The sequence below is a fragment of the Acinetobacter bereziniae LMG 1003 = CIP 70.12 genome, from assembly GCF_000368925.1.
GTDB classification, from domain to species: Bacteria; Pseudomonadota; Gammaproteobacteria; order Pseudomonadales; family Moraxellaceae; genus Acinetobacter; species Acinetobacter bereziniae.
Genome location: NZ_KB849755.1, coordinates 1,512,318 through 1,603,908 on the forward strand (window position 1 = coordinate 1,512,318; position 91,591 = coordinate 1,603,908).

Sequence of the window (91,591 nt, forward strand, 5' to 3'; positions counted from 1 at the left end):
TGCAGTAGATGTGACCGATACTGAGTCTGTACAAAGCGCAGTACAAAGTGCAATAACACATTTTGGGCGCTTAGATTATACGATTGCCAATGCAGGTTTGTTACGTCAAAGCTCAATCATCGACATGACAGATCAAGCATGGAATGAAATGTTAAATGTTGATTTAACTGGTGTAATGCGTACCTTCCGTGCAGCAAGTCTATATATGCAAAGTTCAGGTGCAATGGTTGCCATTTCCTCTATCGCAGGGGGTGTTTATGGTTGGCAAGCACATAGCCATTATGCTGCTGCCAAAGCAGGTATCCCCGGCTTATGTAGATCTTTGGCTGTTGAATTGGCACCTAGAGGAATTCGTTGTAATGCGGTTATTCCCGGTTTGATTGAAACCCCACAATCCTTAGATGCGCAAAATTCTCTTGGTCCTGAAGGTTTAAAACTTGCTGGACAGAAAATTCCCTTAGGACGTGTCGGTCGTGCCGATGAAGTTGCCAAACTGGTTCGCTTCTTAACCAGTGATGATGCCAGCTATATCACAGGACAAAGCATTATTGTTGATGGTGGGCTAACCATTCGTTGGCCTGATTAATCAACAATCCCCCTACTCATATGTTGAACAAGCTTGATTTTGAAATTTATTGATGAGGTCAAGCTGTTCTTTTTATTGGAAGAATACATGAAACCATTAAATGAATGTCGTGTTGTGGTGACGGGAGCCGCCAGTGGTATTGGTGCTGCGATTGCACAAGCATTTGCTAAGCAAAATAGCCGTTTGGTGTTATGCGATTTAAATGCTGAAGGTCTAGAACAAATTGCCCTGCTCTGCCGCCAATTTGCTACGCAAGTGACCACCATTATCGCAGATCTGGGCACTGAACAAGGTGCGCATCAAACTGTGGATTGCTGTGTTGAAACCTATGGTGGAATAGATGTTTTAGTCAATAACGCAGGCATTTTAACCCAAGCCCCGTGTACAGAACTCAGCAAGAAAATGTGGGACGACATGCTTCGTATTGACTTAACCAGTGTGTTTTTAACCAGTCAACGGGCCTTACCTCATATGATCAAGCAAAAATGGGGGCGTATTATTAATATTTCCTCCCAACTTGGGATTAAAGGCGGGATTGAACTGGCACATTATTGCGCAGCCAAAGCCGGTGTAATCGGTTTTACCAAATCTTTAGCTCAAGAAGTCGCTAAAGATAATGTATTGGTCAATGCAATAGCACCGGGTCCAATCGCCACACCACTGGTCGATGGTATTAGCCAAAGCTGGAAAGATGAAAAAGCCAAACAATTACCTTTGGGGCGTTTTGGAACAGCTGAAGAAATTGCGCCAACCGTAATTTTATTGGCGTCGGATCCTGGCGGTAATTTGTACGTGGGTCAGACACTCGGACCAAACAGTGGCGATGTAATGCCTTAATCAATGGAGTAATGGTGCAATGTGTGGATTATGTGGATTGATAGGTGAACAACAGGATTGGACAGACAGCCTAAGATCTGATCTGCCTAGACGGCGAGAGCGTTTACGTAAAATTAAAATGCTTAATCACATTACTGCACCCTATCGCTTATCAATTGCTGACTTTCAGGGCGTGAATTATCTGATCCAGACACCTACTGGCAAACAAAGTATAGCCAATGGGCTTGATCTATTATGGAACGAAATCCAGCAATTAACGGGGCAAAAAATAGATGTTCTTGATCCTCGACTGTTATCACATTTAGAGGCTTTATAAATATGACGATACCTGTGCATATTGTGACTGGTTTTTTAGGCAGTGGAAAAACCACGTTGATAAAAAAACTACTGACACATACACAAAATGACAGCACGATCGTTTTAATTAATGAATTGGGTGAAGTCGGCATTGATCATCTGTTGGTACAAACAGTGGCTGAGAATACCTATTTGCTCGCCAATGGTTGTATGTGTTGTAGTGTTTTAACCGATTTAAAAGACAGCTTGTTAAAACTATTACAGCAACGTAAACAGGGAGAGATTCCAGATTTTAAGCGTGTCATTATTGAAACCACAGGTTTAGCTAATCCAGCAGCGATTTTAAATACAATTCATCATGATACACATATTAAAAATCAGTTTTATGTACATGGATTAAGTACGGTTGTTGATGCCGAGTTAGGTCATTTACAGGCTACGCTTCATCCAGAATGGTTAACCCAAGTCGTTGCTGCACATCAGATTATTTTGAGTAAGACTGATCGGGTTGATCTTCCAACACAACAACTTTTATCTGAGAAAATACAACAGCTTCACCCTGAAGTGAATATTCAATTCATCAATCAAATTGATTGCGTGGATGACATTTTTTCTCAAGATTTAGCGCAGCAACAGCATCTTTCACGACCGCAATTTTTTCTAAAAACTCAACAAGACCAGCATGCAATGACTCAAAGTTGCGTGCTGGAATGGACAACAAAACTGGATTGGATGGTATTCGGACTATGGATAAATCTATTACTCAAACAATATGGTGAAAATATTCTACGGATAAAAGGGATTTTAAACTTAACTGAATTTGACCAACCTGTTTTGATTCACGGCGTACAACACTGTTTATACCCGCCAGAGCATTTAGCCCAATGGCCTTGGGAAGATCACTATTCACGTATTGTCATGATCGTGAGGCATGTTGATCTTGAACAGATAAAAAAGTCATTTCAAATTTTTATGGAAAAGCTGAACTAAGTTAATTACGAAAACCTTCAAACTTCTGTGTTTTTAAAACATGGAACAGGATTTCTATGCCTAGATTTAACTAAAAATATTTTCTCAGACTTCAATTTTTAAATTTTTTATGAGGATTTATCACAACTTGCAAAGATAAGTACAGCAATGATCAAGGAGTCATCATGAGCTAGAACAATTCAAAAAGTAGGGATACTGAGCTTTTAAAGCTTCTGTTTTTTTGCCGAAAAAACATGAATTACTAAAAAATATGGAGTAAAAAATGAAAAAAATCGTATGGATGATTGCATTCGCAGGATTATCATCAACATCATCAATTTATGCAAAAAATGCTTTTACAAGTGACAGCCAATGGATGTTTGGCGATGGACAGGGTCAACGTACAGCTTTAATTGAAAAAGGCTATGATTTTGGCATAAGTTATACGGGTCAAGGTGCAACTGTACTTGATACCCAAATGAGCAGTGAGAAAGACTCGGCTTATGCAGATCAATGGAGCTTTTTGGGAAATTTTGACTTAAATAAAATTTTGGATTGGAACGATACTGAAGCGTTGATCAATATTACTTATCGCTCAGGTCAGCAAGTTGAAAATAAGTCACAGGTGTTGTCTCCACATATCAGTCAAGTTCAAGAAGTGTATGGTCGAGGACAAACATGGCGTTTAACGGACTTATGGATTAAAAAGAAATTCTTCGACCAGAAGTTAGATGTAAAAATCGGACGATTTGGTGAAGGAGAAGACTTTGCCAGTTTTGATTGTGAATTTCAAAATCTTGCTCTATGTGCAGGTCAAATTGGACATTGGTCAGGAGATCAATGGTATAACGGTCCTGTAAGCCAATGGGCAACTCGTATTAAATGGAATATCTCTCCAAATTTATCAGCGCAAATTGGTGTCTATGAATACAATCCTGAAAATCTAAAAAGAAGCAAAGGCTTTAACCTGAGTACAGATGGTTCCAAGGGCGCACTGCTTCCAATAGAGCTGATTTGGAAACCTGAAAATTTAATTCAAAACTTGGCTGGTGAATATCGTTTAGGTTATTACTACAGCACAGCTGATGTAACAAACGTGCAAATCCAAAACGATCGTAAAGAACATAAGAACGGGACTTGGATTTCAGCCAAGCAACAGTTAACAAGCCATGCTGGCGATGTAAATCGAGGTTTAACATTGATGGGGCAAGTTGCTGTTTATGACAATAAAACCAGTATTTTTAATGATGCAGAAACACTTGCTGTGACTTATAAAGGTCTATTTGATCAGCGTAAACAAGATGAAATTGGGCTAGGTATATCACGAATTGCTGTCGACAGTCGGCAAAATCCCCATTTGAATAACGAGATCAATGCTGAATTGTATTATAGTCTGCTCGCAACACCGTGGCTTAAAGTGCGCCCCAACCTGCAATATATTGACCGTATTGGCGCAAATAAAAATCAGGGTGATGCCTGGGTAGCTGGGTTAAAGTTTAATCTAAACTTTTAACATGGCTTCAACAGCACTCCACCAAGTTAAAACGTAGTGACTTCTATACACTACGTTTTAACTTAAAGCTAAGTTATAGTCAGCAAAAGCCTGTGATTTACAAAAAAGTAAAATCAGCATATACAATACTTAAGCTTGATCATGATGATCAGTTCTAAGGGTTTTAAATCATATTTTTGGTTTAAAGACAACTTTTGTAATGGTCGTTTGTCCCTAAAAAAGCAGGATAATGCATACTTTGAAAACATCATCTAAACCGACTTTAAGGGTCTTAGGTACTTCAGTCACCCTAATTGAAGCAATAAGAAAACAAGCTGAAATAGATCTTGGTTTTGATATTGAATATCAAATTCACGACCCTCAAACCGCACAACGTATTGCAGTATTAAATCCAGATCAATATGACCTTTATGATCAATGGTTCCATAATATTGATTTTGTTTGGCCAGTCAGGTCCATTCAGCCCATAGAAATTAAGAAAATTCACCGCTGGGATGAAGTCAATGATTTAGCAAAGAAAGGAACTTTACTTGCTGATCAACCGTTGGCAAAAGGTGGCGTTCCAAGTCAACGATTATATGTACAAAAAGATGGTACGTTGAGTAGTCAGGAATCTGAATATATCAGCATGCTTCCCCTTACCCACAATGTAGACAGTTTTATTTATTTTCCAAAATTTTTACCTAAAAACTTACATGATCAACCCGAAAGTTGGGCATGGCTATTAGAGCAAAATTGGAATGGTTGTGTCACGGTACAAAACGATGCTGCGATTGGTGCACTCGATTTAGCAATGGCAGTACAGGGTTCGGGTCAATTGCAGTTTAAAGATATAGGTAATTTATCTTTATCTGAAATTGATCAATTGACTTCAATCTTACTTGAGCTTAAACAGCAACAACATTTCAAAGATTTTTGGGCTGATGATGCACATGCTTATAATTTAATTGTCGATCAAAATATTCATATCGGCAGTTTATGGTACCCTGCACTGATCAAATTACTAAAAGCAAAACGAGATTTTAAAATTGCAAAACCTGTAGAAGGATACCGTGCTTGGTTTGGCGGATTGGCATTATCTCGAAATCTGCAGGGGCAAATGAAAGATCATGCTTATGCGTATCTCAACTGGTGGCTTGATGGTTGGGCAGGTGCCATGATGGCAAGACAAGGCATGTATATTTCCAATCCACTGCGAGCACGAGAATATTTAAGCTCGGCTGAATGGGATTTTTGGTATATGGGTAAACCTGCTGCAGAAGCGTTAATGGGAATTGATCAACAACCTTTAATCAAAAAAGGCATGCTACGCCAAGGCGGTTCCTATATAGAAAGAATGGGGCATATCGGAGTCTGGAATTCTGTCATGGATGAACACAACTACTTAGTCAGAAAATGGAAAAACTTGATGCAACACTAGGCTAGGATTGCTATTCCATTTAAATGATTAGGAAATTCTTTCTAGATACGGAGGAATATTCGGTTCAGGAATAATTGAAAAGACTTTTAAATATTCAACCGAACGCTTTTTTGCATTAATCAAATGCTTTTCTAAATATTCCAAGCCTTGATCTATCGAGCCACACAACAAGGCTTCTAGAATTGCGTTATGTTCTTCTAACATCAACTCATAATTGCTCAGATGAATCGCATCATGGATCACTCGGCTAATCAAAATAGAGCTCTGCGCATTGTATAAAATATTTGCCATTTTCTGATTATGCCACTTGATATTGCACAAGGTTTGATGCAGATCAGCTTCAATCTGTTGGATCAATGAGGCATTCACATCCTGTTTATGGGTTTGTGCATAGCGAATACGATTTAACATCTGCTGAATATCGTCATAAGAAATATGATGAATATTGGCTTTTAGCGCCAATGGTTCAAGAATTAAGCGCAGTTCATAGTTTTCGATTACGCTTTGTGCAGTTAATGGACCAGCAAGCCAATCTCCGTATGCCTCTTTTTCGACTAAGCCTTGTAAATGTAGACTTTTTAATGCCTCACGTACAACATTGCGTCCCACATTAAAATGCTCTGCAATGCGCTGTTCATCAAGTCGATAGTGTCCATGTAAAATAATATAAGATATGCATTGATACAGCTCATCATAGACTTTATCGCTTAATAAACGGGTATCAATAATGTCCTCATCAGATGCTAGCCCCAATAATTCTCGTGTGATCTCCAGTCTAATCGGTTCAATATCATTTGATTGTTCTGGGTTGACCAAATAGCCTCGACCTTCAAAACGTGAAATTAATTGTTGATCAAATAAAAGTTGTAATGCCTTACGAACAGGAACACGGCTGGTATTAAAAATATTCGAGAGCGGTCCTTCTAACAGAACAACACCAGTAGAAAGCGTATGACTGCGAATCACATTTTGCAAAGTCTCAAAAATACTTTGATAGCGTGAATTTGCCTGAGAAAATGTTTGAGCCGTCATAACAAGATATACAATTTGAAGTGGACTGGAATCTAGTAAATCATAATTTACACCAATAATGATCAAGCTAGACAATGTGATCAAAACAATTTTAGAAAACAATGACTCAGATTCGATTGGCTTTCATGTTATATCTTAAAAAGGTCAATATAGCCAAATATAAAAATTCATATGGCGTAACAAAAGAAAAAGTTACCTATTTCAATCACAACCCGACAACGCTATGATTCAAGGTAACTTTTCTATTTTCAATAAAAACAAAATTTAAAGTAGTGCAGCATTAGAAATTCATATTAAATTTCACTCCACCTACCCACGCATCACCATAGGCTTTATTGGCACCAATATTTTTGACATATTGAATATTTGGACGCACTGTTAACCAAGGAGCTGCTTTTAAGCCATAATAAATTTCTGCATCCAACTCATCATCAAACTTTTCATTGTTGACTTTGCCTTTAAACTTTATTGCATCTGTATTTACACCAATCCTCGCTAAACCAATTCCAATTTCATCGCTTGGGCGAGCATCAAATAATCCCTTGTAGACCACTGCAATATTTTGCGCATCACTATAGGCACTGGTTTTATCATCATAAAATGTCGCTTGTCCCATCAAGGTCAAACCACGAGATTCATCGCCATGGTGACGAGTCAATTGCTGCTTTGCTGAAAGCCAAGCCGCCCATTTATGATTATCAGCATCAAACTTTTGGGAAATTCCTGGAACTGAATAATCCACCTGTACATTCTGTGTATCCACAGTACTGGTAAAGTAACCAAGTCGGTACTCTCCCGGCAAACTTAAATTTGCACTGGTTTTTTTCGGTTGCCAGACAATTTCCAAAGGAATCACAGCGCCATCTGAACCATCAGTACTTAAATTAAAACCATCACTTGCCGTAGTCGCATTGGCGTTAACGGTATTGCGTTCATATATTCCCATTTGAACGGCTAATTCTGGATGAATATTGTATTTAACTCGCCCTGCCCATTGGCTCACAGGACCGTTGTACCATTGATCTCCAGCCCAGTTGGCAACCTGACCACCACATAAAGCAAGGTTTTGAAATTCACAATCAAATCCAGCAAAGTCTTCACCAATACCAAAGCGTCCCAACTTGATATCCAAACGCTGATCAACAAATTTCTTTTTAATCCAGAGGTCTGTTAAACGCCAAGTTTGACCTCGACCATATACTTCTTGCGTCTGGTTAAATTGTGGCGCCATGACATCGGCTTCAGTATTGAGTGCTTTGCCACCACGATGGGTGATGACAATTTTTGCTTCTGTATCACGCCACCCCAATATCTTATTTAAATCAAAGTTTGCACCAAAAGCCCATTGATCTGCATAAGCATTGCCCTTGCCATCACGATCAGCATTCATAACACCTGCAAACTCACCTGTATAACCCACATTAAAGTCATAGCCTTGATCTTTTAACTGGGTTCTTTTACCGTTCCAATCTCCAAGCATCCATGGGCTATCTACACGAAAAGCATCTGCTGCGATTGCAGCATTCATCGTTAACCCACTTGATAATGCAATGATTGTGAGTTGTACTTTTCTACGACTTCCATTTTGAATTTTCATGATATTGTCCTTAATGATCTTATCTTCGCCCTTATGATTAAATGGCGGTTTTCTCTTATTTATCGCGTTCAATGCGATAAAATTCGGTTATTAATTGACTTGTGCCAGTGTGATTTTTTGGTAGCTTTTCGCATAAAAAATTACGATTACGAAGCAAATCAATGGCAATACATAGGCAATATGTGTTCCATAGTGATCAGCTAATTTCCCCATGAAAAAAGGCATAATGGCACCGCCCACAATCGCCATGATCATAAATGAGCTGCCGATTTTTGTTTTAGAACCGAGATTCTTAACACCCATCGCAAAAATGGTCGGGAACATAATCGACATAAAGAAGAAGATACCAATCGCTGCGATTACTGAAATATATTCAGCGCCAGATAAAATCACGACACACAGCACACTGTTAATTACGGCATAAATTAACAACAAATGATTCGCGGAGATTTTCGACATGATGCCAGTGCTGACAAATCGCCCGATCAAAAAAGCCAGCATGGCAATAGATAAGAAATATGCGCCTTGTTGGCTTGAGCTCTGTGGCCAAGTTTCGACTACCAAGTTAATAAAAAATGCACCCACGCCAACCTGTGCGGCGACATAGAAAAACAGCGTAATAACACCAAATTTAAATTCTGAATGTGACCACATCGATGCACTATTATTTTGAAGATTGGCTGCATCCAATTTCGCTTCGTTTTCACGTAGATCAGGAAGTTTTGCTTTAGCAAAAAATACAATCAAAACAATAACAATTGCAGCAATACCGACATAGGTATAGGTCACAGCATCAAAACTTGCAGCACTGTCACCTTCAACCGAATTAAAGAAGAACAAACCTCCAATCAACGGACCAAAAAATTGTCCCAAGCCATTAAAAGACTGAGATAAATTAAGCCGCTGTTCAGCAGTCGATGGATCTCCCAATGCAGAGGAGTAAGGGTTTGCAGCCGTTTCCAAACATCCTAACCCTAGAGCCAGTACAAATAATGCAAATAAGAAAAAGCTAAATGTCATCATATTAGCCGCAGGAACAAAGAGCAGAGCCCCGATTGCATAAAGGGAAAGACCGAGAATAATCCCTGCTTTATAACCTCTTTTTTCAATAAATAAACCCGCAGGTAGAGCAATCACAAAATAGGCACCAAAATATGCAGCCTGAATCAGCCCCGATTGAGCTTTAGAAATATGCAAAGCTTCCTGAAAATGTTTATTTAAAACATCGACCAAACCATACGACAATCCCCACATAAAGAAGAGTGTCGTGACCAATATCAACCCCATCCTAAATTGGGGTTCTGTAATTTTTGCCTTCATGGCTGAATTCCTTATATCATTCGGATTATTGTTTTAGATCAAATATTTTTTCCATTTCGATCCATTTTTCACCAGGTTTTGCACTTGGCAGTACTTGTTGGTACTGCGACATCAAAGTTTCCCACTCAAGATTTTTCGGTTCTGAAACCGCAACGCTTTGTGCTAGGTCAGCGTCATAATCGTCAGTGGTGTCCATAATCATAAAAAGGCGATTTTCGACTTGCCAAATCTGCATATCCAGCACACCACGATTGCGAATATTGGTGGTGATTTCTGGCCATACTTTTTGATGATACTGTTGATATTGCTGGATCTTTTCAGCATCGTTCACAAGGTCTAAAGCCAAACAATAGCGTTTCATCTTTCGCTCCAGTTTTCGGCATATCTGTCTTAATCTTGATCTAAGGCACGATCTAAATGGGTATAACCGCCATCAACATATAAAAGTTGTCCAGTGGTATGCGAGGAACGATTAGACAGTAAAAATACCGTGGTATCTGCAATTTCATGGGTCGTCGTCATACGATGACCAAACGGAATATTTTGGGTAATTTGTGCTAATTTCTGGGTCGGGTTATCAAAGCTATCCACCCAACGTTGATACAGTGGTGTCATGACTTCAGCAGGTAAAACCGCATTGACCCTCACCCCATCATCTTTAAATTGCGCAGCCCACTCTCGTGTCAAAGCCAATCGACCGCCATTTGCTGCTGCATAACCACTGGTATGTCCCTGCCCTGTGACTGCAACTTTAGAGCCTATATTGACGATGCTGCCTTTGCTTTGTTTGAGATGCGGTATGCAAAAGTGCGCCATTGTAAAATAATGAATCAGGTTTTTATCTAAAGACTGTCTAAACGCATCAATACTGTCTTCAAGTCCAACATTGTCATTTATTCCAGCATTGTTGACTAAGCCATCTAGACGTCCATATAAATCAATAACCTTCTGAACGTTTTCTTGGCAGGCTTTTTCATCGGTCAAGTCCAGTTGATGAAAGGAGTAGTTCGTCTGTGTTTTCTGTAAAGATGCTTCGAATTCTGAACTCAGAGCTGAACGACCAAAAATGGCAACCGTTGCACCCTCTTGTGCCAGTAATAATGAAATTGCCCCACCAATTCCGGCACCACCACCTGTAACGATAAAGACTTTATTTTTGAGGTGTAAATCCATCTTTCTGATCTCCTATATTTAAAATCTTTTAAATTTCATAGCTTATATAAGCGTTTAGGTGTATCTGTTTCGACCTGTTTACGTTCTGAGTCACTCCAGTTGCGTGTCCATTCATCCCAAAATGCCAACAATGTGTCATAGCGATGGGTCGCAAAAGACACAGGCCAATCTGATCCCCAAAGCAAGCGTTCAGGACCAAAGAGTTCTAAGGCAATATCAAGGTGGGCTTGAAAATCTTGTGCTTTGCAGTATGCGCCCGCCTCTGTCACCAAACCTGAAATTTTGCAGTTCACATGTGCTAATGCGGCTAACTCTTTCATGTTCTTTTTCCACACAGAAAAACCATCACTGGAATACATCTGTGGCTTGGCTAAATGATCAATCACCAACGCATATTGATCATGTCGTTGGGAAAATTTTACGGCTGCATCTAAATCTTTTTGATGAATCAAAACACCATAAAGCAACTCAGCTTGCTGAATTTTTTCTACGCCCAGATTAAATTGGTGGTTGTTCAACATATAGGCTGTAGGATCAGGCTCATCTTGAAGCATGTGACGAAAGCCTTTTATCCGCTTATTTTGTTTGAATTTTTCCAACTGCATTTCAGCGTCTTTTTTAAAATCAAACCATGCCACAATGCCTTTGATAATCGAATGTTGCTCTGCCAGTCCATTCAAATATTCATTTTCCTCCCAAGATGGTCTTGCCTGAACAGCGATCAAACCTTCTATTCTGGTAGGCAATTGCATGAACAAATCTTCAGGAGACATGTCTTTTGCAATGGCGCTTAAGTCATCCGTCATCCAAGGGAATTCAACTGGATTGTATTTCCAAAAATGAATATGGCTATCAATCACTTATATACTCCTTGTGGCTTTATGCACTTTCATTCTTTTCTCAATGGATGAACTGTAAAATCATCCTTAAAAAACTCATCCACGATAAAACCACAAATCAGCGCGTTTTACTTTGTGAATCATGCCCTGTGATACTAGAGTCTAACTCTCGTGTATCAGGCTGGCTGATCTCACCGTATTTGCATGCTACATTCCTTTAGCATGAATCACTTTTGTCACTGAAAAATTCAGCCTATCAGCCCTTAAATCTATATTTCTCAATAGATGCTGGTTTCATTTCAATTGAGAAGCCTGCAAGAGTTGGAGGCATATAAGCTGCATTTTGAATCACACAAGGATCGATAAAGTGCTCATGCAAATGGTCCACGTATTCTGTGACACGACCTTCTTTGGAGGTTGAGAACCATAAATAATCAATCATAGAAAGATGCTGAACATATTCACACAGCCCTACGCCACCTGCATGTGGACAAACTTTGAGTTTGTATTTTGCTGCCATGAGCAATACTGCTAGCACTTCATTGATTCCACCCATTCGACAAGCATCAATCTGAACAATATCAATCGCTTCACGCATAATAAATTGTTTAAACATGATGCGATTCTGGCACATCTCACCTGTCGCCACTTGAATCGGCTGAATCGCAAATCGGATTGCACGATGAGCTTCGACATCATCGGGTGAAGTCGGTTCCTCAATAAACCATGGATTGGAAAATGCCAGTTGCTTCACCCACTCAATGGCTTGCTCACGTTCCCAAATCTGATTGGCATCAATCATTAAGTGACGATCAGGACCAATGATCTCACGTGCAATTTTGACCCGACGTTTATCTTCCTCAACATCGCGACCCACTTTTAATTTGATATAGTTAAAGCCTTCATCCACAGCCTCTTGGCAAAGTCGCGCAAGTTTTTCATCGCTATACCCCAACCATCCTGCTGAAGTCGTATAACAAGGATAACCTTCTAAAAGTAAAGTTTTCTCACGTTGCGCTTTACCAATTTCATTCGACTTTAATAAGTTCAAAGCTTCATCAGGCGTAATACAGTCAGTTAAATAACGAAAATCAATACAGTTTACTAATTGTTCAGGAGTCATATCTGCAACCAGTTTCCAAACCGGTTTAGCTTCACTTTTTGCCCATAAATCCCAAATCGCATTTACCACTGCGCCAGTCGCTAGATGCATCGCACCCTTGTCTGGTCCAATCCAACGGAGTTGACTATCTGAAGTTAAATGTCGCCACATCAAGGCAGGATTTTTCTTAATCTCATCAATATCTAGACCAACCACCAGATGGCGCATCGCTTCAATTGCTGCACAGCAGATTTCATTACCACGACCAATGGTAAATGTGAGACCATGTCCCGTCAGCGCTGGACGATCCGTTTTTAAGATGACATAGGCAGCTGAATAATCTGGATCTGGATTCATCGCATCTGAACCATCCAATTGCTGTGAAGTGGGGAAACGAATATCCAATACTTCTAAATCCGTTATCTTTAACATTCCTATTCCTTTTTAAATGCTGAGCTTTTTTAAAGACAAGTCTTCCTAAGGCATCGAATTTAAATGCCTTGTTTGTGTAACTTAAAAATTAAATCTATTCAGATAAATCTGGCTTATTCAGCATTCACAACTTTCTGTTGTTGTTCGCCTAATCCCTCAATACCCAATCGCATCACTTGCCCTGCTTTTAAATACACAGGTGGCTTTTGCCCAAGCCCTACACCAGGTGGCGTACCCGTAGAGATCACATCACCGGCCTGTAAACTCATAAACTGGCTTAAATAACTCACAATAGTGGGTATATCAAAAATCATGGTATTGGTATTACCATCTTGATAACGATGACCATCCACCTCTAACCAAATTTTTAACTGATGTGGATTTTCGATCTCATCCTTGGTCACGAGCCATGGACCTGTTGGACCAAAAGTGTCGCAACCTTTGCCTTTGTCCCAAGTCCCTGTGCCTTCAAGCTGAAATGCTCGCTCTGAAACGTCATTAATCACACAATAACCTGCAACATAGTCCATTGCCTGTTCTTTACTGATGTAACGACCATCTTTAGCAATAACGACACCCAACTCAACTTCCCAATCGGTCTTGGACGAATGCTTTGGAATTTCCACATCATCATTTGGTCCAACCACTGCACTGGTCCATTTATTGAAAACCACTGGTTCAGCAGGAACTTCTGCACCTGTTTCCGCGGCATGATCAGAATAATTCAAACCAATACAGATAAATTTACCAATATTACCCACACATGCACCAAGGCGCACATCCTCGGCAACCAAAGGCAGGCTCGATAGATCCAGATTTCGAATCTTATCTAACTCGGTGGCGAGCACCTGACCATTGATGTCTTGAACCACTGAAGACAAATCCCGAATTTGTCCCTGTGGGTCTAAGATTCCTGGCTTTTCTTGTCCTTTTACACCATATCTTAATAATTTCATTGTTCTATCCTAGATCTGTTTGAAAATTAATTTGACCAACCACCATCGATCATATTGATGGTTCCGGTTGTGAATGAGGATTCATCACTTGCCAGATAAAGCGCTAATGCAGCTATTTCTTCGGCCTTACCAACTCTTCCCATCGGTTGGCGAGCAACAAACTGAGCATAGACTTCATCAATGGTTTTATTTTGCTCTTTGGCTTGGGTTTCAATACGATCATGTAGTGATGGAGAGTCTACAGTTCCCGGACAGATCGCATTGCAACGAATTCCTTGACCGATAAAATCTGCTGCGATCGATTTGGTCATACCAATAACTGCAGCTTTAGTGACACTATAGGAAAAGCGATTCGGTACACCTTTAATACTTGATGCCGCAGATGACATATTGATGATTGAAGCAGTGGCACTTTTTAACATTGTGGGTAAAAAAGCCTGAATCATGTGGTACATCGAATCGACATTCATCGTAAAAGCACGCTGCCATTGTGTTTCATCACATTCTAAGATTGAACCTGCAGGAACCCAACCAGCACAATTGAACAACACATCAACTTGCTGATATTTTTTTGAAAATTCAATAATTTGCTGACGATTAGTAATATCTAAATATTCCACTTGAATATTGTCAGAATGGCTTTTGAGTTCTTCAAGCAGTTCTAAATTAATGTCCGTAGCAATGACCTTTGCGCCTTCTTTTGCAAAGCTTAATGCAGTGGCTCTACCAATTCCCTGAGCAGCTGCTGTAATCACACACGTTTTATTTATCAATCTCATTCCTTCGTCCCTGCTTTTTACTTTATACTATGGTAAATGCTAAATTGACTAGACCAATTAATTGGTCTAGTCAATTTAATTGATCAAAAGTGTTTTGGCAAGACCAATTTTTGTAAAAGTTGAAATTTATGACTCAAACTCGTCTCTATCAAAATATCTTTAATAAGATTCAAGATGATATAAAGAATGGAATTTATCAGTTAGGTTCAAAGTTACCGCCTGAACGAGATCTTGCGCAGCAGTTAGGTGTAAGTCGTACCTCAGTACGTGAAGCAATCATTGCGCTTGAAGTGAATGGAATTGTTGAAGTAAAACTGGGGAGTGGTGTCTATGTCATTAAAGATCAACAAGATCAGGTTTTGGAACAAACGGGTTTTAATACCAATATACATCCTTTGCTGATTCCTCATTTAAAAGAAGATTCCGCAGTTACGCCATTTGAAGTCTTAGAAGCCCGTTTGCAGATTGAGCCCTATCTTGCAGAACTGGCAGCAAAGCATCGTACGGATGAACAATTAGAAGAGATTAAAGAAGCATTTTTTATGAATGTTCGAGATAATCTGGAACATTCTAGTGAGCATATTGGTGATCGTTTATTTCATATTCGTATTGCTGAAGCGAGTCAAAATAGCGCTTTTTCTTTTTTTCTGAAATATTTGCTCGGGAAACAATATACCGAGCTGTTCAGTCGTATGCGTAGTTTATATACCCCTGAAGATATGCCATTAAGATCTCAGCATGAACATCAAGAAATCATGGCAGCAATTCAGAGCCAAGATGGAGCAGCGGCATATAAAGCCATGCAAAAACATTTGCAGAATGTCATCAATATCTTTTCAAGGAAGGTTTAGGTTAAATATACTGATACTTGCGTAAGGCTATGTTACATAAAGCCTTTAAAGATAAAGTTTTTCCTAAGTTAATTAAATTTAAAATCACTAAAGACCTCATTAATTTAATTCTCCAAACGATTTAATACGCTGCTGTTCTTAGCAAAACCTAAAAACAGCTTTTTAAATGGGTGAAGGTATTTTTAAAAAATAATTTTCGAGCTTAAGCCCAGCACTAAAGCATTATCAACATAATTCGTTGCTCCAGGATTGATTACATATTGAATATTAGGTCTAAGCATCAACCACTTCATTGGGAAATATGAATAGTTCAACTCAATATTATATTCAGCATCTTTATTAATGCCTTGGCGTGTTTGACTGTAACGATCACTAACATCAACTCTATTTACAGCAAAACCAACAATATCATTAGGATAATTATTTAAAAGTCCAACATATTTCAAACCAATTTGTTGCATATTTTCAACTTTGTTAGTGGTTTGATCATGAAAACTGAAGTTCATAAAAGTATACAGCCCTTGCTGAATTGAGTTTTTTGAGGTTAATTGTTGTTCTACAACACCCCACATCCCATATGTGTGAGATTCAGGCTCTCCTGTTACGATGTCTTTTTGGTTTTTGAGATCGTCAGCTGTATTATAAAATGCACCTATACGATAAATTCCAGCTAAGTTATTAATCATCTGTTTAGGCTGCCAGACAAGCTCAATAGGCATATTGACACCATCGACATCTTTTGTATCCAAATTCCACCCTTCACTTTCTTCCAAGTTTTTTGGGTTATATTCGAATACACCAAATTGTATAAAGACCTCAGGGTTAAAACTATATTTAGACATTACAGCCCATTGGCTTACAGGTGCATTAATCCATTTACTGCCTTGCCATTTCCCCATTTGTGCACCGCAAAAGGAATTATTTTGAAAGTCGCAAGACATCACATTGAAATAGGTTCCCATGGCAAAACGCCCAACTCGAATACTAGTAGCTGCGTTACTGAATTTTTTTTCGATCGAGAGTTCTGCAAGCCTTGTACCCGAATTACCTCGACCATAATTTGCCTGTACATTGGCCAATTGTGGTGCTTGCGGATCAGAAATCTGTTCTACTGATACGCTCTGCCCTTGTCTTGCCATAATTAATGCTCGAACACTTATCCCCTCCAAATTTATCAATTTTTCTAAATCCAAAGTTGAGCCGAGTGAAAATTGACTAACATAAGTCGGGGCTTGTCTTGGTTTATATCCACCATCAGCTAAATAAGCAATGTCGAGATTTAAGCCACTATCAAATTTAATCCCTTCATTCTCTAGCTGGGTTCTTGAACCATTCCAATCCCCAGTCAAATTTGTTCGATTCACATCGAATAAGTTCTCAGCAAAACAAGCTGTATTTGTTCCAATAAATACACCAAGGAGACATAAAAAATTACTTTTGTTCATTGCACAATCCCTGCAAATTTTGAATATAAGTTTCCCTAAACAGCTAATTAAATAAGCTATTTTGAACAGTTAAATGGCTTAAAAGTGGTAGGATAAAATTAGGGCATGGCTAGACTCCTGTCGTACACCATGCTCAATTCACTAACAGTTGGACTCTCTTAGGTTAAGTGATTTTTGATTTTTGCTTTAACTGCTTCTGTAGAAATACCATAACGATCATGTAGTGTGGGTAATGCGCCTGCCTCTAAAAATGCATCAGGTAAACCAATCATATCAAAACGTGGATGTTGCCCATTTCTTAATAGTAAGGTTCCAACTGCTTCACCTAACCCCCCAACTACAGAATGATTTTCAGCAGTAAGTACAGACCGTCCTCCTTTTGCAACTTCTGCTAAAATCGTTTCTTCATCAAGAGGCTTGATGGTTGGAACATGTAGAACTGAAACCTCAATTCCCTCTTTTTCAAGCTCTTCAGCGGCCTCAAGCGCACGCATAGTCAGTAATCCAGTAGAGATAATCAAGAGATCTTTCCCTGGCTTAATGACTTGGGCCTTACATAATTTAAATTGGTAGTTATATTTATCCAATACCAATGGAACTTGACCACGTAACAAGCGCATATAAACAGGACCTTGATGAGCAGCAATCTGTGGAATAGCCTGCTCAATTTCCAAGGCATCACATGGATCAATGATCATTAGATTTGGCATTCCACGGAAAATGGCAATATCTTCTGTTGCTTGGTGACTTGGTCCATATCCTGTAGTTAAACCAGGAAGGGCTGCTACAATTTTCACATTCAGATTATCTTCGGCAATCGCCATACAAATAAAATCGTAAGCTCGACGTGAAGCAAATACAGCATAAGTCGTGGCAAAAGGAACAAAGCCTTCTCGAGCTAATCCAGCAGCAGCACTCATCAGGAGTTGTTCTGCCATTCCCATTTGAAAGAACTTGTGTGGATTTTGATTCGTGAAAATATGTAGATCTGTATATTTAGATAGGTCTGCTGATAATCCAACAATATCATCACGCTCTTTCGCTAGCGCATTTAAAGCATGTCCAAATGGTGCAGGCTTGGTTGGTTGCCCTTCTACAGCAATCGAAGCAATCATGGCAGACGTTTTTAATTTTTTCTTAGGAGAGTTCGCTAATTGGCTCATGGATCTAAACTCCTTATTTGCCGTAATGAGTTAATATATTTAAAGCTTCATCCCATTCGCGTTCATCTACCCGAATAAAATGTGTTTTTTCTCGGCTTTCCAAAAAGGAAACACCTTTACCCATTTTGGTATCGCAAATGATGACTCTCGGATTTATACCTTTATAATTTCTTGCATTATCAAAAGCTTCGAGTAAAGCTTTCATGTCATTACCATCTACGCGCTGTGTATACCAACCAAAAGACTGCCAACGATCTACAATCGGTTCAAAAGCTAGAATTTCACTTGAATGCCCATCGGCTTGCTGATTATTCACATCAATAATTGCAATTAGATTATCTAATTTCCAATGTGAAGCCGACATGACAGCTTCCCATGTAGAGCCCTCATTGAGCTCACCGTCTGAGAGGAAGTTATAAACAAAAGATTCTGATTTCTTTTGCTTTAATCCGAGGCAAGCGCCTACCGCAATGCCTAAACCATGACCCAATGAACCACCTGTGATTTCCATACCAGGGGTATACGTTGCCATGCCTGACATAGGTAAACGACTGTCATCAGAACCATACGTTTCTAGTTCTTCTAATGGAATAACTTTTGCTTCGATCAAAGCAGCATATAAAGCAATGGCATAATGACCTATTGAAAGATAAAAGCGGTCTCGTCCTTCCCACTCAGGATTCTCAGGCTGATATTTCATTGCATGAAAATAAGAAACTGCAAGTAGATCAGCTGCACCTAAGGCCTGTCCAACATAACCTTGGCCCTGTACTTGTCCCATACGTAATGCATGTTGACGAATGTTATATGCTCGTTGCTGTAGTTCAGCAATACGAGCTTTTTTATTAATATTTGACATAATTAACTTCTCTTATTAACGATTAACCAGTTTTGCTGGAACGCGCAGTACTAGGCTAGCTCCGACAACTAAGACTGCTGTAATTAAGAACATACCTATGGCATTCGAACCTGTATTAGTGGTAATCCATCCGATGAGAAACGGAGAACAAAATCCAGCGAGATTGGCAAAACTATTGATTCCAGCAATACCAGCAGCAGCTGAAACACCACCTAAAAAGTTTGTTGGCAACATCCAAAATAAAGAAGATGCGGTGAGTACTCCTGATGCCGCAATACATAAACAAATCAACGATAAAATTAGATTTGAAGCAAACAATGTTGCAAATGTCAGTGCAATGGCACCAGTACACATTGGAATAATTAAATGCCAGCGACGCTCTCTAAAGTGATCTCCGCTACGACCTGCTAACAGCATTACAACTATGGCACACATATAAGGTAGACTGGTCAACAAGCCAATATGCCAGTTGTCACTAATACCCGAGTTACGAATTAATGTCGGCAACCAGAAAGTAATTGCATATTGTCCCATTACGACACAAAAGTAGATTCCAGCTAGTAACCACAAGCGTTTATCACTAATGAAGTCTTTAATACTGCTATGCCCTTCTTTCTGTTGATTATCTTGAGCAATTTCTTGTTGGACTAAATTCTTTTCAGCACTCGTTAACCAATGTGCATCTTGAACAGAATCTTTTAGAACTGCGAGGACTAACAAACCAACAACCACTGTAGGTATAGCTTCAAGCACAAACATCCATTGCCAGCCATGCCATCCTTGCACATTGTTCATTTGATCCATGATTAAGCCAGACAAAGGGCCGCCAATCATTCCAGAAATGGGAATTGCAATAAACCACAGCACAGTCATACGGGCCCGACGATAAGATGGGAACCAATATGTAAGATAAAGTAATAAACCTGGTGCTAATCCAGCTTCAGCAACACCAAGTAAGAAGCGTAAGGTATAGAATTGCCACTCTGTTTCAACAAATGCAAAACAGCCTGACAAAATACCCCATGTAATCATGATTCGGGCAATCCAACGTCGAGCACCAACTTTATGCAGCACAATATTGCTAGGTACTTCACATAAGAAATATCCTATAAAGAAAATACCTGCGCCAAGTCCATAAACAGCTTCACTAAACTGTAAATCACTCATCATTTGAAGTTTGGCAAAACCAACATTTACACGATCTAAGTAAGCACAAAAATAACAAAGCATTAAAAATGGCATCAGCCGAAATGCAATTTTTCGATATGCAGATTTACGAATAGCATCTGTATCAGATGAAAATACGGTATCCATCATGCGAGTCCCTTTACATTTGACCACAATATCCTCTCGTGACCATGTCTCTATTTTAAATTTTCTAATACTAATACTGAGTTTTAGTGAATCAGCATTCCGCCATTTACGTCTAGAGTTACACCTGTTAAATAGGCTGATAGATCACTAGCTAAAAATAACGCTGCATTAGCAACATCTTGTGCTTTACCTAAGCGACCCAGTGGAATGCCTGTAAGAATGTCATGAAGACGATCATCATTCATTAAACCACCCGTAATGTCTGTTTGAATAAGACCTGGTGTAAGTGAGTTGACACGAATATTATCTGCACCAAACTCGCGAGCCATCGCTTTAGCTAAACCTAAAACCCCTGCTTTGGCAGCGCTGTAGTGTGGACCACCAAAAATACCACCACCTCGTTGTGCCGAAACGGATGATAAGCACACGATACTTCCTCCACCGTTTTCTTTCATTGCGGGAATTACAGCCTGAGACATAATAAGCGTTCCACGCAGACTGACATCCAAAATACGGTCATAATCATTACGTTTGATATCTAATGTTTTTACAGGTTGGGTAATGCCTGCATTATTGACCAAAATATCAATTTTTCCGTAGTATTGAAGGGCTTGTTCCACAGCAGCGTGTGCTTGTTCTTCATTTGCAACATTTGCTGCTAGACCTAAATGACCTTCGCCCAATGCTTTAGCTGCATGCTGGCTTTGCGCAAGATCTAGATCAACAATAATGACTTTGGCTCCTTGCTGTGCAAAGATTTCTGCTGTTGCACGACCAATACCACGTTCAGATGCTGCACCTGTGATTAACGCTACTTTTCCTTGTAGTAACATGTATATTCCTCTTTTCTTCAACATATTCATTCATCGCTAGATTCTCTTTTTTCACAGTGAGCAGCAATAAGGTTAAACTCAACTAGGCATGAATTTTATTCATGCCTATGATATTTTTAGTTGAGATATGAAAGAAAAATGGAATTTTAAATGAATAATACTGAAAAAAATTACAATCAAATGCCTGCAATAAAAACTTTACAAGCATTTGAGCAAACTGCTCGCTTAGGGAATGTGGCAAAGGCAGCAGAGATCCTGAACCTTACGCCCTCTGCTATCAGTCATCAAATCGCAAAACTAGAAGAAATGATTGGTCAAAGCTTATTTATAAGAGGTGCACGAGGAGTGACTTTAACGCCTTCTGGTGAGCGTTATTATCAAGATGTAACCGCTATCTTGCATAATCTGATGTTAGCGACTGAACAAGCATCGGATAACAGTCCAAAAGATAGTTTATACATCCATTCTTCACCAAGCTTTGGACTTCTGTGGTTACTGCCAAGATTGGAATCATTTAAAGAACTATATCCTCTCATTCAGGTGAATTTATCTTGCTCTTATGAAAACCTTCATTTCACACGAGATAAAATTGATATTGATATTCGTCATGGTATTCCGAATTGGACAGGAGTCGAAATTAGAACAGTTCGAAGTGAAAAATTAGAAGTTCTTGCCTCCCCCAAATTACTTGAGCGCAGCCCAGTTTCTAAGCCTAAAGAGTTACTAAAAAAAGAATTAATTTTATCGAAGTCCACTCTCGTTACATGGCCCCAATGGTTTGCACATCAAGGGTTAAGCATTCCTGAATTTCCTTATACTTTTAGTTTTGATCGCTCATACATGTCACTTGAAGCTGCAACTCATGGGCTTGGATTCGTCCTAGAAAGCAATTTACTTACCCAAAATTATCTAGATTCAGGAAAACTTGTCAAAGTCTTTCCTGATGACTTCTCCGTACCAATATCTGCCCACCATTTAGTTTATCCACGTACCCATGAGAACATTCTCAAAGTGAACCATTTTTTAAACTGGATTGGTGACGAAATCATTAAAGATAAGTAATAAGCAGAGAATCTACTCTAGATAGATAATAATCAAATAACCATCTATCACTAGAGAACTTCGATTCGTACCCTTTAATAAATCCCCATAGAACCTACTTTGTCACGCCTAAAAATCACTATCAGAATCAAAATTTTAATTAGGTTTACAAATGCTATCTTTTGAATATGACTATAGATTTTAAAATAAAGCACGTATAATCCGCACTCTGCTTTTTTCATCTTTTCAGGTTTACTTTATGTCTGAGCTCCAATCTCTAACTCCCCGTATTTCGGTCGCTCCGATGATGGATTGGACAAGTAAAATTTTATTTTCAATTTAAATCAAAAACTTATTGAAAATTTTCAATTTTTTAGGCGTAAAATAGGCGCAAATAACGTCCACATTTTGTCCAATTTCACTATACTATTATTTTAATTTTAACCGCTTATTTATTAATCAATACAGTAGCATTTAGCTCATTTTATCTCAACTCTTCACCAAAACTTGATCATCTCAATCTATATTTTTGCTTCGGACTTTTCGGCTTATCTGGAATAGTACGCTCAATCAAGCCATCCTCTATAGCAGGATTCAAGTAATTCTTTTGGAATGTTGCTCGATGGGTTAATCCGACCAATTGCATTAGCTCAGCCAAAGTATAGTCTTCTTGCTTCATTGCCGAAATTAAACGCTGAACTTGATCACTCATTTCTAGGTGAACATATACGTTAGCTTGAGCGGTAGCATGATCGCTATCTTGAGCGGTAGCAGTTGAACTCAGAATTGCATCTAAAATCATCTGCAAGATGAATTCTATAAAAGGGGCTGAATCAGTCCGATCAGTACTTGCTTGCAAAGCCTCATAGTAGGCTTTTTGATTTTGATAGATCAAGCTCTCAACAGGAATATTAGCAAAGATTGGATTCCATCTGCTTAGTATCAAAGTTTGCCATAGCCTTCCCATTCGACCATTACCGTCCGCAAATGGATGAATAAATTCAAATTCATAGTGGAATACCGAACTTTGAATCAATGGGTGTATCTCAGCATCATTCAACCAATCAAGTAAATCAGCCATCAGTCGATTAATTTGATTTGCAGGCGAAGCCATATGCACCACTCGATCACCTGACATCACACCAACACCACCATGACGATACTGACCGACTTCATCAATCAAGCCTGTCATTAAAATTTGATGCGCTTGTAATAGGTCTTTTTCTTGACTTGGTTGCCACTGCTGAAAGGCCTCATAGGCTTTGATAGCGTTACGCACTTCCTGAACTTCTTTCGGAGGTGCAATTACGGTCTTACCATTAAGAATCGCCGTAATCTGCTCACTACTGAGCGTATTGCCTTCTATTGCCAATGAACCTTGGATGGTACGGATACGATTGGCTTTTCGTAGTTTCAGACTATCTTGAATTTCCTCTAAAACAGTCAAACGCCCTATATTTTCACTGATCTGCGCAATCAGATGAATGATTTTTGAGGTGATGGTATAAGGCGGTTGGTATTGCATAGATTCCTAAATAAAATATAAAGTTTTGTTTAATTAAATGCTAAAAGTATAAGTTTTCAAAGTCATAAATAAGGTATGATTTTATATTTACTCACCCTGATAAATGATCTTAAGCAGACTAGAGCAAGAGTTTCATCTTGCCCATCCTCAACTTAATTAACTTTTTAATTCATAGCAAAGTCTAAAGCCAGTTTTTCTAAACTTATATTTACCAGTAGAATTCAATGCTGGAGTTGGTCTGGCAATATAATTATAAAATTCCGCTAGTGATTTACAACAGACACAAGTTTTATCATTTAACCACTCACCAAAGTTTTTCGAATCAATAAATCGAAGCCCATGTTTCTCCAAAAAATTTACATCTTCGAATTTCAATTGAATTTTTTGAAAAGATTCTGCATCCATATAAGGTGGATGACCAATTATTTTATATCCGTTTTCATCATAAAAACTCAAGCAATTGTATTCAAACTGTTCATTGCGTTGGTTACTAAAATAAGTTTTTCCTTTTGTTCTTACTTCTAAAGGAGGTGAATAATAGCTTAGACTATCGTCTATAGGCTCATCAAAAGGTGAAACTTCCTTAAACTCATCGAAAGTTAATAGACGTGTCTCAACTTTATTCTTACGATTAAACCAGCTAATAAATACCATCACATCATACCAAGTCAGTGATACAGGCAACGTCGTATCTTCATCAGCATTTACTGCTTCTAGATTATCAAGCAAGCATCCTTTTTTCACTTTCTCAACAACAGTTGCTCTAGCTTCTAAATACAATGAGTTTGAAATTGAAAAATCTTGAAAATCTTCAATTGTGATTAAATTGGAAATCATCAAGCATTTACCATTTTCCAACCGAATCTTCTGAAAAGAAGGTAACTCGATAGAAGAACTCAAATCTACAAGAGTTTTAGCATATTTACTATACAAAGATCGTTTTAACAACTCTTCTGTTCCAGGATAATCGCATGTGTTACCACCCGAAAAATAATATTCAGTTTCTGCTTGATGTAGTCGTTGCTGTCTATTTCCCTTGAATTCGAAGTAGAACCAGCGCTTAAAGTGATATTCATCATCAAATTTTGGTACATCAGCTCGTTTCAAGTAAGGCGCATAAATTTGATGTTCAAATATCTCATCACATTGATTTTTAAAAATAAAATCATATTGTCCATTTTCCCCTTTTAAAAAAATAAGGTTATCATTAAAAGGGATTACTTCAACCCAGCCTTGGTTAAGTTCTTCAATGCGCTGAAGAAACAAGTTCATCTTTTTATTGCAATGTATTATACACTCTGCCAAGTTTTCCTTATTAGTATTATAGATTTGAAAAACTGATTCTTGTTCCCTAGGTTGAACTAATTGATCTCCAAGTAGGTTAAATCCCGCTTGAATATAAAACAAATCTCCACCAATCACGATATCAATCAATGCTCTCGTATTTGGTTGTTTACGTTTCAGAAGTACCTGTAATATAGGGTTTTTCAGAGCAACATCTACATTTGATGAATCATTATCATCATAGGCACGTTGATGTAATCCATAATTAGAATGATCAATTTCAAAATTATAGATACCTATACCATCATCAAAGTATTGATCGTAACGGAAGTTATATCCTGTAAAAATTTTGTCTGGGATAGAACTATTGCCATAGAACATTCTATCGGATACATCTTGACGTTGATGTTTTAAACGGCTTGCACCATCACATGGAAACTGGGGTTTAATAAGATCTGCATATTGGCATAAGTTATGGTCTTCCATAAAAGGTTTTAAAATTTGCTCATAGGCATTCAAAAATCCTGAAAAACCACCGTTAAAACCCAATGAATGAACAAGAGCATTTAAGAGTGTGCAATGAGCTATTTTTTCACGATCTCGAGATACGCTTTCAACAGATTGTTTAATTAATTCAGGCTCTAACCCAAATACTGGCAGAATATGGAATCTCTTAAGGGGTAAATAACCTACGACAGGTGGTTTAGTGAGAAAATGTCTTTCAGAAAATGTGTTATACATGATCATATCCGTTATATTTCGATAGCAAATAAAAAGCCCTCAACTAAATCTTTTGATTTAGAGGCATACTTACGAAATAACGGATTTTTCTTATTGAAAATAAGCTGAGTATTTTTGTTTAAGATAGTATGAATTCTTAACCGCAGGTTAAAACTCAACCTAGGCTTTTTTGCTTAAGAGAAATCATATGAAAAATATTTTTTTTTGTCAACAACACTACAATGACAATTTGAGGAGGCTATGGCACTTGAACTCACCTAAATCTCAAGCGGAATCTATTAGTTAAAAAATTTAAAGTCAGCGATTGAGTAAATTGGTATTAATGCCATTTTACAGTGCCACATTGGCAATCAAAATATGAGGGTGGCTACATTTTTTTACAAGCTCGCATTTGAAGTCATCGCTGTAGATCCGACATTGCTTTTTTATAGATTCAGGATCAGCAATAGTTAATTCCTAGTTCATCAATATGTTCCCGCCAATAAATAAGTGGGTCACCAAAGACATATTCGTTATAATAAAAAATGGATAGAAAGTATCACCATCCATAATTTTTTAAAATAGCAATTACTGCTAGCTGGCACTTTTCCGCTTAGCTGAAAGCTCTTCTCTCCATTTTTTAAGACTCTCAATATCTGAACGTAGCTCATTTTCTTCAGGAATACGTATTGGGATTTCTGTCGACTGACTATGTTCAAAGCATGAATACTTAGTCATCAATTGTTCTATAAATAGACAATCATCTTTTTCAATCAATGCTAAAGAATGTATTTTATTATCTGTTGTGATGGATCGACGATGTCTTCTTACAATTGCATTCAATAAGTCATCTTCAACACTTTTCTCTAATAATTTTCTAAAATCACTACAAATAGCTTGAGCTAATTGTCGGTAAACTTCTACTCCAGATTGTTGTCCTAAACTAGAAGCATCTTTTAATCTAGTTAGAAGAATATTATTAGCTGTTTTTGTATTAGAATTCCAAGTTTGCTGATGTGCTGGATGTCCCACACTCCCATTAAAACCCTCAATACATATTGCTGAGAAATGAACCTTATGCCATTGTTCACCATTTTTCTTAGAAACATCTTCCATTGTGCCAAAAAGTGATAGTCTATGTGTAAATATAATAACTTGTCGTTGTTTGGCTAAATCTGCTAAACGGGAAGCCACATGCCACTCATAATCATGATCTAATGAGGAAATTGGGTCATCAAATATAAATGGAGCCAAATAGGGCTTATTGACCACATCTGCTAAGAAAGCTGCTAAAGAAATTATTCTACGCTCCCCTTCACTTAAAACTAGTTCTGGTAATAAGTTTTCATTAGTTGTACCCTTTAATTGAATTTTATGAAAAACTTCCCCTCTTGCTGTTCTCGATTTTATTAACTCAACCTTTAAATGATGTGCTCCCAATAATCGTAATTCGTCATTGAAACGCCGAATATATGCTTCAGTAATAGCTCTTTCAGAAATTGATGCGGCTTTTATGGAAATATTTCTAGGATTTGTTAATGACTTCCACAACTCGTACTGCTTATGATTTCTTAATCTAAGTACTTCTTGCTTAATTGATTCAACTTGCTGGCTGGTCCACAGCTTAGCTTCTAATTCTAACTTTTGCTTATTAGCCAGAACTCTATCGAACTCTGTAGCATCCTGATCAAATTGATTTGCTTCTCGATTTAAACGATCTGTATATTCATTAAGAACAACTATTACTTTTTGTGCTTCGGAAATATCGCTAAGTACCCCCTGCTCTTCGTGAGCATTAAGAACTAAAATATTATTCTTAATTTTTAACCAGATACCTCCCAAACATTTTAACCAATCGTCAGTACCGATTCCCGCAGCCTCACATTGAGTTCTTATTTGCTGATCCGTTAAAACTAAAGGAAGTTGAGTAAGGATAGTTCTATAGTTTTTTTCTGCATTTTCAGCATCTTGCTCAAGAGTGCTACATACAAATTTTTCAAAATTTTGCAGTCGTTCTTTTGCCTCAAAATTAAGTTCTTGATGGCAAAGTAAACATTTTGCATCATCCGTAACTGGAAATTTTTGTTCTGGATATACTACTTGAGAATATTTTCTAGCAGCGCTCCACATTGCTCGCCAAGTATCGCCACCTACCCCAGCTAATTCACCAACTAAATTCTTTGCTGCATCTAAGGCAACTTGGCGCTTTTGTAATACATCTTGTTTAAGAAGTCTAATTAAATCTATATTTGAAGAGCTTAGCGAGTGTTGTGCCTCTTCAAGTGTTTTAATAATTTCCTTCACTTGTAAGGCTGTATTTCTTCTTTGCTTCGCAAGTTCAGTTGGATTATCTGTACTCAATCTTAAATTCAAATTATTGAGTTGCTGTTGATCATTTTCAGACCATAAAGTAAAGCTCTCTAGGAATTTATCATTCGTTTTTTCATTTAATGTATTCAACTTAGTAGCTATTTCTGTTGAATAGAATTGACTAGGAAGCTTTGGTAATTTACTTAAAAGAGTATCCTGCTCGGTTTGTAGTATATCCTTTACTCTTGAGCAAACTTTTGCCAATTCTGCAAACAAGGTAACTGCTGGAGGCATGTATGTAGCAATACTCTCTTTGGTTAAATAATAATTTGCTTCTTCACTATCAAAAATATCAATTGAAACGAGGTCATCTAAACATGACTCATGAGCACCCCACTTAATTTCTTGCTCACTTCCATCTATATCAATTACAAAAATACAATGACTAAGATCGGGTGGTGGCAAAAAAACATTTGGTTTTAAATTCTGTGCTCGTGGAACTCCTGATACTTTTTTTAATATACGGGTATAGCTCGACTTACCCGAACCATTATGTCCATAAATTACACTTAAATTCCCTTCTCCAAATATTAAGGGGCTTTTAGGAGCTAAGTTTTCTATACCAACAACTTCATTGATAGCTTTTAGACGCAATTCATTTTTGACTTGGTTTACAGTCAACTCATCGTAAGTTCGATGAGTTGTTACCGCTTTGCCTTCGGGAGTCTTTATCAGTATGCATAAATCCTTATAGTCGTTATCATCAAGCTGGGCTTTCTGAAGTATTCGTACCGCCGCTTCTTGTAACCAATCGGCTTGTGTTAATAACCATTTTTTAATCTCAAGTTCAATTGTCATAATTCCCCTACCTAATAGTTATGCTTTAAACTGTTTAAATAAATTCTTTTAAAATATAGAAATATCAAAGTAAATCTTAAATTCAAAATACTTAAATATATTCTTTTATCAAATGTAAAACCAATTAACTTCCAGATTGGGATTTTCTGATATTAAAATAAAGTTAGCGTACCAACACAGCAGAATTAATACACTTACTTTATTTCGTCCATGCATTCGATAGCATTTCAGCCTGCTTCATCACCAACTCAATCGCTTCAGCCGCTTTATCTGGTGGATACTTCCAACGCTGTAAAGTACGACGCACCAAGATTTTAAGCTGAGCACGTACACTGTCCCGCACCTGCCAATCTACTGTGGTCGATTTACGCAACTTCTCTGTAATTTCTCGAGCGATCTGCTTAAGCGTATCGTCACCTAACTCACGGACTGCACTTTCGTTATTGGCTAAGGCATCGTAAAAGGCGATTTCATCGGGGTTCAAACCGAGCGCAGCTTCACGCTCCATTTCTGCCTGAAACTCTTTTGCCATCTGAATCAGTTCTTCAATGACTTGCGAGGTTTCAATGGCACGGTTGTTATACTTACGCAAGGTTTCTTGTAAACGATCCGAGAAGCGTTTTTCTTGAACTAGATTATTGCGTGTTTTGGCTTTAATACCGTCGTTGAGTAATTTTTCCAGTAATTCAACCGCCAAGTTACGATATGGCATCTGCCTTACATCTTCTAAAAACTCATCCGACAGTAAGCCAATATTCGGTTTATCTAAACCACAAAGTGCAAATACATCTGCTACGCCATCAGCAACAACAGCATTATCTAAAATTTGTTTAAGCGTACTGTCCTTTTCTGCTTGCGATAATTTACGATCCACAGAGGTATGCTTACTAATCACTGCTTTAATGGCTGAATAAAATGCAATTTCCTTATGCAATGTCTTGGCTTCATCCAAGGTACCGCACAATGAAAAGGCTTTATTGACTGTAAGTACTAAATCTAAAAAGCGTTTTTTGCCATCTTTTAGACTCAACACATAGTTGGCTGCTGGAATAATCAGTCGATGTGCTTGTTTTTCATAACTGCTTAAATCCAACCCAGCTTGGTCATTGGTCTTGGCAAACATCCCACGGATGGCATCCATTTTCTCAGCAAGCACGGCATAGGCTTCTTCCGCACGTAAAGTCGGCTCACCTTTCCCTTTGGCATCGGTATAGGTTTTTAATGCCTGCTTTAACTCATTGGCAATCCCAATATAGTCAACAACCAACCCACCTTGCTTGTCTTTAAAGACACGGTTCACACGAGCAATCGCCTGCATGAGATTATGCCCCTTCATTGGTTTGTCGATATACATGGTATGGGTACACGGTGCATCAAAACCTGTCAGCCACATATCCCGCACAATCACCAACTGCAAAGGGTCATTCACATCTTTAAAACGTTTCTCAAAGCGTTTTTTAGTTTGCTTATTGTAGATATGCGGTTGCAATAACGGCTTATCCGATGCTGAACCTGTCATCACAATTTTGATTTTGCCTTTTTCAGGATCAGAATCATGCCAATCTGGGCGCAAAGCGATAATTTCATTATATAAATGCACGCAGATTTCACGGCTCATGGTCACAATCATACCTTTGCCTGCTGTGGCTTCAGTACGGGCTTCAAAGTGCGTCACCAAATCCGCAGCAATCTGTTTCAGGCGTGGTGTTGCACCTACTAACTTCTCTAATCGACTCCATTCACCTTTGGTCTTTTCACGACTACCGACATCTTCCTCATCTTCTACCACTTCATCGACTTGATCAGAGAGTTCCTCGATTTCAGCCTTATTAATATCCAATTTTGCCAAGCGAGATTCATAATAGATCGGTACGGTTGCGCCATCCTCTACCGCATCTTGGATATCGTAAATTGAAACATAATCACCAAAGACAGCTCGGGTATCTTTATCTTCACTGGAAATTGGCGTACCTGTAAAACCAATAAATGCCGCATTCTTTAAAGCATCACGCATGTGCTTGGCATAGCCAAATTTATAAGTACCATCATTAGAAAGTTTGGCTTTGAGTCCATATTGGCTACGGTGGGCTTCATCGGACATGACTACAATATTGTGTCGACCATTCAGTAATGGATGCTCAGCTTCTCTATCGAGCAAAGCAAACTTTTGTACTGTGGTAAAAATAATTCCGCCTGATTCACGTTCAGCAAGGAGTTGTCTCAGTTCATCACGGTTATTGGCTTGTACTGGGGTTTGCTTTAATAATTCTTGTGCCTGACTAAAGGTTTCAAATAGTTGTCCATCTAGGTCATTACGATCAGTCACAATCAATAAGGTAGGATTCTGCATGGCTGGTTGTTGAAGCAGCTTCCCTGCATAGCAGCACATCGAAATACTTTTACCCGAACCTTGGGTATGCCAAACCACGCCTGCTTTTTTATTTCCTGTAGGATTCGATGCGGCAATAGTCGCCTGAACCGCTTCACGCACGGCATGAAATTGGTGATAGCCTGCAATTTTTTTAATAATGCGTTCGCCATCGGTTTCAAAGAGTACAAAGAAACGGATGTAATCGAGGAATAATTCACGATCAAAGAAGCCTCGAACAAGCGTTTCCAGTTCCCATTCTAGCTGAGGCTTATCATCTTCATTTTTAATGGTACGCCACGGTAAGAAACGTTCTTGGCTTGCTGTTAATGAACCGACTCGAGCTGTAATGCCGTCACTTACCACTAAAGCTTCATTAAAAACAAACAGATCGGAAACTTCTTCTTTGTAGGTTTGTAGTTGGTTAAACGCATCCCAACTATCGGCATTTTCATCGGTGGGGCTTTTTAGCTCTAGTACAGCGAAAGGTATGCCATTAATAAAGCAGATAATGTCAGGTCGTCTTGGTTGCTTTGTGCCTTGGATGGTAAATTGATTGATGGCAACAAAGCGGTTTTGCTGCACATGATTAAAATCGACCAAAAATGCATGGTCATTTATCCAGTCATCTTCTTTTTTATAACTGACAGGCACACCGTCCAATAACATTTGATGAAAAGCACGGTTATTGGTGATTAAGTCCAGACTTTCGGGTTTGCTCAGTTTCTGTAAAACCTGCTCAAAACAGCTCACTGGCAAATGTGGATTTAAGCGTTCAAAGGCAGTTTGCAAGTCCGCTTCAATCAGAACTTGCTTATAGTCTTTGCGTAAAGGATTGCTGCTGTCAGGTGCAATATCGACACCATGAACGACTTCCCAGCCATTTTCAGCGAACCAGTCTAAGCATAGATTTTCGAGTTGTGTTTCGTTCATGGTTTATTATCCTAATGCCCTGATTTTATCCATCCAAGATTTAAAATGGGCACACTCTTGTTCCATTCGCTCTAGCCCAACATGTTGAGCAATCCTTGGTCCATGAGTCGTTTTTTTATACTTAGGATATAGATTATCTTCTAGTCTTTTTGATGGCTTAGTTTCATAACCATTATTAATATGTTCTGGTGAATCCACTTCATCTCTCATTCTTTGCAACGTTGCGTGAGATCTTTGCCAAGTAGGTTCAATTGAACAAAGTTGTTCAACATCTGAAAATAATAAACCTTCAAATTCATAAGGTTGTATATGTGTAATAATTCTTTCAGGATGACAGCCCACAAATGCAATAAGCTCTCTATGTAGAACCTGTTCTAAATGTTCTACACGTGAATAAACATCTTGTATTGACTGGGCATGATTAAAATCTGGAAAACTCGTATGTAATCCATATAAGTCTAAAAATGTTGTCAGTTTTATATTTTGATTTCGTCTAATTTCATTTCTAACGTTTAGTTTTAAGCGATCAAAAGTAACCGCCCCACCTTTAGCTGTAGAAGAAGTCTTCATCAATACTGGCTTTAAAAAAATTTGTTGTGAATGGAATACTGGGGCAACTACTCGTTTAATAAATGCTTCTTCCGTTTGTCCCTCAGCAATTACAATTACCTCTTGCATATCAGGGTCTCCCACCTAAAACATTACGTTTCCATAGCTCGCCCAAGCTATAATCATCCAACCACTCCGATAACTCCTCTTGCCCAAAACGCTTAAACGTTGATTTTCCTTGTTCTTGATCCACAACAATAATATTTTCTGCTTCCATTTCATTAATAAGTTCAACAGATTGAGTTGATATAATTAATTGTTTATCTTCTGCCACTTGTTTAAAAATGTCAGCAAGTACGCTGATCGCATACGGATGTAAACCTAATTCTGGCTCATCGATGATAATGGTATCTGGCAACAACTCTTTAGGTTGCAACAATAACGTCGTTAAACAAATAAAGCGCAAACTACCATCAGATAATAAATGTGCTCTTAAAGGTGTATCTGGACGATCAACCTGAAACCATTCTAGTTCAATAAATATATCGTCATCTTCACGCTGCACAAAGTCCTTAAAGAATGGCAGTACAATTTGTATTGTTTCTACAATTCTTCGATATTCATCAGGATATTTTATTGAAAGCATTCTTAAATAAGCTGCTAAATTTTCTGCATCAGGTTTTAATAACAAATTATCATTGACTGCATGACGGCGTTTTACTTTTGCAGTATCACTGGTATCGTGAAAATGATAAACCCTCCACCCCTTAATTGCAGAACGGACATAAGGAGCATACTTATCTTCAGATTCTTTTAATTCAGATTCATCTTTTCCATAGCCAATAAGATGACTACTTGCTGAATAGTAAACCCCCTCAAACCACAAATATTCACTTTCAAAAATTAACCTATTGTCCACTGTTGGAACTAAATCAAATTTATAGCCATTCATATAAAAATAAAATTCCGCATGAATTTTATCGGTTATATCTCTACCAAAATGCAGTAGACTATCTGGTCCACCTTGTTTTTGTACAAAACCTTGCAGACGTTGCTCATACATTTCATTTAACAGTTTAAAAATACTGATAAAATTACTTTTACCTGCGCCATTTGCACCAATCAATACATTGAGATTATCTAATTCAAACTTCTCTAATCTTTCGATTGATTTATAGCCATGAATAGTGATTTGACGTAGTGACATGGTTATGCTCCTTCCTGCTGTAACAGTAACACATCCACCTCACCCGACAACAATTTTGGTAATAAAGCATCTCTAATATTTTTTAAAATACCATTCTGCAAACCATTGTTTTTCATATGAGTCAAATATTTTCCTGCATATTTATCAAATATTATCATTAAATCTGCTGGATAAATTAACCATGATTGATTAGCTAAGGTATCAGCGTTCGCCCGCTGTCTTCCACTTGTACCTGTCATAGATTGAATCGCCAAATTACGGAAATTTTCTTGACGTGCAATAAAATAACCTAATGCTGTTGGCAGATGCTCTTTGGGACGTAAAACTATAAACTCCGTTGATCCCCAACCAACCTCATTATCAAGCAAAAAATCTACATATGCTGTTTTTCCATTTTCCAAACATGGTGTAATACGAGCTAATAAAGTATCACCATTAATAAATTTTGTTCCGCTTGTCATATTGCGTAATATTACTTCATCAACTAAATGCCCCCGTGTTGGTACATTTTTCATATCCAAATATGGAGCTAGTGAATCTTTTTTTAGTGTTCTTGTAGGATTAAAATCAATAATTTCCTTAAGTTTACCAATTCCCCACCCCCTTGGCACCTCTCCCAACTCACTTTCGACCAACTCATCAGGAAACAGTGCAGCCGTTGCTTGTAACTCAGCAAAATCATCTTTAGCCATTTGCTCAAGCTCAGCTTCACTTTTACCGCCAATCGCACACATCGCAGCACGTTCAGGGTCTTGTCCTGTTTGTTTTGCAGCAATTTTGGCACGCACAGGTTCAAAGTCGATAAACCAACTTTTAAAAATGGCTTGAGCAATAGATTCTAAAGTTTGATTGGTTTGATTGTTAATGTGAATTTTATCATCTAAGTCTGAAAGGAACTTTGCTATTTTTTTCTGTTTACTTACAGATTTCGGTATATTCACATTGATATGTGAGAAAGTTTCTCTGGTAATTGTATCGAATACAGCACCATGAGTTTTTTGTTTTAATTCATTAACCTTTATTTTTAGTAAGTAATATAAATAATCATTAATAATTAGATTATTTTTTCCCCTTAGCCCATAACAAGATTGGTTGAATGTCATAGGCTTTGATAATTGTGCCAAACAACCAACAGTACCTCTTGCAGATATTATTATATCTCCTGTATCTAATAACTTAGTGCTGCTTCTAGCCAATCCCTGTAGAGTAATTTTTTCAGTTGTTGATGTTACATATCTTTCATCATTATTAAAATCGACAACTGATAGCCATGGAATATCACCATTCCAGAAATCAGGGTTATCTCGTTTAGGCGTACCACCACCAATAATTTCTATAATTTCGTTTAGCTGATAAGTTACAAAATCAACGCTCAAACCACACCCCCAAATTCTTTTTTGATCGTCCAATAGCCACGTGTTCCATCCATACGCTCAAGCCAGCCTGCATCTTTTAAATGTTTCAGATGCTTTTGTAAGGCAGACTGATTAATACCAAGTTTCTCTGCCAAAGAACGATAAGAAACTTTTGGATTACGCTGAATTAAAACTAAAATTTCTTGTTGGCGTTTGGTGAGTTGGCTTGCTTCGATTGCACCACCTAAATCCTCTATTGCACCACTTGAATGATCAATTGCACCACTTATTTCACCACTCCCATATTCAATTACAGGACGGTATAGCTTCACATCAAAAAAATCATTGGTTTCTAAAAATTCAGGCGTTGCCAGTTTTTCAGCTTCACACAGCAGAGAGGGTTGCTCAAAGCTCATAACCTAAGCCTTTTAAGTTCTTCTTAATTTCACTTTCCAGTACAGCACTTTCAGCAAATTGCTGTTTCAGTTGTCCTGTTAAGCGTGCCATCTTCTCGGCAAAAGGTTCACCATCATCTTCCTGCTCAACTGCACCCACATAACGCCCTGGGGTCAGTACATAGTCATGCTTTTGAATATCTTTCAATTCAGCCGAGAAGCAAAAGCCTTTTTCATCTTGATAGACGTCACCTTCAAAATTTCCACCTTGCTGCCAAGCATGTAAGGCATTGGTAATTTTAGCTATATCAGAATCGGTAAAGTCACGCAGTACACGATCTTTCATATAACCTAAATTACGAGCATCGATGAACAGGGTCTTACCTTCACGATTGGCTTTCTTTTTATCCAAAGATAAGCCGTTCTTTTTATCTTTGGTCAAGAGCCAAATACAGGCAGGGATCTGCGTATTGGTAAACAGTTGTCCAGGCAATGCGACAATACACTCCACCAGATCAGCTTCGATCAAGTTTTTACGAATCTCGCCTTCATTATTGGTATTGGAGCTCATCGAGCCATTGGCAAGCAACAAGGCCATACTACCTGTAGGTGATAGGTGATGGAGCATGTGTTGCATCCAAGCAAAGTTAGCATTGCCTTGAGGAGGTGTACCATATTTCCAACGTACATCACTTTCCAGTGAAGCGTGCCACCAATCCTTAATATTGAACGGTGGATTTGCCATGACAAAATCAGCACGTAAGTCTGGATGCTGATCATCTAAAAATGTATCAGCATTTTTTTTACCAAAGTTAAAATCAATGCCTCGAATTGCCATGTTCATGGCAGCCAGTTTCCAAGTGGTTGGATTACTTTCTTGTCCGTAAATCGAAATATGCTTTTTCTGTTCAGATGCTTTGTAATGCTTTTCCTGTGCATGTTGTTCAATGAACTTCTCACTGGAAACAAAGAAACCACCTGAACCCATCGCAGGGTCGTAAACACGACCTTTATAAGGTTGCAACATTTCTACAATCAAGGTCACAATACTTTTAGGTGTGTAATATTGCCCACCTTGTTTTCCTTCAGCTAAAGCAAACTGCCCTAAAAAGTATTCGTAGACATGCCCGAGAATGTCTTTGCTGTGCAGACTGAGTTTTTCACCATTATATTCAGGCTTGGTAAAACTAGTGTCAGAAAAAGTATTGATCAAATCCAATAGCTTGTCATTATCAAGCTGGTATTGCCCAATACGATTCAGAATACCTTTTAATTTAGGATTGGCTTTCTCAATTTCATCAAAAGCATTATCGACTAACCACGAGATAGAACGTAGTTTGACATCTTGCCAAATAATCGAACCAATCGCTAAAGCGGCTGTATTTTGTAATGTTGACCAACGTGCAGCTTTAGGCACCCAAAACACATTTTTTTCTTTATAGTAATCAATTATTTCCAACTCATCAGCGATTGCTTGTTGGTATTCCTCTTCTGTGTCGTATTGATCACGAGGCATGTAATAGATGTTGTGATCATCCGCTTGTGCAAATAACTCTTTAAGTTCTGCCTGACGTTCATCAAAGGCATCTGATACATATTTTAAGAAAATTAACCCAAGGACAATATGTTTGTAGTTGGCAGCATCTAAGCTACTACGTAATTTATCAGCGGCTTTCCAAAGCTTATCATCTAAGTTATTTAGAAAATTTTGTTCCAATGAGTTCATTCTTTATCCTCAATCAATGGTCAACCGCTAAGGTTTTATACTTAATGTTCAATAGTTTATTACGTTAGCACATCTAAGACGAATGAAAAGTCATGTACTACACAAAAAAATAAAGATATATACTATTTTATATTTTAACTACCTATCTAGACATAAAGCTAGACAACTCTGTATAGATACGACTATATATGTCGCAGATAAATATAATAACTGGCGGTAATGCTCCCGAAAATTATAACATTTCAATTCCTGAAAAATATTTAAAAAAATATAATCTGAATAACTACTACCGTTCACTATTTATTCATCACTGGACAATATAAAAGTACAATATGAGTGAAGTCATCTTGTACTTTTAGTGATTTATTAAATCTAATTTACCGCTCTCACACTCCCCTGCAATCCCTGCTGTATATCCTGCACAAATCCGTCACCTTGATTCGGCTTAAGCTTGGTTTTGGCTCTAGTTCTAGTCTCAGACTGTACCTGTACACCTTGTACATTTTCAGGTAATATTTGTTCAATATCTGAATTTTCCTCCGTATAAAACTCCTCCACCAAATCCAACCCTTCTTCCGAATTCACCTCAAACTTTGCATTAGCAAAACATTGCCGTGCCATTTGATCAAGCGCCTCCTGATTAAAGCCACTCTGCTTACTTTGCTGATCAATCTCTTGCGCCATCTGAATCGCTTGTTGAAGATTAACGTCATCACGTAGGGTCAAATCCACGTAATACACAGGGGTACGATAACTTTGAGTTGTCGATTTTCCTCTCAAAGTCAATTGCAGTGGTAGACACGAAAGTAAGCCATTCGAAGCAGCATGGTAATAACTCAGTCGTGCTGCTAAAGTCCGAATGCTGTTAAAACCAGTGGTTCTGAAAATGAATGTACCGAGTTCATCCGATTCATCTAAATTGACATGTAGTCTGCCGAAAGGTTTACAGTTACTTCCTTGTGCTAAAGGGCATAAATCAGGAGCTGGGCATGGAAGTTGTTCTACACCTTGGTTGGTGAGACGCTGACAGGTCTGACCATTGCCCACACAAACAGGACGACCTGTCTGACGATCAAATAAGCTATATTCAGCACGTAGATTCAGTTCAGGATCATTAAAGATCATCCGTACTGGAATAGAGCGTAGTTTTTGATTTGGTGCTTTGCTTCGGAACTGTTCATCGTGCGGATGCTTTACCCATCCATCCTTATTTTGGATTTGACTGGTAATCGTAAATTGATCGTCCTTTTCAGGCAGACGTTTACCGTTCTTTTCGACCATTTTACCTATACTGATTCTGCCAAGTATTGGCGGTGTAATCGCTAAACCTTTAATCATGTTGTTTGTCCTATAAATAAAATTTTACTGCTTACCCATTGTTATGTAAGTAAACAGAAATATGAAAAGCTATGACTGCGCAAAGACTGCCATTTGGGTTCACCACACCTTCGGGTGTTGGTGAATCGGGGCGGTTTTTTGCGCTTTTTGAAAGATTGGAAATTTCATGGATATAGCATCTGGATGAAATCAGTCATCATCGCTATAGATTTGAAAACGTCGTGTCCCAACTTTGTTTTGTGGAAATTGCTCAAGCATTTCGGGATGAAGTTTGAGTACAGCCTTACTGTCTAAGCCAATCGAGTCTTTGGATCTCTTCCATGTGACTGAACCTGTGGTAAAGGTGGCTCGTTCTGCATCCTTCATCAACATTTGAATTTGATGTTTGGTTTCATCAAAGTTGTTTTGGTGGATTTCAATGTGATGCTTCTCTTTCAACAATTGGCTAAATAATCGATTGGCGTGCTCGTTTTGACTGAGGTCTTCCACGGTTAAGGGCACATGTTGGGGGTAGAGCTGTTGAATGGCTTTGGCTGCCGATTCACTGGCATCGACATCAGGCGGTGTATCTTTTTCGACACATTCCCAAAAGTAACGTTCAGCATTGATGATGTGCTTAATCACGGTTTCACTACGGATGACTTTATAGATACGAGTTTCATGCCCACAGATCAGCACACAAATATGTGCTGCCTGTTTGCCTGTCACTGCGAGTTGATGTTGTACTTGGCAGAGTACATATAAAGGCACACCATCTCGCCACAACTTTGCACCATGTTCTCCTGCGGTTTTACATTCTAAAATCTGGACTTCATCACTGCCCACTACAGAGTAATCCAAATTTGCCAACATAAAATGCTTATCGGCTTCGGGATGTTGTAAGACCGCATTGATGCGACGAACTTTATTGTTGGTGTGCATGCTGTAGTATTCAGCAACTAGAGGTTCAAGTTGTTTACCCCAATATAGAGGTGCATGTCCTGAACTTTCATCTTCAATGGATTGTTTGACTCGTCCCGTTTTGATCATCCATAGTTCAAGCATCGACATATAGGGATTGAGTCCACACGCTGCGGCACAATCACTACTACCAATCCCTTGACGACGTACTTCTAACCATTCGGCTTGAGTCATATTTTTGGTATTGACTAAGCGTTTTGCAGTAAACAATTTTGGTGCAATAAAGGGTGTGGTTGCCTGTTGAATCGATGGATTTAATATTGCTGTATTCATGTTTAACTCCTGATTTTTTAACGGTATAATTGGTGGTATAAAACGATGTGGATTACAAAAAATGAGCATAAAAAAACCACCGCCGAAGCGATGGTTTTCATAATTTTTAAAATTTAATATTCCTTTAAAAAATGCCTAGATAGGTCTAACTTTCCATGACTGAAATTTAGTTTTTTACATGATCAAATCATGCTTAACGCTTGTTCCAATCCTCGTTGTTTCATGGTTGCGCCTGCACCGAACCAAGCTGAATCAAGTCGATGATCGGTACTCATGGCACGACGTTCATGGTCGATAAATTCAGTGATCGAGCACAGTAATCCATAGGCTGTTCCTTTGGCTGAACTTAGCTCCGCACCTCGTCCTTGACCATTAAACATTGCCATAGCTCGACTCATCGCTTTGGCATTCGGCTCAGCTTTGTCCTTCGCATTGGCTTGGGCTTGAGATGCAACATCACGGTAGAACTGAATGATGTTGTCCTCCTGATCTAATACGTTGTTCATGGTGCTGTTATTGAATACTGCATCAAAATAAGCAGAGGCTTCCATCTGACTCACCTTACGTTGTGTCAGTTGCTTCATTTCATACATGTGTTCCTCCCATGCACGTACTGAAATACCGAGTTGCTGTTTGACCTTATCTGCATCAAATTTAGTACTGTGTGGAACTTTGACCACACCTGCACTGCTGTTCTGTCCTTTTAAGGCAATCGCTAAAGTGTTGTTACACACCACTCGGATCGAGGTAAATTGTGCGGTGGTAGCAAGGGTTCCGTCACATGCTGTTGCCAAGAGCATATAGCCATTACTAACATCTTTGCCCTTTAACATGGATGTTTGCCCTGTACGTGCCAATGCCCAGAATTTCTTACCGCCTTTGAGTACGCCTGCGGTTTCAAGCTCAAAGCCTGATTGTTCAGTCAAGTCACGATAGAATTCTAAAATCTCTCGTGGTTGAACTTCTTGAAAGCGTTGGCTGACGACTGATAACGGTGCATGAGTGTCAGAGCGATATAAAACACGTTGTTCTTCATAAGGCATGATGATGCTTTGCCCTCGTTCATTCTGTGCCATATAACTGACATTGGAAGATTCAATCCGCCAGTCCATGCCTGCCTGCTGTGCCCAGACTTCAATCGGTTGGTTTTGTGTCAGTTGGTTCCCTAGCCCATGCCAAGGGGTCTCACCGACATAAGCCATTTGTTCAAGTTGATGTGCCATAGTTGTATTCCTTTTATTAAACTGAAATTTGAATCTGTGTGGATATGAATATTCTTTAGTGCAAAAGATGCGTTGGAAATTTTTGGTAGCAGTTGTGGCAAAAGCACAAATTCTGCTGTGATGGTGTGCTTTGTTCAGTGAATGCATTCAACACACTACCCAATACTGTTCCTGCAATTCCACCGACAATCGGTGGCAGATTGAAAGACTTTGCAACCGTGGTTCCCAATGCACCCAATGTGGTCGGTGTGACCAAATTGGTTAAGGTTTTATTTGATTGTTGTGTACTTGCTTCAACCAATATCACATTCGTTGAATGACAAAAGGGACAGCTCAAGCTCATGGCTCGACTCCTTAAATTTTGGGCACAAAAAAGCCTGCTCAATGGCAGGCTCTGTTTTCATATTTTCATGTGATCTCAAAAGAGTTTCATGATTCTCATTAGGATGTTATGTATGTGAAATTATTTGGAATGAATTAAAATTTACTTTTTCAATTAGTAAATGATCTCTCCAATTTTTTCAAATACAACTATTGATATTATTCCAACACTCAAGCAGGTTTAAGCTGATGAGAAAGATTAGGCTGTGCTGAATCGGGTTTAGCAAGTTCTCTATAAATTTCTAATTGGCGATTAATTTCATTAATTTTTGGCTGTAAATCAATTGATATAAAATTACTGGATTCATCAATAGCTACCCAACCAGCTTGAACTTTTTCCATTTCATTACCTTTTTGCAACTTATGTAAAATCCATTGATTCAGATGATAAGCACGCATATATGCTTCATGCTGATAAATCAACAAAGTACTAAAGGTTACGATACGATCTGCATTATTCAACATATAAGTTTCAAAACTTTGCAGTTGTTTGAATAGTACATTTGTTCGATGAACCAATAAATTTTCATTAAACCATGCTGCGAATTCAATGAGTAATTTCACTACGATATCTCTCTGATTACATAAGGCTTCTCGATTCATACTATTAGCACCTGTAGAACCTGCAACACTGCCCATATATGCACCAATACCACCAGCAACAATGACTCCGACACCACCTGTAGCAAGACCAGCTAATGCGCCGAATAGCATTGACCCTGCCATTGCTCCTCCAGCAATTGCAGCAGTTTCTTTGCCAACATTTTTTAAGTATTGCTCACCATCAACTTTACCAGAATTAAAATCACCATAATTTCGATATGCCGCTAAACCAATCGTCAATAGTGGGATTGGTAGCATATCTCCCAAATCCGCAAAATCTGAAACTTGCTCTAATCCAACACCCGTAGTTTCCCGTACAGCGTCATAGCTTAAAGCAGTATCCACTAACACCATCGGATGATTACCTAACTGCTCTGCAAGTTCACTGTTCACAATCACTGGAATATCTGGATACTTATCAAAATGACTTAATACATAATCAGCATCCATTGAGCACTTAACTTGCATAGGTGTACCATCAACAATCAAATCATATCCTGCTTGATTTGCGCTGTCGGGAAATTCAACTGTATGTCCTTGTTGTTGTAGATTCAGTGCAACTTGTTGTTCAGCAACATATCCAGTTAAACGAGTCACTGCTCCTGCACTATCTAGTGTGTTCGCTGAAATGTCTTGTAAAGTATTTAAGTTTTCAGGATTACCTTTTGATGCAAAGCTCAATGCATCTAATAAAGATGGATCAATATGTGCATAGTCCCAAATTAATCCCAAAGAATATGCCGAAGCTGTTAAGCCCACACCCACCTTTAGCCCTTGATCTGATAATATTTTTTCGAGCTCTTTTTGTGCTTTTTGATTTTGATTAAGACACTCAACAATTTTCTGATTTTTCAAAAGTTTTGGTGCACTCGCAATAATTCCCTCACTATATGGAATCTGCGAATCACGCCCTCCAAAAAATGTACCAACTCCCTTACTAAAACTATTTAGCCCACGTCCCATGTCAGCTAAGAAATTAGTATCTTCAGGACGAGTTGCAGTAACGTCTTCTGGTAAAAGGGCTGTTATAGCACGATTGAGTAGATTCCCTTGTAATGCTCTATCTTTCACATCGTCTATAGAGCAAAGTAAATATACAGCATATTGCAAATCACCAAACTCTCCTTTTTCCTGATTATAGATAACATTCTTCCGCATTATTAAGCATTCAAGATAATCAAAATATAATGTTTCTTGATAAGGACAATGCTCAAAATAGTACTCAAACTTTTCTATAGCGCTGGTATAGATTTCACTACGTTTGTACACTATTGCCTGTGCTTTAATGACAGCATTGCTAGGCTCACGCTCAAATAAAATTTTTAAGATCTCTCGACTAATCTGTAAATGTTCACTTTTTTCAATCTTCGATAAATACCGACTGACTAATTCAGAAATATTCATCGACGCTTGATGCTTGAGTTTGAATAAAATACATTGCTCTAACCAAGCATAATTTTTTGCATGCCCCTGATAGTGAGGGATAAATACTGTTTCAATCAATTCAACCAATTCTAAAGAAACGCCAATTTCCTCAGATGAATTGGTAGAAAATTCCCATTTTTGTGGAATAGTCACACTAAATAAGCGAGAGAAAAACCCCGAATTAAGATCAGCTTTTTCTTGAGTAACTAACATCAACATATCTTCTGGAGTAAGTGTATGTTTTTGAGTTTTAATTCTATCTAGTCGTACTTTAAGTAATTTAAAATTCATATATCCCCCTAATTTTTTGAATTTTCAGATAATTTACTATTTTAGACATCAGAATTATATTACTTAAAATTGAAAAAGTACTAGTGTATTAAAAATAATAAAATTATTGATTTATTTATATATTTTCATTAGCTGAATTGACTAAATCCACCCTTAATTTTATCATTCAACTGCTGACCTACATTGTCAGTCGGTTTTAGCAGACCGTTTCATACAGCGCATCAGGGTTTATTCTTCTGAGTATCTCTTATGCGTAAAACCTTCTCGTCCCCCTTTGCGGTAGAACGGGAGGGGGACGCGTCCGCGCGTGCTGGTTCTGTATGTCCAGTCTGCTAACCCCTTTTCGTTCTGCCACCATTATTTAGCAGTAAGTTGGTAGAGCTTCTTAATACATACAGGAGTAGTCGCCATGACTAAACTTTTTCTATCTTTATTGTTTTTCCTAAAACGATTTTCTATTCCTCTATTGCATTAACAGCATTCATAAATTTTTTGCTTATTTGACTAATCTAAACGCTGTCTAGCCTTGGAAAGCTTTGTCACATCTACACTTTAGTTCATTCAGCAAAATTTATTACACATCAAATAACACAATAAAAAATTAGGGGAAATGATGAAAACTCAAACTTCACTTGTACTCATCTCAATTGCATTAATGGCTTCAGGTTGTGCCAGTAAAACAGAACGTCAGTTTATTAGTGGTTGTAAAACAGGTGGCATTGATGGCAGTACCTGTTCATGTATTTACGACAAACTTGAAAATAATTATGGAGAAGATGGGCTTAAAGAAAACCTCTACACCTTGCAGCAAACTGAATCCTTCCAGAGAGATATGGTCAATATTTCCTATCAGTGCATGAAGGAGTAGCTATGAGAACACTTGCTGGCATCATCTGCGTGATTGCAGTGATTTGCTTTTTAGGGTTGCCATTTATTGGCTTCATGATCGTGATGGGACTATTTATCGCATTGGCAAAATATGCAATTGGGGGAAAGTAAATGAATTCAAATATTAAAGCATGGATAATCAGTGGCTACGTGTTGATTGGTTTTTTCTTCGCCATCTATCAGCACTTTTGGGGGCAATATAACTACAAGTCTTTTGCCTACAATATCGGACAAGGTTTGGTTTGGCCTGCGGTGATGTTTCCAACGGTAGGAAAAATCATTGGTGGAATTTTGATTCTATGTTTGGTCGGCTTTCTGACTATGCGTTCTAAGTGAGTGCCAAACTATGAAAAAAATACTTTCCACTGTGATGTTATCTAGTTTACTGATAGCATGTAATCAGAATAATCAGCCAACTCAGAAAAGTACAACGGCTCAAGCATCTAGTTCGTCCAATGTTACTGCTCAGAATGAACAATCCAAATATGCTCCCTATAGCAAGGAAGAGGTTGAAGCCAAGGTACAAGCCTTAACTCAGATTGTAGAAAATGATACCGAGTATTTGCCTGCTGCGGTCAAACAAGCTCAGTCATTTCTTGAGAGTTGGGATAAATATCCTGAAGCACTGAAATCTATGATGGAGTCTGATCTTGATCCAAATAACGCTGAATACAGCAATCATATTCCCATGGAAATGGAACAACCTTCATTATCCGTTCGTGCTCAAATTACTAGTCGTGAGTCTCAATCTGCTTTTAATGTACAAGGGGCAATTGAATATATTCTCGAAATTCAATCGACCAGCGATCAGCCTTTTGTTCTACAAGGCATGAAAATTAATCGTGGTCGTTGTGGTTATTACACAGCTGACTTTCATAGCAAGATGCCTGTACAAATGAGCTACAGTTCAACGGTATCGTACTTGTTGAAATGCCGTGGTGATCAAGTCCTTGAAGCTGAATTAATGACCGACCAAGGCAATGTGAGTTTGTCTTTTTGAGGTTAGTAAATATGGAATAGAGAACACGGTATTCGTAGTGTTCTCTATTAAAAATTCAATACTTATAAACCTCTTCGGTTTTTCGAATCGATCACACCTTTACCGAAACTACGCATGTTTGACTTATCTTTTCCTCTCGGATGCTGCTGCTCTTTTTCACAATTCACTAGATAAGGGGCAGCATAATTAAGAAAGTTAAAAACTTCATGCTCAACATCACGATGAATCATACCAATGCCTAATGTTCCCATCGCTTTATATGTATCCATATAGTCAGGATGGTTACAGTTAAAAATATAACCACAGCCATGTGTAATCTGCTCCCAACACTCACCTACCCACTGCCCCATTTCAAAACCACTTCGATGTACATTCCCATCGTACATAAGCAGAAGATGGCAGTGATAGCCTTTGCTAACACCATGCTCTAATGCCCATGCATAACCCTGCAAAGCATTAAAGCAAGTATCCTGATCTGCGATTCGACGAAGCAAAGTGTCTAATGCTTTGTTAAATGCCTGAATGTTGTATAAGGCTTGATATTCCTGAAGAATGGATAAATCCACACGTACAACTAATAGTCTTGCATAGTGATTGATCAATGAGGATGTATAGTCGAATAGGCTTTGCTGATTCTTTAATTCACGTTGTTGAAAATCGATCAGTTGCTGTTTTACACAGCCTGATAATGACTGGATGTAAGTCAATATATGCCATACCGTCATCTCATCAAAACAGTCTATACAATCGTAGTCTGCCTGTGGCATTAGACTGAGTGTGTGATCAACGATGTTCACCACCTCAATGAATATCTGCACTGTATTGCAATAGAAAAAATTAGCGTTATAGATTGGCTTAAATGAATGAACTAATTTTTGTAGGTCTATCATAAAGTTTTGATGATATAGATCATAACTACCTAAGCAAACTTCTTGAATGAAATGGTCTACTGCTGCCAATACTTCTGCTTCATGATAAAGCAGATCATATGGATTATTCTGGGACATTTAGGTTCTCACTGAAACATAAGGTTCATATGTAAGTGAGGAATATATTTTTTTACTGATCTTGATTCTAAAGCAGGATGTTGTGGTCATCCTGCTCTACTGAATATGCTCATAGACTTTGGAACATACTATAGGGTTAGTTCTGCATGTTTTTAGTGACATGATATGGATACGTTATCTATAGCCCATTTGAGTATGGGCTATACTGAACTAAGCAACTCATTGTACTTACTCAACTAGATAAGATATTGTTTATATTATTAATATATTACTTATAGATAATTATATAAGATACCTGTTAAGTACCTTAAGCTATTGCCTCGGTAAGATCATTGAACCATATGATGCTAACCATCGATATATCCAAAGATATATCGAAATTTGCTTAGGCTAAAGTTACGCCAATATAGTTAAATATTAACTAAGCAATCTACCCCCCTACATTCCACAGGAAGCAAACCAAAATCTTGTAATTGCTGTAAACTTGGTGAGTCAAAAGAACTGAAATTTGAATCATGATTTTTGTGTTTTCGACACTCAGAGAAATCATCATCTGCTTCATCCAATAAGCAAAACTCATTTGCTCGTAGGGTTGGATCAATCATAAAAATGCAGCTATATGTTTGTTGATGATATGAACGAGGCATAATACTGAAAGGCTTCAACTGCTTAATATTACTTTGCTTAGCAAGGAACGGATAAAGCTTATTGTTTGCAATCAATGTCAGTAAAAAACTAATTAAGAAGGTAACACTTTGAATTTCTTGTTCGAAGAATCTACTCAAATCGCGATCATTTATCTGAAGCAAAGAACTTAGCTTAAGGTTTTTTTCAAGCCTCTTGAGATCATTTACTTCTACAACATCAAAATTTAGTAATAATTGCTTCAATCTAGCTGAGGAGGAATATAACTCTAAACTCCACTGTTCCAAATAACACTGAAATAATGCGCAAGCCATCGAAGCGTTAACAAAATTATTCGACTTGGTGTTCAACTCATTATAGCTAATTAGTTCTTTCAACCACGACTGAGCTAAAGGGTATTTTTTTAATTCAAAGTAACCACTCAATAAATTAAGCACAAGCTCCTTTTCTAAATCATCCTGAGCCATTTTGGATGAATTTTCAAAAATGAATACCGTTCGCTGGCATAAGCGATCACTCAATATTCTTGGTTCATGTTGTATCAAACTGATATATGTTGAATGTGGATCTTGTCTAAAATTTAAACAATAGTCCAATTCTCTATTAAAGGTTTTAAACAACTGAAATAAACGACCTACCCGTTGTACTTCAAAAAGCTGAGTGGGTTTACTTTTCTCAATATAAAATCGACCATATCGAGCTTTATCCCCCCAAAGCTCATGCGATAAGTTGAGTGCGTAAAATGGATTCATTCGACTGATAATCTTGCTTGATTGAGTACCATCGACTCGTGTACGTATTAGTCCCTGTTGCTTTAATTTTTTGATACACCGAAAGATCGCATCTTTAGACAGTCCTGTTTTATGCTTTAATTTATGAATTCCGCATTTATTGGTAATTCCAAATTGATTACTATGTCTAACCAATACCATTAATACCAATGCCGTTTTGAAATCTATTTTTCCAAATAATATCGGTTTAGTATGTTGTAAGTGATGTACATAAAAGTCATTTAATTTGGTATCGACAAGGTGAAAAAAAAGAGCCTTCAGCGGAAGTTCATGATTCATCATCTTAGAGAACCATCGCTCTTTCTCAAAATCACCTATCGTTTTTACACTCCCCCAAAGACCAAACATTTCAATATCTATTCTTACAAATTCTTTGCAAGATTTTTCATCAATTCCTCTAACAATTATTTGATGCTCTTGTAACTCATTCAGCGTTGTCTGCAATTTCTTATCATGAAATACAAACTCCTTTGCACTCATTGCAGATGTTAAACAAAATTCTTGCCCTCCATACATTTGAATTATTTGGAGTAACAACCATCGTGCTGTTGGGCTCAAAGTAATAGGAGAAAATTCATGAGCAAGTAAAAAAAGTAAAAATCTATCTTCCATGAATCTATCGAACACTACCCACTTGTAATTTCACAAATATGGATGATAAACCTCAAATACGCAACCATTAAAATTTAGTAAATATTAATTTAACATTATAGTTAACATCAACTTACTAATAAGTTAATATTATTCCTTCTATTAATTTCATATGAATGCTCATCATGACAAGACCATACGAACATTTTGAAAATTGGATAAAGAAAGACAGTAAAGCTAAGGAAGATTTCATCCAAAAAAATAAAGATGCATGGAGCAAATTAGCCCCAAAACAATTTACAGTGTCTATATCCCAACCCCAAATCTTATTCGGTTATGATCAAGAACAAGCCATACTTTCAACAAAAGAATTTGTCGCCGCATCTAAAGATTTCTATGAAACCATTCGTAAAAAATTTAGGGAGCACAAGCACCAAACCTCTAAACAGCACAAAAGCCGTATTCAGGCAAGAATAAGTAAAAGCTCAACATCCAAGCTTGAACAAATCAAAAAAAAGCTTTAACATAGCAGTGCTTCAGGGACACTTGAACATGTCATTAATAGTTTTGATGAAGACAAATTAAAGCAACAAATTCAAATTAATAAATTACAGGAACAAATTCAAAAACTGCGAGATTTTGAAGCGTATCTAAATAGTAAGCACAAATTAGAGCTTGAGACAGCACATGCACTCAATGAGAAAATTCAGGATTACTTATTCAGCCAATGGGTTTCAACCCAGCAAAAATTAGAAGTCCTAGAAAACCAATTTCCGAATGAAGATGACCTTGACCAAATTTATGCTTCTCAAAGTGACGAAGAAAAGGAGAACTTTCGTAGGATAATAAAATCAAATTTACAATCTGATTTTAATAACAACCTTCTCCGCATAAAAGCGACACTGGAACTCAAATCAGAAACCACAAATCCCCTTCATACAACTCTTTCGCCTATTTCCGAAAACGATTACCCACTTATTTATCCACGACCTTCAGGATTTACTAAACAAGGGGAAATTATTCATGATGGCATAGAGGAAAAAACTGATAACAAACAGAAAGCTGTGCCAAAGTACCTTACAAACCCAATAAAACCATTCACCAACAAATAAGCTTAAATTGAATTCAATATTTCCTTCAATATTTCAGGTTGTCCCCTCAACCAATGGATGATCGTTTCATCTAAATAAGCAGTGTTGTTATATGGCATTTTATAATTCGAATCCTTCAGCTTAAGTGAAGGATTTTTAGAATGAAGAATACTTTCTAGTTTTTTAATTTCAACTTGGATTTTATTGATTTTTTTAGCTTTTACAGTAGATGATGCTTTTTTACGTTTTATTAAATTATCTGACCGTGATTCAAACATAGGGACATCATCTTGTTCAAGTTTTTGAAGCTCATCTTGCATGCGAGTAATTTTAGACTTGATCCAAATGACATCATCTTTTTCAAATTCTTTGATCAATATAGGAATAATTGATGTAACCGCCTGAGTTGGATTATCCCATTTACGACCACGTTGAACTACCTGCTCACGTAAGACTCTGCATATTATTTCTCGTCTTGGGTACAAGCTTTTTGTATGTTTTTCTATTGCTGCTTTTGTTGTTTTAGCTTGCCTTTCAAGAGCCGTATTGTAAATTAAATATATCCTCCCTCCCAATACATCAACATACGTCATTAAAATATTTGAGTAACGTTTTTTTTGGAGCTTCTTTTTCAACTGCTCCATATCTTCTCTTAAGCTATTGATCTGTACTAGAAGTTCAAAAACTTGGTCTGGCTTGAAAGGAATCAATTTAATATCATCACTCCCCTCTATCAGACTTAATGCTTGCTCACTGAGTCGAAAATCATTTTCTTTCATACGGAGCATGATTTTGTCTGTCATTGCTGCATATAATGGATTTCCCAATTCTGCCTCTAAATCACACTGATAGTAGTAACAGAAATTCTCAAGAATGTTCTGTTCGAGCAACGCTAGATCTGAAATTATTTTCGAATCCATAATTATTTAATCCCTTATATTACAAAATATTATAACAGGATAATGCTAATATTTTTTTATACATGAGTACTGCTCTACTTTCTGATACTCAGTAAATTTACAGTGAGCACATCAGCCCAAATGACAGGAATCAATTCATGAATAGTGCTCTTCAACTTTCCACATCCGACTACTTATTTATGCGCTATCGTAGCACGACAGTAAAACTAGATGATGTAGTCAAAGATTACTACCCTCATCTCAGTAAAGTAAAAATGTTAGAAAAAGCAAGAAATCAGGATTTTCCATTTTCTTGCTTCCGACTAGATAAGAGCCAAAAAGCTCCATACTTTGTGCATGTCAAAGATCTAGCTCATGTCCTAGATCAACAGTATAAATATGCCGCTCAAGATCATGTTACTCTTCACCAATGAGGGGTAACACTTCCTCCAACTCCATTGTTTTCTTTCTTTTTCTTACAGAAACATACCTTTCCAAACTACTCCAAGAATCATGCAAACTAATTTCTTCTATTTTCGGAATGGTTAATCCCTGTTCCGCAAGACGAGTACAGCCCTCATGCCTCAAATCATGAAATCGCAGATCCTCAATACCCAATAACTTACATGCGTTCCTAAATTCACTACCAATCGTTTTAGGACTAAGTGGAATAAATAAATCTTTATCATATCCTCGACTCAACATACGCTTTCTCGTACTCTTCACTTGTAAAAGTTCAATCATTTTTCGGCAAGGCTCTAAGACTTTAAATTCTTTATGATTTCCCTTGGAACCATTCGGATTTTTTAAATCCCGTACTTTCCACACTTCATTATCCACATCGTAGTCAGCCAATAACATTTCAGTAATTTCTGACTCACGACGACATGAAAATATTGCAAACCACATAATTAAATGCATGGGATAACTGTAAACAGGTTTTTGCCATTTTCGATAAAAGTATTCTGTCAGTTTTTTTAACTCTACTGTTGTAGGCAAACGATCACGCTTACTACTCGAAGATATTTGTCGAGTCTTGCGTAATTGTGTCGTTGCTTTATCAAATCCTGCCAAATCAACATTTACACCCCACATGGCTGAGGCATGAGACAACACACCACGAATGTGTAATAACTCATGTTGTAACGTACTTGGCGCTATCGGCTTTAAATCCAATTTAGTATAACCAGCCTTACGCAAAGCGACATGTTCTGAAATATCGGCTGGCTTAATTTTTGTGATAATATATTGAGCTATTGGAAATTTCTGAATTAGGCGAAGACAATAGGTTTTAGTACGACCATATTCATTGCCAACTTCATCAAGATATTTATCTATGGCATTGGCTAAAGTGATATTCGTCACATCCGATCTGCCTAACAAAATATCTGGATTTTCTTCGATTTCCTCTTCACGCATTGCAAGCCATTTTTGAGCTAGTCGCATAGAACTAAACGTCTTACTTTCCTTGAAATTTGCAAACCCTTTACGGCTTATTCTAATTTCAGCTCGAAAGCGTATGGTTCCATCGGCTAATTTACGCTGTGAAATTGTTCCCATGATTTACGCCTTATTGTTGATTTAAGGTTATAATGGCGTAATTTGGCGTAAATATCAAAAATAATAGTGCGAAATAAGGCGTAAAAAATCGAAATAAACCAAAATCAGCAACACTGTAAAGGTATGTTTTTTAATATGATTACTGAAAAAACCATTGATAACACTAAAGAACCTCGCATCAGTGTTGCTCCGATGATGGATTGGACAACTCGTGACTATCGTTTTTTTGCACGTTTGTTTAATCCAAACATCATTCTGTATACAGAAATGGTCACCACAGGTGCCATTATCTATGGTGGGGCAAATCGTCATTTGGACTATAACCATGAAGAACATCCAATTGTTCTACAACTCGGTGGCTCAAACCCAAAAGAACTTGCCACCTGTAGCAAAATGGCGCAAGACTGGGGCTATGATGAAATCAATTTAAATGTGGGCTGTCCAAGCGACCGCGTGCAAAATAACAAAATTGGCGCCTGCCTGATGGCTGAACCAGATTTAGTCGCTGAGTGTATCGCTGAAATGCGTAATGCAGTTGATATACCCGTCACGGTAAAACATCGAATCGGGATTGATGACATGCAATCTTATGAAGAAATGCTAAATTTTGTCGATACTGTAGCAAAAACTGGATGCAATAACTTTATTGTGCATGCACGTATTGCATTACTTCAAGGCTTATCACCAAAAGAAAATCGGGACATTCCCCCACTCCGTTATGAAGATGTATATCGCTTAAAACAAGATCGTCCCGAGTTGCTGATCGAAATCAATGGTGGGGTTAAAACCTTTGCTGAAACTCAAGAACATTTAAAACATGTCGATGGGGTCATGATTGGTCGTGAGGCTTATCATAATCCATACCTATTAGCAGAGTTGGGACAGCTTTGGGATTTAGATTTGCCTGATCGCTTTGAAATTATGGATCAAATGTTGCCTTATATTGCCAAACGGATGCAAGAAGGTGCACCGTTGTCAATTATTACCCGTCACATTCTCGGGTTATTTCAAAACCTGCCAGGTGCTCGTAAATGGCGTCAAGCTTTAAGTGGTGGCAATGCCAAAACATTTGCTGATGTTGAACATGCTATTGTCAATATTAAAGAAGCAATGAAACGGACTGAAGACTATATTCGAGAGCAATCCGTATAATTCAACTGATCGCAATCATCAAAAATTAAGTCTATATTAAACGATGTGCTGTCAAGTACATCGTTTATCAATGCTCACTGTTGAAAGCATTTGACTAATTCTTTGGCGCATTTCACCACTGCATCATCAGCATGACTGTTCCATGCCATAAAAACATCAGAGGAAGCCTGTTCAATATCCAAAGCAATCAACCTGACTTGCTCAGGCACTATATTTTTGAATTCAGCAGGAACGATACAAATCCCTATATTTGCAGCAACCAATTGCAATTGCGAAACTTTTCGAGATTGAACTCGGGCTTTTTTAGGTGCAAAACCAGCACTTAAACAAATATTAGACACCAAATAGCTCAGCCCACCACGTTCTGCATGAGGTGTTGACACAAAGTCTTCATCTTCTAATTGTTGAATTTTGACTGTAGTTGCTTTTGCTAAATGATGATCTTGATGAACAGCAACATATAGAGGTTCATCATATAATTGAACAGCGCTTAATCCATCCATACTATTTAGAATCGGTGGGCGAAAAAACCCAATATCAATATTGCCTTTCAATAATTCAAGGACCTGATCCTCAGAAGATAAATTATTGATTTCAAAATTAATACTTTGTTGTTTAGCGACTTGATCAAATAACTGAACTTTTTCTAAACTCATGCTGATGGTGCTTGAGTGTGCGACTTTAATTAAACGATGTAGACCACTTGAGATTTCTCTTGCATTTTCAATAATATGATTGAGGTTTAACAAATTGTTTTTCACTTGCAGATAGAAAAACTGCCCAGCTTTGGTCAATTTTATTTTCTTGTCACTGCGATCAAAAATTTCAAATCCAATTTCCTCTTCTAATAGTTTGATCTGCCGACTTAATGCTGACTGAGCGATAAATAATTTTTCAGCTGCCGCAATAAAACCGCCTTCTTCAACGATTCTAATCAAATAATTAAATTGCTTGAGTGTGGTCATATTCATCTCAAAATTAGATCAATCATGCTTTTTTCTATATTAGATTAGATTTTAAAACTTCACTAGACTGAATTTAAGTAAAGTATCTAGGCAGAAAAACGATGAGTATTTCTAAGCAAATCCTGATTTTTATCAGTATCGTTGGCATTTTTCTTTTATTGAGTTGCTTTGATCGTTTTATCTCTGCACAAACAGGGCAAGCAGTCGAACCATCAGCGTTTATTTATTTACAAGACTAAACTGACCATCGTTATTAAAGTAGCAACTCAAGTGCTTATCGTTTGTGAATACTGATAAATCCTTATTCAAATTCAACCATCGATGAGTAGACCATCCATCAGAACAGACATGATTTGATTTACAAACAACTTTGATATGTATTCATATCAATATGTACTGGGCATGTTATCCTATAAACGTGTACAGGATTTCACTAAAGAATACTTTTCTATATCAGTCAAACATTCTGTTTTATTATTTTTTAGATCATATTGATAGGCAATATACTTGCCAGCAAGATGTTCACTCACAAAATGATTATTTTTAAAATAGGCTTTAATCATACATGTGTGTAAATCATTCATTGCATACACTTTTATATGCTCAACATATTGTGTTTGCTGCACAATATTTAAATTCCAATTGAGTAGTTGATTCATTCTCTTTAATTCATCTTGCTTGATCACATGTTGTATATTGTTAAAATTACATGTTTTTACCACAGCATTCGGCTGCTGCTTGACTGACCAAATCAGCACTAGCCTGATATCATCCATTGCTTTACGCGCTTCATTCAACTGGCTGGCTGTTTGAAAGTGGAGAACCGTTGCATAACAACCGTACCCTATACCCACGATCACCAAGATGAACAGTATGATCTGACCAAGATTAAATTGTAAATGATTTACCCATCTAAACATGGTTATTCAACATCCATATTTTATAGATTAAACCTGAAACCGCTGTCATCAGTATTTCAGCGCATAAATATTTAATTTATCGACCAAATTTATTCAGACTACGCCAATACTTATCTTTAAAAATACTCACATCGATGTCGAAGTCTTTGTGATACTTTTCAATAAGTTGATCAATCACTTTGGACGGTTTTCTAAAATCCTTACAAGCGAAATACATGCTTCTTAAATTATTCCCAGTTTCACGACCAATATTTAAATAACCATCAACGTCTTTTAGCTCAGCCAATAGTGCTTGTTCTATATTTTCAAGTTGTTCATATTCTTTTGAAGGGGGCATACCACTCGAGTTTTGACCATCGTAGCTAATTTCAATAATCATCATCCATGGATGTGACGCTTTTTGATCCCAATCCAGCAAAGTACTGTTTAGAATTGCAATGAGTGGCAAACCCTCATTCGTTTCTCCTTGCAGGCTAATATATTCATCTTCATCTGTGTTGGAGCGTGTGACTTTATCTAAACGCGAGATTTCACTGTTTTTTAAAATTAAAATATTTTTTAAATTGCCGATAGGCATCAATTCTTTTTCAGCATCTTGTTTCGACTGGACAGACACCTGATCCAGTTTGGTGATTGCATCGTATTCACCCAAATAATTATCTAAGAAAATATAAACTGCTTGTAAAAATTCACCTTTTTGCTCTTCATTATATTGATCATGCGCAACGACTAAATCAATTTCATCTGGATATTCTGCATGATCTCTTAAATAAAAAGATAAGGTGTCTTGACTAAATTCATGTCCATGCATCGCGATACTGGTTTGATGAATGTCACTTGCGGGTTTCAATGCGGTAAATTTCCAGCCCGCAATTTCTGGTGCAGCAGCCACCAGTTCCTCAACAAATATAATATTAGCAATCACTCCATCTGGCGTCAGTATCAACTCAGCAGTTTCTGGATCAGACATTCCGGTAAGAAAAAAAATCCCAGCATGTACTTTGGCTAATTCAGGCGATAATCGATCAAAAAAATCTTGTTCAATCGTGTCTCGATTCATCTCATCGACAATTCGATGAAAATGCTGTTGATGTTGCTGAAACCATTGCCAAAATTCAGCATAACGGTTTTGATTACTTTGTATCGCTTGTTGTTTATTGCCAAATAGTTTCTTAAAAAAGTTCATTTTGATTATTCTCTATTATTGCTTATGAATCAGGTTAATTTAACTCAATTCATCTCGTTTTTAAATGTGCTCAAGCAATAATGAAGCAAAATTAACAATTAACCTGAGTTCGATGCAATCAAATCTTCAAACAATTGAAAAATCATAAATATCTGCGGAGTCTTGCTGAGTTTTCATGCAATTTTAGGATGAGGAGCGGAGCTCCGCAAGCGCAACTATCAATAGCATTTCATTTCTCTTGATCAATAAAATGAAAGCAATCAATAGATTGTTTGATGATCTAAAGCTTGCACTTCCATGCTTTACTTCTAAAGTTTAAATTCTTTTGCGTAGGCAATGCCTAACTTTTCAGAGATGAAAAGTGACAAAAATCTTTCGTTGGGTGAGAGGTACGTCCTGAACCTCCACCCAACGGCGACATCCATGTCGCCTCTCGATAGCAAGACCATCTATGATTCAAAAGGGTGAAATAAATGAATCATCGAAATCACTCGTATGAATAATCAGCCAGTTTAACGATATAATCTTTCATCAAGAATTTTTATCAAACTCACGTAATTACTTTTTTGGTCGAATACGATCCAATTTTTTTAATACTTCTGCAACAGCAACCATCGCAAAACTAGAAGTTACCACTACAGCCGAGCCATAACCACCACAGCGCAAACCTGCACTTGCACATACATCTGCACTGGAAAATGGATTATCTATCGAATAAACACATGTAATACCGAACTTTTCTTTTGGCTTTTTACAAATACCTTTGGCACGTAACTGACTACGTAATTTTGCAAGCATAGGATCTTGTTCTGTTTTAGATAAGTCAGCAACACGGATTTTTAAAGGGTCTAACTTACCACCTGCCCCACCTGAAACAATCAGGGGAATTTTATTAAAACGACAATGCAACATCAGCGCAAATTTTGCTTTTACATCATCGATGCAGTCTAAAATAATATCGGGTCTATTTTCTAAAATTTCTTTGACATTTTCAGGGCTGAGATAATCATCTATCAAATTGATCTTGATTCGTGGATTGATCGAACGGCAACGTTCAGCCATGACTTCAATCTTTTCCATCCCTAAAGTTGAACTCATCGCGGGCAATTGGCGGTTGATATTTGAAGCAGCGACTGAATCCATATCGACCAGTGTTAGCTCTCCAACACCCGTTCTGGCTAAGGTTTCCACAGCCCATGAACCAACTCCACCTATGCCAATCACCATCACATGACTTTTTTCATAATGACTAAACGCATCGTCTCCATAAATCTTGGCAACACCAGCAAAACGGCGTTCATATTCATCATCAGTAGAATGGTCAGTCATGTTCAGCATCAACTCAAAAATACCGCATTATTTTACTCATTTCTCGACAATGTGTCTTGCCTAGATGCAATAAAAAAAGCCCTGTACCGTATACAGGGCTTGGAGAACTGAAAAATTATGTAGAAGCGTTCAACTAGGAAGCAATTAAGTTTCGTAATACATAATGCAAGATACCACCTGCTTTAAAGTATTCCACTTCATTCAAGGTATCAATACGGCATAACACTTTGAAACGATCTTGTGAACCATCTGCACGTTTAACTTCCACGTCTAAGGTTTGATGCGGTTGTATATCATCCGATAAGCCATAAATCGACAGTTGCTCATGACCAGTTAAATTTAACGACTGACGGGTTTGCCCATCCACAAACTGTAAAGGAAGTACCCCCATACCGACTAAATTTGAACGATGAATCCGTTCAAAACTCTCGGTAATTACCGCTTTCACCCCCAAAAGGTTGGTTCCTTTGGCTGCCCAGTCTCGTGAAGAACCTGTACCATATTCCTTACCTGCAATAATCACCAAAGGTGTCGAATCCTGTTGATATTTCATTGCAGCATCATAGATCGCCAATTTTTCACCTGTTGGGATATACAGTGTGTTGCCGCCTTCCTCACCATTCAACATTTCATTTTTAATACGAATATTGGCGAATGTTCCCCGCATCATAACTTCATGATTACCACGACGTGAGCCATATGAATTGAAGTCTTTTTGATCCACACCTTGCGCTTCTAGGTAACGCCCCGCTGGGCTGTCTTTCTTGATATTCCCCGCAGGAGAAATATGGTCTGTAGTGACTGAGTCACCAAGAACGGCCAAGATATTGGCATTGAGAATATCTTTAATTGGTTTCGCGGGCTGATCAATGCCTTCAAAGAATGGAGGATGACGGATATAGGTCGATTGTTCATCCCATTCATAGGTTTCAGAGTCAGGAATCTGAATTGCTTGCCATTTTTCATCACCATCAAAAACTGCCGCATATTCTTTATGGAACATCTGCGTATTCACTTTTTGCAGCACCTCATCAATCTCGATTTGACTCGGCCAAATATCTTTGAGATATACTGGTTGACCTTGTTGATCGTGCCCTAATGCTGTGCTGGTAATATCACTGCGTATCGTGCCCAATAGCCCAAACGCCACAACCAATGGTGGAGAAGCCAACCAGTTGGTTTTCACCAATGGATGCACACGTCCTTCAAAGTTTCGGTTGCCTGAAAGCACGGATGCCACATTGAGGTCATAACATTGAATTGCATCTTCGATCGGCTGAGGCAATGGTCCTGAGTTACCAATACAGGTGGTACAACCATAACCCACAAGGTTATAGCCCAACTGGTCTAAATATGACAGCAATCCTGCCGCCTCTAAATAATCCGTCACGACTTTAGAGCCAGGTGCTAAAGAACTTTTAACCCACGGCTTACGTTGCAAGCCTTTCTCTATAGCCTTTTTGGCTAATAAGCCTGCTGCTAACATTACACTTGGGTTAGATGTATTGGTACATGACGTAATTGCAGAAATCACTACATCACCATCGGTCAATGGATAACGTTTACCATCAATAATACAATGCGGTTCTTCATTTTGTAATGCAGATTGTTTTGAGTCGATGGCTGTGCCAGCCCCACCCTCATTCACTAAGCGTTCTTTCTCAATTTTGGCAGGTTTAAGGTCCAATTCCATCAGTGCACTAAAGGTTTTTGGAATATCAGGTAATACGACACGATCCTGCGGACGTTTTGGTCCTGCAACACTGGCTTCAACTGTATTCATGTCCAATGCCAAAGTATCGGTGAATACAGGTTCATCTCCAGTATTACGCCACAATCCTTGTTCTTTACAGTAAGCTTCTACCAGTGCAATCCGATCATCTTGTCGACCTGTTAATCTTAAATAGCCAAGTGTGATTTCATCAATGGGGAAAAAACCACAAGTTGCTCCATATTCAGGTGCCATATTGGCAATGGTTGCTCGATCAGCAAGCGGTAGATCTGCAAGACCATCACCGTAAAATTCGACAAATTTACCAACCACGCCTTTTTTGCGTAGCATTTGAGTAATGGTTAATACCAAATCGGTTGCTGTGATTCCCTCTCTTAACTTGCCTGTTAATTTAAAACCAATCACTTCAGGAATCAGCATCGAAATCGGTTGCCCCAACATTGCTGCTTCAGCTTCGATGCCTCCAACACCCCAGCCCAATACCCCCAAACCATTGATCATGGTGGTATGTGAGTCAGTCCCGACCAAAGTGTCTGGAAAAGCATAGCTTTCACCATCACTGTCACCTAACCAAACAGCCTGCGCCAAATACTCTAGATTAACTTGATGGCAGATCCCGGTACCCGGTGGAACAACACTAAAATTATCAAAGGATGACTGCCCCCAACGTAAAAATTGATAACGCTCACCATTACGTTGCATTTCAATTTCAACATTCTCATCAAAGGCTTGGTCTGTTCCAAAATGATCCACCATTACCGAATGGTCAATCACCAAATCTACAGGAGATAAAGGATTAATTATATTTGGATCTTTATGCGCCGCCTGAACAGCAGCACGCATTGCAGCTAAATCGACAACAGCAGGAACACCAGTGAAATCCTGCATTAATACCCGTGCTGGTCGATACTGAATTTCTTGATCTGAGGTTTTCGCTTTCTGCCAATCTACAATTGCCTGAATATCACTTCGCTTTACGGTGAGATCATCTTCAAATCTCAGTAAATTTTCCAACAGTACTTTGAGTGATTTCGGTAGTTTTGAAATATCACCCAATTCAGATTGGGCTTGTTTCAAACTAAAAATTTTATATGTTGAATTCCCGACATTTAAGTTCTGTAGCGAATTCAAACTATTTATACGACCATACTTTGCCATTGAGTGAACCTCCAGCTTGGCGTTAATTTCTTATTGAGCTACTTGGAGTACTTCTTTCAATCTAAGACAAATATTTATTTTAGGTGTTGTGAATTGGTTATTTTTATTCAATTTATGCGATCAAATGCAACAACGATTGACCAATGATCTCTCCCCATCTACTCAAGCTATTTTGAGTGGATATAGACCGAGCCTTGGCAAATTTAACTTATGATCAAACCTTTTCCATCCTCAAGCATGTCAAAGTGTTGTTCCATAAAATATCTGCCAATGGCCCAAGCTCTATCGCTAAAGACTCAGCTAAGCCTGCCAAAACATAAGGTAAATTGACGGGTGTATTGCGGGTTCGATGCTCTGTAGATGTCTGACAACACAAAGGCGTCATATCTGGACAGTCTGTTTCTAAAACGAGGTGCTCAGCTCCTACTGCCTGTACCACAGCATGGAGCTTTTTGGCATTTGGCTGAGTAATTTGCCCTGTAACCCCAATTTTAAATCCTAATTTGATCAATGCCTTGGCCTCTTCTACTCCGCCACTGAAAGCATGAGCAATTCCGCCATTTTGAAACTGGTGTTGCTTCAACATCGTAAGTACATCCGCATGTGATTTACGAATATGTAAAAGAATCGGTAAATCAAATTGTTGAGCCAGTTCAATCTGTGCTGAAAAGAATGCTTTTTGCTTGTCCATAATTTCAGGCTGTTTATGCTGTTTGAGAAAGGTGTCTAAACCAATCTCTCCAACAGCAATACACTGTTCTGTTTGAAGAATCTGTTCGAGTGCATTGAGATGAGTTAAATCATGCTGTTCAATATAAAAAGGATGCAACCCGGGCGCAAGATGGCTACGGGGCGCATTCTTTAACAGGTTTAACGCATGCTGAGTTTGGATCAAATCTTGAAAACGAGACTGTAAAAAACCAATTAAAACCAGATGTTCAACCCCAGCCTGTTTTGCTTGGTACGCCAACGCCTCTCGATCCTGATCAAAATCAGGAACATCGAAATGGGTATGGGTATCAAACAGTCTCAAAGACATTATGATTTCGTTTTGTTGTCTGCCACTGGCGCAGAACTATTCGGTTGATCGACTTGCATTTCTGCAGGAAAATATTGCGGTTTTAATATACCTTTTAATTGATCATAAGGAATGGTTAAGCGTGGCAAGCCCACCACATATGGTCCAATATCATATTCACCATATTGCAAAATTAGACCTTGTTTACCTAAATAGAAATTATCAGATAATTGAAATTTCCACGCTTGTTCATACTCATTCACATTATCAGCAAGTTTTGAATCGATAACCCAAACTTTAAACGCATCATGAGCGAGTTTTTCAAATTTTGCTTTTTGATTTGCTTCTATGATTTGATTCAAGTTGACTTGCTTTTTACTGACCAAATCAAAATTAAAATAAGTTTGTGCAGATGATCCATGCGCACCACCTAAGTAGCTACTGCTATTTAATACAACAGTGGCTAAAGGCTTGTCAGAATTTAATATTTTAGGGCTTAAACTAATTGTGATCTGACCACTTGCACCTAATGTCTTAAGTTCTTTATCCAATGCCAAGAATGAATTTGTATAAGGTTGAACACGATCCTGTAATTGTTGCGTTGGAGTCTTGTCTGTGTTGACTTCACTGGCTGAAGCTTGTGAACTGGCTTGCTGTTGATCCGCAACTTTTTTACTCAACTGTGCAATATCCAACATTTTATCCAGATTATCCAAAATCGCTTGATCAATCACTTTATCTACAAAGGGCTGGTTACTTTGCAATCGTTCTATTGAAAATTCAGGGCATGTATTTCCATCACACTCAGGTAAGTTTAATTTTAATTTGGCTCGATCGCCTTGCAATAACAGTGACGTATCTGGAACTTGAGACGCAGCAGTTTGATCGACAGCTGACTCTACTTTTTTAGAGTCTGGTTTTTGACACGCTGTTAATCCCAAGGTGATTAACAAAATTGAAAGTGCTAAGGTATTTTTTTGATTCAACATTTCACAAACCTATCCAACGATCCAAGCCAAGATTTTTCTATCTCTATAGAAGATAGCCTATTCTTCTCTGTCTCAATCCTCAATCAAAATTTGTATCAAAATTGAAGCCTTATTAACATCTTCTTCATCGTTAGTTTAAGGTGGCGATCAAGCCCTCAATCATTAATCGTTGTCAGAGCGATAGGACATATAAATCATATCTTGATGAGTTGTACTGACTAGATCCAATCTAAAACATGCGTTGAAATACTTCAGCTTTCAGGATTTTTTGGGTTTGTTCTTTGCTTAAATAAATATCTAACTGAGTGCCATCTTCTACAATCTCATTGGCGCGATAATGTAAGCCCACGCCTTCTCCATCAAAGAACCAATCTGCCTGCCCCCAATACAGCTTTTTCGGCGCATGTTTTTTCACATCCGTATTTTGCTTTTCTAACCATGCTGCATATTTTTCTTGCACCCAACGATTCAGCTGATTTTGTTGATCCGCTTGAATGACATCTAAAATACTTAAACTTTTTTTCAACTTTCGGTCTGCAACGAAAAAGTATTGACGTTCTTGAATACTAACATCCGCTTGTAGTGAATTGACTGCAACTTGCAGTAAAACATATTGATTACGTTGTGATGCCATTCGGGTCTGCATGTGTAATTCAAACGCTTTGTTTTTCGGAAACTCTTCTTGCCATGCATCTGATTTTTTGACAAAAGCATTGATCGCTTGCTGTAAAGTCATGTTCTGCTTTAAATCAATTTGCGCTTGAATCACAGTCGCCTGATTATTGCTAATCCATTGGTTTAACCAAGCATCTTGAGTTTTAATCGTTTGAATGTCGATTTCGATGCAATTCTTTTTCTCACAAAACGGTAAAGCATAATCTGCTTTGGTTTCTTGAATATTTAAATAAGGTAAAACTTCAGCGGCTTCTTGTTTAGGTTGTAATACTGAACCGTCTTTATCTTGATCTTTTTTTGAATCACATGCCATCAAAATCAAGGTACTTAAACAAAACATCGTGATTATTTTTTTTGAATATTGCACCACATAAATCCCTTTGGACAAAAAGCATTGTATTTTGATACAAAAACAGCTTCACTAGGAAGCTGTTTTTACATTTTGCAATAAGTTAGCTGAACTTAATGTTCACGCGTTGCACGGAACTGAATGTCAGGATAACGCTCTTGCATCAGCTGTAAATTCACACGACTAGGTGCAAGATAAGTTAAGTGACCACCACCATCAACTGAAAGCTGGTCATGTGCTTTTTTCTTAAATTCATTGAATTTCTTTTCATCATCACATGAAACCCAACGCACGGTATTGATATTCACAGGTTCATAAATACAATCCACTTTGTATTCTTCTTTCAGTCGATATGCAACCACATCAAACTGAAGCACCCCCACAGCACCTACAATCAAATCATTATTGATTTGGGGCATAAACACTTGTGTTGCGCCTTCTTCAGAAAGTTCTTTCAAACCTTTTTGAAGCTGTTTAGATTTTAATGGATCTTTTAAACGTACACGGCGGAACATTTCTGGTGCAAAGTGCGGAATACCCGTGAAATGAAGGTTTTCGCCTGAGGTAAAGGTATCACCGATTTGAATCGTACCGTGGTTATGCAGACCAATGATATCACCTGGCCATGCCTCTTCAAGTTGCTCACGCTCACCGGCAAGAAAGGTTAAAGCATCACTGATTCGTACATCTTTGCCAATACGCACATGATTCATTTTCAAACCTTTCTCATATTTTCCTGAGCAGATTCGCATAAATGCAATTCGGTCACGATGCTTCGGATCCATATTGGCTTGAATTTTAAAAACAAAACCACTGAAACCTTCCTCTGTTGCTTCAACAGTACGTTCATGTGTTGGATGTGCTTTCGGTTCGGGTGCCCATTGAATAAATGCATCAAGCACATGATCAACGGCAAAGTTTCCTAAAGCTGTACCAAATAATACAGGGGTTTGTCGTCCTGCCAAAAACTCTGCTGGATCAAGCGGATCATTCGCCATTTTGACCAACTCTAGAGATTCTTCAAAAGATGCAAATGCCAAGTCACCCACTTTGTCACGAATATCTGGATAGTCATAGCCATCACGAATTTCAATATCTGTAATGGTTGAACCAAAGCCAGCTTTATAAAGATAAAGCTTATCTTCGAGAATATTGTAGACACCCGCAAAATCACGCCCCATACCCAAAGGCCAAGTGATTGGCACACAACGGATTTTGAGAACATTTTCAATTTCATCAAGTAGTTCTAAAGGTTCACGAATTTCACGGTCCATTTTGTTGACGAATGAAATAATCGGTGTGTCGCGCATACGACACACTTCCATTAATTTAATGGTACGTTCTTCGACACCTTTTGCACCATCAATCACCATCAATGCAGAGTCAACCGCAGTTAAAGTACGGTATGTATCTTCCGAGAAGTCTTCATGCCCTGGGGTATCCAGCAAGTTAATGACATGCTTTTTATAAGGAAACTGCATCACAGACGTGGTAATCGAAATCCCACGTTCTTTTTCCATTTCCATCCAGTCCGATGTCGCAGCACGGTCTGATTTACGGCTTTTTACCATTCCAGCAACCTGAATTGCTTTACCCCATAACAACAGTTTTTCTGTCATTGTGGTTTTACCAGCATCGGGGTGGGAAATAATAGCAAAAGTCCTACGAGCCTTTACTTCTCTAGCTAATTCATCTTTAAACATAAGAAAAATCTACAATATGTACACAGTTATGTACACATTTCTAAATATGTACTAAAACTGAAAAAGTGGGAATTCAAAATTGGCATAATTGTAGCAGATTTAGAGTTGTATAGGCATAGGTGGAAATCCAGTGGCTTTTTTTTGGGGGGAGAAAACACCTAGTTTTATAAACTCAATTTATCTCTTTGCTTCGGACTTTTCGGCTTATCGGGAATTGATGTTTGCTGGATTAACAGGACACTCTTACTTAGGAGATTCTAGGCAGGCAACTTGTAAAAGTCCTCTGCCATTTGATTTGGTGCATTATTGTAGCAATCGCCTTTTATACTCATCGAAGCCTGAAATCCATATTTTTCAATCATATTGCGATATTCATGGCTACAATATTGGCTTCCTCTGTCCGAGTGAACGATTAATTTTCGAGATGGTTTATGATTGCCAACAGCCATGCTGAGAGCATTGCAAATAAGTTGGGCTGTCATCCGTTCACTTAAGTTATAAGCAACTACCTGTTTAGTACAAAGGTCTTTTAAAGCTGCTCGATATAACTGTCCTTCGGCTGTCCAAATGTACGTTATGTCACTGACCTATGCTTGATTCGGGGTTTCCATTGAAAATTGTTGATCTAGCAAATTATCGTAGACAGAACGCTTGTGGTCACTATTCCTAGTTCATTTAAAACGCTTATGGCACTTACAATACAATTGATTTAACCTTTTGATACAACGGACTGCATACGCGCTAATTTGAATGCCTTGTGATTGTAAGTATCTCGTTAAGCGAATATGGCCATAACTTTCTTTAGTTTCTTAATGGGCGATTTTGACCAAGATAGTCTGCTGATATGTTTGAATCTTTCATTGGTGGTGTTTCAAAAAGTATGCTGACATTAAATGAAGCCATTATTGATGTAAAAAAAGGTTAAGTCGAAAGCTTTAAAATGGTTTTCAATCTTTTTTGAAAAATTACAACTCCTTCTAAAACCACGCCTAATTCGATGCCTTATTTTGCAATTATTACCTTCAATACCTACAGTAAAAAATTTACCAATACTTTGCTTGCAGTTTTTAAAAGCAGTTATGAAACTGTCCCAATGATCACTTGCAATTCGGGTGTAGTGAATACCTAATTGTTTAAGCTTTGTTTTCAATCGTTGAACTGTAGCTAAGTCTCTTTTACCCCAAACATAAGCAACAATCTCACCTGTTTCTCGATGGTAGGCGTAAATAAGCCATTGTTTATTATTTTTATTTCCCACAAAAGTCCAAAACTCATCAACTTCAAGAGACTCATAATGACTTTGTTTAGGCTGAATTTGGTAGGTCGATTCGGTTAAAGTACGTAAAACTTTACCGATACTGATTCGCTCAACTTCAGCGATATCTCGTATACCACTACCTCTGACCATCAACTGTAATATTTTTCGAGTAATGCCTGAATTACATCCTAGATAGCTCAGAGCATGGTCACCAATAAACTGACGTTTACAGTCTTTGCACTGATAGTTTTGTTTCCCATCTACTTTGATGCCATTTTTCTTTATACTGTCACTGAGGCAGGTTGGACATTTGATTTCTAGAGTTATTCGCATTTCTCTATTTTATCAAAATTCAACCTGCTTTGTTTCAGCATACTTTTTGAAACACCACCCTTTCATTGGCTTAAACCTTGTTTAAGCCAATCATAAAACCTTGATATTGAAAATTTTAGTAGTCTAGCCATCATCGTCGTTGGATATCTATTTTTTTATGCTCTTTCATATAAGCTTACCTCACTAATTTTCCTTGCCAAAGTACGCTACTGCTTTTTTTAGGGATTCTCTTTCCATTTCAGCAGTTTTGAGTTGTTGTTTTAGCTTTTTATTCTCTTCAAGCAGCGCAACGAGATAGGGTAAATATTGTTGTGTACCCGCTAATGTCCCTGCTTTGGATTTCTTGTGTCAATTGGAAAGAGTCTAGATGAAATTCCAAGTAGTCTTGCTGTTTCTGAAACAATGGGTACATCTTTATAAAATGCTTTAGCTAATGAACGGTACAGCATGGTTGATTCAGTACAATTTTCAAAGATAGTACGTGTACGGCCATCTTTACGGAAACGTTTACCATCAACTGTTTTAGCTTCAGAAGTCAAATTAATATCTGCTAAATAAACTAATAAGCCGCTTAAAATATAGTAATTACTTTCAACTAGTTATAACCCAAGTTTTGGCATAATGCAGTGACTGAAAGCTTCTTCCATACGTTAAAAGGTCACGTGGTACATGGGAGCGTTTTTTCGACTCGAAAAGAAGTGAATGCTGTCTGTTTGACTATATTTCGATTTATTATAATCGGGTCAGAAGACATTCTGCAAACGGCTGGTTAAGCCCAGAAGCGAAGCCTTTGAATAGAAATATTTCAAAAATTTAGAGGTATCAGTTGTCCACAATACTGTCTAGGATCAACGGTTCATATGTTATTATGTAGTGAGGTATACAATTATTAAGATAACGTTATGGAAATAGTAAATACAAAATTACTAGCTGGAGCTTTTATGGCCCTAACTTTAACTATGCTTAGCCCTGCCGTACTTGCAAATGATAACAATGATATACGAAAGACTGTTGTAGTTAAGTTTGCAAAAAAAGCTTACTCTGCAAATTATTACGGAAGGATAGATGGATACAAGTATGATTCCTACAAATTTTATGCTAAAAAAGGGCAAAAGTTAAAAGTGACGTTGACTGGAGGAAATGTTGAAACTTACTTATGGGGTAATCAATTAAAAGACTCCATCAATCTTGGAGAATATTCTCCAGAGCTTGATAATAATGGTATTTATATTTTACCTGCTTCAGGTGAGTATGAAATTAGAGTATTTCAACCTAGATCACAGGCAAGAAAAGATAAAAAACCTCAATACTGGATGAGTATTAACATTAAATAAGGACTTGCTAGATTCGTTTAAGTTTTATACAAGGGTTCAAAAACTATTGCCAGTTAAACTGGGGCGTGATTTTTACGTATATGTGTTTATGTTAGTAAAATGATATAGATTACTTGTTTAATACCCCGAGGAATAATTTAATCTTGCTGTGCGTTAGTCACGTTTCTTTCTTTCAAAAGTTGATTATATCTTTCAACGTAACCGTCATGATATTTAATCTCTTTTGATAAGAATTTACAGTGGAAGAACAGGCGAAACTTGTCTTAAATAATGGTAATTCGTTATCTTTAAAATAGAGAACGCCCGATGAAATTCATTGGGCGTTTAATTTAAATAAGTGTCAGCTTATTTTTTAACTAGATGTACTTGTCAATCACGACTCTTTTTCTAAATTGCCTTTAAAAATCAATCTTGCTATTTTTGACTTTTCACACCATTTTGTTCAATTTGTACTGCGGCTTGCCAGCTAGGTAGTTGGCTTAAACCTGCTACATAACGTTGGATATGGGGATAATTTTCACCTTGTCCCATATGATGAACTAAAGCATGTAATCCAAAGCCCATCATAAAGTCAGCACCGGTTAAACGGTCTGCGACTAGAAATTCTTTATCTTTTAAATATTCATTTAAATAGCTAAATACTTTATCGAACTCAACTTGAGTATAATTTTCTAGAAATACCAACTTCGTACCCTGCTTGGTTTCTATCGCATTAAACGTTTTTAACAAAAATGGCAGCATGGCAGAGCTTTCTGAGAAATGAATCCACTGTAGATAATCGACATAGGTAGGTTCATCCATATCTGGTGCTAAATGCGGCGCAAGTTGCTGAATTAATAACTCAACGATTGCTCCTGACTCTGCAATAACTTTGCCATCCCATTCCAATACTGGAGATTTCCCTAAAGGGTGAATGGTTTTTAAAGAGTCAGGGGCCAAATGCGTGCTTGAGTCACGATAATAGCGTTTCAGCTCATAGGGCTGCTTGATTTCTTCAAGTAACCACAAAATGCGAAAAGAACGTGATTGATCTAAATGATGTAGTGTAATCATGATAATTCCTAAATTTTTTAATTTTTAAATTTTTACAACGACTTTGCCAAAGTTTTCGCCTTTCAACATACTATTGAAAGCATTGATCGTGTTATCTAAACCTTGCACCATATGCTCTTTATATTTGATTTTTCCGTCTTTCAACCATTCAGACATTTGCTGATAGAATTCCGGATACTGACTGCCATAATCATCAAAAATAATAAAGCCTTGCATGCGAATACGCTTTTTTAAAAGGGTGGAAATAAAGCCCGGTAAACGGTCTGGGCCTTGTGCTTGCTCGGTAGCGTTATACTGGGAAACCACACCACACACCGGTACACGTGCCGCAGAGTTAAGCAATGGCCATACCGCATCAAACACTTTACCCCCTACATTCTCATAATAAATATCAATACCGTTGGGAACTGCTTGTTGTAATTGTTCTGCAAAATTTTCATCATGATGATTGATACAAGCATCGAAGCCGAGTTCTTCTACTGCATAACGACATTTTTCAGGCCCACCTGCGATGCCAACCACGCGACAACCTTTAATTTTGCCAATCTGTCCAACCGTAGCACCAACAGGTCCCGTTGCAGCGGCAACGACCAAAGTTTCACCAGCTTTAGGCTGACCAATGTCCAACAACCCCATATAAGCAGTAAATCCTGGCATTCCCAAAATACCCAATGCCCAAGATGGATGTTCAGGTTGCATACCTAAGCTTTGACATGCAGTCCCATTAGAAATTGCGTAGCCCTGCCAGCCATTTCCTGAAAGAACCCACTCGCCTTCTTTGAATTTTGGGTTTTTAGAGGCCACCACTTGACTGACTGTTCCACCGATCATCACTTCGCCAATTTCAACCGGTGCTGCATATGAAGGAGCGTCACTCATGCGACCACGCATATAAGGATCGAGTGACAAGTAAATGGTTTTTAACAATATCTCGCCTTGTTTAAGTTCATTGAGTTCAACTTGTTCAATACGAAAATCGCTGTGTTTTGGCTCACCCACTGGCCGTTTAGCTAAAACGATGCGTTGATTAATAACTGTTTTCACACATATAACTCCATGTTTTATTTAGAAGTATTTCTCTTCACAATCAAAAATTATGATTAAAATTTCTTTACATCCATTGTAGATGAGTTATAATAAAAAACAATACGACTGGTCTATTTTTTACAATAGAGTAAATAATTAATATGAAGCCTACTCCTATTAAAAAGTCTGAAGCGAAGCGCTTACACATTCTTAACACCAGTTCAGACCTGATTTTGCATAAAGGTTTTACTGGCGTAGGATTACAGGAAATTTTACAGAGCTGTGAAATCCCTAAAGGCTCGTTTTATCATTATTTCCAATCCAAGGAAGCTTTCGGATGTGAATTGGTACAGCATTATGTAGACAATTACCAAGTCCGTTTAAATGATGTATGGCGTAGTGATAAATCCCCTTATCAAAAGCTGATTGAGTATTTTAATTTATGGATAGAAGATCCTGAAACACAGTGTGGTTGGGCGGATAGCTGTTTAATTGTGAAACTTGCCGCAGAAGTTGCCGATCTATCCGAAGATATGCGCTCCATTATGTCCGCTGGCGTCGATGATGTAATCCAACGTATTGCTGGCTTAATTGATTTGGGAAAACAGGATCAGTCTATCCAAGCAGATACTGAGGCCTCGACCTTGGCACAAGTACTTTACCAAATGTGGTTAGGTGCAGCATTACTGAGTAAGTTGCAAAAAGATAAAACACCATTACATCAAGCTCTGAGTGCAACTAAATTTCTATTAAAAAGTGAAGATTCATAAAAATTAAATTAAATATCAACTACAAAATTAATAATTCATGATAGCAGTCCAATGATTACTTATTATTGTGTTGCTATTAGATCAATTAACAATCCATGAGTATAGCGCACAATGAATTCTCCTCCTAAAGCCCTCATGACTCGTATTTTAGTCGGATATTTAGGTTTATATCCCACACTATTACTGGTACTCACTTTATTAAAGCCAATTACTGAGCATCAAAGTTTCCCGATGATGGTGTTGATTGAAGTCATAGTATTAGTGCCAGTAACGCAACTGATTTCTTTCCCACTGGCAGGTTGGCTCATTACACAGCTAAAAAATTTTAAGAACTTGTTTTAAGAAGAAATTGTGCTGGCAACAGCAATCCTAAGTCGTTATTTTGCCAACCACAAAGGTTGGCAAAATAACTCATTAAGTCAATATTAATCTGCGTAAGCCGGATAATCAATATAGCCTTTTTCCGTCCCACCATACATAGTGCTTGCATCTACTGCATTCAATGGCCAGCCATTGGCGATTCGATCGGGTAAATCTGGATTCGCAATAAATGGGCGTCCAAATGCAATTAAATCGGCCAGACCTGCCTCTAAAATTCGAGTCCCTCTTTCTGCCGTATATCGACCTGCATAAATAATCCGACCACTGAAAGTGTCTCTGACATCTCTACGAAAATCATGAGGAAGTTCTGGTGCATTATCCCAATCAGCTTCTGCAATAGATAAATAGGCAATCCCAACTTCTTCAAGTATCTTTATTGCCTCAATATAAGTGACATGTGGATCATCTTCAACCAACCCCATGTAAACACGATCTTCCTCTGTACTTTCAAATAGCGGGGCAAAACGCACTCCTAAACGATCTGCACCAACCACCTCAGCAACTGCCTCTACTACTTCACGTAAAAAACGCAAACGATTGTTTAGTGATCCACCATATTCATCTTCACGATGGTTACTATGTGCAGAGATAAATTGGTTCACCAAATAACCATTTGCACAATGAATTTCAACTCCATCAAAACCAGCAGCCAAGGCATTACGCGCTGCTTGAGCATAGAGTTGCACTAATTCTTTAACTTCTGCATTGCTTAAAGCACGTGGCATTGAAGGATCAGCCAAGGCCCCCGCATTGGGCCCGGTCTCAATAAAGACTTTAACATTACTATCAGCCCTAATAGCCGAAGGCGCGACCGGTGATGCATGATCGGGTTGCAAAGATGTATGTGAAACACGCCCAACATGCCAAAGTTGTGCAAAAATAATGCCTCCTTTAGCATGCACTGCTTCCGTCACTTTACACCATCCAGCAATCTGTTCAGGGCTGTAAATACCGGGAGTCCAAGCATAGCCTTGACCACGTGGCTCGATTTGCGTACCTTCGGTGACCATAAATCCTGCCCCGGCACGCTGTTGATAATAGGTTGCCATCAGTTCATTTGGAATATTCCCTGGCTGAGTACTGCGCGACCGCGTTAATGGTGGCAATACAATACGGTTTTGCAAAACATAAGGGCCTAAGCTTAAGTTTTGAAAAAGTTTGCTGGCTTTCATTTTATTGTATCCAAGTCATCATGGCTTAATTGATCTAAATTAAAAAATAACCTTCCTTCCTGTATATAGAAAAATAAAGGAAGGAAAGCTATTCACTCAGGCCCTTCACCATTAAGTGAGGGTTATTTTGCTTATTGCGCCAGTTGCTCAGAGTCAGAAGTTTATTCGCTGCTAAACACCACAACAAACACTAGCTACTCTTTATTTCAACAATTGAAGTAATGCTGTAGCGGTTGCAGCAGAAGATGCTGGATTTTGTCCAGTAACCAGCAAGCCATCTACTTGAACATATACTTGCCAATCATCCACTTTAGAATAATGACCACCGTTTTCTTTAAGCATGTCTTCAACTAAAAATGGTACAATTTCAGTCAAACCTACAGCGGCCTCCTCAGTATTGGTGAAACCAGTCACTAATTTACCGCTAACTAAAGGCGCTCCATTACTCGCTTTCACATGACGAAGAACACCTGGGGCATGACACACTGCTGCAACAGGTTTGCCAGACTGAATCGCCTGTTCAATCAGAGAAATTGAAATCGGATCTTCTGCTAAATCCCACAATGGGCCATGTCCGCCTGGATAAAACACTGCATCATAATCAGTTACAGAGATTTCGCTAAGTTTATGCGTCTGTGCCAATGCTTGCATTGCAGTTGGATCAGCTTCAAAACGATGAGTGGTTTCAGTTTGTGCTTCTGCTAAATTACTTTTCGGATCTAGTGGTGGCTGCCCACCTTGAGGTGACGCCAGCGTAACTTCAGCACCAGAGTCAATAAAGGTGTAATACGGTGCAGCAAGTTCTTCTAGCCAGAAACCTGTTTTCTTACCAGTATTGCCAAGTTGATCATGTGAGGTTAAAACGATTAAAATTTTCATGTTATTTCTCCGATAATTTTCAGGATTGAGGAGCATTGTTGCATGATCACTTGCCGTGTGGCGTGAGCATGCCAGATACGCGCATTTAGCTTAGATGCTCGTCGCGAGAATTTGGCGACTGATCTCTAATGAAACAGTTTTATGTTCGCCTAGCTGTGTAAGATTGTGTGATTTAAGTTGCGTAATGATGATCTCAATATCTGTCTCCACCAGTCCATAATCGCTAAGACGAGTCGGCAATCCAAGTTGCTCAAAGAAGGCTCGAGTACGAGCAATAACAGTATCAATACGTTGTTCTTCATCACCTTCGACAATCTGCCAGACACGAGCTGCATACTGTAGTAATTTTTCTCGCTTCTCTTGACGACGCACTTGTAGATTGGCCGGAAACACAATGGCCAAGGTACGAGCATGATCAATACCATGTAAAGCCGTGAGCTCATGTCCAATCAAATGGGTTGACCAATCTTGTGGTACACCAGCTCCAATTAGCCCATTCAGTGCCATGCTAGCAGCCCACATCAAATTCGCACGCGTGTCATAATCTGCTGAATCGTCCAAGATTTTCGGTCCAATCTCAATCAGAGTTTGCAATAGACCTTCGGCAAAACGATCTTGTACTTGTGCATTGACAGGGTAAGTTAAGTACTGTTCCATGACATGAATAAATGCATCGACCACGCCATTTGCTAACTGGCGCGTCGGCAAGCTAAAAGTTTTATTCGGATCGAGTACGGAAAATTGCGGAAAAACATGGGGACTGCTAAATGACAATTTGGCTTGGGTCGATTTTCTGGTGACTACCCCACCGCTATTCATTTCTGAACCAGTTGCCGGAAGGGTGAGTACACTCGCAAAAGGCAAAGCTTGAGTAATTTTAGTACCATGGGTTTCTAAAATCTCCCATGTATCCCCTGTATAATTGACTGCTGCTGCAATAAATTTAGTACCATCAATTACCGATCCACCACCGACAGCCATCAAGAAATCAATCTTTTGTTCACGAATCAGCTCTACGGCTTTCATGAGGGTTTCATAACTCGGATTCGGCTCAATTCCGCCAAATTCATGAATTTCTCTTGCACCTAATGCTTCACGCACTTCAGCTAAAGTACCATTCTTACGTGCACTTTCACCACCAAACAACATTAACACTTTTGCTTCTGTAGGCACATAGTCATTGATTTTAGCTATTGTATCGCCACCAAAAATAATACGGGTCGGATTATAAAAGTTAAAATTCAGCATATTTTTATCCTAGGATAATCAGTTAATTGATTTGAAAAACCACCGTTATTCATCAAATAAACTTTAAAAAATTGGGCAACACTGCGGCTTTTGACTACACCATGTGCTAACTATACATAAAAATAGACCAGTCGTCTATTTTTATAAATATTATTTCAGCTTGCCGACTTTAGTTATGGTTAAACAAATTCAGGCTTGTTCTATACCACTTTTATTATTGATGTATTTTCACGAGCGATTGTTGGATGGAAGGTATCAACACGTATGACTACTGACATGGTCGTGAACGCATTAGCTAAAACAGTGAATGACTCATACAAAATAGCGATGATTAAATATTTTAAAAGCAGATTGGCACGGTTTAGCAGATGTACAAATGCGACAGTAAATTAGATAGATTGGTTCAATATAAAGCGTGTAAATAGTTGCATTCGTTTATTTACCCTGTTTTGGATATTGACCCTTGTAAATGATGAGATTAAGCCATTAAATAAAGTAGCCCAACTTGAATAGAAAGCCTCTGACAAACATCATAGGGTTGAAGTGCTGCCTTACATTCAAAATTTCAGACAGCACCCTCATACATTTAAGCATAGGTTTAAGCTGGTAGTTTACTCGCCAAAACATCTACTTTTTCAATAGATGGTGGCTCTGAAAATAGCTCTTCGGCCTGAGCCATCAACGCAGCTGCAACCTTGCCAGATAAATGCGCTTGGCGACCCGCCTCATCAGGAAATGCATCAAAAATACCAAATGTTGTAGGACCAAGACGAAGGCCAAACCACGCAACTGTCGCAGGTTCTTCCATTACAATAGGTAAACCGGCTTTAAGAAAAGCTTCCACTTCGTCTTCTTTACCCGGTTTAGCTTCAAGACGGACATATAAAGCTGTTTTAAGCATGACTAAAACTCCATAATTGATTAGAATTCAAACTGAATCTGACATTGCTAATGTATGCATGTCAGAAAGTTTTGTTGTATAAAAGTTAAAAAAAATTCCCATAGCTGAGCCAAAATTTAGGTTTTTATTTCGACATAATGCTATGAATTTATTCAAGTTAATATCATTAACATTTGAATCAAAAAATCAAGATATGAGATGATTAAATTCAATCTTATTTATATAAGGATCAATTGACTCTACCTTAGATTTATAAGCTGACCTCTTCATCTGGAAATTATATTGCTCAAGAAGTATTCAAGAACAATATTGTACATCCTCATATCTATGAAAGTTATTTAGCTAGGAATTTGCTGTGAAACTCTATATGTTTCTCTATAAAGCTCGCAATGAAGTAATAGCTATGGTCATACCCTTCTCTTAGGTTAAGTGTAAGAGGATATTCTTGTTCCAAACAAATATCACTAAGAAGCTTAGGCCTTAACTGTTCTTCAAGAAAATCATCAGCTGTTCCTTGATCGACTAAAATAGGTAAATGAACTTCAGCGTTTTTGATTAATTCAATCGCATCATAGCTTTTCCATAAAGTTTCGGTTTCACCTAGGTAGTGTGTAAAAGCCTTTTTCCCCCAAGGTACTTGGCTAGGTGCAACAATTGGTGCAAAAGCAGAAATACTTTTATACAGCTCAGGATTTTTTAATCCAATTACTAATGCACCATGACCACCCATGCTATGACCCATAATACTTTGGACTTGATTGGTCGGAAAATTCAGGTCAATCAGATTTCTGAGCTCTTCCACAATATAATCATACATTTTGAAATGCTGCGACCAGGGTGCTTGTGTTGCATTCACATAGAATCCTGCGCCTTGGCCTAAATCATAATCTGCATGATCTGGTACATCCTCTCCACGTGGGCTGGTATCTGGTGCAACAATAATGACTTTATGTTCAGCCGCATACTTTTGTGCTCCGGCTTTAGTAATAAAGTTCTGTTCGTTGCAAGTCAATCCTGATAACCAATATAACACTGGCAACCGCTCATCTTTGTCATGAGGTGGCAGATATATTGAGAATTTCATTGAACAGTTTAATGCTATTGACTGATGGCGATACACTTCTTGCGATCCACCAAAAGAAGCATGCTTCTCAATTATTTCCATAATCAATTACCTATGTTGAGCAAGACTTCATGAGAAATCAAGTAAACAAAGAGTCTTACATTCTCCACAGAGAATAGTGATAAAGATTTAAAATGTAGGCAGGTTTATTGAACCTATAAACGATGCCTACACAGATAGATCTGTTTTACAGATGATGTGCCGTTTTAGAGGATTCCATGCATGTCATTCATGATGCACATGCATGGAAAAGTATAAGGTCTGACGCAATTATTCGTAATGAATTACAGTACGAATTGACTTACCTTCATGCATTAGATCAAAGGCTTCATTGATCTGATCCAAGCCCATCGTATGTGTCACAAATGGTTCTAATTGAATTTTACCTTTCATGGCATCTTCAACCATTCCTGGAAGTTGCGTACGACCTTTTACACCACCAAAGGCAGAACCTAGCCATTTACGACCAGTAACCAGTTGGAATGGACGGGTAGAGATTTCCTGACCTGCGCCAGCTACACCAATAATTACGGATTGTCCCCAGCCACGGTGTGCACTTTCAAGGGCTGCACGCATCACATTCACGTTACCAATACATTCAAATGAATGATCTACACCCCAGCCAGTCATTTCGACAATTACTTGCTGGATTGGTTTATCGTAATCTTTAGGGTTCAAGAAGTCCGTTGCACCAAACTCTTTTGCCAGCGCAAATTTATCTGGATTCATGTCAACCACAATAATACGCCCTGCTTTAGCTTGACGTGCGGCCTGTACGACTGCCAAACCAATACCACCTAAACCAAAGACCGCAACACTATCACCTTCTTGTACTTTAGCCGTGTTATGTACTGCACCGATACCCGTTGTTACCCCACAACCCAGTAAGCAGACATGTTCGTGATTGGCTTCAGGATTGATTTTAGCCAATGATACTTCTGCCACTACAGTGTATTCACTGAACGTTGAGCAGCCCATATAGTGGTAAATCGGTTGACCATTGTAGGAAAAACGAGTGGTACCATCTGGCATTACGCCTCTACCTTGAGTTTCGCGAACGGAAATACACAAGTTCGATTTTCCAGATTTACAGAATACGCACTCGCCACATTCAGCAGTGTAAAGTGGAATTACATGATCACCTGGTTTGACGCTAGTCACGCCTTCACCAACCTCAACTACAACACCAGCACCTTCATGCCCGAGAATAGCGGGAAAAACACCTTCAGGATCATCGCCAGATAAAGTAAATGCGTCTGTATGACACACACCGGTATGGGAGATCTTGATTAATACTTCACCTTTCTTCGGTGGTGCAACATCAACTTCAACAATTTGAAGAGGTTGACCAGGACCAAACGCAACAGCAGCACGTGACTTCATGGAATAATTCCTTATACAGATCTATTTTAAATATGATTTTAGAATCTTGGCGATTTCAGCCAATTCTTCTTTTCGTTGTTGTTCTGTGGTTTCACCTGATACTAAAGTGTCCTTTAAATGAACCTCCAACATCTCATTCATTAAACCATTAATAGCACCACGCACAGAGCATATTTGTTGCAGAATTGCACCACATTCCACATTGTCTTCTAACGCTTTTTCAATCGCTTGCGTCTGACCTTTGATCTTTCTGACGCGTAGAAGAATCTTTTTTTTGTCTTCAACCTGATTAGGCATCAGACCTCCTTACTTGCTAGCATTAATACTATAGTACCCCATAGTATAAAAAAAGCAATTTTTTTTATAAATCGAAAAACAAAAAGATCTTTAGCGAAAATTTTCTATCTCTGTTTTTAGTTTTTTTAAATTAACATCATAGAGCTTATGCGAAAGTCACAAAAAAAATGGGACTTTTAGCTCCCATTTTTTTATTTTGGCTCATGTTCTTTGTAATGCTTTGACCTTTTAGAATTATGTTTCAAATTTTAGCCACTTTGTAGATATTTTGAACGTTTCAAGCCTTGAAAATACTACCGACAGTTTAAATTAAACTGCCTTTACAGACTGTACTAGAATATTTTTAGTGAGCGAATGATATTTATTATTCATTATTTAGGAATTATTAAATCCTATAAATATCATTTATTGGATTATTTTACTTTGATACTGTGCACATCATCCCCCAGTTAAGAATAAGGAACAACTATGAATAAGATGATGAATGCTCTTATCCTAGAAAATTTTGGTGATCATGAATTTAAACGTGTAGAACTCCCTATACCTCAACCAGAGGCTGGGCAAGTTCTAGTACGTATTCATGCTAGTGGTGTAAACCCTATTGATTATAAAATTCGTCTTGGTGAAGCACCATATGCTATGCCAGAGCTTCCTGCCGTGTTGGGAACAGATATGGCTGGGGTTGTAACTGCTGTTGGTGAAGGTGTCACCCACTTCAATGTCGGAGATGAAGTTTACGGTCTGATTGGTGGCGTTCGTGGTCTTCAAGGATCTTTAGCAGAATATGTTTTAGCAGATGCTGATCTGATCGCATTAAAGCCACGCAATATCTCTATGCGCGAGGCAGCAGTACTACCGTTGACGTTCCTCACGGCTTGGGAAGGTTTAGTGGATAATGCGAAGGTCCAACCAGGGCAAACTGTACTGGTTCAGGGTGGTGCTGGTGGCGTTGGCTATATGGTTGTTCAGCTTGCAAAAGCACTTGATGCAAATGTTTGGGCGACTGGTCGAACAGCTGATCAATCACTGATTTCAGAACTCGGTGCAACACCTCTCGATTACACAACAGCATCTTCCGATGACATTATTGCTGCAAGCCCTGAGGGTCAAGGTTTTAACATTGTTTACGACACTGTGGGTGGTCCAGTACTCGAAGCTTCACTTTCCATGACAACTCACTATGGCCACATTACCAGCTGTGCTGCATTTGGTAATCATAATTTAGCGAGTTCATCTCTACGGTGTGCCACAGTGTCTGGCGTATTCGTCCTAATGCCGATGTTAACAGGCAATCGCCGTGCTCATCATGGTGATATCCTTAAGATCGCGACTCGTCTCGTTGAGGAAGGTAAACTGCGTCCTATTGTTGATCCTCGTCATTTTACTCTAGACCAAGCGATTGAGGCTCATGATGCTGTTCAAGATCGCTCTGCCAATATTAAGGTCGTGATTGATGTCATTTAACGCACTTCAGGCCAAGACTTGGCGCTTCAATAGTATTGGAGATACAGATGTTCTGGCATTAGAAACACTTCCTGTTGCTTTACCAGCAGCAGGAGAAGTTCTAATCCAGATGAAAACGATCGGACTCAACCGGGCTGATGTAATGTTTCGGCGTGGAACTTATATTCAAAAGGCAGTATTCCCTTCTCGTCTGGGATATGAGGGAGCAGGCATAGTTCTGGCAATAGGTGAAGGTGTACGCCAATTTTCTCCAGGAGATGCAGTATCGATTCTTCCGACTGACAATCTAGCCAAATATGGGACATATACGGACAAGCTTCTGATTCCAGAAACTTTTTTAGTTCACAAGCCTGATAGTTTAAGCTGGGAAGAAGCTTCTTCAATCTGGATGCAGTATTTGACGGCTTGGGGTGGTGTAATCCATGCTGGTGGAGTTTCGAAAGGAAAAACGATCTTGATCACAGCAGCTTCAAGTAGCGTAGGACTAGCTGCGATACAAATAGCTGAAGCAGCGGGTGCTAAGGTTATTGCAAGTACACAGACGATAGAGAAAAAGCAACGTTTACTGGATCTCGGTGTTAAAGATGTTATAGCCAGTGAAGATGAACCAGATTTGTATGAGGCGCTTGTTTTACGTTTAGGTGGAGAACATCTTGATATCGTCTTCGATGCTGTAGGAGGGCCACATATTGAACAGATTGCAAAAGCGATGTCTGTGGGAGGAACTATGGTTATGCATGGTGCGCTTAGCCCGGAGATCACACCATTCCCCCTTAAAGTTGCATTACGCAAGAGCTTAACTATGCGAGGTTTTTTGTTCCTTGAGGTTCTCCACGACCCTGTTCTAAGGGAGCAAGCCAGACGATTTATTCTTAGCAGTATAGGTGCAGGATATCTTCGTCCTGTGATCGACTGTTGCTTTAACTTTGAGGACATGCATGACGCTCAGCGCTATCTTGAATCAAATCAGCAAATAGGAAAAATTGTAGTTACTCTGAATACATGATGGTCTTATCTGATTTCTACTTTCTAGAAAAAAGGTTAATTCCAGCTGATTCAGTTTTCTATATGGCCCAGCACTTCCGCTAAGTAATCAAACAATACTCGGATTCGCAAAGGTGTCGGGCCCCGCTGTGGACGATATAAATACAGGCGCCAAACGGGAGAGGTTTCCTCATGAAGTATCTGAATGAGCTTACCACTCCTAAGCCACGGCAAAACTAGAAATCCAGGCATGTGTCCGAATCCAACGCCAGCGAGAATAGCTTGAAATTCAGCTTCTAGATCATCTGTAATAAAACGGGGCTTTGATGGCGTAAAGCTTCGACTTTCGGTGAATGTCCATGGCCAGTAACGCCCTGTTTTATGATCGACTAGTGCTGTTAGAGGGTATTTATCAAGGTCAATAATTTTTTTAGGCATTCCAACCTTATCAATTAACTCTGGCGTACCCACAGAATAAAAGTTCACTTTCGCCAATTCCCTTGCCACATATCGATTGTCCGGCAAAAATCCAAATCTGATCCCGATATCTATCCGCTCATCGATCACATCCGAGTGTGAATCTGTTAGCACACAATCCACGACAATATCTGGATAACGTGTGGCAAATTCTGCTAGTGCGGGTACTACCAATTTGCGCCCTAACACAGACGACACAGTAAGACGGACAGTCCCACGCATTTCATCTCGTTTTTCCTTGGTGTCTTTTACAAACAAAGCATCGATCGATCCCACCGCAAAACGTGCTTGCTTTGCCAGACGCTCACCATCAGCGGTAATTTTAATTTGTCGAGTACTCCTGTAAAACAGAATCTCTCCGCGCTGCTCTTCTAGCTCTTTTATTGCCCGTGTTACTGCCTGTGGGGAAATACCCAGCTGAGTTGCTGCCTCTTTAAAATTTCGAGACTCTGCTGCGACACAAAAGATACGCATCATTTCCAATTTATTATGCATGTCCAATCCTGTGTTATGGCAATTATTCCGTAAATAGGAATTCTGAAAGATAATATTATTCATTTATTCTACCCAACAAGGCTGTAATACTTAACCCATCAAATATGATTGACAGATAGGTTGAAGGTTACTTGTATGAATAATATAGAAAATAAAGTTATTGTGATCACTGGTGCAAGTAGTGGTTTAGGTGAAGCTACTGCTCGCTTACTTGCTAAAAAAGGTGCAAAGGTTGTACTTGGTGCTAGACGTACTGAAAAATTAGAGGCTATTGTTCACGACATTCGTGCTGAAGGTGGTCAAGCTGAATTTATTGGTATGGATATAACCAAACCACAGGAAGTACAAGCACTTATTGAAAAGGCATTAAGCGCATTTGGTCAAATCGATGTATTGGTAAACAATGCTGGATTAATGTCTATTGCACCATTAAGTGAGCTAAAAGTTGATGAATGGGATCGTATGATCGACATTAATATTAAAGGTGTTCTTTATGGTATAGCAGCTACCCTACCTGTTTTCCAAAAACAAAACTTTGGACACTTTATTAATCTCGCATCTGTTGCAGGGATAAAAGTATTTAGTCCAGGAGGTACTGTTTATAGCGGTACTAAGTTTGCTGTAAGAGCCATCTCAGAAGGACTTCGTCATGAAGTTGGGGGAACCATTAGAACGACTACTATTGAGCCTGGTGCAGTTGAGTCAGAACTAAAATTTGGTTCTTCTCATAAAGAAAGCTCAGAGTTTGTTACTGATTTCTACAAACAAGCCATACCAGCTGACTCAGTCGCTCGAGCAATTGCTTATGCAATTGAACAGCCTGCGGATGTAGATATTAATGAAATTGTTTTACGCCCAACGAGCCAAGAGTTTTAATGATTGAATAACAAAAAATGGGAGCACCTCGCTCCCATTTTTACTATATTTTTAAAGTTAAGGACAAATCTATGAAAGCCGTATCGTATGTTATAAATAACCATGATGATTTTAAAAATTCATTGGTAGATACTGAAAAAGCGAAGCCTACGCTTAAGGAGCGTGATGTACTGGTAAAAGTTCAGGCAATCTCTGTGAATCCAGTTGATACCAAAGTGAGAAAAAATTCGTCTGAAGCAAATAATCGTATTTTAGGTTGGGATGCCGTTGGGGAAATTATTGAAGTTGGCTCAAAAGTTACCTCGTTTAAAGTAGGAGATTCTGTTTGGTATGCTGGCGATTTAACCCGAGATGGTAGTAATGCTGAGTTTCAAGCAGTCGATGAACGAATTATCAGTCTTAAACCAATTACAGTATCTAATGCAGAAGCAGCAGCATTGCCATTAACTGCGATAACAGCATGGGAAATGCTGTTTGATCGGTTTCAAATTTCAGAAACAGAAGTTGGCAGTATTTTAATTATTGGTGGTGCAGGTGGTGTAGGATCAATCGCTATCCAACTCCTAAAAGCAAAAACAAATCTGACCGTTATAGCAACAGCTTCACGTGAAGAAACGAAATCTTGGGTGGAATCATTGGGTGCCGACCATGTCATCGACCATAGCAAAGATTTAAACGAACAAATCGAAGCACTAGGTATTGAAAAACCAAAATACGTATTCTCTACCAATCATACAGAAACATATACCAAGCAAATAGTTTCTCTGATTGCACCACAAGGCAAGCTTGGATTGATCGATGATCCACAAACATTTGATATTATGCCGTTTAAGACTAAATCTATTTCTATCCATTGGGAGTTGATGTTCACCCGTTCAATGTATGAAACCGATGATATTGAAAAGCAAGGTGAACTGTTGCAACAGGTTGCCCAATTAGTTGACCAGCAAAAAATTAGAAGTACCCTCAACCAAAATCTAGGCAATATTAACGCTGCAAACTTGGAGAAGGCGCATAAGTTGCTTGAATCAGGTAAGTCAAAAGGCAAAATTGTACTAGAAAACTTCTAAAACAAACTCAAGGTGAAATAATGACTATTTCAGTAATTGCGAACATTAAGGCAAAATCAGATCAAAAAGAAACGTTAGAAGCGCTTTTAAAAAGTGTAATAGAGCCTACGCTTCAAGAAGAAGGATGCTTGAAATATGAGCTTTATATTAGCGAAAATGACTCGAGTAGATATTTCTTCTTAGAAGAATGGCGTAGCAGAGAGGATTTAGATATCCATCTAGCCTCTGATTATATTCAAAGTTTATTTGGTAATATTCAATCGCTCATTGAATCAAGTGATATTGTAGAAATCAAAAAAATATAGCCTTCTTGCTCTGTTCATCAATTTGCTTGGCCTGAGTAATTGTATCATTCAGGCCAATACCCTCCCGTAAAGTTAGATCCACGTAATACAGAGGTTGGCGATAGCTTTGTGTGGTGCTTTTGCCTCTTAAAGTGAGTTGCAATGGTAGGCACGACAGTAAGCCTCCTGAAGTTGCACTGTAGTAACTCAATCGTGCAGCCAAGGTTCGAATACTATTAAAGCCAGGAGTTCTAAAGATGAAGGTCCCAAATTCATCTGAGTCATCCAAATTCATATACAAGCACCCATAGGGGATTTATCCACAATTGAAAGTATTGTTATCTTTTTAATCTATACTTTTGTTTCGGACTTTTCGGTTTATCTGGAATAGTACGCTGAATCGAGCCAGCTTCTATGGCAGGATTCAAGTAATTCTTTTGGAACGTTGCTCGATGAGTCAATCCGACCAATTGCATCAACTCAGCGAAAGTATAGTCTCCTTGCTTCATTGCTGAAATTAACCGTTGAACATGATCGCCAGCTTGAGCGGTAGCATGACCGCTATCTTGAGCGGTATCAGTTGAACTAAGAATGGCATCTAAAATCATCTGTAAGATGAATTCTATAAATGGGGCTGAATCTGTTCGGTCTGTACTTGCTTGCAAAGCCTCATAGTAGGCTTTTTGATTTTGATAGATCGAACTCTGAACTCACTCTTGGGCAATTGCAGATTCAATCCCATCTTTATTTAGAATTTTACGTAATTCCATTGCCGTTTCGCCACTTTGTGAACTGTGGGCTTCATCGACAATAACAGCGAAATTCTTACCTTCTGTACTCAAATCAACCTTAATGCCTTTTTTCGCTTGGGTGCGAATAGATTGCATGATGTATGGGAATTTTTGGATAGTAGTAATAATGATAGGTACATTCGAAGCTAAGGCATTGGTGAGCTGTAAGGTGTTCTCATCAATCTTTTGTACCACACCATCTTTATGCTCAAACTGTGCAATTGTTTCTTGTAACTGACGATCCAATACAATACGGTCAGTAATCACAATAATGGAATTAAAAATTTTCTGATCATCTGCATTATGCATCGATGCCAATTGATGTGCGAGCCAAGCAATCGTATTTGACTTGCCTGAACCTGCTGAATGCTGAATTAAGTAGTTATGACCTGAACCATTGGCTTTACTGTGTTTTGTGAGTTTACGCACAGCATCTAATTGATGGTAGCGTGGGAAAATCATTGTTTCTTTTTCTATATATCGAAAGCCAGTATCAGTTCTAATCTTTTTGGTTTCTACACTCAAATGCATATATCGAGCAAAGATTTCCATAAAACTATGACGAGCTAAAGTTTCTGTCCACAGATAATGCGTGCGTACATCGCCTTCTACAGGTGGATTACCTTTACCATTTAGATAACCTTTGTTGAAAGGTAGAAAAAAGGTATTCTCTCCATCCAACTTCGTGGTCATATAGACGTCACAAGTATCTACTGCAAAATGAACCAAAGTCCGTTTTTTAAACTCAAATAAACGTCCTTAGCTTTATTAATGCAATTATATTTTGCACTTTTTTCCGTACTGCAAAGAATACTACTTCAATCTTCCACTTCTTCTACTTGCTTTTTATATCCTATATAGCCTTTTAACGACCATCTTTTCATTGCAAACTTAATGTAAAGCTCTTCTTGTTCATGGATAATTTCATTATAAAATTCAGAATAATAATTGACTGTCTTTTTGATATCTTGCCGAGCTTTAACTACCTTCCGAATATATTTACCTACATTTTTTACATGCTGTAAATCTGTAGATGGCTCTTGTTCAAAGCCATCCAAATAACGATCTGCTTTGACCCATACATCATCGTTAGTACCTTGAATATTCAATCGAAGCTCTAATAAAACAAAATTACCAAGCCTTCTTTTTAGGTAATAGTCAATTTCCCTACAGTTTTGACCTTCACCAATCCTATTTTTAGTAGCCCACAAATGCTCTAAAGACAAATAATCACTAGTTTTCCCCGCTGATACACCCTTTAGGATTTTATCTATATTGATGGTCTTATTAGGTTGCAAAGACGATTCAAAGTTCATCAAGAAGTAACGCATACCTCTCCAATCATAAAAATCAAATGGGCTTTTAGGATCTAAGCGGAAAGATTCCTCAAACCAACTATCTCTAGCATGGCGCTGTGTAAAATCTACCAATAAGTATTCAAGTGCTTGATCATCATTGATGAGTTCCATCTTGCCGATAGTCCTCTCATCGTCAGAAACATAGTGCTTTAATAAGTTGCCATAGTAATATTTACTAGCATATTGGTATAAATCACCTTGTCCTTTATCTTTTCTCGATGTCATACCGTTAGCAATGTAGACTCGAAAATTTAATTTTTCCAATAATTGAAGATGACGTTCAAGAACCTCTCCTTTTCCTTTATTTTTTAGTACTAATGCTAGGAATAAAGGCATGATTGAAGCATGGACATTTTGGGCTCTAATGTTTTCAATGAGTGGCTTTATGGTCTTGTCTAAACCAACATAATTAGGAGCATAGAGGTGTTCATACCACTTTGCAGCTAATTTTAGAAACTGAATAAATTCTTGTAGTTTGGTTATTGTTTGATTTTTCTTTTCACTGGACTGCAAACATCGATCTATTTTTATTCTATCCTTAAGAACATCATACCCATACTGGCTATCAGTTTTATTCATTTTAAAAAATACGACCAAACAATATCTTAAAAATGAACTTTCTTCAGCTGGCGATGTTTTCTTGGCTTTATTCAATGATTGTAAAATATCAGACCAATGTTCTGTAATTTCATCTCTTAATGACAAGGCTGAGAGCTTAATAGAACAATAGATTAAATAATTTTTTACTTTCTCTAATTCGCTGAGCTGTTTACCTCTGTTATTGATAACTTCAAACATGATACCTGTTTCAGCATCTTCTACAGGTGAATAAACTAAAAACCCTAATCTATCTTCTAGAATGTTTAGAATCTGATCAATAGAAACTCCTGAAGAAGTCTGTTGAGATAACCATTTGACAATCAAATTATGAGCATTTAACAAGCGCTCATGTGACTCTAATGTAATTGGGCAATTTTCTAAATTAGCATCAGCCAATACTACTTTTTCAAAAAATTTCCGAGTATCCATATTTAACTTTAATACAAATTGGTCATTTCCTATAGCGCCTCGTATTAGATATTTGGCAGTAATGCTTTCTTTTTTCACTTTATCAGCAAATAGAGAAATACACTTAAAAAAAATAACCAACGTAGTTAATCGCTGTTGACCATCTACAATATGATATTGATTAGACTGATCTTTAATCTGTGATAAAACAAGTGTACCTGTATAGTGCCTCACGGCTGAAGTATCTAAAAGAAGATGATCAATATCTTTCAATAATTCATCAATCTGCTTTTCATCCCATGCATACCCTCGCTGATAGTCTGGGATACAAAAAAAATTCCCCTCAAAAATCTCTGGTAATGTCCGAAGCTGATGTACAAAGTTATTTTTCATTAGGTGCCCAATAAATGATTTTTTGATTATGAACTAGAGTGACCAATTATATTTCAAATTCATTTATAACAATCTCAATTTATTAAAAATAAGGGGCTTGCACCCCTTGCTATCCAGTAACCCTCAATTCACCACCCTCACACTCCCCTGCAAGCCCTTCTGCATATCCTGCACAAAACCCTCACCTTGATTCGGCTTAGACATTGCCTTGGTTCTCGCTGTGGTTACAGACTGTGCTTGTTCAACGTCTCCCTTTTGATTTTCATCACTATAAAACTCCTCCACTAAATCCAACCCTTCTTCGCTGTTGACTTCAAACTGTGCATTGGCAAAACCCTGCCTTGCTGTATGATCTAACGCTGATTGATTAAAGCCGCTCTGCTTACTCTGTTGATCAATGTCTTTCGCCATCTGAATCGCTTGTTGAAGATTAACTCCCTCCCTGAGTGTTAAGTCCACGTAATACACAGGGCTACGATAGCTTTGTGTGGTGGACTTACCTCGAAGTGTCAGTTGTAGTGGCAGGCAAGAAAGTAAACCATCGGATGCAGCATGGTAATAACTCAGTCTAGCCGCCAAGGTCCGAATACTATTAAAACCTGTGGTTCTAAAAATGAATGTACCTAGTTCATCCGATTCATCCAAATTCACATGTAATCGTCCAAAAGGTTTACAGTTACCTCCTTGTGCCAATGGGCATAAATCAGGTGATGGGCATGGTTGTTGTTCTACGCCTTGGTTGGTCAGTCGTTGACAAGTTTCACCATTTCCAACACAAATCGGTCGACCTGTCTGGCGGTCAAATAACGTGTATTCTGCTCGTAGATTAAGTTCAGGATCATTAAAGATCATCCGTACTGGAATAGAGCGGAGTTTTTGGTTTTGTGCTTTGGCTCTAAGCTGTTCATCTAAGGGGTGTTTGATCCATCCCTCCTTACCTTGGATTTGACTGGTAATGGTAAATTGGTCATCTTTTTCAGGCAGACGTTTACCGTTCTTTTCAACCACTTTACCGATACTAATTCTGCCGAGTATTGGCGGCGTAATCGCTAAACCTTTAATCATGTTGTTTGTCCTATAAATAAAATTTTACTGCTTACCCCTTGTTATGTAAGTAAACAGAAATATGAAAAAGCTACGACTTTGCAAAAACCGCCATTGTTGGTCTACCGCTCCTTCGGGAGTCGGTAGATCGGAGGTGGTTTTTTGCGCTTTTTGGAAGATTGGAAATATCGACGTGATGGATTCAGTCATCGGTATAGATCTGAAAACGTCGTGTCCCTGCTTTGTTTTGCGGAAACTGCTCAAGCATTTCTGGGTGAAGTTTGAGTAAGGCTTTGCTGTCTAAACTGATTGAATCTTTGGATTTCTTCCACGTCACCGAACCATTGGCAAAGGTTGCTCGTTCAGCATCCTTCATCAACATCTGGATTTGATGCTTAATTTCATCAAAGTTATTTTGATGCTGCTCAATGTGATGCTTTTCTTGAATCAGTTGAGCAAACAATTGATTGGCTTGTTCGTTATGACTCAAGTCTTCAACAGTTAATGGAATATGTTGCGGATAGAGCTGCTGTATAGCTTTGGCTGCCGACTCACTGGCATCCACATCAGGTGGTGTGTCTTTTTCCACACACTCCCAAAAGTAACGCTCTGCATTGACGATATGCTCAATCACCGATTCCGAACGTATCACTTTATAGATACGAGTTTCATGACCACAGATCAGCACACAAATATGTGCTGCCTTTTTGCCTGTTACAGCGAGTTGATGTTGCACCTGACACAGTACGTATAAAGGCACGCCATCTCGCCATAACTTTGCTCCATATTCTCCTGCGGTTTTGCATTCTAAAATCTGTACTTCCTCACTACCTACTACCGAGTAATCTAAGTTAGCCAGCATAAAATGCTTATCCTCATCAGAATGTTGTAGTACGGCATTGATACGACGGACTTTGTTGTTGGTATGCATGCTGTAGTATTCAGCGACCAAAGGTTCAAGTTGTTTGCCCCAATATAAAGGGGCATGACCTGCGCTTTCATCTTCAATGGATTGTTTGACTCGACCTGTCTTGATCATCCATAGTTCAAGCATCGACATATAGGGATTGAGTCCACACGCTGCGGCACAATCACTACTACCGATGCCTTGACGACGTACTTCAAGCCATTCTGCTTGAGTCATGTTTTTGGTATTGACCAAGCGTTTGGCTGTGAATAATTTTGGGGCAATAAATGGAGTACTTGCCTGTTGAATGGATGTATTTAAAATTGCGGTATTCATATTGAAGTCCTGATTATTTTGCTATGTAAAATGATGGGGATCACAAAAAATGGGCATAAAAAAACCACAGCCGAAGCTATGGTTTTAATAATTTTTAAAATTCTAAATTCCATTTAAAAATGCTTAGTTAGGTCTAACTTTCCATGATTGAAAAATGTATATTTCGCACTATGCAAGCATGTTAAGTGCCTGTTCCAATCCTCGTTGTTTGATCGATGCGCCAGCACCAAACCAAGCTGAATCAAGTCGGTGATCGGTACTCATGGCACGACGTTCGTGGTCTATAAATTCCGTGATTGAACACAGTAATCCATAGGCTGTTCCTTTGGCTGAACTTAGCTCCGCACCTCGTCCTTGACCATTAAACATTTCCATAGCTCGACTCATCGATCTCGCATTTGGTTCAGCTTTGTCCTTGCCATTGGCTTGGGCTTGCAAGGCTACATCACGGTAGAACTGAATGATGTTATCCTCCTGATCTAATACGTTGTTCATGGTGCTGTTATTGAATACTGCATCAAAGTAAGCGGATGCTTCCATCTGACTCACCTTACGTTGTGTCAGTTGCTTCATTTCATACATGTGTTCATCCCATGCACGTACTGAAATACCCAATTGCTGTTTGACCCTATCTGCATCAAATTTAGTACTGTGTGGAACTTTGACCACACCTGCACTGCTGTTCTGTCCTTTTAAGGCAATCGCTAAAGTGTTGTTACACACCACTCGGATTGAGGTAAATTGTGCGGTGGTGGCAAGGGTTCCGTCACATGCTGTTGCCAAGAGCATATAGCCATTACTGACATCTTTGCCCTTTAATATGGATGTTTGCCCTGTCCGAGCCAGTGCCCAGAATTTCTTACCACCTTTAAGCACGCCTGCGGTTTCAAGCTCAAAGCCTGATTGTTCAGTCAAGTCACGATAGAATTCTAAAATCTCTCGTGGTTGAACTTCCTGAAAGCGTTGGCTAACGACTGATAGTGGTGCATGGGTGTCTGAGCGATAAAGTACTCGTTGCTCTTCATAAGGTATGATGATACTTTGCCCACGTTCATTCTGTGCCATATAACTGACATTGGAAGACTCAATCCGCCAGTCCATGCCTGCCTGCTGTGCCCAGACTTCAATCGGTTGGTTTTGACTTAGTTGATTACCTAGACCATGCCAAGGGGTATCACCGACATAAGCCATTTGTTCAAGTTGATGTGCCATAGTT

At 38.4% G+C, this 91,591-nt stretch carries 80 protein-coding genes and 7 pseudogenes (1 of these 87 running past the window's edge); 26 read left to right on the forward strand and 61 right to left on the reverse strand.

Going from position 1 to position 91,591, the window contains the following annotated elements; translation table 11 throughout:
- The 6 genes from F938_RS08900 to F938_RS08925 all read left to right on the forward strand — a co-directional run.
- Window positions 1-586: the 3' portion of an SDR family NAD(P)-dependent oxidoreductase gene (locus F938_RS08900; protein ID WP_005030983.1), read on the forward strand. The gene continues 185 nt to the left of window position 1, outside the view; 586 of the gene's 771 nt are visible here — the last part of the coding sequence; its start codon lies off the left edge, out of view; its stop codon occupies window positions 584-586.
- 87 nt (window positions 587-673) lie between these two features.
- Entirely contained in the window at window positions 674-1,423 is a 750-nt protein-coding gene (locus F938_RS08905) for an SDR family NAD(P)-dependent oxidoreductase (protein WP_005030985.1), read from the forward strand.
- Between the two features lie 19 nt (window positions 1,424-1,442).
- Complete coding sequence (locus tag F938_RS08910; RefSeq protein ID WP_005030988.1) at window positions 1,443-1,739, forward strand: hypothetical protein; 297 nt, start codon at window positions 1,443-1,445, stop codon at window positions 1,737-1,739.
- A gap of 2 nt (window positions 1,740-1,741) precedes the next feature.
- Window positions 1,742-2,710: a CobW family GTP-binding protein gene (locus F938_RS08915; RefSeq protein ID WP_005030989.1), complete on the forward strand. Its 969-nt coding sequence runs from the start codon at window positions 1,742-1,744 to the stop codon at window positions 2,708-2,710.
- Window positions 2,711-2,972: 262 nt separating this feature from the next.
- A complete protein-coding gene (locus F938_RS08920) occupies window positions 2,973-4,202 on the forward strand; it encodes a carbohydrate porin (protein ID WP_005030991.1) in 1,230 nt (409 codons plus the stop codon).
- Between the two features lie 229 nt (window positions 4,203-4,431).
- Complete coding sequence (locus F938_RS08925; RefSeq protein WP_005030992.1) at window positions 4,432-5,622, forward strand: ABC transporter substrate-binding protein; 1,191 nt, start codon at window positions 4,432-4,434, stop codon at window positions 5,620-5,622.
- Between the two features lie 27 nt (window positions 5,623-5,649).
- On the opposite strand, the gene F938_RS08930 is transcribed toward F938_RS08925, so the two are convergent.
- The 9 genes from F938_RS08930 to F938_RS08970 form a co-directional block, all read right to left on the reverse strand.
- On the reverse strand, window positions 5,650-6,654 hold the full coding sequence (locus F938_RS08930; protein ID WP_005030994.1) for a GntR family transcriptional regulator: 1,005 nt from the start codon (window positions 6,652-6,654) through the stop codon (window positions 5,650-5,652).
- Between the two features lie 280 nt (window positions 6,655-6,934).
- Entirely contained in the window at window positions 6,935-8,251 is a 1,317-nt protein-coding gene (locus tag F938_RS08935; RefSeq protein ID WP_005030995.1) for a carbohydrate porin, read from the reverse strand.
- A gap of 90 nt (window positions 8,252-8,341) precedes the next feature.
- Complete coding sequence (gene fucP, locus F938_RS08940; protein ID WP_005030996.1) at window positions 8,342-9,571, reverse strand: L-fucose:H+ symporter permease; 1,230 nt, start codon at window positions 9,569-9,571, stop codon at window positions 8,342-8,344.
- A 25-nt stretch (window positions 9,572-9,596) separates the two neighbouring features.
- Complete coding sequence (locus tag F938_RS08945) at window positions 9,597-9,932, reverse strand: L-rhamnose mutarotase (RefSeq protein ID WP_005030998.1); 336 nt, start codon at window positions 9,930-9,932, stop codon at window positions 9,597-9,599.
- A gap of 29 nt (window positions 9,933-9,961) precedes the next feature.
- The gene (locus tag F938_RS08950; RefSeq protein WP_005031000.1) at window positions 9,962-10,744 is read right to left on the reverse strand and encodes an SDR family oxidoreductase; all 783 of its coding nucleotides are present in this window, start codon (window positions 10,742-10,744) and stop codon (window positions 9,962-9,964) included.
- Window positions 10,745-10,779: 35 nt separating this feature from the next.
- On the reverse strand, window positions 10,780-11,604 hold the full coding sequence (locus F938_RS08955) for an amidohydrolase family protein (protein ID WP_005031003.1): 825 nt from the start codon (window positions 11,602-11,604) through the stop codon (window positions 10,780-10,782).
- A gap of 235 nt (window positions 11,605-11,839) precedes the next feature.
- Window positions 11,840-13,117, reverse strand: a complete 1,278-nt coding sequence (locus F938_RS08960; RefSeq protein ID WP_005031005.1) for an L-fuconate dehydratase — start codon at window positions 13,115-13,117, stop codon at window positions 11,840-11,842.
- 113 nt (window positions 13,118-13,230) lie between these two features.
- Window positions 13,231-14,073 carry a fumarylacetoacetate hydrolase family protein gene (locus tag F938_RS08965; RefSeq protein ID WP_005031006.1) on the reverse strand — a complete coding sequence of 281 codons (843 nt, stop codon included), beginning with the start codon at window positions 14,071-14,073 and terminating at the stop codon, window positions 13,231-13,233.
- Between the two features lie 26 nt (window positions 14,074-14,099).
- Window positions 14,100-14,852: an SDR family oxidoreductase gene (locus F938_RS08970; RefSeq protein WP_005031007.1), complete on the reverse strand. Its 753-nt coding sequence runs from the start codon at window positions 14,850-14,852 to the stop codon at window positions 14,100-14,102.
- 128 nt (window positions 14,853-14,980) lie between these two features.
- On the opposite strand from F938_RS08970, the gene F938_RS08975 reads away from it, so the two are divergent.
- Window positions 14,981-15,703, forward strand: a complete 723-nt coding sequence (locus tag F938_RS08975) for a FadR/GntR family transcriptional regulator (RefSeq protein WP_005031008.1) — start codon at window positions 14,981-14,983, stop codon at window positions 15,701-15,703.
- A 182-nt stretch (window positions 15,704-15,885) separates the two neighbouring features.
- On the opposite strand, the gene F938_RS08980 is transcribed toward F938_RS08975, so the two are convergent.
- The 5 genes from F938_RS08980 to F938_RS09000 form a co-directional block, all read right to left on the reverse strand.
- Entirely contained in the window at window positions 15,886-17,148 is a 1,263-nt protein-coding gene (locus F938_RS08980; protein ID WP_005031009.1) for a carbohydrate porin, read from the reverse strand.
- 158 nt (window positions 17,149-17,306) lie between these two features.
- Entirely contained in the window at window positions 17,307-18,311 is a 1,005-nt protein-coding gene (locus F938_RS08985) for a transketolase family protein (protein ID WP_005031010.1), read from the reverse strand.
- A 13-nt stretch (window positions 18,312-18,324) separates the two neighbouring features.
- Complete coding sequence (locus F938_RS08990) at window positions 18,325-19,170, reverse strand: transketolase (protein WP_005031012.1); 846 nt, start codon at window positions 19,168-19,170, stop codon at window positions 18,325-18,327.
- Window positions 19,171-19,185: 15 nt separating this feature from the next.
- On the reverse strand, window positions 19,186-20,484 hold the full coding sequence (locus F938_RS08995; protein WP_010590757.1) for an MFS transporter: 1,299 nt from the start codon (window positions 20,482-20,484) through the stop codon (window positions 19,186-19,188).
- An 83-nt stretch (window positions 20,485-20,567) separates the two neighbouring features.
- Window positions 20,568-21,317 (reverse strand): SDR family NAD(P)-dependent oxidoreductase, encoded by a 750-nt coding sequence (locus F938_RS09000; RefSeq protein ID WP_005031016.1) that lies wholly within the window; start codon window positions 21,315-21,317, stop codon window positions 20,568-20,570.
- Between the two features lie 180 nt (window positions 21,318-21,497).
- Here F938_RS09000 and F938_RS09005 point away from each other — a divergent pair, with 180 nt between their 5' ends.
- Window positions 21,498-22,379: a LysR substrate-binding domain-containing protein gene (locus tag F938_RS09005; RefSeq protein WP_085947562.1), complete on the forward strand. Its 882-nt coding sequence runs from the start codon at window positions 21,498-21,500 to the stop codon at window positions 22,377-22,379.
- A 490-nt stretch (window positions 22,380-22,869) separates the two neighbouring features.
- Here the strand turns inward: F938_RS09005 and F938_RS09010 are convergent, their stop codons facing one another.
- From F938_RS09010 to F938_RS09080, 14 genes and pseudogenes are all read right to left on the reverse strand, one after another.
- On the reverse strand, window positions 22,870-23,883 hold the full coding sequence (locus F938_RS09010; protein WP_005031021.1) for a Fic family protein: 1,014 nt from the start codon (window positions 23,881-23,883) through the stop codon (window positions 22,870-22,872).
- A 156-nt stretch (window positions 23,884-24,039) separates the two neighbouring features.
- Complete coding sequence (locus F938_RS09015) at window positions 24,040-25,908, reverse strand: hypothetical protein (RefSeq protein WP_005031022.1); 1,869 nt, start codon at window positions 25,906-25,908, stop codon at window positions 24,040-24,042.
- Window positions 25,909-26,481: 573 nt separating this feature from the next.
- Window positions 26,482-29,055 (reverse strand): AAA family ATPase, encoded by a 2,574-nt coding sequence (locus tag F938_RS09025; RefSeq protein WP_005031024.1) that lies wholly within the window; start codon window positions 29,053-29,055, stop codon window positions 26,482-26,484.
- Window positions 29,056-29,254: 199 nt separating this feature from the next.
- Window positions 29,255-32,356 carry a type I restriction endonuclease subunit R gene (locus tag F938_RS09030; RefSeq protein WP_005031025.1) on the reverse strand — a complete coding sequence of 1,034 codons (3,102 nt, stop codon included), beginning with the start codon at window positions 32,354-32,356 and terminating at the stop codon, window positions 29,255-29,257.
- A gap of 6 nt (window positions 32,357-32,362) precedes the next feature.
- The gene (locus tag F938_RS24135; protein WP_005031027.1) at window positions 32,363-33,034 is read right to left on the reverse strand and encodes a DUF4276 family protein; all 672 of its coding nucleotides are present in this window, start codon (window positions 33,032-33,034) and stop codon (window positions 32,363-32,365) included.
- Between the two features lies 1 nt (window position 33,035).
- A complete protein-coding gene (locus F938_RS09040; RefSeq protein WP_005031029.1) occupies window positions 33,036-34,112 on the reverse strand; it encodes an AAA family ATPase in 1,077 nt (358 codons plus the stop codon).
- A 2-nt stretch (window positions 34,113-34,114) separates the two neighbouring features.
- Window positions 34,115-35,488, reverse strand: a complete 1,374-nt coding sequence (locus F938_RS09045; protein ID WP_005031031.1) for a restriction endonuclease subunit S — start codon at window positions 35,486-35,488, stop codon at window positions 34,115-34,117.
- A pseudogene (locus F938_RS09050) lies at window positions 35,485-35,859 on the reverse strand (LexA family protein); the annotation flags it as partial. The gene F938_RS09045 and the pseudogene F938_RS09050, both read right to left, overlap by 4 nt.
- A 13-nt stretch (window positions 35,860-35,872) precedes the next feature.
- Window positions 35,873-37,588 carry a class I SAM-dependent DNA methyltransferase gene (locus tag F938_RS09055; protein WP_005031036.1) on the reverse strand — a complete coding sequence of 572 codons (1,716 nt, stop codon included), beginning with the start codon at window positions 37,586-37,588 and terminating at the stop codon, window positions 35,873-35,875.
- Between the two features lie 372 nt (window positions 37,589-37,960).
- Window positions 37,961-38,926 (reverse strand): recombination directionality factor, encoded by a 966-nt coding sequence (locus F938_RS09060; protein WP_005031037.1) that lies wholly within the window; start codon window positions 38,924-38,926, stop codon window positions 37,961-37,963.
- A gap of 189 nt (window positions 38,927-39,115) precedes the next feature.
- Window positions 39,116-40,159: a YqaJ viral recombinase family nuclease gene (locus F938_RS09065; protein WP_005031039.1), complete on the reverse strand. Its 1,044-nt coding sequence runs from the start codon at window positions 40,157-40,159 to the stop codon at window positions 39,116-39,118.
- A 182-nt stretch (window positions 40,160-40,341) separates the two neighbouring features.
- Window positions 40,342-41,382: a DUF932 domain-containing protein gene (locus tag F938_RS09070; protein ID WP_005031041.1), complete on the reverse strand. Its 1,041-nt coding sequence runs from the start codon at window positions 41,380-41,382 to the stop codon at window positions 40,342-40,344.
- A 55-nt stretch (window positions 41,383-41,437) separates the two neighbouring features.
- Window positions 41,438-41,725, reverse strand: coding sequence for a hypothetical protein (locus F938_RS09075; protein WP_005031042.1), 288 nt, complete (start codon window positions 41,723-41,725; stop codon window positions 41,438-41,440).
- 209 nt (window positions 41,726-41,934) lie between these two features.
- Window positions 41,935-44,082, reverse strand: a complete 2,148-nt coding sequence (locus F938_RS09080) for a hypothetical protein (RefSeq protein WP_005031043.1) — start codon at window positions 44,080-44,082, stop codon at window positions 41,935-41,937.
- A 613-nt stretch (window positions 44,083-44,695) separates the two neighbouring features.
- On the opposite strand from F938_RS09080, the gene F938_RS09085 reads away from it, so the two are divergent.
- From F938_RS09085 to F938_RS09095, 4 genes are read left to right on the forward strand one after another with little or no spacing between them, the layout of a single operon-like run.
- The gene (locus F938_RS09085) at window positions 44,696-44,950 is read left to right on the forward strand and encodes a hypothetical protein (protein WP_005031044.1); all 255 of its coding nucleotides are present in this window, start codon (window positions 44,696-44,698) and stop codon (window positions 44,948-44,950) included.
- 2 nt (window positions 44,951-44,952) lie between these two features.
- Window positions 44,953-45,081 carry a hypothetical protein gene (locus F938_RS24870; RefSeq protein ID WP_005031045.1) on the forward strand — a complete coding sequence of 43 codons (129 nt, stop codon included), beginning with the start codon at window positions 44,953-44,955 and terminating at the stop codon, window positions 45,079-45,081.
- Window positions 45,082-45,306 carry a hypothetical protein gene (locus tag F938_RS09090; RefSeq protein WP_005031047.1) on the forward strand — a complete coding sequence of 75 codons (225 nt, stop codon included), beginning with the start codon at window positions 45,082-45,084 and terminating at the stop codon, window positions 45,304-45,306.
- A 10-nt stretch (window positions 45,307-45,316) separates the two neighbouring features.
- Window positions 45,317-45,970, forward strand: coding sequence for a hypothetical protein (locus F938_RS09095; protein WP_005031048.1), 654 nt, complete (start codon window positions 45,317-45,319; stop codon window positions 45,968-45,970).
- 62 nt (window positions 45,971-46,032) lie between these two features.
- On the opposite strand, the gene F938_RS09100 is transcribed toward F938_RS09095, so the two are convergent.
- Together F938_RS09100 and F938_RS09105 are read right to left on the reverse strand one after the other, a co-directional pair.
- Window positions 46,033-46,977 carry a YagK/YfjJ domain-containing protein gene (locus tag F938_RS09100; RefSeq protein WP_005031049.1) on the reverse strand — a complete coding sequence of 315 codons (945 nt, stop codon included), beginning with the start codon at window positions 46,975-46,977 and terminating at the stop codon, window positions 46,033-46,035.
- A gap of 410 nt (window positions 46,978-47,387) precedes the next feature.
- Window positions 47,388-49,025, reverse strand: a complete 1,638-nt coding sequence (locus F938_RS09105; RefSeq protein ID WP_005031050.1) for a helix-turn-helix domain-containing protein — start codon at window positions 49,023-49,025, stop codon at window positions 47,388-47,390.
- Window positions 49,026-49,189: 164 nt separating this feature from the next.
- On the opposite strand from F938_RS09105, the gene F938_RS09110 reads away from it, so the two are divergent.
- Window positions 49,190-49,528: a hypothetical protein gene (locus tag F938_RS09110; RefSeq protein ID WP_005031051.1), complete on the forward strand. Its 339-nt coding sequence runs from the start codon at window positions 49,190-49,192 to the stop codon at window positions 49,526-49,528.
- Window positions 49,529-50,118: 590 nt separating this feature from the next.
- On the opposite strand, the gene F938_RS09115 is transcribed toward F938_RS09110, so the two are convergent.
- Window positions 50,119-51,015: a hypothetical protein gene (locus F938_RS09115; protein WP_005031052.1), complete on the reverse strand. Its 897-nt coding sequence runs from the start codon at window positions 51,013-51,015 to the stop codon at window positions 50,119-50,121.
- A 137-nt stretch (window positions 51,016-51,152) separates the two neighbouring features.
- On the opposite strand from F938_RS09115, the gene F938_RS09120 reads away from it, so the two are divergent.
- Window positions 51,153-51,428 (forward strand): pyocin activator PrtN family protein, encoded by a 276-nt coding sequence (locus F938_RS09120; protein WP_005031053.1) that lies wholly within the window; start codon window positions 51,153-51,155, stop codon window positions 51,426-51,428.
- Here F938_RS09120 and F938_RS09125 read toward each other — a convergent pair.
- Window positions 51,412-52,554: a site-specific integrase gene (locus F938_RS09125; RefSeq protein WP_005031054.1), complete on the reverse strand. Its 1,143-nt coding sequence runs from the start codon at window positions 52,552-52,554 to the stop codon at window positions 51,412-51,414. The two genes, F938_RS09120 and F938_RS09125, sit on opposite strands and share 17 nt — an antisense overlap.
- Before the next feature lie 135 nt (window positions 52,555-52,689).
- Here F938_RS09125 and dusA point away from each other — a divergent pair, with 135 nt between their 5' ends.
- Entirely contained in the window at window positions 52,690-53,706 is a 1,017-nt protein-coding gene (dusA, locus tag F938_RS09130) for a tRNA dihydrouridine(20/20a) synthase DusA (protein WP_005031056.1), read from the forward strand.
- Between the two features lie 74 nt (window positions 53,707-53,780).
- Here the strand turns inward: dusA and F938_RS09135 are convergent, their stop codons facing one another.
- Complete coding sequence (locus F938_RS09135) at window positions 53,781-54,671, reverse strand: LysR family transcriptional regulator (protein WP_005031057.1); 891 nt, start codon at window positions 54,669-54,671, stop codon at window positions 53,781-53,783.
- A gap of 101 nt (window positions 54,672-54,772) precedes the next feature.
- On the opposite strand from F938_RS09135, the gene F938_RS24485 reads away from it, so the two are divergent.
- Window positions 54,773-54,910, forward strand: a complete 138-nt coding sequence (locus F938_RS24485; RefSeq protein ID WP_004827656.1) for a hypothetical protein — start codon at window positions 54,773-54,775, stop codon at window positions 54,908-54,910.
- A 171-nt stretch (window positions 54,911-55,081) separates the two neighbouring features.
- Here the strand turns inward: F938_RS24485 and F938_RS09140 are convergent, their stop codons facing one another.
- The 11 genes and pseudogenes from F938_RS09140 to F938_RS24145 all read right to left on the reverse strand — a co-directional run.
- Window positions 55,082-55,591 (reverse strand): hypothetical protein, encoded by a 510-nt coding sequence (locus tag F938_RS09140; RefSeq protein ID WP_005031058.1) that lies wholly within the window; start codon window positions 55,589-55,591, stop codon window positions 55,082-55,084.
- Window positions 55,592-55,667: 76 nt separating this feature from the next.
- Complete coding sequence (locus F938_RS09145; RefSeq protein WP_005031059.1) at window positions 55,668-56,777, reverse strand: DUF695 domain-containing protein; 1,110 nt, start codon at window positions 56,775-56,777, stop codon at window positions 55,668-55,670.
- A 558-nt stretch (window positions 56,778-57,335) separates the two neighbouring features.
- The gene (locus F938_RS09150) at window positions 57,336-58,106 is read right to left on the reverse strand and encodes a tRNA threonylcarbamoyladenosine dehydratase (RefSeq protein WP_005031060.1); all 771 of its coding nucleotides are present in this window, start codon (window positions 58,104-58,106) and stop codon (window positions 57,336-57,338) included.
- Between the two features lie 133 nt (window positions 58,107-58,239).
- Complete coding sequence (gene acnA / locus F938_RS09155; protein WP_005031061.1) at window positions 58,240-60,996, reverse strand: aconitate hydratase AcnA; 2,757 nt, start codon at window positions 60,994-60,996, stop codon at window positions 58,240-58,242.
- A 214-nt stretch (window positions 60,997-61,210) separates the two neighbouring features.
- On the reverse strand, window positions 61,211-62,035 hold the full coding sequence (locus F938_RS09160; RefSeq protein WP_004827648.1) for a TatD family hydrolase: 825 nt from the start codon (window positions 62,033-62,035) through the stop codon (window positions 61,211-61,213).
- Window positions 62,035-63,003 (reverse strand): RsiV family protein, encoded by a 969-nt coding sequence (locus F938_RS09165; RefSeq protein ID WP_005031063.1) that lies wholly within the window; start codon window positions 63,001-63,003, stop codon window positions 62,035-62,037. Before F938_RS09165 ends, F938_RS09160 begins: the two co-directional genes overlap by 1 nt.
- A 229-nt stretch (window positions 63,004-63,232) precedes the next feature.
- Entirely contained in the window at window positions 63,233-64,018 is a 786-nt protein-coding gene (locus F938_RS09170) for a hypothetical protein (RefSeq protein WP_010591060.1), read from the reverse strand.
- A gap of 122 nt (window positions 64,019-64,140) precedes the next feature.
- Complete coding sequence (locus F938_RS09175; RefSeq protein WP_005031066.1) at window positions 64,141-65,730, reverse strand: peptide chain release factor 3; 1,590 nt, start codon at window positions 65,728-65,730, stop codon at window positions 64,141-64,143.
- A 296-nt stretch (window positions 65,731-66,026) separates the two neighbouring features.
- A pseudogene (locus F938_RS23750) lies at window positions 66,027-66,584 on the reverse strand (IS3 family transposase); the annotation flags it as partial.
- A 35-nt stretch (window positions 66,585-66,619) separates the two neighbouring features.
- Window positions 66,620-67,321 carry an IS1-like element ISPa14 family transposase gene (locus tag F938_RS09185; protein WP_001223318.1) on the reverse strand — a complete coding sequence of 234 codons (702 nt, stop codon included), beginning with the start codon at window positions 67,319-67,321 and terminating at the stop codon, window positions 66,620-66,622.
- Window positions 67,322-67,386: 65 nt separating this feature from the next.
- Window positions 67,387-67,722: pseudogene (locus tag F938_RS24145) on the reverse strand (IS3 family transposase); the annotation flags it as partial.
- Between the two features lie 213 nt (window positions 67,723-67,935).
- Here F938_RS24145 and F938_RS23755 point away from each other — a divergent pair.
- Together F938_RS23755 and F938_RS09195 are read left to right on the forward strand one after the other, a co-directional pair.
- A pseudogene (locus F938_RS23755) lies at window positions 67,936-68,167 on the forward strand (IS3 family transposase); the annotation flags it as partial.
- 56 nt (window positions 68,168-68,223) lie between these two features.
- Window positions 68,224-68,655, forward strand: a complete 432-nt coding sequence (locus tag F938_RS09195; RefSeq protein WP_000407077.1) for a PPC domain-containing protein — start codon at window positions 68,224-68,226, stop codon at window positions 68,653-68,655.
- A gap of 414 nt (window positions 68,656-69,069) precedes the next feature.
- On the opposite strand, the gene F938_RS09200 is transcribed toward F938_RS09195, so the two are convergent.
- Window positions 69,070-69,708, reverse strand: a complete 639-nt coding sequence (locus tag F938_RS09200; RefSeq protein ID WP_000631289.1) for a glutathione S-transferase family protein — start codon at window positions 69,706-69,708, stop codon at window positions 69,070-69,072.
- 24 nt (window positions 69,709-69,732) lie between these two features.
- On the reverse strand, window positions 69,733-70,752 hold the full coding sequence (locus F938_RS09205) for an NADP-dependent oxidoreductase (protein ID WP_000859509.1): 1,020 nt from the start codon (window positions 70,750-70,752) through the stop codon (window positions 69,733-69,735).
- 143 nt (window positions 70,753-70,895) lie between these two features.
- Between F938_RS09205 and F938_RS09210 the strand changes: the two genes are divergently transcribed.
- Window positions 70,896-71,504 carry a TetR/AcrR family transcriptional regulator gene (locus tag F938_RS09210; RefSeq protein WP_000805352.1) on the forward strand — a complete coding sequence of 203 codons (609 nt, stop codon included), beginning with the start codon at window positions 70,896-70,898 and terminating at the stop codon, window positions 71,502-71,504.
- A gap of 111 nt (window positions 71,505-71,615) precedes the next feature.
- Window positions 71,616-71,846 (forward strand): hypothetical protein, encoded by a 231-nt coding sequence (locus F938_RS09215; RefSeq protein ID WP_001087955.1) that lies wholly within the window; start codon window positions 71,616-71,618, stop codon window positions 71,844-71,846.
- 83 nt (window positions 71,847-71,929) lie between these two features.
- Here F938_RS09215 and F938_RS09220 read toward each other — a convergent pair whose 3' ends face one another.
- From F938_RS09220 to F938_RS09230, 3 genes are all read right to left on the reverse strand, one after another.
- A complete protein-coding gene (locus tag F938_RS09220) occupies window positions 71,930-73,057 on the reverse strand; it encodes an alkene reductase (protein ID WP_000647816.1) in 1,128 nt (375 codons plus the stop codon).
- A gap of 201 nt (window positions 73,058-73,258) precedes the next feature.
- Window positions 73,259-73,936 (reverse strand): type 1 glutamine amidotransferase domain-containing protein, encoded by a 678-nt coding sequence (locus F938_RS09225; RefSeq protein WP_000697981.1) that lies wholly within the window; start codon window positions 73,934-73,936, stop codon window positions 73,259-73,261.
- A gap of 90 nt (window positions 73,937-74,026) precedes the next feature.
- Entirely contained in the window at window positions 74,027-75,184 is a 1,158-nt protein-coding gene (locus tag F938_RS09230) for an iron-containing alcohol dehydrogenase (protein ID WP_000931664.1), read from the reverse strand.
- Window positions 75,185-75,367: 183 nt separating this feature from the next.
- Between F938_RS09230 and F938_RS25000 the strand changes: the two are divergent.
- Window positions 75,368-75,697 (forward strand): annotated as a pseudogene (locus tag F938_RS25000) (IS3 family transposase); the annotation flags it as partial.
- 85 nt (window positions 75,698-75,782) lie between these two features.
- Here the strand turns inward: F938_RS25000 and F938_RS09235 are convergent.
- From F938_RS09235 to F938_RS09250, 4 genes are all read right to left on the reverse strand, one after another.
- The gene (locus F938_RS09235; RefSeq protein ID WP_000920558.1) at window positions 75,783-76,085 is read right to left on the reverse strand and encodes a putative quinol monooxygenase; all 303 of its coding nucleotides are present in this window, start codon (window positions 76,083-76,085) and stop codon (window positions 75,783-75,785) included.
- Between the two features lie 334 nt (window positions 76,086-76,419).
- Window positions 76,420-77,250 (reverse strand): S-formylglutathione hydrolase, encoded by an 831-nt coding sequence (gene fghA, locus F938_RS09240; RefSeq protein ID WP_000402510.1) that lies wholly within the window; start codon window positions 77,248-77,250, stop codon window positions 76,420-76,422.
- A gap of 228 nt (window positions 77,251-77,478) precedes the next feature.
- Window positions 77,479-78,591, reverse strand: a complete 1,113-nt coding sequence (locus F938_RS09245) for an S-(hydroxymethyl)glutathione dehydrogenase/class III alcohol dehydrogenase (protein ID WP_000842149.1) — start codon at window positions 78,589-78,591, stop codon at window positions 77,479-77,481.
- A gap of 21 nt (window positions 78,592-78,612) precedes the next feature.
- Window positions 78,613-78,888, reverse strand: a complete 276-nt coding sequence (locus F938_RS09250) for a metal/formaldehyde-sensitive transcriptional repressor (protein ID WP_001133624.1) — start codon at window positions 78,886-78,888, stop codon at window positions 78,613-78,615.
- Between the two features lie 468 nt (window positions 78,889-79,356).
- Here F938_RS09250 and F938_RS09255 point away from each other — a divergent pair, with 468 nt between their 5' ends.
- Together F938_RS09255 and F938_RS09260 are read left to right on the forward strand one after the other, a co-directional pair.
- Window positions 79,357-80,352, forward strand: a complete 996-nt coding sequence (locus F938_RS09255) for a zinc-dependent alcohol dehydrogenase family protein (RefSeq protein ID WP_001038512.1) — start codon at window positions 79,357-79,359, stop codon at window positions 80,350-80,352.
- On the forward strand, window positions 80,342-81,358 hold the full coding sequence (locus F938_RS09260; RefSeq protein ID WP_000009382.1) for a zinc-dependent alcohol dehydrogenase family protein: 1,017 nt from the start codon (window positions 80,342-80,344) through the stop codon (window positions 81,356-81,358). Before F938_RS09255 ends, F938_RS09260 begins: the two co-directional genes overlap by 11 nt.
- Window positions 81,359-81,408: 50 nt before the next feature.
- Here the strand turns inward: F938_RS09260 and F938_RS09265 are convergent, their stop codons facing one another.
- On the reverse strand, window positions 81,409-82,308 hold the full coding sequence (locus F938_RS09265; RefSeq protein ID WP_000551635.1) for a LysR family transcriptional regulator: 900 nt from the start codon (window positions 82,306-82,308) through the stop codon (window positions 81,409-81,411).
- A 135-nt stretch (window positions 82,309-82,443) separates the two neighbouring features.
- Here F938_RS09265 and F938_RS09270 point away from each other — a divergent pair, with 135 nt between their 5' ends.
- The 3 genes from F938_RS09270 to F938_RS09280 all read left to right on the forward strand — a co-directional run bounded on the left by F938_RS09270 (window position 82,444) and on the right by F938_RS09280 (window position 84,559).
- Entirely contained in the window at window positions 82,444-83,184 is a 741-nt protein-coding gene (locus tag F938_RS09270; RefSeq protein WP_001059479.1) for an SDR family oxidoreductase, read from the forward strand.
- A 71-nt stretch (window positions 83,185-83,255) separates the two neighbouring features.
- Window positions 83,256-84,254: a zinc-binding alcohol dehydrogenase family protein gene (locus tag F938_RS09275; RefSeq protein WP_000649022.1), complete on the forward strand. Its 999-nt coding sequence runs from the start codon at window positions 83,256-83,258 to the stop codon at window positions 84,252-84,254.
- A gap of 20 nt (window positions 84,255-84,274) precedes the next feature.
- On the forward strand, window positions 84,275-84,559 hold the full coding sequence (locus tag F938_RS09280) for a putative quinol monooxygenase (RefSeq protein WP_000156169.1): 285 nt from the start codon (window positions 84,275-84,277) through the stop codon (window positions 84,557-84,559).
- Here the strand turns inward: F938_RS09280 and F938_RS09285 are convergent.
- The 7 genes and pseudogenes from F938_RS09285 to F938_RS09315 form a co-directional block, all read right to left on the reverse strand.
- Window positions 84,549-84,851 (reverse strand): annotated as a pseudogene (locus F938_RS09285) (recombination directionality factor); the annotation flags it as partial. The gene F938_RS09280 and the pseudogene F938_RS09285 overlap by 11 nt on opposite strands.
- 25 nt (window positions 84,852-84,876) lie before the next feature.
- Window positions 84,877-85,248 (reverse strand): annotated as a pseudogene (locus F938_RS09290) (Fic family protein); the annotation flags it as partial.
- Window positions 85,249-86,022, reverse strand: a complete 774-nt coding sequence (locus F938_RS09295) for a DEAD/DEAH box helicase family protein (protein WP_000208596.1) — start codon at window positions 86,020-86,022, stop codon at window positions 85,249-85,251. It lies immediately after the preceding pseudogene.
- Between the two features lie 125 nt (window positions 86,023-86,147).
- Window positions 86,148-88,088 carry a DUF262 domain-containing protein gene (locus tag F938_RS09300; RefSeq protein WP_005031069.1) on the reverse strand — a complete coding sequence of 647 codons (1,941 nt, stop codon included), beginning with the start codon at window positions 88,086-88,088 and terminating at the stop codon, window positions 86,148-86,150.
- Between the two features lie 123 nt (window positions 88,089-88,211).
- On the reverse strand, window positions 88,212-89,153 hold the full coding sequence (locus F938_RS09305; protein ID WP_000589669.1) for a recombination directionality factor: 942 nt from the start codon (window positions 89,151-89,153) through the stop codon (window positions 88,212-88,214).
- Between the two features lie 181 nt (window positions 89,154-89,334).
- A complete protein-coding gene (locus tag F938_RS09310) occupies window positions 89,335-90,375 on the reverse strand; it encodes a YqaJ viral recombinase family nuclease (RefSeq protein WP_001090273.1) in 1,041 nt (346 codons plus the stop codon).
- Between the two features lie 168 nt (window positions 90,376-90,543).
- Complete coding sequence (locus tag F938_RS09315; RefSeq protein ID WP_000951119.1) at window positions 90,544-91,587, reverse strand: DUF932 domain-containing protein; 1,044 nt, start codon at window positions 91,585-91,587, stop codon at window positions 90,544-90,546.
- Between the last annotated feature and the right edge of the window lie 4 nt (window positions 91,588-91,591).

What these genes read in the sequence shown, in the direction of transcription:
- F938_RS09270 (WP_001059479.1), top strand. Translation starts at nt 82,444, where the DNA reads ATGAATAATATAGAAAATAAAGTTATTGTGATCACTGGTGCAAGTAGT.
- F938_RS09260 (WP_000009382.1), top strand. Translation starts at nt 80,342, where the DNA reads ATGTCATTTAACGCACTTCAGGCCAAGACTTGGCGCTTCAATAGTATT.
- F938_RS09065 (WP_005031039.1), bottom strand. Translation starts at nt 40,159, where the DNA reads ATGAATACAGCAATATTAAATCCATCGATTCAACAGGCAACCACACCC.
- F938_RS08910 (WP_005030988.1), top strand. Translation starts at nt 1,443, where the DNA reads ATGTGTGGATTATGTGGATTGATAGGTGAACAACAGGATTGGACAGAC.
- F938_RS09220 (WP_000647816.1), bottom strand. Translation starts at nt 73,057, where the DNA reads ATGAAAGCCAGCAAACTTTTTCAAAACTTAAGCTTAGGCCCTTATGTT.
- F938_RS09090 (WP_005031047.1), top strand. Translation starts at nt 45,082, where the DNA reads ATGAATTCAAATATTAAAGCATGGATAATCAGTGGCTACGTGTTGATT.
- F938_RS09110 (WP_005031051.1), top strand. Translation starts at nt 49,190, where the DNA reads ATGACAAGACCATACGAACATTTTGAAAATTGGATAAAGAAAGACAGT.
- F938_RS09125 (WP_005031054.1), bottom strand. Translation starts at nt 52,554, where the DNA reads ATGGGAACAATTTCACAGCGTAAATTAGCCGATGGAACCATACGCTTT.
- F938_RS09025 (WP_005031024.1), bottom strand. Translation starts at nt 29,055, where the DNA reads ATGACAATTGAACTTGAGATTAAAAAATGGTTATTAACACAAGCCGAT.
- F938_RS09160 (WP_004827648.1), bottom strand. Translation starts at nt 62,035, where the DNA reads ATGTCTTTGAGACTGTTTGATACCCATACCCATTTCGATGTTCCTGAT.
- F938_RS09055 (WP_005031036.1), bottom strand. Translation starts at nt 37,588, where the DNA reads ATGAACTCATTGGAACAAAATTTTCTAAATAACTTAGATGATAAGCTT.
- F938_RS09165 (WP_005031063.1), bottom strand. Translation starts at nt 63,003, where the DNA reads ATGTTGAATCAAAAAAATACCTTAGCACTTTCAATTTTGTTAATCACC.
- fucP (WP_005030996.1), bottom strand. Translation starts at nt 9,571, where the DNA reads ATGAAGGCAAAAATTACAGAACCCCAATTTAGGATGGGGTTGATATTG.
- F938_RS09085 (WP_005031044.1), top strand. Translation starts at nt 44,696, where the DNA reads ATGAAAACTCAAACTTCACTTGTACTCATCTCAATTGCATTAATGGCT.
- F938_RS24870 (WP_005031045.1), top strand. Translation starts at nt 44,953, where the DNA reads ATGAGAACACTTGCTGGCATCATCTGCGTGATTGCAGTGATTTGCTTT.
- F938_RS09195 (WP_000407077.1), top strand. Translation starts at nt 68,224, where the DNA reads ATGGAAATAGTAAATACAAAATTACTAGCTGGAGCTTTTATGGCCCTA.
- F938_RS08920 (WP_005030991.1), top strand. Translation starts at nt 2,973, where the DNA reads ATGAAAAAAATCGTATGGATGATTGCATTCGCAGGATTATCATCAACA.
- F938_RS09030 (WP_005031025.1), bottom strand. Translation starts at nt 32,356, where the DNA reads ATGAACGAAACACAACTCGAAAATCTATGCTTAGACTGGTTCGCTGAA.
- F938_RS09275 (WP_000649022.1), top strand. Translation starts at nt 83,256, where the DNA reads ATGAAAGCCGTATCGTATGTTATAAATAACCATGATGATTTTAAAAAT.
- F938_RS09295 (WP_000208596.1), bottom strand. Translation starts at nt 86,022, where the DNA reads ATGACCACGAAGTTGGATGGAGAGAATACCTTTTTTCTACCTTTCAAC.
- F938_RS09230 (WP_000931664.1), bottom strand. Translation starts at nt 75,184, where the DNA reads ATGCTGAATTTTAACTTTTATAATCCGACCCGTATTATTTTTGGTGGC.
- F938_RS08995 (WP_010590757.1), bottom strand. Translation starts at nt 20,484, where the DNA reads ATGGATACCGTATTTTCATCTGATACAGATGCTATTCGTAAATCTGCA.
- F938_RS08985 (WP_005031010.1), bottom strand. Translation starts at nt 18,311, where the DNA reads ATGAGCCAATTAGCGAACTCTCCTAAGAAAAAATTAAAAACGTCTGCC.
- F938_RS09075 (WP_005031042.1), bottom strand. Translation starts at nt 41,725, where the DNA reads ATGAGCTTGAGCTGTCCCTTTTGTCATTCAACGAATGTGATATTGGTT.
- F938_RS09225 (WP_000697981.1), bottom strand. Translation starts at nt 73,936, where the DNA reads ATGAAAATTTTAATCGTTTTAACCTCACATGATCAACTTGGCAATACT.
- F938_RS08915 (WP_005030989.1), top strand. Translation starts at nt 1,742, where the DNA reads ATGACGATACCTGTGCATATTGTGACTGGTTTTTTAGGCAGTGGAAAA.
- F938_RS08930 (WP_005030994.1), bottom strand. Translation starts at nt 6,654, where the DNA reads ATGACGGCTCAAACATTTTCTCAGGCAAATTCACGCTATCAAAGTATT.
- F938_RS09105 (WP_005031050.1), bottom strand. Translation starts at nt 49,025, where the DNA reads ATGGAAGATAGATTTTTACTTTTTTTACTTGCTCATGAATTTTCTCCT.
- F938_RS09250 (WP_001133624.1), bottom strand. Translation starts at nt 78,888, where the DNA reads ATGCCTAATCAGGTTGAAGACAAAAAAAAGATTCTTCTACGCGTCAGA.
- F938_RS08980 (WP_005031009.1), bottom strand. Translation starts at nt 17,148, where the DNA reads ATGAACAAAAGTAATTTTTTATGTCTCCTTGGTGTATTTATTGGAACA.
- F938_RS09115 (WP_005031052.1), bottom strand. Translation starts at nt 51,015, where the DNA reads ATGGATTCGAAAATAATTTCAGATCTAGCGTTGCTCGAACAGAACATT.
- F938_RS24135 (WP_005031027.1), bottom strand. Translation starts at nt 33,034, where the DNA reads ATGCAAGAGGTAATTGTAATTGCTGAGGGACAAACGGAAGAAGCATTT.
- F938_RS08990 (WP_005031012.1), bottom strand. Translation starts at nt 19,170, where the DNA reads ATGTCAAATATTAATAAAAAAGCTCGTATTGCTGAACTACAGCAACGA.
- F938_RS09280 (WP_000156169.1), top strand. Translation starts at nt 84,275, where the DNA reads ATGACTATTTCAGTAATTGCGAACATTAAGGCAAAATCAGATCAAAAA.
- F938_RS09215 (WP_001087955.1), top strand. Translation starts at nt 71,616, where the DNA reads ATGAATTCTCCTCCTAAAGCCCTCATGACTCGTATTTTAGTCGGATAT.
- F938_RS09310 (WP_001090273.1), bottom strand. Translation starts at nt 90,375, where the DNA reads ATGAATACCGCAATTTTAAATACATCCATTCAACAGGCAAGTACTCCA.
- acnA (WP_005031061.1), bottom strand. Translation starts at nt 60,996, where the DNA reads ATGGCAAAGTATGGTCGTATAAATAGTTTGAATTCGCTACAGAACTTA.
- F938_RS09010 (WP_005031021.1), bottom strand. Translation starts at nt 23,883, where the DNA reads ATGCAATACCAACCGCCTTATACCATCACCTCAAAAATCATTCATCTG.
- F938_RS08950 (WP_005031000.1), bottom strand. Translation starts at nt 10,744, where the DNA reads ATGGATTTACACCTCAAAAATAAAGTCTTTATCGTTACAGGTGGTGGT.
- F938_RS09145 (WP_005031059.1), bottom strand. Translation starts at nt 56,777, where the DNA reads ATGAACTTTTTTAAGAAACTATTTGGCAATAAACAACAAGCGATACAA.
- F938_RS09315 (WP_000951119.1), bottom strand. Translation starts at nt 91,587, where the DNA reads ATGGCACATCAACTTGAACAAATGGCTTATGTCGGTGATACCCCTTGG.
- F938_RS09015 (WP_005031022.1), bottom strand. Translation starts at nt 25,908, where the DNA reads ATGTATAACACATTTTCTGAAAGACATTTTCTCACTAAACCACCTGTC.
- F938_RS08975 (WP_005031008.1), top strand. Translation starts at nt 14,981, where the DNA reads ATGACTCAAACTCGTCTCTATCAAAATATCTTTAATAAGATTCAAGAT.
- F938_RS08905 (WP_005030985.1), top strand. Translation starts at nt 674, where the DNA reads ATGAAACCATTAAATGAATGTCGTGTTGTGGTGACGGGAGCCGCCAGT.
- F938_RS08965 (WP_005031006.1), bottom strand. Translation starts at nt 14,073, where the DNA reads ATGAAATTATTAAGATATGGTGTAAAAGGACAAGAAAAGCCAGGAATC.
- F938_RS09135 (WP_005031057.1), bottom strand. Translation starts at nt 54,671, where the DNA reads ATGACCACACTCAAGCAATTTAATTATTTGATTAGAATCGTTGAAGAA.
- F938_RS24485 (WP_004827656.1), top strand. Translation starts at nt 54,773, where the DNA reads ATGAGTATTTCTAAGCAAATCCTGATTTTTATCAGTATCGTTGGCATT.
- F938_RS08960 (WP_005031005.1), bottom strand. Translation starts at nt 13,117, where the DNA reads ATGTTAAAGATAACGGATTTAGAAGTATTGGATATTCGTTTCCCCACT.
- F938_RS09300 (WP_005031069.1), bottom strand. Translation starts at nt 88,088, where the DNA reads ATGAAAAATAACTTTGTACATCAGCTTCGGACATTACCAGAGATTTTT.
- F938_RS09185 (WP_001223318.1), bottom strand. Translation starts at nt 67,321, where the DNA reads ATGCGAATAACTCTAGAAATCAAATGTCCAACCTGCCTCAGTGACAGT.
- F938_RS09255 (WP_001038512.1), top strand. Translation starts at nt 79,357, where the DNA reads ATGAATAAGATGATGAATGCTCTTATCCTAGAAAATTTTGGTGATCAT.
- F938_RS09070 (WP_005031041.1), bottom strand. Translation starts at nt 41,382, where the DNA reads ATGGCACATCAACTTGAACAAATGGCTTATGTCGGTGAGACCCCTTGG.
- F938_RS09100 (WP_005031049.1), bottom strand. Translation starts at nt 46,977, where the DNA reads ATGTCCCAGAATAATCCATATGATCTGCTTTATCATGAAGCAGAAGTA.
- F938_RS09170 (WP_010591060.1), bottom strand. Translation starts at nt 64,018, where the DNA reads ATGTTTTGTTTAAGTACCTTGATTTTGATGGCATGTGATTCAAAAAAA.
- F938_RS09060 (WP_005031037.1), bottom strand. Translation starts at nt 38,926, where the DNA reads ATGATTAAAGGTTTAGCGATTACACCGCCAATACTTGGCAGAATCAGT.
- F938_RS09150 (WP_005031060.1), bottom strand. Translation starts at nt 58,106, where the DNA reads ATGACTGACCATTCTACTGATGATGAATATGAACGCCGTTTTGCTGGT.
- F938_RS09080 (WP_005031043.1), bottom strand. Translation starts at nt 44,082, where the DNA reads ATGAATTTTAAATTACTTAAAGTACGACTAGATAGAATTAAAACTCAA.
- F938_RS09200 (WP_000631289.1), bottom strand. Translation starts at nt 69,708, where the DNA reads ATGATTACACTACATCATTTAGATCAATCACGTTCTTTTCGCATTTTG.
- F938_RS09245 (WP_000842149.1), bottom strand. Translation starts at nt 78,591, where the DNA reads ATGAAGTCACGTGCTGCTGTTGCGTTTGGTCCTGGTCAACCTCTTCAA.
- F938_RS09175 (WP_005031066.1), bottom strand. Translation starts at nt 65,730, where the DNA reads ATGTTTAAAGATGAATTAGCTAGAGAAGTAAAGGCTCGTAGGACTTTT.
- F938_RS08935 (WP_005030995.1), bottom strand. Translation starts at nt 8,251, where the DNA reads ATGAAAATTCAAAATGGAAGTCGTAGAAAAGTACAACTCACAATCATT.
- F938_RS09000 (WP_005031016.1), bottom strand. Translation starts at nt 21,317, where the DNA reads ATGTTACTACAAGGAAAAGTAGCGTTAATCACAGGTGCAGCATCTGAA.
- F938_RS09095 (WP_005031048.1), top strand. Translation starts at nt 45,317, where the DNA reads ATGAAAAAAATACTTTCCACTGTGATGTTATCTAGTTTACTGATAGCA.
- F938_RS09040 (WP_005031029.1), bottom strand. Translation starts at nt 34,112, where the DNA reads ATGTCACTACGTCAAATCACTATTCATGGCTATAAATCAATCGAAAGA.
- fghA (WP_000402510.1), bottom strand. Translation starts at nt 77,250, where the DNA reads ATGGAAATAATTGAGAAGCATGCTTCTTTTGGTGGATCGCAAGAAGTG.
- dusA (WP_005031056.1), top strand. Translation starts at nt 52,690, where the DNA reads ATGATTACTGAAAAAACCATTGATAACACTAAAGAACCTCGCATCAGT.
- F938_RS09265 (WP_000551635.1), bottom strand. Translation starts at nt 82,308, where the DNA reads ATGCATAATAAATTGGAAATGATGCGTATCTTTTGTGTCGCAGCAGAG.
- F938_RS09005 (WP_085947562.1), top strand. Translation starts at nt 21,498, where the DNA reads ATGCCTGCAATAAAAACTTTACAAGCATTTGAGCAAACTGCTCGCTTA.
- F938_RS09235 (WP_000920558.1), bottom strand. Translation starts at nt 76,085, where the DNA reads ATGCTTAAAACAGCTTTATATGTCCGTCTTGAAGCTAAACCGGGTAAA.
- F938_RS09140 (WP_005031058.1), bottom strand. Translation starts at nt 55,591, where the DNA reads ATGTTTAGATGGGTAAATCATTTACAATTTAATCTTGGTCAGATCATA.
- F938_RS09210 (WP_000805352.1), top strand. Translation starts at nt 70,896, where the DNA reads ATGAAGCCTACTCCTATTAAAAAGTCTGAAGCGAAGCGCTTACACATT.
- F938_RS09120 (WP_005031053.1), top strand. Translation starts at nt 51,153, where the DNA reads ATGAATAGTGCTCTTCAACTTTCCACATCCGACTACTTATTTATGCGC.
- F938_RS08970 (WP_005031007.1), bottom strand. Translation starts at nt 14,852, where the DNA reads ATGAGATTGATAAATAAAACGTGTGTGATTACAGCAGCTGCTCAGGGA.
- F938_RS09305 (WP_000589669.1), bottom strand. Translation starts at nt 89,153, where the DNA reads ATGATTAAAGGTTTAGCGATTACGCCGCCAATACTCGGCAGAATTAGT.
- F938_RS08925 (WP_005030992.1), top strand. Translation starts at nt 4,432, where the DNA reads ATGCATACTTTGAAAACATCATCTAAACCGACTTTAAGGGTCTTAGGT.
- F938_RS08945 (WP_005030998.1), bottom strand. Translation starts at nt 9,932, where the DNA reads ATGAAACGCTATTGTTTGGCTTTAGACCTTGTGAACGATGCTGAAAAG.